This is a genomic window from Dyella humi (assembly GCF_044904605.1).
In the GTDB taxonomy this organism is placed as follows: domain Bacteria; phylum Pseudomonadota; class Gammaproteobacteria; order Xanthomonadales; family Rhodanobacteraceae; genus Dyella_B; species Dyella_B humi.
In genome coordinates this window covers 1-115,343 of record NZ_JADIKI010000020.1, presented here as the reverse complement: position 1 = coordinate 115,343, position 115,343 = coordinate 1, and the positions used below count along the sequence as shown (strand labels likewise).

The 115,343-nt window shown below is 57.2% G+C and carries 84 protein-coding genes and 2 pseudogenes (1 of these 86 running past the window's edge); 48 read left to right on the top strand and 38 right to left on the bottom strand.

Annotated features, from left to right (window positions below; genetic code table 11):
• Both ISP18_RS00870 and ISP18_RS00865 read left to right on the top strand, forming a co-directional pair.
• A protein-coding gene (locus ISP18_RS00870; RefSeq protein WP_380015930.1) for an aspartyl/asparaginyl beta-hydroxylase domain-containing protein crosses the window boundary here: on the top strand, window positions 1-816 show its 3' portion. Its footprint begins 48 nt before the window's first position; only the last 816 of its 864 coding nucleotides appear in the window; its start codon lies beyond the left edge, outside the window; it ends in the stop codon at window positions 814-816.
• A gap of 1,812 nt (window positions 817-2,628) precedes the next feature.
• Window positions 2,629-3,486, top strand: coding sequence for a CPBP family intramembrane glutamic endopeptidase (locus tag ISP18_RS00865; RefSeq protein ID WP_380015932.1), 858 nt, complete (start codon window positions 2,629-2,631; stop codon window positions 3,484-3,486).
• A 5-nt stretch (window positions 3,487-3,491) separates the two neighbouring features.
• Here the strand turns inward: ISP18_RS00865 and ISP18_RS00860 are convergent, their stop codons facing one another.
• The 3 genes from ISP18_RS00860 to ISP18_RS00850 form a co-directional block, all read right to left on the bottom strand.
• A complete protein-coding gene (locus tag ISP18_RS00860) occupies window positions 3,492-3,626 on the bottom strand; it encodes a hypothetical protein (protein ID WP_380015934.1) in 135 nt (44 codons plus the stop codon).
• 54 nt (window positions 3,627-3,680) lie between these two features.
• Window positions 3,681-9,734 (bottom strand): ESPR-type extended signal peptide-containing protein, encoded by a 6,054-nt coding sequence (locus ISP18_RS00855; protein ID WP_380015936.1) that lies wholly within the window; start codon window positions 9,732-9,734, stop codon window positions 3,681-3,683.
• 131 nt (window positions 9,735-9,865) lie between these two features.
• Window positions 9,866-10,678 carry a sulfotransferase family protein gene (locus ISP18_RS00850; RefSeq protein ID WP_404559229.1) on the bottom strand — a complete coding sequence of 271 codons (813 nt, stop codon included), beginning with the start codon at window positions 10,676-10,678 and terminating at the stop codon, window positions 9,866-9,868.
• A gap of 551 nt (window positions 10,679-11,229) precedes the next feature.
• Here ISP18_RS00850 and ISP18_RS00845 point away from each other — a divergent pair.
• Together ISP18_RS00845 and ISP18_RS00840 are read left to right on the top strand one after the other, a co-directional pair.
• Window positions 11,230-11,790, top strand: coding sequence for a TetR/AcrR family transcriptional regulator (locus ISP18_RS00845; protein WP_380015940.1), 561 nt, complete (start codon window positions 11,230-11,232; stop codon window positions 11,788-11,790).
• Window positions 11,791-12,008: 218 nt separating this feature from the next.
• Window positions 12,009-12,947, top strand: coding sequence for an alpha/beta fold hydrolase (locus ISP18_RS00840; protein ID WP_380015942.1), 939 nt, complete (start codon window positions 12,009-12,011; stop codon window positions 12,945-12,947).
• 360 nt (window positions 12,948-13,307) lie between these two features.
• On the opposite strand, the gene ISP18_RS00835 is transcribed toward ISP18_RS00840, so the two are convergent.
• Complete coding sequence (locus ISP18_RS00835) at window positions 13,308-14,207, bottom strand: AraC family transcriptional regulator (RefSeq protein WP_380015944.1); 900 nt, start codon at window positions 14,205-14,207, stop codon at window positions 13,308-13,310.
• On the opposite strand from ISP18_RS00835, the gene ISP18_RS00830 reads away from it, so the two are divergent.
• On the top strand, window positions 14,206-15,345 hold the full coding sequence (locus ISP18_RS00830) for an aldo/keto reductase (protein WP_380015946.1): 1,140 nt from the start codon (window positions 14,206-14,208) through the stop codon (window positions 15,343-15,345). The genes ISP18_RS00835 and ISP18_RS00830 overlap by 2 nt on opposite strands.
• A gap of 433 nt (window positions 15,346-15,778) precedes the next feature.
• On the opposite strand, the gene ISP18_RS00825 is transcribed toward ISP18_RS00830, so the two are convergent.
• A complete protein-coding gene (locus tag ISP18_RS00825) occupies window positions 15,779-16,669 on the bottom strand; it encodes a LysR family transcriptional regulator (protein WP_380015948.1) in 891 nt (296 codons plus the stop codon).
• A gap of 104 nt (window positions 16,670-16,773) precedes the next feature.
• Here ISP18_RS00825 and ISP18_RS00820 point away from each other — a divergent pair, with 104 nt between their 5' ends.
• The 3 genes from ISP18_RS00820 (at window position 16,774) to ISP18_RS00810 (ending at window position 19,079) form a co-directional block, all read left to right on the top strand.
• Window positions 16,774-17,568: an SDR family NAD(P)-dependent oxidoreductase gene (locus ISP18_RS00820; RefSeq protein WP_380015950.1), complete on the top strand. Its 795-nt coding sequence runs from the start codon at window positions 16,774-16,776 to the stop codon at window positions 17,566-17,568.
• A 377-nt stretch (window positions 17,569-17,945) separates the two neighbouring features.
• On the top strand, window positions 17,946-18,494 hold the full coding sequence (locus ISP18_RS00815; protein ID WP_380015952.1) for a hypothetical protein: 549 nt from the start codon (window positions 17,946-17,948) through the stop codon (window positions 18,492-18,494).
• Window positions 18,495-18,650: 156 nt separating this feature from the next.
• Window positions 18,651-19,079 (top strand): hypothetical protein, encoded by a 429-nt coding sequence (locus ISP18_RS00810; RefSeq protein WP_380015954.1) that lies wholly within the window; start codon window positions 18,651-18,653, stop codon window positions 19,077-19,079.
• A gap of 214 nt (window positions 19,080-19,293) precedes the next feature.
• Here the strand turns inward: ISP18_RS00810 and ISP18_RS00805 are convergent, their stop codons facing one another.
• On the bottom strand, window positions 19,294-19,866 hold the full coding sequence (locus ISP18_RS00805; RefSeq protein ID WP_380015956.1) for a hypothetical protein: 573 nt from the start codon (window positions 19,864-19,866) through the stop codon (window positions 19,294-19,296).
• A gap of 151 nt (window positions 19,867-20,017) precedes the next feature.
• Here ISP18_RS00805 and ISP18_RS00800 point away from each other — a divergent pair, with 151 nt between their 5' ends.
• On the top strand, window positions 20,018-20,911 hold the full coding sequence (locus ISP18_RS00800) for a LysR family transcriptional regulator (RefSeq protein WP_380015958.1): 894 nt from the start codon (window positions 20,018-20,020) through the stop codon (window positions 20,909-20,911).
• 285 nt (window positions 20,912-21,196) lie between these two features.
• Here the strand turns inward: ISP18_RS00800 and ISP18_RS00795 are convergent, their stop codons facing one another.
• The gene (locus ISP18_RS00795; protein WP_404559232.1) at window positions 21,197-21,841 is read right to left on the bottom strand and encodes a glutathione S-transferase; all 645 of its coding nucleotides are present in this window, start codon (window positions 21,839-21,841) and stop codon (window positions 21,197-21,199) included.
• Window positions 21,842-22,041: 200 nt separating this feature from the next.
• Here ISP18_RS00795 and ISP18_RS00790 point away from each other — a divergent pair, with 200 nt between their 5' ends.
• A complete protein-coding gene (locus tag ISP18_RS00790; protein WP_380015962.1) occupies window positions 22,042-22,602 on the top strand; it encodes a TetR/AcrR family transcriptional regulator in 561 nt (186 codons plus the stop codon).
• A gap of 372 nt (window positions 22,603-22,974) precedes the next feature.
• On the opposite strand, the gene ISP18_RS00785 is transcribed toward ISP18_RS00790, so the two are convergent.
• On the bottom strand, window positions 22,975-24,288 hold the full coding sequence (locus ISP18_RS00785) for a TolB-like translocation protein (RefSeq protein ID WP_380015964.1): 1,314 nt from the start codon (window positions 24,286-24,288) through the stop codon (window positions 22,975-22,977).
• Window positions 24,289-24,773: 485 nt separating this feature from the next.
• Here ISP18_RS00785 and ISP18_RS00780 point away from each other — a divergent pair, with 485 nt between their 5' ends.
• Both ISP18_RS00780 and ISP18_RS00775 read left to right on the top strand, forming a co-directional pair.
• Complete coding sequence (locus ISP18_RS00780; RefSeq protein WP_380015966.1) at window positions 24,774-25,358, top strand: TetR/AcrR family transcriptional regulator; 585 nt, start codon at window positions 24,774-24,776, stop codon at window positions 25,356-25,358.
• Between the two features lie 73 nt (window positions 25,359-25,431).
• Complete coding sequence (locus ISP18_RS00775) at window positions 25,432-27,366, top strand: M61 family metallopeptidase (RefSeq protein ID WP_380015971.1); 1,935 nt, start codon at window positions 25,432-25,434, stop codon at window positions 27,364-27,366.
• A gap of 281 nt (window positions 27,367-27,647) precedes the next feature.
• Here the strand turns inward: ISP18_RS00775 and ISP18_RS00770 are convergent, their stop codons facing one another.
• Window positions 27,648-30,629 carry an autotransporter family protein gene (locus tag ISP18_RS00770; protein ID WP_380015973.1) on the bottom strand — a complete coding sequence of 994 codons (2,982 nt, stop codon included), beginning with the start codon at window positions 30,627-30,629 and terminating at the stop codon, window positions 27,648-27,650.
• 557 nt (window positions 30,630-31,186) lie between these two features.
• Here ISP18_RS00770 and ISP18_RS00765 point away from each other — a divergent pair.
• On the top strand, window positions 31,187-33,520 hold the full coding sequence (locus tag ISP18_RS00765) for a sialidase family protein (protein WP_380015975.1): 2,334 nt from the start codon (window positions 31,187-31,189) through the stop codon (window positions 33,518-33,520).
• An 83-nt stretch (window positions 33,521-33,603) separates the two neighbouring features.
• Here the strand turns inward: ISP18_RS00765 and ISP18_RS00760 are convergent, their stop codons facing one another.
• Entirely contained in the window at window positions 33,604-34,542 is a 939-nt protein-coding gene (locus ISP18_RS00760; protein ID WP_380015977.1) for a LysR substrate-binding domain-containing protein, read from the bottom strand.
• A 116-nt stretch (window positions 34,543-34,658) separates the two neighbouring features.
• On the opposite strand from ISP18_RS00760, the gene ISP18_RS00755 reads away from it, so the two are divergent.
• The 11 genes from ISP18_RS00755 to ISP18_RS00705 all read left to right on the top strand — a co-directional run bounded on the left by ISP18_RS00755 (window position 34,659) and on the right by ISP18_RS00705 (window position 49,579).
• A complete protein-coding gene (locus ISP18_RS00755; RefSeq protein ID WP_380015979.1) occupies window positions 34,659-36,410 on the top strand; it encodes an IlvD/Edd family dehydratase in 1,752 nt (583 codons plus the stop codon).
• Window positions 36,411-36,420: 10 nt separating this feature from the next.
• The gene (locus ISP18_RS00750; RefSeq protein WP_380015981.1) at window positions 36,421-38,004 is read left to right on the top strand and encodes an aldehyde dehydrogenase (NADP(+)); all 1,584 of its coding nucleotides are present in this window, start codon (window positions 36,421-36,423) and stop codon (window positions 38,002-38,004) included.
• A gap of 9 nt (window positions 38,005-38,013) precedes the next feature.
• Window positions 38,014-38,955 (top strand): dihydrodipicolinate synthase family protein, encoded by a 942-nt coding sequence (locus ISP18_RS00745; protein WP_380015983.1) that lies wholly within the window; start codon window positions 38,014-38,016, stop codon window positions 38,953-38,955.
• A gap of 66 nt (window positions 38,956-39,021) precedes the next feature.
• Window positions 39,022-40,023: an arabinose ABC transporter substrate-binding protein gene (locus ISP18_RS00740; protein ID WP_380015984.1), complete on the top strand. Its 1,002-nt coding sequence runs from the start codon at window positions 39,022-39,024 to the stop codon at window positions 40,021-40,023.
• A 4-nt stretch (window positions 40,024-40,027) separates the two neighbouring features.
• Window positions 40,028-41,548 carry an L-arabinose ABC transporter ATP-binding protein AraG gene (gene araG, locus ISP18_RS00735; protein ID WP_380015986.1) on the top strand — a complete coding sequence of 507 codons (1,521 nt, stop codon included), beginning with the start codon at window positions 40,028-40,030 and terminating at the stop codon, window positions 41,546-41,548.
• Between the two features lie 21 nt (window positions 41,549-41,569).
• Window positions 41,570-42,580, top strand: coding sequence for an L-arabinose ABC transporter permease AraH (gene araH / locus ISP18_RS00730; RefSeq protein ID WP_380015988.1), 1,011 nt, complete (start codon window positions 41,570-41,572; stop codon window positions 42,578-42,580).
• Window positions 42,581-42,597: 17 nt separating this feature from the next.
• A complete protein-coding gene (locus ISP18_RS00725) occupies window positions 42,598-45,024 on the top strand; it encodes a glycoside hydrolase family 2 TIM barrel-domain containing protein (protein ID WP_380015990.1) in 2,427 nt (808 codons plus the stop codon).
• Between the two features lie 217 nt (window positions 45,025-45,241).
• Window positions 45,242-45,820 (top strand): DUF1349 domain-containing protein, encoded by a 579-nt coding sequence (locus ISP18_RS00720; protein ID WP_380015992.1) that lies wholly within the window; start codon window positions 45,242-45,244, stop codon window positions 45,818-45,820.
• A gap of 828 nt (window positions 45,821-46,648) precedes the next feature.
• The gene (locus ISP18_RS00715; protein ID WP_380015994.1) at window positions 46,649-47,620 is read left to right on the top strand and encodes a glycerophosphodiester phosphodiesterase family protein; all 972 of its coding nucleotides are present in this window, start codon (window positions 46,649-46,651) and stop codon (window positions 47,618-47,620) included.
• Window positions 47,621-47,698: 78 nt separating this feature from the next.
• The gene (locus tag ISP18_RS00710; RefSeq protein WP_380015996.1) at window positions 47,699-48,562 is read left to right on the top strand and encodes a peptidylprolyl isomerase; all 864 of its coding nucleotides are present in this window, start codon (window positions 47,699-47,701) and stop codon (window positions 48,560-48,562) included.
• A gap of 93 nt (window positions 48,563-48,655) precedes the next feature.
• Window positions 48,656-49,579, top strand: coding sequence for a hypothetical protein (locus tag ISP18_RS00705; protein ID WP_380015998.1), 924 nt, complete (start codon window positions 48,656-48,658; stop codon window positions 49,577-49,579).
• Between the two features lie 114 nt (window positions 49,580-49,693).
• Here ISP18_RS00705 and ISP18_RS00700 read toward each other — a convergent pair whose 3' ends face one another.
• Window positions 49,694-51,940, bottom strand: a complete 2,247-nt coding sequence (locus ISP18_RS00700) for a LamG-like jellyroll fold domain-containing protein (RefSeq protein ID WP_380016000.1) — start codon at window positions 51,938-51,940, stop codon at window positions 49,694-49,696.
• A gap of 867 nt (window positions 51,941-52,807) precedes the next feature.
• Between ISP18_RS00700 and ISP18_RS00695 the strand changes: the two genes are divergently transcribed.
• The 3 genes from ISP18_RS00695 (at window position 52,808) to ISP18_RS00685 (ending at window position 58,067) form a co-directional block, all read left to right on the top strand.
• Window positions 52,808-55,075 carry a WD40/YVTN/BNR-like repeat-containing protein gene (locus ISP18_RS00695; RefSeq protein ID WP_380016002.1) on the top strand — a complete coding sequence of 756 codons (2,268 nt, stop codon included), beginning with the start codon at window positions 52,808-52,810 and terminating at the stop codon, window positions 55,073-55,075.
• A 137-nt stretch (window positions 55,076-55,212) separates the two neighbouring features.
• Window positions 55,213-56,595 (top strand): glycoside hydrolase family 27 protein, encoded by a 1,383-nt coding sequence (locus tag ISP18_RS00690; protein WP_380016004.1) that lies wholly within the window; start codon window positions 55,213-55,215, stop codon window positions 56,593-56,595.
• Between the two features lie 38 nt (window positions 56,596-56,633).
• Window positions 56,634-58,067 (top strand): alpha-L-fucosidase, encoded by a 1,434-nt coding sequence (locus ISP18_RS00685; RefSeq protein WP_380016006.1) that lies wholly within the window; start codon window positions 56,634-56,636, stop codon window positions 58,065-58,067.
• Window positions 58,068-58,274: 207 nt separating this feature from the next.
• Here the strand turns inward: ISP18_RS00685 and ISP18_RS00680 are convergent, their stop codons facing one another.
• Entirely contained in the window at window positions 58,275-59,204 is a 930-nt protein-coding gene (locus ISP18_RS00680) for a hypothetical protein (protein WP_380016008.1), read from the bottom strand.
• A gap of 437 nt (window positions 59,205-59,641) precedes the next feature.
• Complete coding sequence (locus ISP18_RS00675) at window positions 59,642-61,072, bottom strand: aldehyde dehydrogenase family protein (RefSeq protein WP_380016009.1); 1,431 nt, start codon at window positions 61,070-61,072, stop codon at window positions 59,642-59,644.
• Window positions 61,073-61,217: 145 nt separating this feature from the next.
• Here ISP18_RS00675 and ISP18_RS00670 point away from each other — a divergent pair, with 145 nt between their 5' ends.
• Complete coding sequence (locus ISP18_RS00670; RefSeq protein ID WP_380016011.1) at window positions 61,218-62,120, top strand: LysR family transcriptional regulator; 903 nt, start codon at window positions 61,218-61,220, stop codon at window positions 62,118-62,120.
• A 23-nt stretch (window positions 62,121-62,143) separates the two neighbouring features.
• Here ISP18_RS00670 and ISP18_RS00665 read toward each other — a convergent pair whose 3' ends face one another.
• Together ISP18_RS00665 and ISP18_RS00660 are read right to left on the bottom strand one after the other, a co-directional pair.
• Window positions 62,144-63,295 carry a hypothetical protein gene (locus tag ISP18_RS00665; RefSeq protein ID WP_380016013.1) on the bottom strand — a complete coding sequence of 384 codons (1,152 nt, stop codon included), beginning with the start codon at window positions 63,293-63,295 and terminating at the stop codon, window positions 62,144-62,146.
• A 291-nt stretch (window positions 63,296-63,586) separates the two neighbouring features.
• Window positions 63,587-64,660, bottom strand: a complete 1,074-nt coding sequence (locus ISP18_RS00660; protein WP_380016015.1) for a family 16 glycoside hydrolase — start codon at window positions 64,658-64,660, stop codon at window positions 63,587-63,589.
• A gap of 804 nt (window positions 64,661-65,464) precedes the next feature.
• On the opposite strand from ISP18_RS00660, the gene ISP18_RS00655 reads away from it, so the two are divergent.
• Window positions 65,465-66,748, top strand: a complete 1,284-nt coding sequence (locus tag ISP18_RS00655; protein WP_380016017.1) for an SGNH/GDSL hydrolase family protein — start codon at window positions 65,465-65,467, stop codon at window positions 66,746-66,748.
• 87 nt (window positions 66,749-66,835) lie between these two features.
• Here the strand turns inward: ISP18_RS00655 and ISP18_RS00650 are convergent, their stop codons facing one another.
• Entirely contained in the window at window positions 66,836-67,747 is a 912-nt protein-coding gene (locus ISP18_RS00650; RefSeq protein WP_380016019.1) for an AraC family transcriptional regulator, read from the bottom strand.
• Between the two features lie 147 nt (window positions 67,748-67,894).
• On the opposite strand from ISP18_RS00650, the gene ISP18_RS00645 reads away from it, so the two are divergent.
• Window positions 67,895-68,728 (top strand): oxidoreductase, encoded by an 834-nt coding sequence (locus tag ISP18_RS00645; protein ID WP_380016021.1) that lies wholly within the window; start codon window positions 67,895-67,897, stop codon window positions 68,726-68,728.
• Window positions 68,729-68,763: 35 nt separating this feature from the next.
• On the opposite strand, the gene ISP18_RS00640 is transcribed toward ISP18_RS00645, so the two are convergent.
• Window positions 68,764-69,342 carry a TetR/AcrR family transcriptional regulator gene (locus ISP18_RS00640; protein WP_380016023.1) on the bottom strand — a complete coding sequence of 193 codons (579 nt, stop codon included), beginning with the start codon at window positions 69,340-69,342 and terminating at the stop codon, window positions 68,764-68,766.
• 116 nt (window positions 69,343-69,458) lie between these two features.
• On the opposite strand from ISP18_RS00640, the gene ISP18_RS00635 reads away from it, so the two are divergent.
• On the top strand, window positions 69,459-69,998 hold the full coding sequence (locus tag ISP18_RS00635) for a hypothetical protein (RefSeq protein WP_380016025.1): 540 nt from the start codon (window positions 69,459-69,461) through the stop codon (window positions 69,996-69,998).
• 156 nt (window positions 69,999-70,154) lie between these two features.
• On the opposite strand, the gene ISP18_RS00630 is transcribed toward ISP18_RS00635, so the two are convergent.
• The 6 genes and pseudogenes from ISP18_RS00630 to ISP18_RS00605 form a co-directional block, all read right to left on the bottom strand.
• Window positions 70,155-70,937: a helix-turn-helix domain-containing protein gene (locus ISP18_RS00630; RefSeq protein WP_380016027.1), complete on the bottom strand. Its 783-nt coding sequence runs from the start codon at window positions 70,935-70,937 to the stop codon at window positions 70,155-70,157.
• A 689-nt stretch (window positions 70,938-71,626) separates the two neighbouring features.
• A complete protein-coding gene (locus tag ISP18_RS00625) occupies window positions 71,627-72,160 on the bottom strand; it encodes a hypothetical protein (RefSeq protein WP_380016028.1) in 534 nt (177 codons plus the stop codon).
• A 1,092-nt stretch (window positions 72,161-73,252) separates the two neighbouring features.
• Window positions 73,253-74,239, bottom strand: a complete 987-nt coding sequence (locus tag ISP18_RS00620) for a phytanoyl-CoA dioxygenase family protein (RefSeq protein WP_380016030.1) — start codon at window positions 74,237-74,239, stop codon at window positions 73,253-73,255.
• 200 nt (window positions 74,240-74,439) lie between these two features.
• Complete coding sequence (locus ISP18_RS00615) at window positions 74,440-76,776, bottom strand: ATP-binding protein (RefSeq protein WP_380016096.1); 2,337 nt, start codon at window positions 76,774-76,776, stop codon at window positions 74,440-74,442.
• Between the two features lie 192 nt (window positions 76,777-76,968).
• Window positions 76,969-77,265: pseudogene (locus ISP18_RS00610) on the bottom strand (winged helix-turn-helix domain-containing protein); the annotation flags it as partial.
• Between the two features lie 72 nt (window positions 77,266-77,337).
• Window positions 77,338-80,289, bottom strand: coding sequence for an ATP-binding protein (locus ISP18_RS00605; RefSeq protein ID WP_380016032.1), 2,952 nt, complete (start codon window positions 80,287-80,289; stop codon window positions 77,338-77,340).
• Between the two features lie 425 nt (window positions 80,290-80,714).
• Here ISP18_RS00605 and ISP18_RS00600 point away from each other — a divergent pair, with 425 nt between their 5' ends.
• The 9 genes from ISP18_RS00600 (at window position 80,715) to ISP18_RS00560 (ending at window position 90,026) form a co-directional block, all read left to right on the top strand.
• A complete protein-coding gene (locus ISP18_RS00600) occupies window positions 80,715-81,566 on the top strand; it encodes a sensor histidine kinase (RefSeq protein WP_380016034.1) in 852 nt (283 codons plus the stop codon).
• Complete coding sequence (locus ISP18_RS00595; RefSeq protein ID WP_380016036.1) at window positions 81,551-82,435, top strand: hypothetical protein; 885 nt, start codon at window positions 81,551-81,553, stop codon at window positions 82,433-82,435. The genes ISP18_RS00600 and ISP18_RS00595 overlap by 16 nt, the downstream gene beginning before the upstream one ends.
• A 211-nt stretch (window positions 82,436-82,646) precedes the next feature.
• On the top strand, window positions 82,647-83,255 hold the full coding sequence (locus ISP18_RS00590; RefSeq protein ID WP_380016038.1) for a non-oxidative hydroxyarylic acid decarboxylases subunit B: 609 nt from the start codon (window positions 82,647-82,649) through the stop codon (window positions 83,253-83,255).
• Entirely contained in the window at window positions 83,255-84,721 is a 1,467-nt protein-coding gene (locus ISP18_RS00585) for a UbiD family decarboxylase (RefSeq protein WP_380016040.1), read from the top strand. The genes ISP18_RS00590 and ISP18_RS00585 overlap by 1 nt, the downstream gene beginning before the upstream one ends.
• A 134-nt stretch (window positions 84,722-84,855) precedes the next feature.
• Window positions 84,856-85,515 (top strand): OmpW/AlkL family protein, encoded by a 660-nt coding sequence (locus tag ISP18_RS00580; protein ID WP_380016042.1) that lies wholly within the window; start codon window positions 84,856-84,858, stop codon window positions 85,513-85,515.
• Window positions 85,516-85,656: 141 nt separating this feature from the next.
• On the top strand, window positions 85,657-86,793 hold the full coding sequence (locus ISP18_RS00575) for an L-lactate dehydrogenase (protein WP_380016044.1): 1,137 nt from the start codon (window positions 85,657-85,659) through the stop codon (window positions 86,791-86,793).
• Window positions 86,794-87,159: 366 nt separating this feature from the next.
• The gene (locus ISP18_RS00570) at window positions 87,160-89,070 is read left to right on the top strand and encodes a TonB-dependent receptor (protein ID WP_404559228.1); all 1,911 of its coding nucleotides are present in this window, start codon (window positions 87,160-87,162) and stop codon (window positions 89,068-89,070) included.
• Window positions 89,071-89,093: 23 nt separating this feature from the next.
• The gene (locus ISP18_RS00565) at window positions 89,094-89,576 is read left to right on the top strand and encodes a Rid family hydrolase (RefSeq protein ID WP_380016048.1); all 483 of its coding nucleotides are present in this window, start codon (window positions 89,094-89,096) and stop codon (window positions 89,574-89,576) included.
• A 153-nt stretch (window positions 89,577-89,729) separates the two neighbouring features.
• Complete coding sequence (locus tag ISP18_RS00560) at window positions 89,730-90,026, top strand: pentapeptide MXKDX repeat protein (RefSeq protein WP_380016050.1); 297 nt, start codon at window positions 89,730-89,732, stop codon at window positions 90,024-90,026.
• 100 nt (window positions 90,027-90,126) lie between these two features.
• Here ISP18_RS00560 and ISP18_RS00555 read toward each other — a convergent pair whose 3' ends face one another.
• Both ISP18_RS00555 and ISP18_RS00550 read right to left on the bottom strand, forming a co-directional pair.
• Window positions 90,127-90,882 carry a LytR/AlgR family response regulator transcription factor gene (locus ISP18_RS00555; RefSeq protein ID WP_380016052.1) on the bottom strand — a complete coding sequence of 252 codons (756 nt, stop codon included), beginning with the start codon at window positions 90,880-90,882 and terminating at the stop codon, window positions 90,127-90,129.
• Entirely contained in the window at window positions 90,883-91,980 is a 1,098-nt protein-coding gene (locus tag ISP18_RS00550; RefSeq protein WP_380016054.1) for a sensor histidine kinase, read from the bottom strand. It lies immediately after the preceding gene.
• 218 nt (window positions 91,981-92,198) lie between these two features.
• Between ISP18_RS00550 and ISP18_RS00545 the strand changes: the two genes are divergently transcribed.
• The 3 genes from ISP18_RS00545 to ISP18_RS00535 all read left to right on the top strand — a co-directional run bounded on the left by ISP18_RS00545 (window position 92,199) and on the right by ISP18_RS00535 (window position 97,439).
• The gene (locus ISP18_RS00545; RefSeq protein ID WP_380016056.1) at window positions 92,199-93,008 is read left to right on the top strand and encodes a class I SAM-dependent methyltransferase; all 810 of its coding nucleotides are present in this window, start codon (window positions 92,199-92,201) and stop codon (window positions 93,006-93,008) included.
• Between the two features lie 210 nt (window positions 93,009-93,218).
• Window positions 93,219-94,340 (top strand): efflux RND transporter periplasmic adaptor subunit, encoded by a 1,122-nt coding sequence (locus ISP18_RS00540; protein WP_380016058.1) that lies wholly within the window; start codon window positions 93,219-93,221, stop codon window positions 94,338-94,340.
• A 9-nt stretch (window positions 94,341-94,349) separates the two neighbouring features.
• Window positions 94,350-97,439: an efflux RND transporter permease subunit gene (locus tag ISP18_RS00535; protein WP_380016060.1), complete on the top strand. Its 3,090-nt coding sequence runs from the start codon at window positions 94,350-94,352 to the stop codon at window positions 97,437-97,439.
• 57 nt (window positions 97,440-97,496) lie between these two features.
• Here ISP18_RS00535 and ISP18_RS00530 read toward each other — a convergent pair whose 3' ends face one another.
• A complete protein-coding gene (locus ISP18_RS00530; protein WP_380016062.1) occupies window positions 97,497-98,891 on the bottom strand; it encodes an HD domain-containing phosphohydrolase in 1,395 nt (464 codons plus the stop codon).
• Between the two features lie 244 nt (window positions 98,892-99,135).
• Between ISP18_RS00530 and ISP18_RS00525 the strand changes: the two genes are divergently transcribed.
• The 5 genes from ISP18_RS00525 (at window position 99,136) to ISP18_RS00505 (ending at window position 105,833) form a co-directional block, all read left to right on the top strand.
• Window positions 99,136-99,831 carry an alpha/beta fold hydrolase gene (locus tag ISP18_RS00525; protein WP_380016064.1) on the top strand — a complete coding sequence of 232 codons (696 nt, stop codon included), beginning with the start codon at window positions 99,136-99,138 and terminating at the stop codon, window positions 99,829-99,831.
• A 509-nt stretch (window positions 99,832-100,340) separates the two neighbouring features.
• Window positions 100,341-102,347 (top strand): glycoside hydrolase, encoded by a 2,007-nt coding sequence (locus ISP18_RS00520; protein WP_380016066.1) that lies wholly within the window; start codon window positions 100,341-100,343, stop codon window positions 102,345-102,347.
• A 309-nt stretch (window positions 102,348-102,656) separates the two neighbouring features.
• Entirely contained in the window at window positions 102,657-103,433 is a 777-nt protein-coding gene (locus ISP18_RS00515; protein ID WP_380016068.1) for a DeoR/GlpR family DNA-binding transcription regulator, read from the top strand.
• 29 nt (window positions 103,434-103,462) lie between these two features.
• Window positions 103,463-104,599 (top strand): MFS transporter, encoded by a 1,137-nt coding sequence (locus tag ISP18_RS00510; RefSeq protein ID WP_380016094.1) that lies wholly within the window; start codon window positions 103,463-103,465, stop codon window positions 104,597-104,599.
• Between the two features lie 91 nt (window positions 104,600-104,690).
• Window positions 104,691-105,833 carry an acyltransferase family protein gene (locus tag ISP18_RS00505; protein ID WP_380016070.1) on the top strand — a complete coding sequence of 381 codons (1,143 nt, stop codon included), beginning with the start codon at window positions 104,691-104,693 and terminating at the stop codon, window positions 105,831-105,833.
• Between the two features lie 137 nt (window positions 105,834-105,970).
• Here ISP18_RS00505 and ISP18_RS00500 read toward each other — a convergent pair whose 3' ends face one another.
• From ISP18_RS00500 to ISP18_RS00445, 12 genes and pseudogenes are all read right to left on the bottom strand, one after another.
• Window positions 105,971-106,114, bottom strand: a complete 144-nt coding sequence (locus tag ISP18_RS00500) for a hypothetical protein (RefSeq protein ID WP_380016072.1) — start codon at window positions 106,112-106,114, stop codon at window positions 105,971-105,973.
• A gap of 111 nt (window positions 106,115-106,225) precedes the next feature.
• Window positions 106,226-107,434: an IS4 family transposase gene (locus ISP18_RS00495; RefSeq protein ID WP_380016074.1), complete on the bottom strand. Its 1,209-nt coding sequence runs from the start codon at window positions 107,432-107,434 to the stop codon at window positions 106,226-106,228.
• A gap of 207 nt (window positions 107,435-107,641) precedes the next feature.
• Window positions 107,642-108,196, bottom strand: a complete 555-nt coding sequence (locus ISP18_RS00490; protein WP_380016076.1) for a hypothetical protein — start codon at window positions 108,194-108,196, stop codon at window positions 107,642-107,644.
• Window positions 108,197-108,459: 263 nt separating this feature from the next.
• Window positions 108,460-109,023: a hypothetical protein gene (locus ISP18_RS00485; RefSeq protein ID WP_380016078.1), complete on the bottom strand. Its 564-nt coding sequence runs from the start codon at window positions 109,021-109,023 to the stop codon at window positions 108,460-108,462.
• Window positions 109,024-109,453: 430 nt separating this feature from the next.
• Entirely contained in the window at window positions 109,454-109,768 is a 315-nt protein-coding gene (locus ISP18_RS00480; protein ID WP_380016080.1) for a hypothetical protein, read from the bottom strand.
• Between the two features lie 172 nt (window positions 109,769-109,940).
• Complete coding sequence (locus ISP18_RS00475) at window positions 109,941-110,714, bottom strand: RHS repeat-associated core domain-containing protein (protein WP_380016082.1); 774 nt, start codon at window positions 110,712-110,714, stop codon at window positions 109,941-109,943.
• Window positions 110,715-110,825: 111 nt separating this feature from the next.
• Complete coding sequence (locus ISP18_RS00470; protein ID WP_380016084.1) at window positions 110,826-111,407, bottom strand: hypothetical protein; 582 nt, start codon at window positions 111,405-111,407, stop codon at window positions 110,826-110,828.
• A gap of 116 nt (window positions 111,408-111,523) precedes the next feature.
• Window positions 111,524-111,931 (bottom strand): hypothetical protein, encoded by a 408-nt coding sequence (locus ISP18_RS00465; protein ID WP_380016086.1) that lies wholly within the window; start codon window positions 111,929-111,931, stop codon window positions 111,524-111,526.
• A gap of 90 nt (window positions 111,932-112,021) precedes the next feature.
• A complete protein-coding gene (locus ISP18_RS00460) occupies window positions 112,022-112,453 on the bottom strand; it encodes a hypothetical protein (protein ID WP_380016088.1) in 432 nt (143 codons plus the stop codon).
• 4 nt (window positions 112,454-112,457) lie between these two features.
• Window positions 112,458-113,501 carry an RHS repeat-associated core domain-containing protein gene (locus tag ISP18_RS00455; protein ID WP_380016090.1) on the bottom strand — a complete coding sequence of 348 codons (1,044 nt, stop codon included), beginning with the start codon at window positions 113,499-113,501 and terminating at the stop codon, window positions 112,458-112,460.
• Between the two features lie 66 nt (window positions 113,502-113,567).
• A complete protein-coding gene (locus tag ISP18_RS00450; RefSeq protein ID WP_380016092.1) occupies window positions 113,568-114,677 on the bottom strand; it encodes an FG-GAP repeat domain-containing protein in 1,110 nt (369 codons plus the stop codon).
• A 205-nt stretch (window positions 114,678-114,882) separates the two neighbouring features.
• Window positions 114,883-115,343 (bottom strand): annotated as a pseudogene (locus ISP18_RS00445) (hypothetical protein); the annotation flags it as partial.

The window sequence follows — 115,343 nt, the reverse complement described above, 5'->3', positions numbered from 1 at the left end:
ATGGATGACTTAAATTACCTTAATTCAGTCGTCAAGGTGGCAGAAGAGTATGACGAGTTTTGCCAAGGGTATTGGCAAAATTTATCACTTATGAATGCTTCCGGAGAGGCTCATGATAGTCTGTATCGCAACAGCAAAATTATACTTCCAACTCATCACTTGAAAAAGTGCACAGAAATATCACGGATTATACAAGATAATTTTGAGTTGACTGGCCTAAAAATGGTCAGAACAAGAAATCTGATAGATGGAATGGTTATTCCGCATAAAGATTTCGTGGAATTAAATAAAGATTATAATTATCTCAGGCTGATGATTCCATTGCAGGAAAATTCTCAATGCTTCAACTCGGATGAATTCGGCGTTTTTCAAATGCGTCCCGGTGAAATATGGATTCTCGATGCCGCCATCAGTCATGCTGCAATTAATTTTTCGACCAATAGCCGTATATTTCTTTGCCTGGATTATGCCTTTTCAGTAGAAAATAAAAATTTAAACATATTCAATAAATCCGCGAAAATTTTGATGGAAAATCGTCATATATATATAAATAGAAAGCCAATGAATGAGAGCGATCAAGATCACATCATAGAAGGTCTCTCAAAAATTATATCATCATTTACTCTCAGAGATTTGCTATTCGCCGTATCAAAATATCACTTCGTTTACCACGTTCCAGTTACCGCTGGATTTGATTGGCTTAAAAAAGCAGCAATCATTGCTGGCGACGAGGAGTCGCATAATAAGATCAACAAGTTAAGTCGGTACCTGATTGAAGCTCGAGAACTAGGCGAGCGGTTTTCGCTAACTTCCTGAGGGAATATCTTGAAATTCCTTATTGTTGCTCACAAAAGCAAGATCAAACGTGCCAAACAGAATTCATGCCGTGATTATGATCATAAAATTCTATGAAATTTCTTTTTCGATCACGCCGGTCGTGCGGATCATTGTTACAGATTTCTGGTTGGTTGCTGGGGCGTGGTCTTCCTCTAATGCTGACTGATTGGGCAATCTGTCTGGCCGCTTCGGATTGGATGCCGTCCGCTTCTACCCTCGATAACGCGCCCTAATCGCGATAACGGCAGGTTTATCGCCAGACCTTGAGCAGCAAAACTGCTGAAGCGAACAAACCCAAAATCCGAGTCTTTATCTCGCCGTACCTTTGCCAAGTCCACGAAACAGGCGTCTGGCCGAGATCGCCAGTCCGAAACCGAAGATTACGATCGCACATATGACCAAGGGTGCCGCGAAGACAACGGGTGCCGTCCTCATCACGGCATCGTGGTTCGCGCCAGACAAGTAATTGATCGTTTTGATTACCTCTCCCATGCTGATAGCGAGCAAGAGCAACACCAGTAATTGCAGTAAGTAAGCACTAAGCTCGCCAAAAAAAACAACCAAAGCTGCAAGTGTTCCCCGGTTTGGTGTCTCATGTATGCCATCACCTCGTCGAAGCAAGAAAAATGGGCATTTCTAGAATCGTCAACGCTCTTCAATCGGGCGGCCGCATTATCGCCATAGAGTAATGCATCAAGTTCGCATTGACGGAATAAACAAAGCGCTCACCCCGTGCACATATTCCGGCCAATGCGTATTGAGCATCGCGCGGAGTGACTCAAGCGCGCTCAGGGGAATCTCAAAGGGTGGCCAATCGCGCGAAGTCCCCGAGGTGAGTGCGTCACAAATTGTGCGAACCATTAAGACCAACGTCAGTCGATCGGATTGTGACGCCATCTGCGTCATTTGAAATCTCGGCAACCCTTTGGTCGCCGGGGGGACTGGCCACCCTTCCAAATAAAGGCGCCATTGTGCGACGTTAAAGGCCTCGATGAGCGGTCCGCTGAAAGTACCATACCTTCGAAGCGAATAAGTATTCGGCTTGGCGACTCGATGGCCTTGACGCAGGCCGCGCGCCCCGCATGAACAACACGGGCACCTTCTCGTAGGTGCATGCGTGATGGAATGAAGGGATTACGTACCTTCTTCAAAAGCGTTCGCATAGCACGAAAGTCAAATTCGTTTAACTCTCGATTGTGCTTTTTTTTCGCGTTACACGGATGTCAATCCGTTGATAGAAATCAATATAAATGGCCAATTAATTGCCAGAAAATCATATCAATTAAACATGTCAAATGTATGCAAGTATTGCTATATCGTGTCCAACAACTGCCGATTTCAGCCAGAAAGGTCAGTCCTTTTCTAGGTGTTTTGTAGAGGTAATTGTTTTCGCACCGATCGGTTCTTCGGGCATCATTTAAAATCACTGACTCTAGCACGCGGCTTGTGTCGTCACCCAGTTAACCGTGTCACTTACCCACTTAACCATGTCACCTTTTGACTTCGACACTTAAGTTTGAGCACTAGCGGCACCTGGTCAGTGCCATGTCAACACCTAACTTTGAGCCATCGGCGCAATCGACCACTAAAGCTGAGCCACCAACCGACGTTGCATACGAACGGACGCCGACACCCGGCGGCTAATTCGGACAAACGGCAACAACGTCGATTTCTACAAGACTCGTCGGCAGCGAATATATGCAGCGAACCGACCGCCCGTTGCAATAAGCGGTCTGGACCTCCCCGGCATGCACCCCTACATTCGTCACGGGCGACGCCTTTGGACCCAAGATGAAAGCCATTGCGCTCTATGTCGTGCTCGTCTTTGCGTTTAGCTCCGTGTTCTACGCGCTGATCATCGCCAGCGGGCATGTCGACGGGGGACACGGCAAGTATGGTACTGGGCTGGATTGGTGCCCGGCCGCGGCAGCGTTGCTGACTTGCACTCTGCTGCGCATTGATCTCGGCACCATCGGCTGGCGATGGCGGCCTTGGCGCTGGCAGATCCTAGCGTATGCAACGCCTTTGCTGTTCTGCCTGATCGGGTATGTTGCTGTATGGGCGACTGGCTTGGGCGGGTTTCCGAATGGCGAGACCGTCGATTCGCTGAAGACCGCGATCGGGATTCCGTCGCTTTCGACGAGCCAGGTTATCGTGCTCTGGACCTTTCTCCTCCTCTTCACTGGTGCGAGCAGCATGGCGACCGCGCTTGGCGAGGAGATTGGCTGGAGGGGGTTCCTCTCACCTCGTCTCGCGGAACGCTACGGGTTTACGCGCGCGGCCTTCATCACCGGAGCCATTTGGGCAACCTGGCACTTTCCTTTATTTTTCTTCGCGGATTTCGGCTCATCCGCGTCGCCTATCTGGTTCTCGCTGCCGTGCTTTGTGATTGTGGTACTAGGGCTTAGCGTGATCACCCTATGGCTCAGATTGCGTTCCGGCAGCGTGTGGACGAGCGCGCTGGTGCATGCCAGCTACAATCTCTGGAATGGGCTTTTTTTTACATCGCTGACGGCGCCGCGCGGCGCCATCACGAACTACACTATCGATGATTCTGGCTTCATGCTGCCAATCGTTGTTTCAATTACCGCCTATCTTTTTTGGCGGCAGCGCGCTGCGGTCTTACCAGCAGGACACGTGAGCGCATAGAGCGCTTATGCATCACTTCGCTTTCTTTGCTCGATGTTTTGGAACACTGTGCGCGGGAAAATATCCACTCCAAGCTTTTCGGCTTCTTCCATGAGCGCGATTTCACCTTTTGGCGAGATGGTGATCGAGAGATCGCTCACCTTTTGTGCACCGAATACATCGACACATCCTTATGTCGATGTCCGGCGTATTGCTTAGAATTGCTTGATGAAGCCAACACTCAACGCGTTGTCGCTCAGGTGATTGGCGAACTGGCCCTGGTAATCCAGGTACGAGCTCCACGATGCGCCAGCCTTGGCGGTGATGCGCGCACCCACGGTGGCCATGCCGCGACCCAAGTTGTCGGCGGGCATTGCGAACACGGTGCCGTCTTGCGACACTTCCTGCACCACCGGTGTATTGCCGCTGCGCGTGTCGTAGCGATAACCGACGTCGAACTGCGGCACGTAGCTGACACCTTGTGCAACGAATGCATGTGTGAAGGAAACCTGCGCATACGGCTGCATGGTGTTGTACGTGGTGCGTGCGCCATTGACTGCGAACGCGGAAGCGAGCGGGTTGGTGCTCGGCACTGTTTCGCCGAACGCATCCAGCGTCTGGTGCTGATACAACGCACCCACGGCGGGTGTGACCTGCCACTGCGCCGCCGTCAACGGCCATGCCGCCTGCAACGCTGCCGACGTGATGTTGCCGTCGGGATCGGCGATGGCGTGACCGATGCCGGTCGCACGATAGACGCGATAGCTGCTGTGCGCTTCGTCGACCATGCCCGACAACACGACCGGGCCAGCGTCGCCGAACACATACAAACCGCCATGCACGTTATCGATGCTGCCGTTGCCGCCCTCGTGGTCGCTACCGTTGATGCGGTCGTAACCTGCTTCCACACCGACATGCGCGATATCGGCCACCGTGTGATCCCAACCGCCCTGCAGGCCGAACGTGGTGCTGTTCAGACCGTTGCTGCCCGAGAGCGAATCGGTGCCACCGCTGTATTGCATCCACAGGCCACTGTTGCACGAGGAGGTGACGGTGTTGGTGTGCGCCGCGTTTACCATGCCGCATGAGGTGTCGGCCGGACGCAACGTTGCACCCATCACGGTGACCAACGATTGCTGTCCGACCAGATCGACGCTACGCATCAGATTCGCGTAAACGTCGCCGTCGCGCGGTTGGACAACGGTCGGCGGCGCTATCAGTGTTCCCGGTGTCGCCAACGTCAACGCAACGGCTGTTGCGCCGTACGACACCTTCGAATCGATACCGGTTGGCACCGAGCCCGTCGAGTTCGTGGTTGCGAATGTTCCGCTCACCGCATTGGCCTGCAACAGCGTGTACGTCGTACTGGTGTACGTACCCGGCGCATAAACCAGATTCAGCGTGCCGGCGAGCATGGCGTTGCCGTTCACCACCAGCTCGGACGCTTGTGTGGGTGTCACATCGACTTGCAGCGTTGCATCCGCGTTCTGCGTGTAGTTGCCGTTGATGGTCAACACGCCGACCGAACCGCCCGGCCATACCGTGCCGTCGCTGGTGACATTGCCGTCAATCGTGCCGTGACCGCGCAGTGTGCCGCCAGCATCTACCGTCACGTTGCTGGCAATGGATGCGCCGGTGTGCGCGCTGTCACCCACTTCCAACGTACCTGCTTGTACGGTCGTGCCGCCGGTATACGTGTTTGCACCATCGAGTATCAGCGTGCCGCTACCGATCTGCGCGAGGCTACCGATGCCGCTGATCACGGCGTTGTAGGTGACGGTATCCGTGCGATCGAAGGCCATCGCACCGTTGTTCGTAGCGTTGCCGCTCAACATGCCGGAGGTGCCATCGTTGGCGATCTGCAGCATGCCGCCGAGGACGGTAGTGGTACCGGTGTAGGTATTGTCGCCCGTCAAGGTGACTGTCCCGCTGCCATCCTTGGTCAACGAACCACTACCGCTGATCACACCGTTGTAGATGCCGTTGGTCGACTGGTCGAGCGTGAGGTTGGCGCTACCGCCACTTACCGGCGAGAGTGTCACGTTGCCGACGATGCTAGTGGTGTTACCAACGAGCGTGCCGTTGATGATCGTCCACAACTGGTTCGCGTTGCCGGTGCCGCTCAACGTCCACGTGCTGGTGCCGCTCTTGCCCAGATTCGTGAAGCCCTGAATCGCTGCGCCGCTGCCTACCCCACCCATTGCACCCAGATTGAATGTTGCGTTGACGCTACCGCCGAGTACGACGACATCGCCGCCATTCGTGGTGCCACTCGTGCTCACCACATTGCCGGTGAACACATAGCCCGCTTCCACGATCAGCGTATTACCACCGCCGCTCAGATTCACCGCATCCGCTTGAGTGCCGTTTGCGCTCAACCCGCCGGCGATGGTTCCCGCGTTGGTGATGGTCGCTCCGCCGGTTGCGACCACGCCTGCACCGCCGATGCCATTGCTGCCCGCGGTGCTGCCGTAGTTGCTGATAATGCCTTTCGTGCCGCCGTTACCGCCGGTAATCGTCCCGGTGTTGACGAGCGTAAAGCCCGAGCCGCTAACGCCCACGCCGCCATTGCCACCATTTCCGCCGCCGCCGCCGTTGCCACCATGCCCACCCGCGCCGCCATTAATCCGATTCTGATTGTTCAGCGTAAAGCCCGCGCCGCTGACCGCGTCGCCACCAGCACTACCGGCACCACCGGACGTGCTTGAGGTGCCAGCGTACCCGGCGGCACCCGCAACACCGGTGACCTGAACGTTCGTTTGACTCGTGCCCACGCCCAGCGTCGTACCCGAAGACATGTCGAAACCGCCGACGAATGTCGTGCCGGTCACATCCAGTTCGCCTCCCTGAACTTGCCACACTTCGTTGAGGAAGGACGAACCGTTCAGCGTCCATGTGCTGCTGCCGGTCTTTTCGTAAATGGCGAAGCCCTCGAACTGCGCACCGCTGCCCAGCTCGCCAAAGCTCGCGTTGACTGTGCCGCTGGTGCTGCCGCCCAGTTCGAAAGTATCGCCGCCCGTGCCGGTCCCACTGGTGCTGATGACGTTGCCGACAATGCCTAAGCCGGTTCCCAGTACCAGCACGTTGTTGCCGCCAGAGAGATCGATCGCGTCGGCCTGCGCGCCGCTGGATCCAACTCCGCCTGCGATATGGCCGCTGTTGATGATGGTCGAGCCGCCGGTCGAGACGACGCCCACACCACCGTACGCACCTGCGCCTGGGCCATTGCCGCCTTGCACTGAACCGGCATTGGTCAACGTGAAGCCGGTTCCGGACACACCTGCACCACCGTTGCCGCCGTTGCCGCCGTTGCCGCCATTGCCGCCATTGCCGCCCATACCGCCCATGCCGCCATTGCCGCCAAGAATCGAGGCGTCGGTATGGTTGGTAATCGTACCGCCCGGTCCCACGCTAATGCCGGTGCCGCCTACTCCGCCCGTGCCGCCAACACCTTGCGTTCCGGCCAAGCCATTGGACGCGCTGAAAGAATAGCCACTGCTGCCGCCCACTCCGCCGTTGCCACCGGTCCCGCCGTTGCCACCTGTGACAGTAGTTCCGAGACCCGTGTTAGTAAACGAGCTTGTGCCGATGAGGACGACGCCCGCACCGCCAGCACCACCCGCGCCGCCAGCGCCTCCGGCGCCACCATTGCCGCCGGCCTGCTGATACGAATAACCGCCCGCGCCACCGGTACCGCCCGTGCCGCCTTGACCACCTAGACCACCCTGCAGCGCTCCGCTGTTGGTTACGGTCAATCCCCCGCCTACGACCGCCGCACCGCCGTTGCCACCCGAACCGCCCGCGCCGCCGGAGCCGCCAACTCCGGCGGCCGCCGCCCCCCTGTTGGTGGACTCAGACCCCATCCCGCCGCCGCCGCCGCTGCCGCCGTAACCACCCCAGCCACCGGTGACAGTGCCCTGATTGGTAAGCGCAATCGTGCTGCCGATGACGGCTGCGCCGCCATTACCGCCGCCGCCGCCTGCGCCGCCATAGCTGCCGCTGACACCCACGGCCCCGGTGCTCGCCGTGCCACCAAAATTCCCGGCGCCACCCATGCCACCTGAGCCGCCGCCGCCGCCCTGGAGTATTCCTCCAGCATTGTTGGTCAGCGTGGAGGCGTAGCCACTAACCGCCGAACCGCCGCCGCCGCCGGCACCGCCTGCGCCGCCGGGCCCGGTGGAACCCAGCATGGACGTGTCGCCGCTGGACGACGATCCGCCGAATCCACCGTTGCCGCCCATGCCACCATTACCGCCGACGCCCCCCTGGATGAACGCGGAGTTGATAACGGTGAAGTCACCACCCTGCACGCCCGAGACGCCATAGCCGCCCGCGCCACCCGTGCCGCCGGCACTGCCGGCGCCGCCGTGATTGCCGCCGTAGCCGCCATTGCCGCCCACACCGCCAGCGCCACCGAAGCCACCGTAGCCGCCGTAGATCCTCGCGTTGTTGGTGTTGGTCAACGTGAATTGGCTACCGGATACCGCGGCGCCACCGGCACCGCCCTGACCACCGAGCGCTCCGGCGTAGGTGTCGCCGCCATTTCCGATCAAGTCGATACCACCGTTGCCAGCACTCCCGCCGGCACCGCCCAGGCTGCCGGCACCGCCGGACAAACGGCCCCGATTGGTGAGCGTAAAGCCGGTGCCCGACACGGCATATCCACCCGCACCGCCGGCACCGCCCTCGCCGCCGGCGCCGCCGTGATAATTCGCATAGCCGCCGGAGCCGCCATTGGCACCATTGGCCCCACTGCCGCCAGAGCCGCCGATGCCACCCGCACCGCCGAGGATCGAGCTGCTGTTGTTGGTCAGCGTGAAGCTATAGCCGCTGACCGCCGCCGCACCGGACACACCAAACTGACCGGACGCGCCGCTGAAACCACTGTACATGCCATTGCTGCCGTGCGAGCCGTTGGCGCCCAAGGTACCGGCCACGGAAACGCCACCGTAGCCCGCGCCGACTGTCAAAACGGTACCGGAGGACATTTGGAAGCCACCCGTGAAGGCACTACTGAAGCCGTCCAGATCCAGTTCGCCGCCTTGAACCGACCACGCCCCGACGGTGGTGGCGTTCCCGACACTATCGAGCGTCCAGGTTCCCGAGCCGGTCTTTTCGTAATGGTTGAAACCCTGGTATTGCGCGCCGCTACCGTAATCGCCGATCGAACCAGAGAGCGTCGCGTTGGCGCTGCCGTCCAAATCGAGCGTGTCGCCACCGTTGGTGGTGCCGCTGCTGCTGACCACGTTGCCGGTAATGCTCGAACCCGATTCCAGCACCAGCGTGTTGCCGCCGCCGCTCAGATCGATCGCGTCGGCCCGTGCGCCGGAAAAACCAACGCCGCCGGCGATGCTGCCACGGTTGATGATGGTGGAACCGTTCGTCGCCACAACACCGACACCACCCGCGCCGCCCAGATAGTTGTTACCGGCTGCGCCACCATTGCCACCGACGATGCTGCCGCTATTGGTCAGTGTTGAACCGACGATCGCTACGCCACCACCACCCCCGCCCGCGATTCCGCCCGTGCTGCTGCCATTGACGCTGTTGCCGCCGGCGCCGCCGGTGATCGTTGTGCCGGCGCCATTGGTGACCGTACTGCCCGCGCTGGCATACACGCCCGCGCCACCGCCACCGCCGCCACCGCCATAGCCCGACGAGCCAGAGAAGCCGCCATTACCACCCCTACCGCCCGCAATGCTGCCCGGATTGGTGAAGGACGTACCGCTGACGGACTGGCCCGCGCCGCCGCCACCGCCACCACCACCGCCGCCGTAAGTTGGACCAGTAACGCCGCCACCACCGCCGCCGCCACCGCCACCGTTGCCGAGCGTGCCCCATCCGCCGCCAACACCTGCACCCCCGGGTCCTAAGCTACCGGCCCCGCCGGTGTTGTTGGCACCCTGGCCCGCTGAACCCCCGCTACCGCCCGAACCACCCGTGCCGCCGCTATTGGCGTAGGCGCCCGATGTGACAGCCCCGGTACCGCCTACACCTGGTTGACCGCTGGCAGTACCCGCACCACCGTCCCCGCCATTCACACCGCAAATCGCGGTCGCGCTGGGCACGCACGTCTGCGCCATCGCCGGCGTCATGATCGTCGCCAAGGCAACACTCACCGCGATCGCCAACAGGCGCGACTTCAGCCCCGGTTTCGAGGGCACGCTCGCACCGTTGACCACGCCGCCTTGCGGTGCGTTCGCCAACTCCGACGCAACTTGCATGACGCCGAGTGTGCGATTAAAAACGAGGCGATAAATGCGATTCACGATGTCTCCCGTTGATTTTTTATTCGTTTGATTTATGCATTTTGGTTAGCCGCTTGCCTTGTGCATCCCTGTGTAGCGGGCAAGCGGTCATCGATCTGAAAAAAGGCGTCAACGGCACGTATGTGCAGGACTCAAAGCACCCGCACCTGGCGCGGGTTCAGCGCGGGATCGAGCCAGAAGGCATCGCTTTCGAAACGACGGAACACATCCGGCGGCAACACGCTGGTGCGCTCGCGCACAGCGACTTTTTTGCGCACGGTATGCAATCCCGGCGTGCCGGCGCGCAGGTCGAATTCATCGGCGTGATAGCTGATGTTGTCGAAGTCGTGCTTGTAGGCGGGTTCGCCGATGAAGTCATAGACCGCGGCAATCGCGCGCGCCGGATCGCTCGTCAGCGTTTCGTAGCGCAGCAACATCAGGTTGGAGGTTTCATCGCCGTAGAATGCCTCTTTCAAACCGTTGTACGCGTAGCCAACCATGCCTTCGCCATTGGCCAACCCTTCGGCGCGCGAATACACGGTGCCGCCAGGCACATAGTTGAAGATGGACGAAGGCTGGAAGGCGTTCTTGCGGACCAGCTGTTCGATGCTGTCGATGATCCACGACACGTGCCGCACGCAGGCGATGACCTTGCCGTGCGGGAACAGCTCTTTCAGGTGGCGCATCTTGGTGCACCAGGCACGGTTGGTGTCGAACACTACCTCGGCGCCGTATTCGGGGCCGTAGTAGTTGTCGAACAGACCCTTGAGCATCCGACGGCGCTGCTCATCGGAGATGAAGACCGAATATTCGTTACCGCCGCTGAGCTCGCCCAGCATGGTGTTGAAGGCGCCCCCGATTGGGCCGCTCATCCCCGCATGGAACCGCGGGTTCTGGCTCAAGATCGCTGACAGCAGCGTAGACCCGGACCTGGGAAGGCCTGAGATAAAGTGAACAGATCGCACATGCACCCCAAAGACATGTAGTTGCGGAGTGCAGCAATGACCATGCCACCATCAATAAAAAATGAGAGCTACAGCACATATGGCGGCTCAGTGGGATCGCAAGTAATTAATCTCGACTGAGAGCACTCTTCGAGTCATCTTGTGACCCGGCGCGACATGTGACCAATCGCAACGCCTGCACCTCATGTCCTCAAGCAAAACCCTTTTGACACAGTTCCGTTCTTAAGTAACTGGTGTCCGCCATGGGTCGAAAGCGGCCCTGCTCTAGCCCCGATAACAGTCCCTAATCGCCCTGCCCTTGGTTGCCCTTCACAGCCTTAGTTTCAGGTCAGCGAATGGCTGACAACGATGCCATCGTTGCGGCAACGGGCCAGCTTTCCCAAAAAGAACTGGGCGTTCGGGCAGGCTTGGATCCATCTGTGGCCAGTACGCGCATCAATCGATTCCGAAAAAGACTTGATTTGGTAGTGATTACTTCCTAATCTGCAGATATGTCTAGATCACCTGCACGAGATTCAGTCGCCAGAGCGCCAGGGCGCCCTCGGGAATTTGTGCTCGAGGATGTTCTGGACAAGGCGATTGTTGTCTTTAGTGAATTCGGCTATCCGGCAACGTCGCTAGGCAAGTTGACGGCGGCCATCGGACTCACCGAGGGCAGCATCTATAAGGCATTCAAAGACAAGCGAGCACTTTTCCTCGCGGCGCTCGAGCGTTATGTCGATCTGCGCGCCTCTCGTCTGGAGCAGGCGCTGTCGGGGGCTCCGACGGGTTTCGAGCAAGTCCGAGCGGTACTGGAGCTCTATGTGGACTACAGCCACGGCGCCGCGGGTCGACGTGGTTGCTTGGTGGTTGGGAGTGCTGTGGATCTGGCGAGTTCCGATCCGGAGATAGCCAAGCGCGTGAATTTGATCTTCAAGATGCACGAAAAGCGCCTTGTCCATTGCGTCCGGCAGGGACAGGAAGATGGTTCCATCCGTGCCGACGTGGACGCTGAATCCGTCGCGCGCCTGCTCGTGTGTGTCTTACAAGGTATGCGTGTGCTGGGCAAGACCGGCCGCTCCCGCGAGGACATGACAGGCCCGATCAAGCAAGCACTGAAGCTACTCGAGTAATTTTTTTTGACCAATTTGGTAACGATTGCTATCTAATTATCAAGGAAAAATACGATGTCGCGACACGAAATCTTTGCCGCAGCCTCTGTCACCTCGCCTTGCCCCGATTATTGCGATCGCCGGCGCATTTCTGACGGCGAACATGTACTACGCCCAGCCTCCAGTCGGACTAATCGGTCAGCAAACAGCAATCAAACTTGAAGAGAAGAGGTTTTCTTATGGAACATGTGATTATTCAAACCCCGGAAAACGATGCAGTACCGTTTCTCGCGCCGGAGGCATTCTGGTCAATATTCCACCACGGTACGGCCCTGGTAAACGGCGTCCGCCTGCATTACGTCGAAGGTGGTCAAGGTTCGCCGATCCTGCTGCTGCCTGGCTGGCCACAGAGTTGGTACACATGGCGATATGTGATGCCGCAGCTTGTCCAGGCAGGGCGCCGTGTAATAGCGCTGGACCCACGTGGCATGGGTGATTCGGAGCGACCGACATCAGGGTATGACATGCAGACCGTGGCTTCGGAAGTTCATGGATTAGTCGATGCACTGGGCCTTCTGGCTGACGGTCCCATTGATGTCGTGGGGCACGATATCGGCGCGTGGATCGGTTATGCCTATGCGGCCGGATGGCCGGCGTACGTAAAGCGGCTGGCCGTTTTTGATTCCGCGCTACCCGGTGTCACGCCGTTACTGGCGAGCGGCATTCCTTCGGAAGAGGCAAACGTGAAGACCTGGCATTTTGCCTTCAATCGTTTGACCGATCTGCCGGAGATCCTGCTGAAAGGACGTGAGCGCGAGTTCTTGACCTGGCTGTTCCATGCCAAGTCGGTTCACAACTGGGCGATTGGTACCGCAGATCTGGACGAATACGTTCGCGTCAACTCTGCTCCGGGCGCGTTGCGTGCTGCGCTGTCCTACTATCGCCATCAATTCAGCCAACAGGGATTGGCCGAAAGCCGCCAACGCGCCGAGCGCAAGCTTGGAATCCCGGTACTGGCCTTTGGCGCACAGCAAGGTGTAGGCGCGATGCTGATCGAGACGATGAAGCTGGTCGCTGACGATGTGCGGGGCGGGGTATTGAACGCCTGCGGGCACTACATGCCGGAAGAAGCACCACGTACGGTTGCACGACTCATTATCGAATTCATGAATTCGTAACACTACAGATGCTGAGGCGCTTGCAGACGCTATATGGCGTGGCTGTAGTTTCCAACGCCACCTACTGCGAACTGACACCAAAGGGTCCAGGCTCGGCCTGCCCCCGCGTTTGACTTCTAGTTCGAATCCGGATTGCTTTGCTCCGAGCCAGAGAGCAGCACTGCGGATGCACACATGAGACGTGCATTTGCGACAAGCTCCTGCCCTCAATGATCGTTCTCATTCTGTTCCCCGAATTGCTACCCATGCTCGTGCTCGACGTTGAGTCGACGCCCTCCACTTTGAGTGGCGGCGCGATGAGGCGCCATACGCTGCCCACACAGAATGGATACAACGCGCCGACGTCGGAAGGTCTTGAACTCAAGCTACCGCCACCACGCCCGGCGAAGCGCGCAAGCGGGCTATGTCGCGCGCTGGCGGTTGTCCAAAGTGGCGGCGATATTCCCGACTGAACTGCGACGAGCTTTCGTAACCCACACGGAAGGCGGCGGTTGCGACGTCTAGGTTCTCGACCAGCATCAGGCTGCGTGCGTCTTGAAGCCTAAGCTGTTTCTGGAATTGCAGCGGCGTCATCGATGTCACGGCGCGAAAATGTTCGTGCAGGCTCGACTGGCTCATGCCTACTTCTGCAGCAAGCAGCTCGATGCTGATCCGTTTCCGAAAATTCTTCCCGATCCACGCGATGGCGCGGCCGACCTGGGCCACCCGGCCCTGGCTGGCGGTGACATGGCGCATCCGGGCGCCATCCGGGCCGGCAAGCAGGTGGTAGAGAATTTCCTGCTCGGCAAGCGGCCCGAGCACCGGCAGTGCTGCCGGATTGTCGAGCAGGCGCAGAAGGCGTAGCACCGCGTCGAGCAGGCCTGCGCTAGCGTCGGACACCGTCTTGCCAATGGTCGTGGATGACGCTTCCGGCGGTGGCGGCACGCGCAACGCCAAATCCCCCAGCATGACCGGATCGAAATCGAGATACACGCAGAGGTAGGGCTTGTCGGGCGTCGCATCGACCACATGGCCGATCGCCGGCAGGTCGTAAGTCACGACGCCATAGCGCCCCGGTGCGTATCTGAAGACGCGGTCGCCCAGCGTGACCTCTTTGCGTCCCTGCGCGACCAGGCACAGTTGCGGTCGGTAAACGTTCGGCAGTGGCATCGTCACCGTGGAGGAACGAACAAGCGTCAGGCGTTCGATGGGGGTAGCTTGGAAACCATCCATCGAGACGTTTCGGGCAATTATCGCTGCAATTTCAGCCAGTTTTTCCATGGCACAGATCATCGCACGAGAGCGGGAGAGCGAAAGCGCGGCAGTGGGAATGGCGGCCGCTGGAAGATCGGGCAGCAATCTCGGCACATCGGGCTTACGGTTCGGCGGCGCCGCGCATCAAAGTGCCAGCGAGGCTTGGGTCAAAGCAAACCTGGCCGCGAACAAGTATGGAGCAAACATGGCAACCGACAATCTTAAGATCCCCACTGTCGCATTGGGCACGTGGGCATGGGGCGACAACGGCGAGACTGGCAATGGCTACTTCGGCAGCAGACTCACTCAAGCTGACCTGGAAAATGTCGCCGACAAGGCGCATGCGACCGGGTTCAGCCTATGGGACACCGCCATGGTGTACGGCATGGGTCGTTCCGAGACCGTACTCGGGCAAGTACTGAAACGCTTCGCGCGTAGCGACTACCAACTATCCACCAAGTTCACCCCGCAGGCCGCGGGAACCGGCGACGATCCGGTGGCGAACATGCTGGAGCAAAGCCTGACTCGCATCGGCACCGACTACATCGACCTCTACTGGATTCACAATCCAGCGGATGTGGCGCGGTGGACTCCGCACCTGATCCGGTTGCTCAAGAGCGGGAAGGTCAAACATGTCGGCGTTTCGAATCACAACCTGAGCGAAATCCAGCTCGCCAACCAGATACTCGGAGAAGCCGGGTTTCGGGTCGAAGCCATCCAAAATCACTACAGCCTCCTCTACCGCAGCTCTGAGCACGCTGGCATCCTGGATTACTGCCGCAAGGAACGCATCCCATTCTTCGCTTACATGGTGCTTGAACAAGGTGCACTGAGCGGAAAGTACAGTCCGGAGAACCTGCTGCCGAGCGGCAGCAATCGGGCGGTGGCTTACAACGGCATGCTGCCTCAGCTGAAGACGCTGACGGACGAGCTAGCCTCAATCGGTCAGAAGTATGGTGCCGCAGCGCCCGATGTTGCGACGGCTTGGGCGATCGCCAAGGGAACGACACCGATCATCGGCGTTACCAAGCCCCATCATGTTGATGGTCTGGTGCGAGCCAGCAACATCACGCTTAGCAGCGACGACATCGCGGAGCTGGAAAGTCTTGCCAACGCCGCTGGCGTGAACACCCGCGGTTGGTGGGAACGAGAGATGTTGGTTTGAAGTCACGCTGCGCTAACGTTCGACCCGCCGTTCCGAATAGGTTGCGGGACGGTATGTAAATTCGGCCTAGCCGCTTTCCGTTGGCAGGAGGCAGCTAGGTCGTGTACACCGATGGTCTGTCGGCTGTACGCGATCGCCATCGCCAGCGGTGACGACCCTACCCGCGATAACTTGCCCGAATCGCCTTGCCCTCATAGTCTCACCCTCCATCCTATCCAGAACGAAGAACGTATGGCGTTTGGCTGTGCAACGAAACCTTCGGCAAGGATGGAATGTGAGGTGTTCGAGCGAGCAATACCCACTAGGTTTCGAGGGACGGGACCGTGTTCGTGCTCTGCTTCTTGAGCTTTCATGGCTCGCGTGATCACCAGGAAGTCCGCTTGGCTGATTCCGAAGTCACGCCATCGTTCAACATTTTTCCTAAGTTCGGAGGCTAAATGCGCTGCGGTATGGCCTCTGCGAAAAAATCGGTGACTCGTCGCACGCGCGCCGGTACAAACCGGCGTCTTGGCCAGATGAGGCTTATGTCTCTGGCGTCGCCTATAAATTCGTCGAGAACGGTGATGACGTCTGGATGCCGGAGATCATCGGCAAGAGAGACCTTGGCAAACCGGCCGATTCCCACGCCAGCTAGAACACCAGCCCGGATCGTTTCGACACTGTTGGATGTGAGATTTCCGCGAACGGACACGCTAAATTGACCTTCTGGTCCTACAAAAGACCAATGCGCTGACTCCGCCGAGCCGCGATATAGAAGGCAATTGTGATCGACGAGCTCGGCGGGGGTCTTTGGCATTCCGTGTTGCTCGAAGTAGCGACGGGATCCGACGCATACGAGGGGCGTACTGGCCACGCGCCTGGCGATCGCGTCAGGATCGTTGATGGCCCCCACCCGGATCGCCAGATCAATTCCATCTTCCACCATGTCTCGCACGAAGTCCGAGAGAATGAGATCGACCTGAAGGCCAGGGTTGAGCGATAACAGGTCGGGGATAAGCGGCAAAATATGAAGACGGCCGAAAGTACCTGATGCAGCGATCCTGATCAGACCCGAGACATTGTGCGTGCTGCTGGTCAGTTCGCTGTCGGCGTCATCCATCTCGTCAAGCAGCGGTTTTGCCCGGTCGTAGTATCTCTGCCCTTGATCCGTCAGGGTCACGCTGCGCGTACTTCGGTTAAATAACGCCACCCCGAGGCGTCTCTCAAGCGCGCCGATAGCCTTGCTTATGGCCGACTGTGAGTCGCCGGTTCGACGCGCGGCGGCAGTAAAACCGCCTGCTTCAACCACGGCTATGAAGGCGTTTAATTCGTGGAATCGATCCATATTAATTCCTCCTTGGAATTAATATTATGGCAATTCAAGCCATTATCAGTGGTTCCGACATCACCCACAATCCAGCTTTCTCCACATGTTGAAGGACTGGTGTCATGAATATCGATCTCACTGGCCGCAAGGCCGTCGTTACCGGGTCAACGGCGGGTATCGGCCGAGCCATTGCAGAAGGGTTGGGGCGCGCAGGCGCCGCGGTCGTGATCAACGGCCGCACAGAGAAGCGCGTCTCCATGGCGCTTCGGGAGCTTCGCGAACTCTTGCCAAAGACGGAGTTTACCGGCGTCATCGCCGATCTTGCGACCCCGGAAGGCGCGGCGGAGTTATTCGCTCAGGCGCCGGATGCGGACATTCTCGTCAACAATGTGGGTACTGGGCGTACGAAGTCCTTCTTCGAAATTGAGGACAGCGAGTGGATCGATCTCTTCGAACTTAACGTCATGAGTGGCATTCGCGCCTCCCGCCACTATGTGCCGAACATGACGAAGCGCGGCTGGGGGCGCGTCGTCTTCATCAGCAGCGAGTCCGCGCTTGCCATCCCCAAGGACATGATCGACTACGCCACGACCAAGACCGCTCAGCTCGCCATTGCGAGGGGCTTGGCCGAGGTGGTCGGCGGAACGGGCGTCACCGTTAATTCGGTTCTTCCTGGTCCGACGAATTCGGAGATCATGGGTGGTTGGGCGCAGGCGAACGCAGATGCGCAAGGCATTACACGTGAGGAAGCCGAGCAGCAGTTCCTGAAAACGCATCGCCCGACCACGCTCCTCAATCGCTTCGCGACAACCGAAGAAGTCGCCAATCTGGTCGTCTATGTCTGCTCGGAGCAGGCGTCGGCGACAACAGGTACTTCCTTGCGTGTCGACGGCGGCGTCGTTCGGACAATTGCATAGGGCGCATGCTTTTTCACGCGTTCAACGCGGCTTCGGGAAGGGCCAAACCATCGATTCCCTCTCTGGGTAGACAACAGCCCAAGTCGAATGCGCCTGCAAGCGAGCTCTTGACGGTGTGGATCTAAGCGATGTCGACCATCCGCTTGACATTGGGCACGCTGACCGCGAAGTCTCTGCGATGTCCCCCACCCTCGATAACACCTGCTAATCACCATTCAACAGCGAGCGCCTGCTCGACGCCGATATCGCTCAGCAGTTCTTCGAGCACACCCACAGCGGCAGCACTAAGCGTAAGATCGGAGCCCTCGCGCACTCACCACAGTCTTGAGGGAGGTCTTATGTCCCTTCTTCGTTACGCAGTTTCAGCAAGTTTGGTCGTGGTTGCTACCATCTCTACCGGCCTTCCCGCCCGTGCCTCGCAGGATGTGCCGAAACCGCAGCAGACACCTAACCTTTCTGGCGCACACGATTTCGACTTTTTCGTCGGCAGTTGGCGCACGCACAGTCGACGACTGAAATATCGTCTTGTCGGCAGTCACGACTGGGAGGAATTCAACGGCACGATTCGCTCGCTCAGTCTTATGGGTGGATTGGCGAATGTCGACGATACCGAGTTTGATACACCGGAAGGCATCTACCGCGGCGTAGCGCCGCGTGCTTACGATCCGAAGACTGGATTGTGGGCCATCTGGTGGATTGATGGTCGCAATCCCCATGGCGCACTCGACCCGCCGGTCAAGGGGCGTTTCGTGCACGGCATCGGTACCTTCTACGCCAGCGATACGCTGCGCGGCAAACCGATCAAGGTGCGCTTCATTTGGTCGCAGATCACCCCCAACACTGCGCATTGGGAGCAGGCCTACTCTGGTGATGGCGGCAGAACTTGGGAAACCAACTGGATACAGGATGTGCGCCGGGTCAAGTGAACCCGAGCCTCGAGACTATAAATGCGTAGCGGGCTGTTGAGAAACGCTCATTCATCCCTATCGCGATAACAGTCCCTAATTGCTTCGTACTCTTAAACGTCGCTTTGAATTAGGTGTTCGGATTCTACGGAAAGATGACCAGGCAGAGATTTTCATATGAGCGTACGCAACCAAATCAAGGACCATATCGCAGCTCAGCCAGAGCCAAAACGAAGTGACATGCAAGAGCTGCATGACATCATTCTTGGAATCATGCCTGACTGTAAATTGTGGTTTCTCGATGGCAAAGATGAAAATGGGCGGGTTGTTTCCAATCCGAATATAGGTTACGGGGTGCAGACTATAAAGTATGCCGATGCAAAAACCAGAGAGTTCTATCAGATCGGCATTAGTGCAAACACAACTGGCATCTCTGTTTACATTATGGGGATAAAAGACAAAAAGTACTTAGCCGAGAAATATGGGAAAAAGATCGGCCAGGCAAGCGTAACTGGGTATTGCATCAAGTTCCGGACACTAAGAAATATAGACATTGATATTCTCGCAGACGCAATGCGATATGGGATCGAACACACACGCGTCTAAATAGCTATTTTGATCGGGTTACATGCCAGCTGAAGCAAAAAACCACTCGTGGCCATACACAAAGCCGTGGAAAGCCAACTTCCCCAGCCAAAGCCTGCCCGCAGGAATTCCAGCCGTCGAGAAAGGTCGGGGATTGGTATAGATGCCGAGCATTCCACCGATCCGGTATTCATTGGCCCGGCTAGGAGTAGTGCAAGCGCTGTCACCGCTCCGATCATGATCGCGCCCGACGCGTGTAGTTATAGCGGTGAGCCAGCCATTTCCGGCCAGTTCCATCCGCCATGATGAAATGTTGGTCCTTACGGCTCCCGTCGGAGCCGATCGTCTCGATGATTTGGTCCATCCGCAGCAACTGACCACTGACGACGGTGCTATCGCCCGGAACGGCGAAGGGCATGAACACCACTTGGATACGGTCAGGCGGATCGCGCTCGAAACTGTTCGCGGTCATGATCCCAACGGGCGCGCGCGTGTCCATCGACACATAGTTCCATCGACCCTCCACGCGATTGAAGCTGAGGTAGTCGATTCGGCTGATCGTCTTGTCCGACTGGTCGCCCGCAGGGTACAGAATCTCCTGGAGCAGCGGACCGATCATTTGGCGAACGGCAACACCCGTCGTCACGATGGGTTTAGCCTCGGGCGTTGCCCACACTGTCTCGGTGACGTCCCAACTTCCAGTCTGGGTTGCGAGTGCCCTGCCCTCCGGGCCCAGTTTGTTCATCGTGACCGCAACCGGTTGCACGCTGGCAGTAACAGGCACGGGGAGACTTGTTGCGAGCAGCAAACCAGCTCCCTCAAGGAATTGCCGACGGTCAATCACAACTGCTCCAGATAGCTGATTCGCACGACATCCGATGCGGTGTGATCGTTATAATTCATCACCATTTAGCGATAAATGGCGAAACAATATCTTCACTCGCAATCTGGAGTGGTGAATGGACCAACTGAGAAGCATGGCGACATTCGTGAAGGCGGTCGATCTTGGCTCTTTTACGTCGGCAGCGGACGCCATGAACATATCGGCGCAAATGGTCTCAAAGCACATCCTCTTTCTTGAGTCTCGGCTGGGGACGCGATTGCTCCAGCGGACCACGCGCAAGCAAAGCCTGACCGATTTCGGGCGCATCTATTACGAGCGTTGCAAGCGAGTCTTGGCAGAGGTCCAAGCGGCCGATTCGCTAGCTGCACAAGCGCATGCGACACCGCACGGTCGCCTGAAGGTGACCGCGCCAGTGAGCTTTGGCGTGCAGACATTAACGCCGATGGTTAACGCGTATCTGCGCCAATATCCCGATGTTGAGATCGATCTGATCCTGAATGATTGGTTCGTGGATCTAGTTGAAGAGGGATATGACGTTGGCTTCCGTATCGGCCCGGCACCACGAGCCCACATAGTCGCCAGGCCGTTGCGGCCGTTCAAGCTCGTGGCGTGTGCGTCGCCCGCTTATCTCGAGGAGCGCGGCTATCCTGCTGAGCCAGGCGATCTCGCACGACACGAATGTCTGCGCTATGCATTCTGGTCGACGCCGGTGGAAGGCGAGTGGTGCTTCCAGCGCGATGGCCGCACGTACGAGGCGCCTGTAGGTGGGCGCTTTCGTACGAACGACGCCAACTCACTTCTTGCAGGCGCGCTGCAGGGATTTGGCATCGCGTTCATTGCCGAATATCTGGTTGCGAGCGCGCTTGCTGACGGCCACTTGATCCAAGTACTTCCGGACTATGTAACGCCGGCGCGATCAATGCATCTGCTTACGGTGGCCGAGAGTCACCCGACACCGAAATTACGCACGTTCGTCGACGCGGCGCTCCTTGCCTTCAGCGCACCCTGATCAAACAGCCAATTCGCCGCACTAGACGACAATGCCGCCGCTCTCCCCTACCCTCAAGCTTAAGGAGCCAATCGTAAATCTACCCGCAATAACACGGGCTAATCGCGTGAGTGCCGTCACTGGCGACGCCATCGCCATCAAAACTTCCATTCCTCGGTGCAGACAAAGCGAGTGGACCGCAGCGACATATATTGCACAACGCGTGGTCGCTGTGCACGGTTCGGACTGCTGCCATGCGGCAGCACGTGATGCCATACAATGATGGGAATCAGCGGTGGCATTTCGCTACGCAGTCCTGAAAAAAGGTTGCTCCTTTACACTCGGACGCTCCAGCACGTTTGCGTACCAGGCGAGAAGCGTCTCGCATGCCGCAGGCACAGGCAGTTTCACGATCGACGCAAAGATCAACCCGCCAATGACGGTAATGTCGGCCATCGAGAATGCCTCGCCAGCGACGAACTGCTGTGTTTTCAGAACGGCATCGAAGTAGTGCATGCCCCTCAGAGCCTTGTCGCGCTGCCGAAATCCCCATTCGGAATTCTGATAGATCTCAACATCCGGCCCCAGGCCCGGCGTGGCGTGGTGGAAATAGACACTGATGGCGTCAAGCAATTCCAGCTCAGCGCGCTTGCTCATCATATGGATCATGCCTTTTTCGCGTGGGGTTCTGCCGGTGAGGGTGGGAGCACCGTCGAGCGCATCGAGGTATTCGGTAATCGCCGTGCACTCGGCCATGCACGTTCCATCGCCGAGTTCGAGCACGGGCAGCGTGCCGGAGTAATTCTTGTTGGCAATGAACTCGGGCTTTTTGTGTTCTCCCTTATAGAGATCGACCATCACGAACTGCACGCGTGATTGCAGATTCTTTTCCGCTAGGGCGATACGAACGCGGGTTGGGTAAGGCCCGGTGGGAAAATCGTAAATCGTCATCATGGGCAGTTTGCTTACGTCGAAACGGGTGGCATCGGAACTCATTGCATGACCTCTCTACAGGTATGTCGTGCCGGAACGGCAGGTGTGAAGTGGTTTCCATGGAAACTACCTAACGTTTGTTAGGTAACAAGGTATGCAGTACACTGCCCTCTGTCAACCCATTACCTGACTGGAGGTCGGCAGCAGTGAGGAATGAAGTGAACTCCAAGGAACGCATCCTGGCGGCCGCGACAAAAATCGCACAGGCGCATGGTTACGGCGGATTGAATTTTCGTGACCTTGCTGAAGAGGTCGGTATTAAGGCGGCGAGCATTTATCACCACTTCGCTAGCAAGGCCGATCTCGGCGCGGCGGTAGCAAGGCGCTACTGGGAAGACTCGACAGCTGCTTTAGATGCACTGTCGGCGGAATCGTCGGATCCAGTCCACTGCTTGCGCCGGTACCCCGATACCTTTCGTCGGGCGCTTGAGAGTGGCAATCGTATTTGCCTTTGCAGCTTCATGGCGGCCGAAAGCGATGACCTGCCCGAAGTGGTCGTGAAAGAAGTCCAGACCTTTGCTGACGTAAATGTTGCCTGGTTGGGCAAGGTGCTGTCCGCTGCAGGTGCGGCAAGATCCGGGGAGAGCGAGCAGCGGGCCAGAGCCATCTTTGCGGCTGTCGCCGGCGCTCAGCTGATTGCCAGGAGTCGTTCGGACATCGCGCTATACGATGCTCTGATCGATAGTTACCGCGTGGCGGGGCTTATACCGGATCGGTGATTTTGCACGCGTACTGAATCAGCCACGGTTATGCACTGTCACCGATACTTATTAACCAGTTGTACCCGCACCGCAGAAACGTCCCCGAACGTGTCCGCCCTATCTGGTGACTTGCTTGTTGAGATCCTGAGCGCGTCAATGATTGTCTCAACGGATGCGTCAATTGATCGAACTCGTCAAAGCGGCATTACGACCTACCCTCGATAACCCCTTCTAATCGCCATCACCAGAAGAGAGGTTCATCGATAGTTCTCCCAAACTATGCAGTTTGGTGGTTGTCCAGACACCCTCTGGCGAACTTGCCAGGTAGTCGATGCGGTGGAAAAAATTGCGTTTGTGAGTAATTTTTATACGTATGTCGGCTGGACCCCATCACTGCGTGTGCCAGTCGTATGCCGTGCCGTTGGTCACGAAGCGGGCGCTGCCATCGGCAAGGTTGACGACGTTGACCTGATCCTTGAGAACCACGGTCGCGGGCTGGGTGGTGGTTTCGGTGTTGCAGTTGGCCAGGATCCGCGTGCCATCCGGCGACACGCGCACCGGTTGCCACCACAAAAATACGTTCGGGTACAGGAGAGCGCACGGCGAGGTTACTTTGTGCAGACCCGATCCGTCCGTCTTCACGGCGTAGATCTCTTCATCCTGAGGCGAGGATGAGATAGGAGATGAGACCACGAAAGCTTGGCTGCCGTCCGGCGAAATCAGCCCCTGGCCATTAGGCAAGAACGGAACCACGTTGCTGGGATCGACAAGCGCGACCGTCTGGCCCGTCAACATGTTCTTGGCACACCACAGGCCACTAAAATTCCCGTTGGCCCCCGCCGCATTGCAGGGGCCGGGCTCGTTCGTGTTCTTGAGCATGGCATAGATCACCTCATGGCCATCGTACGAGATATCACCGACGCCCCCACCCGTATAGGGCTCTTGCACGTTCGCCTGGACCAAGGTCGCGGCACCGGTGGCGGTATTGATCAGGTAGATATCGGCTTCCTGAGTGACCTTGTGATCGGCATGCACCGCATAGACCAGCAGGCGGCTTCCATCGCCCGACCAGCGGACCGCTTCGACTGCACAGTAATTCCAGCGGTCGGCGCACCAGAGCGTGTGGTTATTGCTGCCGTCCGCATTCATCAGGCGTACGCACGCGGGGTGTTTACCAAACTGGTCGTCCGGAACATTGGCGTAGGCAATCTGGTCGTTACCGGCTGGTCCCCAGCTGACGGAACCGTAACCTGGACCTATGTGCGGCGATTGCAGGTCATCGGCACCATAAAATATCGGCGCCGTGCGCTCACCGTAGGCATTTATGAGGACGTACTTGCCATAGAACTGCGTGCTATTGGAGTGAGGCAGCTCGGACCGCGCAGGAAGGAGCACGCTGTATGTCCCGCTCGGATTGAAGGCATTCGTCTCCCACAGACCCATGTAGTTCCCGATGCCGGGTATGTCGAACTCGCCCGTGGTGTACTGCGTGAGCTGTCGCTCATGCAGGCCATCGTCGCCGACGCTGAAGATCGCCGCACTGACAGGCGTACTGGATCCGCCGACCATGCCGTTCATGGTGCGCCAGAAAAGAACCGTACCGGGAGATGCTTGCGCGGAAGCGACCAACGGTTGGGCCGCGAACGCGGCAGCGAACAAGCAGACAAGCGCCAGTAGGGCGCGGCTACGCGAGAGAATTTGCATGACACTCTCCTTCGGCCGTGGCGGCCGCCATGTCACTGGGGCGGATTACCGGCGCACCGTCCCCCTCGACACCTGACGCTGCGTCGGACGAGGTACTCTAGGCTCGCAAGCGCATGTGATCTGTGAAGTGCGTGATCGCTTGCAGAAAACAACCCGTTGAAAATAGTCACCTACTTTTTAGGCTGGACGACACCAATTTCTGGCACCAAGGAACTTGGTCGTCGCTACAGATGGCAGACATCTGCCTAGCCGCGATAACCCCTTCTAATCGCCTCCGTCTAATATCCCCTCGGCAGATATGGTTCGCCTGTGCTGCAAACACACGAGCGAACGCGATATGCCACGAGGAGCGGATCGCGCGTATCTATGTTTTAGGCGGAAATCAACACGGGCGCGATCCCACGTGTCTCACAGATTGTCTGGCTGCAAATGACGGCATTTCGCCAAGTTGCGTATTGTACCTACTAGTATGTACAGTATGGCACATGGATACAAGAGAACGTCTGATTGAGAGCGCCCAGGAATTGTTATGGGAGCGGGGCTATGTGGGTATGAGTCCCAAAGCCATTCAGGACAGAGCTTCAGCTGGGCAAGGCAGCATGTACCATCACTTTGAAAACAAAGCAGCGCTCGCTTCAGCCGCCATCGTGCGAAGCGCCGAGCAACTGTACGAGTCGGCCCGGCAGGAATTCGCGCAGCCCTGCTCCGCTCTCGATCGCATCGTTTCGTACCTTCATCGCGAGCGGGATGCACTGCGAGGTTGTCGCGTTGGAAGGCTGACGCAAGATCCAGAGATCATTGCCGACCCGCAACTCAGGCAGCCCGTTCAAGAGATGTTCGCGAAGCTGACACAGGGACTGGCCTCTCTCATTGTGGAAGGCCAAAGGGCTGGAGAGTTTCGCTCGGAAATGAACCCGGAAGATACCGCCTCGACCATTCTCGCCGTTGTCCAAGGTGCTTATGTCCTGGCGCGTGCCGAGAATTCCGCTGAACCGTTCCATCGCGCGATCGCGGGAGCGATCTCCCTCTTGAAGCAGCAGAGTGGCGTCAAGCGCGCGCCGCGAAAGTGAGCCTTCATCACCACGTCCTATGTTTTTTGCAGGATTGAATGGACCGTGCCCTTGATGGCCCTCAGAGAATCTTTTGATCTTGACCTATATCGGGCTCTTACGCGTGCGCACCATTTCTTACTACCTCATCGCAATCCTGGCATTTGCCATGAGCACGACTTGCAGCGTTGCCTCAGGTGTGAAGCCTCCGATTCTTCTCAAGGTCGATCTGCGCGATGCGCCGCGTAAACTCCTCCATACGACGGAGGTCATTCCAGTTAAGCCTGGTCCAATGACCCTCGCCTATCCCCAATGGCTTCCGAGCGTTCACCTAGCCGGGCCTATCGATCAGCAGGCCGGCTTGTTTATTACCGCCCACCGGGTTGGTTTCGCAGCACCCACGCCGATTCGCTGGGAACGCGACCCTGTGGAGCTTTACCTCTTCCACATTGTGGTTCCGAAGGGCGTCAGTTCCATTGAGGTGAACTTCGACTTCATTACCGCGGCCGATGCAACAGCCGCGGGATCAACCGACGCAAACATCGCGGTGCTCAATTGGAATACTGTTCTCCTGTATCCGTACCACGGGCGATCCACGAAGGTAGCTTCGATTGAGGTCACTCCGACCATCGTCATGCCGGCGAATTGGCATTTCGCTTCGGCCCTCCAATCCAACGAAGGGCCGGCCTCCCCCGAACCTTCAAATTCCGTCACCTTCCACACCGTTTCGCTTGAGCAGCTAGTCGATTCGCCGGTACTTTCGGGACGTTACTTTCGAGAAATCCTCTTAGCTCCAGAGATCACTCCCAAGCACTATCTCGACTTGGTGGCCGACACGCCGGCATCACTCCAGATCAATCAATCACACATCGACAAGTTCAGCGAACTTGTTCGTCAGGCTGGGACTCTCTTTCACAGTCGACACTACGATTCGTTCCACATGCTGGTCACGCTGTCTGATCAGATCGCTGGAGACGCTTTCGATCATCATCAGTCCCTCGACAATCGCAGACCAGCAGATTTCCTGACGAGCGAAAAGTCTCTCACGCTGTATGGGGACTACATTGCGCATGACTTCGTGCATAGCTGGAATGGAAAATATCGGCGCTCCATGAGCCTGATGGCCGCAAATTATCAGATGCCCATCATCGGTACCGATCTCTGGATCTACGAGGGACTGACTGACTATCTTGCAGGAGTCCTCGCCGCTCGATCCGGAATCTGGACGCAGCAACAATTTCTCGATCAATGGAGTGAGAAAGCTGCCCGCTTCGAACACCGCCCTGGAAAAACCTGGCGCGACCTTCAAGACACGGCAACGATGGCGCCGATCCTCTGGGCGGCCGACAGCTCCGCCTACGAAAGCTGGCGACTTGGCGGCTACGATTTTTACGGCGAGGGCGCTCTGATTTGGCTGGAAGTCGACACCACGATTCGCAGCGGAACCGGAGGCAAGAAATCTCTCGATGACTTCTTGGCGGTTTTTTACGGTAAGGGCACCGGCACTGGGACCGATACGCTTCCTTTCACCTTCGAGGACCTCGTCAACGCACTGAACACGGTTTATCCCCACGACTGGGCGTCCTTTTTTAAGGAACGTCTCCACAAGCTCACCCCGGAGGCTCCCTTAGGAGGCTTTACGCACGGTGGATATCGTTTGGTCTATCGGGACACACCGAATGCGTGGACCGCGCTGGCGGGCAAAAAGGATTTCGAATATTCGATCGCTATGAAGGTGCGACCTGACGGCGTAGTCACCGATGTGCTCATTGGTGGCATCGCGGATAAGGCAGGCTTTGCGCCGGGTATGAAACTTCTTTCCGTCAACGGGAACCCCTTTTCGATCGATCAGTTGCAGCGAGCGATCCGCAATGCCAAAGGAGCTCCACTTCCCATTGAGTGCGCGGTTGAAAATAACGGTGTCGCCACGACGCTCACCCTTGCGTATCACAGTGGAGAGCAGTATCCGGCCTTGGAGCGGGATGTCGGAACAAAGGATCGTCTCCTCGAAATAGTCACGCCTCGCTAGCGGCTTCCCTATTCTCGCATCTCGAAGGAACCAATAAGGACCAGACTCGTTGAATTGTATCGACGAGTCTGTGCAACTGCCGTTCGACAAATGCGGCGATAGTGACGGCATCCATAACCGGTCCCCTCTCTTTAGTGGACATCGCCAGCTTGGCGACGAATCTACGTCACAAACACTGTTCGGCCAGATGTTTTACCTGACCTCGATCGAACGCGCTCAAACCCCTCCTTTTCGTCGCTCTTCTGATGTGCGGGAACAATGCTGTCATGGCGTAATGAAGGTCACCAATTGATACGAATGCCAACCTTGCCGCTATAGCCATTGCTGCGATTATTGACGCCGACGTCGTACCCGGCGCTGGCATATACGAATACGTTCCGCGCGAGTTGCGAGCTGATACCCGTGCGCAAACCCACCCACGAGCGTTTGAGGTCGGAGTGAAAGCTCACCGGTGTAGTGGGAGTTGAGAACGCCACGCTTGGGTTGGCCATGAACTCGCGCCACAGGTCGACGCGCAGCCAGGTACTCATCAACCTGGGCCGCGTGGGGTCGTTGCCGACTGCCCAGCTTTTCTTCGCCTCAGTACCGATGCGGCCGGCCAGCGCATTGGCATTGTCGAAATACACACTGGATGCTGCATCGGAAGCATCGTTGAAGGACACGGTTTGATAGACCAGCTGCGCCTGCGGCACGAAGACCCAGCCGTTGCTCAGCGGAATCGGATAACCGCCTTCGAGTGATGCAGCGACGCCGCGGCCCACGGTTTTCAGCGGCGCCATGCGCGTGGAACTGGCTTTGACACTATAGCCAGTGCCCTGCACCACCGCATCTGTGTACCAGCCGGTCGGACCAAAGTGCGTCCAGTAGCCGCCCAGAGTGTAATTCTGCAGCTGATCGCGGCCCGCAATGGTGCCGTCGAAGTGTTTCACGTTGCCGGCGATCTGGCCGAGTGCGATGTAGACGCCGGCGATGTCGCTGCCGATGTCATGCTGGCCGCGATATAGATCGACACCTGCCTGCAACGTGAACATGTCGTCGCTATAGCTCGGCCCCTTGTTGCCATAGATACCGAATGCCCCGCCGTCGCGCGCATCGTGTCGAGCGATGACGCGAGCCCAACTGCCGTTGCCATGGTCGTCGCCAGGCAGAACGTCCTGGTTGGTGCGCTCCTGCAAGTTGTCCATCAGGGTCTGCCCGTAAGACAACGCCATCGACGGTACGGCGGAGTAAAGCGATACCTCCTGGCGATAGAGCGGCACGGTTTTCTGACCGGATTGCGCGCTTGAGCCGGACGAAGGTGTTGGTGCAGGTGTTGGTGCAGGTGTCGGTGCAGGCGTTGGCGCAGGCGTTGGCGCAGGCGTTGGTGCCGGCGTCGGTGCCGGCGTTGGCGCGGGTGTTGGCGCAGGCGTCGGTGCAGGCGTTGGTGCAGGTGTCGGCGCAGGCGTTGGTGCAGGCGCAGGCGTCGGCGAAGCACACGCCGGCGCACTAGGCATCAGCGAGCAATCCAGCTGCGAGCGCAGATACCAGTTCTGCGCGCTGCTGCCATCGGTGCTGCCGCGATAAAGCGAATACTCGTAAGGACCCGCCGCTACCGCACTCGCCAAACTAAATGCGTTGGCGGATGTCGTCCCGCCATTAATGGCGTCCACCACCTCGATGCCATTGGCGGTGGTGAGCGCGCCCGGCCCACCTGCATTAGTGATGCGCAACGCGGTGCTACCGCTAGCCGTACCACCATTGACGACCAGCAGATCCGACGGCGAACCGTCACCGCCGAGATAAGTGTTGAGCGCAACCACACTGCCCGTGCCACCAACATAACTGTTGGCGATGAGCTTGTTGCCAGTACCGCTTCCACCCACTTGCACCAGGCCGTTGTTGTTCAACGTGCCGTTGATGGTGAAGCTGCCATTGCTGCTGCCCAGTGCCGACAGCGCATCGGCCACTGCAAGGCTGCCGTTGTTGGTGACCGTGCCGGTGACACTGCCATAGCCGCCCAGCGTCGCGCCCGACGCTACCGTGGTAGTGCCGCCACCGCTCAATGCCGCGCTTGCGTTGCTGCTATCGCCTACCGCCAGGGTGCCCGCGCTGACGCTGGTGTCACCGGTGTAGGTGTTATTGGCGTCAAGAATGATGGTGCCGCTGCCGAGCTGATTCACGCCGCCCGCACCGGAAATGACGTGGTTGAACGTATACGTGTCGGTACGATCGAAAGCCACCGTGCCATCGCTGGCGATATCGCTGTTGATGCCGCCCGCCGCGCCACCATTGCCCAACTGCAAGGTGGCGCCGCTGTATACCGACACCGAGCCGTTGAAGCTCGCATTGTTGGAAGCCAGCACCAGCGTGCCTCCCTGCACGGTGATGCCCAGCTGCGCGGTGGGATTGGCGCTGGTGTTCGCCATGTCGCTGCCGAGTGTCCAGGTACCGCTGTCCACCTTGATCAGCGAACTGAAGTTCAGCAGCGCGCCTTGCTGCGTGCCGGTATCCGTGCCTGCCAGCGTGATGCTGCTGTTGCCGCTGCCGCCATCGATGGTGCCGCTCACGCTGGAACCGGTGTAGAGCGTGATCTCATCATTGCCGCCGGTAAAAGTGATGTTGCCGGTCACCGTGGCACCGCTGCGGTTGAAGAACGCCACGTTGCCGTTGCCCGCGTTGCCGATGGCGTTGCCGTTGGTCACGCCGGTCTGGATCGTGCCGTAGTTGTCCACGGTGTTGGTCGTACTGGGGTCCGTCACCTGGTCCTGAAACCAGATCGCCGCCGCGCCTTTCGAGCTGATGGTGCCGTAGTTGGCGATGGTGTTGCTGTCGCCCACCACATTGACCGCTTCGGAGGTGGTCGACGTGCCCGTCTGCGTAACTTGCGCATTGGCGTTGACGGTAAGGGTGCCGATGTTGCGGAACTCGATGGTGCTGTAGCCCATGTTGTAGCCACCTACGTTACTGCTGTTGGTGGTGGGGCTATTGGTGACCGTCGCGCCACCCTGCAGCATGATCGTTGCGTTGTCGCCCAGGCTGATGGCGTTCTGCGTAGCACCCGCATCGAGGGTGGCACCACTCTGCACTTTGACGGCGGTAAGCGTGGTTTCGTTGCTGCCAGCGCCGATCTGTGTGGTGTACGGATTGGGCGCGGTGCTGTCGCAGGTCACCGTTGAGCTGGACAAGCCCAGGGCGACGCAGTTGGCAAGCGCCGTTTTCACGACGACGAACGGGCTGGCGATAAGGGCGGACGAGGCGATGATGCGCGTTGCTACAAGCTTCACGAGTATGTCCTGCGTTATATGAGTCCCCTTCCCCGCAGGCGCCGTGCAAACGCACAGCCGTACGCGTCGGCGCAGTGCGTCGACGGTGCAGACATCCATGGATCCCCTGCGAGAAATCAGTCGACCGCTTGCTGGCTACCTGTTAAAGGCATCGCAGCAAGGTCGCTGGTTCGTGCGCATGATAACTACGGACAAGCAGTAATTGATCCATTGACATGAAAAAAAATAATGAACCAATGACTGATTTTTGGCACCCTCAGGACAACTCCATAACTATTCGTAGGGGGTGAGATAACTCTTCGTGCTTGATGTGCGCATATGGTCAGCATGCCTTCAGCGAGATTTTTGCCGCACCTCACGAATGTCTGCACAGGCCAGTTATCGACCCTAAAAGACAAGGTGTCTCGAACCGGTTTCGAAGTAGATTGCCCCCGGCTTGAACGAGCCGGCATCGGAACACGATGCAATCGCAGACAGCGTAGGACGAGCCGCACCGATGGATGACCCTATGGGCGCCGTACCTTGCGTTTGATCTGACACATCAATTGGAGGGGGCAATGAAGAAACGTTTGTACCGGGCCATCACCCGTGGATTGGCCTGCGGCGCGCTCGCCGTGCTTTCGATATCACATGCCGGTGCGCTGTCGGCACAGACCGCGCAACTGCCTTACACCTGGAAGAACGTGCGCATCGTGGCCGGCGGCTATGTCGACGGCATCATCGCGCATCCCGCGCAACAGGGCTTGTTCTACGCACGTACCGACGTGGGTGGCGCGTATCGATACGACTCGAAGAACAGCAAGTGGATCGCGCTGAACGACTCGACGCCGCCGAACCAGTCGTGGTCGGGCATCGAAAGCTTCGCGATCGATCCCAATAACGCCAACATGCTTTACATGATCACGGGTTTGTATACCGCATCCTGGGCCGGCAACGGCGCAGCGCTGGTGTCCTCCGATCAGGGCAACAGCTTCACCGTCTATCCGCTGAGCTTCCGCGTGGGCGGCAACGAGGATGGACGCAACGCTGGCGAGCGTTTGCAGGTGGATCCCAACATGGGTTCCATCTTGTTTTACGGCACATCCAACAGCGCCACCCAAGTGGCCGGTCAAAATGGCTTGTGGACCAGCAAGGACAAGGGCGCGACATGGTCCCGCGTAAGTGGCTTCACGGCGCTGACCAGCGACGGCACCGGCGTCGGCGTGGCGTTCGTCGCGTTCGCGCCAGCAGGCGAAGCCAAGGGAACGCCAACCAAGACCATCTATGCAGGCGTTTCGACGCGTGCCGCAACAACGACCAACACGCTCTACGAAAGTGCCGATGCAGGCGTCACCTGGAACCCCGTACCGGGCGGTCCCAGCAACCAGCTCCCGCAGCGTGGTGAGATTGGACCAGATGGCAATCTCTACGTCACTTACGGCAACGGCACCGATAGCAACGGCAACTACACGTACGCCCCAGGCCCTAATGGTTTGACGTCAGGGGCAGTATGGAAGTACGACACCGTCCATCACGCCTGGACGAACATTACGCCGCACGACCCATTCAACTACCCTTCCGGCTTCAGCGGTTTGTCGGTCGACCCTGCGCATCCCGGCACGCTGGTCGTGATGACCATGGATCATTGGTGGCCGATGGACACCATGTATCGCAGCACGAATGGTGGTACGAGTTGGACTGATGTGGGTGGCGCCACCGTCTCCGGCAACTTCCCGACCTCCGGCACGTATGCCATACGCGATTCCAGCATGTCGCCGTGGATGGTTTCGCCTGGACAGACACAAGCAACCTTCGGCAATTGGGGCGAAGTGGTGATCGATCCGTTTAATGCCGCACATGCCATGTACGGGTTCGGCGGCGGCATCTGGAGCACGTCCGACCTGACCGACGCCGATGCCGGCAAACCGACGTACTGGTCGGTTGGCGCCAGCGGTATCGAAGAAACGGTAGTGCAGGCGCTGATCTCGCCCACGTCCGGTGCGCATTTGATCAGTGGCCTCGGGGATGTCTGCGGTTTCGTGCACGTCAGTCTCACCGCGGCGCCGCTAAAGCAGATCAACAACCCCATCTGCTCGAATGGCACCGGTCTGGATTTCGCCAAGAATTCACCATCGACGATCGTGCGCGTCGGCACCGGCGGCAACAACGTGTTTGGCACGGTCTCCCATGATGGCGGTTCCACCTGGACACCGTTTGCCAGCCAGGGCGGCTCCAGCCAGGGCGGCGGCAAAGTAGCCATTTCCGGCGACGGCAAAAACATCGTGTGGGCGCCCACGGACGTGGCACCGATGGTTTCCACCAATAATGGTGCGAGCTGGACGCCAGTCAGCGGGAGTGTTCCGATCGGCGTACAGCTGTTGTCGGATGGCTTCAGCAGCAACATGTTTTATGCCTGGAATCCGGCCACAGGCGAATTCTTCAGCAGCTCCGACAAGGGCGTGACCTGGCATGCATCCACCAACACCGGCTTGCCCAAGGTGCCTTCCTACTTGATTAGCTATGCCACGGCGGTGACTGGTATTCCAGGCGAAGCCAAAGGCGGCGACATCTGGATCGCCACGTCGTCCGGCTTGTATCGCAGCACCAATTACGGTGCAACCTGGGCGCAGGTCTCTGCCGCCAGCGTGACCTCGGCGACTTCGGTCGGCTTTGGCAAGGCGATTACCGGAACGCACTACCCCACCATCTACCTGTCCGGCACAGTGAACGGAGTCACTGGCGTGTTCCGCTCCACCAATGTCGGTGCAACGTGGGTGCAAATCAACGACACGCTGCATCAGTGGGATGGCGTCACACTCGTGGTCGGTGATCCTAGAACCTTCGGCACGGTGTACATCGGACCGAACGTAGACGAAGGGCGAGGCATTATCTACGGCACGTCGCAGAACTGATGGATGCACGGTTCCCTCTCTGCTTTAAGCAGAGAGGGAACCGTACGCACAGATTGCAACAACGGCGCGTGCGTGGCACGGCATCAATACGCTTCGCGACTCACTTCACGCAACGCGTTGATCATCAGTGCCACGGCGGGAGACGGTATTTTTTTCGCCGGGGTAATCAGCCCGAAGTCGTCCATCTCGCAGTCCATCGTCAGCGGCAAAATTTCCACCATGCCGTGTTCCGCGTAATAGCGCGCCACATCTTCGGCGAGCACGGCAATCATGTCGCTCTGCTCCAGCGCACGCGTAATGAAGAGCAGCGCTGACGTCTCTACGACGTTCGACGGCGGCGCCAGACTCGCACGCTGAAACATCATCCCGAAACGATGCCGCAGCACGCTTCCGGACGGCGGCACGATCCACGCGCCGTGTTGCACATCGGACAGGCCGAGCGCACCCGCCGTCAATAGCGGATGGCCGCGTCGAACGACGGCATGGACGGGCTCGCCGGCTAGCGGCTCGTAGTGCAATGGAAGCTTGTCGTGCTCGGGGAACAAACGGCCAATCACCACATCGAGCTTGTCCTGAGCCAACCGTTCCAGCAGCACATTGCTGGTGTCGATGTCGACCACAATGCGAATGTTCGCGTACATGCGTTTGACAGCGGCGACGGCAGTCGGGAGAACGCGCACGCCCGGCGAAGTGATGGCACCGACTGCTACCTGCCCCAAACGCCCTGCCTTCAGCGCGGCGAGTTCTTCCTGGGCCTGATCGAGACTGCCGAGCACCATGCGCGCATGACGGATCAAGGCATCGCCATAAAGCGTTGGCCGCATGCCGCGTGGCATGCGTTCGAACAAGGGGGCCGCAAGCGTTTCTTCCAGCTCACGCAACAGTTTGGAGGCAGCCGGCTGAGTGATGTTGAGTGCTGACGCAGCGCGATGGATGTTGCCTTCTTCGGCAAGCGCGACGACCAGCAACAACTGCCGTGTTTTCAAGCGCGTGCGGACATACCACGGGTTGGTGTCGAGCATGGGTTAGGCACCGTCATTGATATCGATATGGATATCGGAGGAGTCGAATTTCTCATTAGTAGGTTATCAGCCTTATTCCTAGACTGCAGCGACCCTGTCTACACAAACCACGGTCAATGTCTGCGAGCAAACCCAAGCTGCGGTCTCAACAATGGTTTGGCACCACGGACAAGAACGGCTTCATGTATCGAAGCTGGATGAAGAACCAGGGCATTCCCGATCATGAATTCGACGGCCGGCCCGTCATCGGCATCTGCAACACCTGGTCGGAACTGACGCCTTGCAACGCGCATTTCCGCAAGCTGGCCGAACACGTCAAACACGGCATCTATGAAGCGGGTGGTTTCCCGGTCGAGTTCCCGGTGTTCTCCAACGGCGAATCGAACCTGCGCCCCACAGCGATGCTGACGCGCAATCTCGCTTCGATGGACGTGGAAGAAGCGATCCGTGGCAATCCGATCGATGCCGTCGTGCTGATGTGCGGTTGCGATAAGACCACGCCTGCCTTGTTGATGGGCGCGGCGAGCGTCGACGTGCCGGCCATCGTCGTGACCGGCGGCCCCATGCTCAACGGCAAGCTCGAGGGCAAGAACATCGGTTCGGGCACGGCGGTGTGGCGCCTGCACGAAACACTCAAGGCGGGTGAGATCGATCTGCATCATTTCCTTTCTGCCGAAGCAGGCATGTCGCGTTCGGCAGGTACCTGCAACACCATGGGCACCGCGTCAACGATGGCATGCATGTCCGAGTCGCTCGGCGTCTCATTGCCGCATAACGCTGCGATTCCCGCCGTAGACGCACGTCGCTACGTGCTTGCGCACATGTCGGGCATCCGCATCGTGCAGATGGCGTTGGAAGACCTGACGTTGTCGAAGATCCTCACACGCGAAGCGTTCGAGAACGCGATCGCCACTAACGCCGCAATCGGTGGTTCGACCAACGCGGTGATCCACTTGAAGGCGATCGCGGGTCGCATTGGCGTGCCGCTCGAACTGGAAGATTGGACACGCGTCGGCCGCAACACCCCTACCCTCGTTGATCTCCAGCCATCAGGTCGCTTTCTGATGGAAGAGTTCTATTACGCAGGCGGCCTGCCGGCGGTATTGCGCCGGTTAGGCGAAGCGAATCGCCTGCCGCATCCGGGTGCACTGACGGTCAACGGCAAGTCAATCTGGGACAACGTGCGCGAAGCGCCGATCTATGACAACAATGTGATTCGCCCACTCGATCAGCCGCTGATTGCCGACGGCGGCATCTGCATCCTGCGCGGCAATCTCGCGCCGAACGGTGCAGTGCTCAAGCCATCGGCGGCGACGCCCGAACTGCTCAAGCACCGCGGCCGCGCCGTGGTGTTCGAAAACTTTGATCATTACAAGGCGACTATCGGCGACGAATCGCTCGACGTCGACAAAGACTCGATCCTGGTCATGAAAAACTGCGGCCCACGCGGTTATCCGGGCATGGCCGAGGTCGGCAACATGGGGTTGCCGCCCAAGCTACTGCGCCAAGGCGTCAAGGACATGGTGCGCATTTCCGATGCGCGCATGAGCGGCACCGCGTACGGGACGGTGGTGTTGCACGTTGCGCCGGAAGCGGCGGCGGGCGGTCCACTCGCGGCAGTGCGCAACGGCGACTGGATTGAACTCGATTGCGAAGCGGGACGGTTGCATCTGGACATCAGCGATGAAGAACTCGAGCTCCGTCTGCGCGAGATCGACCGGGCCACCGCGCCGGGCGTGGCGGAGCAGATGGGCAAAGGCGGTTACGCGCGGCTTTATGTCGATCACGTATTGCAAGCCGACGAAGGCTGCGACCTGGATTTCCTGGTAGGTAAGCGTGGCGCCGCCGTACCGCGCCACTCGCATTGAGAGGTGAAGCATGACAATGTCGCTCACCGGTGAATTACTGATCGCAGGCGGAACGCAACGCGGCACAGGTGCATCGTTCCAGGCGTTCGATGCAGCAGGCAACACGCCCATCGCACAACCTGTTTTTCATAGTGCATCGTCTGCCGATGTCGATCGGGCCTGCGAGCTTGCGGATGAAGCCTTCGATGTCTATCGCGCGTTGTCCTTGGAAAAACGCGCTCAGTTTCTCGATGAATGCGCAGCGCGCATCGAAGCGCTCGGCGATACCTTGATTGAACGCGCGATGGCCGAAAGCGGCCTGCCCCGCGCGCGTCTCGAAGGCGAACGCGCGCGCACGGCCAATCAGTTGCGCATGTTTGCGGCGCTCGTAAGAAGCGGCGACGCACTCGACGCACGTATCGAACCTGCGTTGCCCGAACGCCAACCACCGCGCACCCATCTATGCTTCTGGCGTATGGGTGTCGGACCGGTCGCAGTGTTCGGCGCAAGCAATTTTCCCCTGGCGTTTTCGGTAGCCGGCGGCGATACGGCATCAGCCCTCGCGGCAGGTTGCCCTGTCGTGGTGAAGGCTCACCCTGCGCATCCGGGCACCTCCGAACTGGTGGGCCGTGCCATTCAACAAGCCGTTGCCGCGGCAGGCCTGCCTGCAGGCGTGTTCGCGCTGCTGTTCGACGCCGGCTATGACGTGGGCAGTGCTCTGGTCCAGCATCCGGTCATTCGCGCAGTCGGCTTCACCGGTTCGCGCGCGGGTGGCTTGGCACTGGTGAAGCTGGCAGCGGCGCGGGCCGAACCCATTCCCGTCTACGCCGAAATGAGCAGCGTGAATCCAAACGTGCTGCTGCCCGGTGCGCTGGCCGCGCGCGGTGAAATGCTGGCACGCGAGTTCGCGGCATCGGCCACGCTCGGCTGCGGCCAGTTCTGCACCAATCCCGGTTTGATGCTCAGCCTGGAAGGCACTGCGTTCGATGCATTTGCTGCGCATGCCGCGCATGAATTCAGCGCAGCGCCGGCTGGCGTAATGCTTACGGCTGGCATCCTGCGCGCGTACGAGCGCGGCATCGAACGACTCACGCAGCATCCGCAGGTGACGACGCTCGCACGCGGTAGCGCTGCATCAGACCGTGCACAGCCGGCATTGCTGCGCGTGCGCGCGTGCGATCTTCTTAATGACCCCTCACTCGGCGAAGAAGTGTTCGGCCCAAGCAGCATGCTGGTCGACTGCGCCGATGTGGCGGAACTGCGCACGGTGCTGCGCAAGCTTGAAGGCCAGCTCACCATCACGCTGCACATGGAGCCCGCTGACGCCGAACTCGCTCGCACGCTGCTGCCGCAGATCGAGCGCAAGGCGGGCCGCGTGCTGGCGAACGGTTTTCCGACCGGCGTCGAAGTTTGCGATGCGATCGTGCATGGCGGTCCGTTTCCGGCGACGTCGGATGGCCGCAGTACATCGGTGGGCACGGCGGCGATCGAGCGTTTTCTGCGCCCGGTTTGCTATCAGAACCTTGCGGATGAGCTGCTGCCCGATGCGTTGCGCGATGCCAATCCGCTCGGCCTGCAACGCCGCTTTGCGCGCAAACTGGAACCGGCAAAATAAGGTGGCGGGATGACTGAAGCAACGAATACGCACCGCACACCGCGCTACCGCGGTATTTTCCCGGTCGTGCCGACGACCTTCACCGAAACCGGTGAACTGGATCTGGCCAGCCAGAAGCGCGCCGTCGATTTCATGATCGACGCGGGTTCGGACGGCCTGTGCATCCTGGCCAACTTCTCCGAGCAATTCGCGCTTTCCGACGATGAACGCGAGATCATCACGCGGACCGTGCTCGAGCATGTGGCGGGCCGCGTGCCGGTGATCGTCACCACTACCCACTACGGTACCCGCATCAGTGCTGAGCGCAGCAGACGCGCACAGGAACAGGGCGCGGCGATGATCATGCTGATGCCGCCCTATCACGGCGCCACCTTCCGTGTGCCCGAGACGCAGATCTACGAGTTTTACGCGCGCGTGTCCGATGCGATCGGCATTCCGATCATGATTCAGGATGCACCCGCGAGCGGCACAGTGCTCTCGGCCGCGTTCCTTGCACGCATGGCTCGCGAGATCGAACATGTCGCTTACTTCAAGATCGAAACACCCGGCGCGGCGACCAAGCTGCGCGAGCTTATCCAGCTGGCCGGCGACGCAGCGGAAGGCCCGTGGGATGGTGAAGAAGCGATCACACTGTTCGCAGACCTCAATGCTGGCGCTACCGGTTCGATGACAGGCGGAGGCTATCCGGACGGCATCCGCCCGATCATCGAGGCCCATCGCGAAGGTCGTATGGATGACGCGTTCGCACGCTATCAGCACTGGCTGCCGCTCATCAATCACGAAAACCGCCAGGCCGGCCTGCTCGCCTGCAAGGCGCTGATGAAAGAAGGTGGTGTGATCGCCTGCGAACTGCCACGCCATCCCCTGCCCGCCATGCATCCGCATGCGCGCGCTGAACTTGTCGATATCGCGCGCCGTCTCGATCCGCTCGTGCTGCATTGGGGAAAATGATTTCATGACGGAAAATAACGACACCGAAATCAATGCACTCTCCATCGTGTGTGAGGAGACTGGAACATGACTGGTAAGATCCACCGACGCACCTTTTGCACCGTGTTAGCGGTCATGGCTGTCGCTCTCAGCATGAGCGGATGCAACCGCAGCGAGGCCCCTCTCAAAATTGGCTTCCTAGTGAAGATGCCGGAGCAAGCGTGGTTCATCAACGAACAGAAAGCTGCTACGGAGCTCGGCAAGAAGAATGGCTTTTCGGTGGTGAGCATTGGTACGCCGGACGGCGAGAAAGTGCTTGCCGCCATCGACAACCTCGGCGCACAAGGTGCGCAAGGTTTCGTGATCTGCCCACCCGACGTGCGGCTTGGGCCAGCGATCCGGGCCCGCGCGAAGCAATACAACATGAAGTTCGTGACCGTGGACGATCGGCTGGTGGACGGGTCTGGCACGCCACTCGAAGGTGTGCCGCATCTGGGCATGTCCGCGTCCAAGATCGGCAACCAGGTCGGCCAGGCCATCGCCGATGAAATGAAACGACGCGGCTGGACGCCGGAAGAAGTCGGCGCACTGCGCATCACCGATGACCAACTACCCACAGCAAAACAGCGTACCGACGGCGCGACGGAGACCCTGCTCGCCAATGGCTTCAAGCAAGGCGAAATCTTCGACGCGCCACAGCGCACCACCGATGACGAAGGCGGGTTCAATGCGGCCTCGCCCGTGCTCGTACAGCACCCGGATATCAAGAAGTGGGTAATCTACGCACTCAACGAAGAAACCGTGCTAGGTGGTGTACGCGCGACCGAGCAATTGCATATCCCAGCCGAAGATGTGATCGGTGTGGGCATCAACGGCGCCGGTGAAGCGTTCGCGGAGTTCCAGAAGAAGCAAGCCACCGGCTTCTACGGCACGATCGCGGTTAGTTCAACGAATCATGGCAGGCAAAGTGCGCAAAACCTTGTGGACTGGATTCGCGTCGGGAAAGAGCCTCCCGCCGATACACCCACCGTCGGCAAGTTGATGACGCGCGACAATTGGCAAGCGGTGCGCACTGAATTGGGTATTTGAACCCATGACGCGTGCTGGCGCGGTGGCGCAAACGGGCAAACACTCCTACCTGGAGCTCGACGACATCACCGTCAGCTTCCCCGGCGTGCGCGCGCTCGACCACGTATCATTGAACGTACGCGCTGGCGAAGTGCACGGCCTGATGGGCGAGAACGGCGCAGGCAAATCCACGCTGCTAAAAGTGCTCTCCGGCGTAAACCATCCGCAGGAAGGTACGTTGCGCCTGAACGGCGTGGAGAACCACTTCACCAACACACGCGCGGCCATCGACGCAGGCGTCGCGATCATCTATCAGGAACTACATCTGGTACCTGAGCTGACGGTGGCCGAAAACCTGATGCTAGGGCAGTTACCCAACCGGTTCGGTGTGCTCGACGAGCGTGCACTCGTCAAACGTGCGGTGGATGAACTCAAGCGCCTCGGTGAACACATCGACCCGCGCACGCCGGTAAAGCATCTCTCCATCGGCCAGCGCCAGATGATAGAGATCGGCAAGGCGCTGATGCGCGATGCGCGCGTGATCGCTTTCGACGAGCCCACCAGTTCGCTTTCGGCGCGCGAGATCGAGAATCTCTTTCGCATCATCGACACTCTGCGCACAGACGGGCGCGCAATCATCTACGTCACGCATCGCATGGACGAAGTGGATGCGCTGTGCGACCGCGTCACGGTGTTCCGCGACGGCAAGCGTATAGAGACATTCGAATCCGTGACCAGCCTCGACCGCCATCGGCTGATTACCGCGATGGTGGGTCGCCCGATCGCGGACGTCTACGGCTACCGCCCGCGCGTTGCAGGCGAGGTGCTACTCGAAGCGAAGGAGCTGATGGGCCCAGGTCTCGCAGAACCTGCATCGTTTACTGCGAGGCGCGGCGAGATCGTGGGCTTCTTTGGGCTAGTTGGCGCCGGGCGTTCCGAACTGATGAAGCTGATCTACGGCGCAACGCGCGCAAGCGCGGGCCACGTCGAACTCGGCGGCAAGCGCGTGAATTTCACCAGCCCACGCGACGCTGTACGCGCCGGCATCGCACTATGCCCGGAGGATCGCAAGCAGGAAGGCATCATCGCGATTGCTTCGGTGGCCGACAACCTCAACCTCAGCGCGCGCCGCCACTCCTGCCGCGCAGGTTTTCTGCTCGATGCCAAACGCGAGCATGCGCTGACGCAGGACTACATTCAAAAGCTCGCGATCAAGACACGTAGTGGGGACACCACGATCGGCACGCTCTCCGGCGGTAACCAGCAGAAGGTCATCCTGTCGCGCTGGTTGGCCGAACGCATCGAAGTGTTTCTGATGGACGAGCCGACGCGTGGCATTGATGTGGGCGCCCGCGCCGAGATCTACCACCTGCTTTACGAGCTGGCGGAAGCGGGACGCGCCGTGTTGATGGTGTCCAGCGATCTGGCCGAGGTGGTTGGCGTCGCCGATCGCATCATCGTGATGCGTGAAGGACGCATCGTTGGCAACGTACCGAAGACTGAAGCCACACCCGGCGATCTGATCAAGATGGCGCTACCGCGCTGAAGCACTTAAGACGAAGAGTAAATGAATCGAGCCATGCAACCAGACGAAACCCCGTCCACTCAAGCACCCAGGTCGCTCGTCACGGCTTCGCGTGCACGTGCGTGGGACTTGATCAACAAGTCGGGGATCGTAGTGATATTCATAGTGCTGTTCGCGGTGCTGTCCGCGACGGTGCCTGATTTCCTCACCACACGAAACATCCTGGGCTTGCTGCTTTCCGTCACGCTGATCGGCTCGATTGCCGTCACCATGATGTTTGTGCTTGCGCTCGGCGAAGTCGATCTTTCAGTCGCCTCCATCGTGGCCTTCGCGGGCGTGGCGGCCGCCACCACCATCACCCACTCGCATAGCGTGCTGCTGGGCATTGTCGCTGGCATTTTGTCCGGCGGCGCAGTTGGCCTGGTGAACGGCGTGCTGGTCGCACGCTTCAAGATCAACTCGTTGATTGCCACGCTTGCCATGATGGAAGCCGTGCGCGGCCTCGCCTATCTCACCTCGAACGGCGACGCCGTGATGATTTCCGAGGAAAGCTTCTTCGATCTTGGCAGCGGCTCGTTTCTCGGCATCTCGTATCCGATCTGGAGCAATATCGTCGGGTTCGTGCTGTTCGGCTTTCTGCTGAATAAGACCGTGTTCGGCAAGCAAGTGCTTGCCGTGGGCGGTAACAGTGAAGCCGCCTTGCTGGCGGGCCTGCCGGTCGTGCGCATCAAAATCATGGTGTTCGTGCTGCAGGGACTGGTGACTGGCTTCGCCGGCGTGATGCTTGCGTCGCGCATGAGCCTGGGCGACCCGAAGACTTCGGTAGGCCTCGAACTCGGTGTCATCTCCGCCTGCGTGCTAGGGGGTGTATCGCTCACCGGTGGTGTGGCAACGATTTCGGGCGTACTGGTAGGTGTGCTGATCATGGGGGCCGTGCAGAACGCAATGAGCCTGATGAATGTCCCGACGTTTTATCAATACCTGATCCGCGGCGGCATCCTGCTGCTGGCGGTGCTATTCGACCAGCTCCGGCGTAGCAAGCGCGGCGTGTGATGAAGGAAGAAACAGGCATGATCAAATGGGTTCGGCACATGCCCTTTGCCGCCGTTCTTCTGGGCATCGCCATGCCCCTCTGTGCTGAGGAGCGCAACCTGTCACGCGATTGGTTGTTTCAAAAAAGCGACATAACCAGCGCCTCGTCGCCCATCTACGATGATCATGCGTGGCTCAAGGTTGAGGTGCCGCACGATGGGTCGATTGAGGACAAACCCGATGGCAGCGCACCGTACGATCCGAATACACCAGGAGGGCAGAACTCCGGTTACTTGCCCGGCGGCATCGGCTGGTATCGGCGGCACATCATGCTCAGCGCCGACGATGCTGCACGCGTCGTCCATCTGAATTTCGAAGCGATCTACATGGATGCGGACATCTGGCTCAACGGCCAGCATCTCGCGCAACATCATTATGGCTATACAGCCTTCAGTGTGGATTTGACGGGCAAGGTCCATGCGGGTGACAACGTCGTTGCCATCCGCGTCAATCATGCCGATCCGTCTTCTCGCTGGTACGCAGGCTCGGGGTTGATTCGTCCGGTCAGCCTGGACATTCTGGATCGCGTACATCTTGATCCGGACAGCATCTTTGTAAAAACGCCCGAGGCAACGTCGGCGCTTGCGAAAGTGGTCACGCACGCCGTGATGGCCAATGATTCGTCGCAAACGCGCAAAGTCGACGTGGTTTCGAAGATACTGTCGGCCAATGGCCAAGTTGTTGCGCAGTCGCATCAGGACAAGTCGCTCACCGCAGGCGCCAAAGCGCAGTTGGACGAAACGCTTGCGATAACGAATCCGGCGCTGTGGTCTCCCGACTCGCCCAATCTGTATACGCTCGTCCAGGACGTCTACGTAAATGGCGCGATCACCGATGAACGGCGGACGCGTTTTGGCGCTCGCACCATCACCGTCGATGCCGTGCACGGCCTGCTTATCAACGGCAACAAGGTGCTGCTGCGCGGTGGCAACATCCATCACGACAACTACATGCTTGGCGGAGCGGGCTGGCCGGATGCCGATGCACGCAAAGTGGCCCTGATGAAGGCCGCCGGCTACAACGCCATCCGCAGTGCGCATAACCCAGCCAGCCAGGCCACGCTCGACGCCGCGGATGAGCTGGGCATGCTCGTCATCGACGAAGCGTTTGACATGTGGAACATCAGCAAGACGCCCATGGACTACGCGCGTTTCTTCAAACAGGACTGGTCGCAGGATATCGATAGCCTGGTCATCAGCGGACGCAATCACCCGAGCGTGCTGTTCTGGAGCATCGGCAACGAGATTCCCGAACAAGGAACGCCATCGGGCGTGGAAACGGGTCGCAAACTGGCGGAGCGTGTGCGCGGACTTGATCCGACCCGGCCGGTCACCGAAGCGATCAACGTCGACACGCCGCACATCGCCGACCAATTCGCCAACCTCGACGTTGCGGGATACAACTACAACGAACCGCTTTTCGCACGGGACCATCAAACGTATTCGCAGCGTGTCATGTTCACCACGGAATCGACGTCCAAGAACGCGTTCACCTATTGGCGTGCGGCGGAAACGATGCCTTGGGTGATTGGCGACTTCGTCTGGACGTCGGTGGATTACATCGGCGAGACCGGCATTGGCTGGATGGGTTATAGCCAGGATTGGCAAAAACTCGGCCCCTACCCTTGGCATCTCGCCTATTGCGGCGAGATCGACGCGACGGGACGCAAGCGGCCTGCGGCATACTATCGCGAGGTGGTCTGGAAGACGGGCATTGACCCTATTTCGGCATTTGTGCAGCAGCCCGCAGGCACCGAAGATCTGCCCAACCGGCATATGTTCACGCTGACCCAGCCTCACACGGATTGGTCATTGGATGATGTCCATCCAAGCTGGACCTGGCCTGGTCAGGAAGGCAAGCCGCTAAATGTTGTCGTGTATTCCGAATATCCGGAAGTGGAGTTGTTGCTCAATGGCAAAAGCCTGGGGCGAAAGTCCACCAACGTAGACACGCAATACAAAGCAACGTACTCGGTGCCGTATCACCCTGGACGTCTTGTGGCAATCGGTTATCAGGACGGCCATGCCGCGAGGCAATGGGAATTGCGCACGGCGAGTAAGCCGGCAGGCGTCGATGTATCAGTCGATCGAACGCAACTGCGCGCCAACGGCGAAGATTTGGCATACGTCACGATCGCGCTCGTCGACGACAACGGCACGCCTGTGTACAACCAAAGCGATGACCGGCGTGTGAGCGTTCGCGTCGTTGGTGCAGGAAAGCTTGCCGGCATGGGCAACGGAAAGCCCGATGACATTTCCAGCTTCCAGTCGGGGCAATGGAAGACGTTTCATGGACGAGTGGTCGCCGTGGTTCGCTCTGTCCTGCAAGCGGGGCCGATTGAGGTGCACGTCGATGTGGATGGTTTGACGACGCGGCGGATTTATCTCCATGCCGTGTCTCCTTAACCTCGGATTCTCTCAAATGCTTCCCACTTAATACCCGCGACAATACTCGCCGGAATGACATGCGAGGCTTCACGGCTCACTGAAATATTGGCCACCCTTACGCTAGACAGCGGAGTGATGAATGCGAATGATGAGTTGCCTCTGCAGCGCAATAGCCATCGCTGCGATATCCATCGGCGCAGACGCTGCAAACACCCAAGCCTCCTCACCAACGCTTGTGGGGCTCCCCTCCCCTTATACCTGGCAAAACAAAGCCGCCGAGTGGAACGCCAACGCCAACTCCCTCACGCTGACAGCAGGAAAGAAAACCGACTGGTTCGTCTATCCCGGCGGCGGATATACCGCGAATAGTTCGCCGCGATTGCTATTCAAAGCAGCTGACGATTTCATGCTCAGTACCAAGGTCGAGGTCAAGGCACACGCAACCTACGACGCTGGCTGCCTTGCCCTGTACGCATCAACGTCTACCTGGGCCAAGCTTTGCGTGGAAGCGCAAGCCGACCATCGCCTTGACGTGATCTCGGTGGTAACGCGTGGGTCCTCCGACGACGCAACGTCATTCCCTGTAAGTGGCACGTCGATTTATCTGAAGATCGCCAAGGCCGATGGAACCATCTTCTTCTACGCGTCCGAAGACGGCAAAGCCTGGACGATCATTCGCAAACTCACTCTGCCACCGGGCGATGGGTTGCTGGCGGGCTTTTCCGCGCAGTCGCCGGATGGGAATGGAGCAAGCGCCTTGTTCACGGATTTCCATTACCTGCCGCAGAAAATCAATCTCTGGAATTTGCGGTAGTAGAAACCTATCTGACTCCTTCGGAGTTGCCAGGGAAAGGATTCAACGCTGTTAAAGACAGGCAAAGTGATTGCCATCACTTTGTCACAGCCCAAATTGGGCCGATTAATTGCCTTGCCAGCCCGAATAAAATCGCAATTTTCCTCAGAAAATATTGGCCTAATGGCACTGAAAACCCGCCCTTTCGAGCCATGGTCTTCGCTGGCTGGAACAGTAGAATTGCGCATGCGTACCAATATTCTTCGACCTTGGTCGAGCTGAACGCAGCGACTGGCATAGCTTGCACATTCAGTGTGTGGGGACACGGAAGGCGATACGCATGACGCACCGAACCTTTCCGCGGGGCAGTCATTTAAGTAGCCCGTTAGCGCCCGCAATGTGCCCGCATCGCGGGCGCTTTTTTGTGATGTTCGCTCGACAAACAAGGCGAATGCCCCGTAGCGCATCCACTCACAACCATCGACAGATGGGATGTCGCTGTAGTCAATTTATTCTTGCAGTTTCAACAGGACATATTGCTGTCGAAACGGGACGATATCTCTCATTCTTCGCGTTTTGGACGTCCATTTAATATTTCAGTCATAGTGAATAAATAGCATGCGAACCCGGCGAAGCTCCTGCAGCGGGTCGAAGGAGGGCTTCCGATGCAGGTGTTCGTCTGCGACGGACAAGGTCGTCGCGCTCCCTTACTCAATCAAGAGGCAAGTTATGAACCACTTCTCCAAAAGTGGAGCGAAAGGCAAGCTGCTGTGCCTGACGCTCCTGCTGTCTGCTAGTCTCGTTCCTCAGCTTTCCCACGCGGGATGTTGGTTGCCCGTCGGTAACAGGATGGCCACGCTGTTGAAGACTATACCTACCAGGCAGGTGTCGGTGCTGGCGCATCGTGGCCTGTGGGGCGGCTACTCGGGTGATGCAACCTTGCCAGAAAACTCGCGTGGCTCGCTGCAGAAAGCGGACGACGAGTGCATGGATGCCGTCGAGTTGGACGTGAAGATGACGCGGGAAGGCGTTCCGGTGCTAATGCACGATTACAACCTCGGGCGCACCACCGACGTCTATAACGCGTTCCGCGGCGGCCATAAATACAACCCGATGAACAACCGAGGCACCAATCCGAGTGTGGCTTCCCTCAGTTGGGAGACCATCCAGTTCCTGCATCTGCTGACGCCGGATCGCAACCGGGTAACCGGCTACTACGTACCAGATATCTCCGGTGTGTTTAGCTACTGGAATCAACACGGTATGCGTACGCCGATGATCTTCGACACGAAGACGCAGGATGCCGTGCGTGCTATCGATCGATTGGCCCAGGAAAACTTCTCCCGCCCAAGCGACGTCGTAGGTGTGAAAGTCAACGCGACGCTGTACCCCTCCTACAACTCGTTCCGGGCTGATGCACCGACGATTCGCGTCATTCCTGTATTCACCACCAATATGCTCACCAAGATCAATGTGAGTGCAGTGGAAAGCGGTTGGCAGGCAAGGTCGCCGGCCGTTGAGATCAACGTGAAGCAACGGAATGGCCTGCTGCAAGGGCAACTGAATAACGCCAAGCGCGCGCGCTTGGCCGTCGGCGCCTTCAATGCGCTTCCGGATGCCCCGGGTCAGAATGAGTTCTACAAGAACACCGGACAGTGCTGCTACAGGCTGTCTGACCTGTACTTCTCGTATTGGGGTGGCCGAGACACCGCCGATAATCGCGGCGACTGGAACTTCCTGGTTTCGGAAGGCTTCACCTTCATCACCACCGACAACCCGCAGGGCTTGATCGGCTTCCTCAGGTCCAAGGGACTTCATTGATCTGAGCTCCAAGCGAGGGGGTGGCCAACCGCCCCCTCTCTCATATCGCGCAGTACGCCCCTTGAAGGCATCCCACTTATGACACCCCATCGTCGATTTTTCTACGCTGTCGCGCTTATCGGCATCACCGCCATGCCCGTTGCTTCATCACTGGCGGGCGACCCATCGCCAACGACCCTGCGCGTAGGCGATACGGCGCTATCCCCGCAACAATATCGCGACGTCGCCGTTGCGTTGCAGGAGACATCCGGTCTCCCGTCGTTCGCCGAGGACGCCGACCAGCTCAAACAGTTTGCGCAAATGGAAGTTCTCGCTGTCCGCGCACGCAAGGACAGGCTTGATCAGGACCATGCCATCGCCGCAAAGATTCGCATTGCGATCGACAACGTTCTTGCGCGCGCCGAGCGGGATCATCTGTACGCCTCCGCACCGATCACGAACGATGATGTGAAACAACGAATGGATTCGCATCCCAACGCGTACGACGAATACCAGCTCAGCCATATCTTCATCGCGATTGGACCAACCAAAAATGGTGGCCAACGTTCCGAACATGACGCCTTGCTCAAGGCCCAGCAGATCAAAAAGAAGCTTGATGCCGGCGCTGACTTCGCAAGCCTGGCGCAAACCGAATCGGATGACCCGCAAACGGCCAAGGACGGAGGCGAACTACCACCCATGCTTGGCATGTTCGTTGCGACCGAATTTCTGCCGGCAATCAGTCAACTTCATGATGGGGACGTAACCGCTCCTGTCAGGGGCGCGAAGGGTTATCACGTGATCCTGGTGCAACAGAAAGTCGCAGCCACCTTCGAAAACCGGCATAAGATGATCGAGTCGCTTATGCGCGATGAGGCAGTGGATTCGACCATTGCCCAGTGGATGCAGAGCACGCCGGTTGAGTTCAACAAAGCAACGCTTGACGGCCGCACAGCCAAATAACGCATGGCTTTACCTGCGCGCCAGCCAAGCCGGATGGGCAAGGATGCCCCCACCCATCGCTCTCCTTGGGTAAGGGCAGCGCATGGGGCGCGCATGCCCGTGTTTACTCGTCACCGTCTGTGGTGGGTGGCCGCGACGTTAAGCACGGCCGTCGCTTTGAGCGGCGTGATGCATGTAACCCGGGATGTCCCTGCACCGACAGCAACAACGAGCACACCACGATTCACTCCTGGCAATCAAACTTCTCTTCATCAAAGCATCGCTCCCACCATCCATAGCGATCCGGCGAGCCACCTGTTTGATAGTGCCAGCATGGACGAGCTGTGCAGTCGCATTTCCGCGCAAGCCGTGTCTGAATCGCAGCCCGAAGCGGCGCCGATAACCGCATCGGAGCCGGCGAACGCTGAGCAGGAACGACTGACCGCGGCGTGTGCGAAGAAGTTGGCTTCATCCGACGATGAAATTCTTTCGCGCATGCGCGACGCTGCAAATGCGGGGAACGCCGAGGCAAAGCGCCGTGTGCTGGAGCAAAAGCTCCAACAAGACGCCGAGGATGTTGATGCGATGGGCGATGACGTGTCGCCTGACGACATGCCAGCGGTCTACGCCTACTATGCGGATGATGTGGCCGCACTCCACGACATGGCTTTGCAACCGGATGCGGAAGCAGCCGGGTTGATGGCTCAGCTGATAGAGGACGGCAAACTCGTCGCGCGAGATCCGATAGCCACCGCTTCCTGGCAAATATATGCGCGGATTTCAGCGCAAGGCACGTTGCCTGCCGATGAGGATCTACTCAGAGACCCGGCGCTGGAGGACTTTGGCGAGGAAGATAGCGCTGCCGCCATTGCGTTGGCCAAAATACTCTATTCGAGCATGTCGTCCGCGAACACAGGACATCATGAGGTAACCGGGCGAATTGCTGCCGCTCTGTTCCTGGATGAGATCGAGCGGAATGTCGGTGGCCGACGCGCGACCATGCCCCAGCAAGCACACCAAAGCGCACCAGAGCGATGAGTAATTCAACTTTTTCATGCGTTCCCCTGGTAACGCAATAGGAAACCGCCTCCCTGCCCAGCAAATCGCTAAGCAGGGAAACGATATCCAGAGCCGCTGCGAGCTTTGCGTGCCTTACTTTGCCAACGCCGCGATCTCTGCGTCACTCAATGCCATGGAATAAAGACAGAAGTCCTGGATGCGTCCATTGAACGCCGGATGATTCGTGTCGCGACCAAGCATCCTTATTTGATCGCCAAGCTGATGCGGAGACAACAAAATGGAATCGGTGACGCCTGCAAGCTTCCCGTCGAGGTAAATCTTGCCGGTATTGCCGCTCAAGGTAACGGCGATGTGTGTCCACCGACCGACGGCCAACGGCACACTGGCCTCGACCGCCTGCTCGTCGTGATAGCTCGCGGCGCAGATCGCAAACCGAACGTGGCCGCTCCCTGACTGCGGCGCAAGGCGCATGTACGCGCCACCATCCTGCCCGATGAACAACAGACAGCTGTCCCAATGCAGCGAGTTGGCGTACGCCCACATCGCGACCGTGAAATCGCCGAGATCCGTAAGCAAGGAGGCAGGGAGCTCGACATAGGATTCCTTTCCGTCGAACGCAACGGCACTGCCCGACGTGCGGCCTGTACCCCAACTTGCGCCGCTCATCAGCGTTCCATTGCTGGGAATCCATTCACCATTGCTCGGAGTGACCCAGCCCACGGCGGAGTTTCCGCCGCCATCGGCAAGATTGATCGAACACCGCAGCTCGCCGGGAAACGCGACGCGTATCGGGTGCGATGCGGCGCTTGCACTGTTGCTGGCCTGAATTTGATAGAACCACACACCGTGCGAAGGCGTGTCGCTGAACGTCCGCACCTCGCCCGACGCGACGGAACCGATGACAGCAAAGGGACCGTTCGCACTGTTGCTACGCTTGACGAGGTACGACGCTGTGCCTTTGCCGCCCCACCATGAAAGCACTACTTTGCCCCCGGTGCATACCGCCGACACGCCGAAAGGTGCGCGCAACTGTCCGACGTAATTGTCGAGCCGATTCGTGAGCGTCGGGAATACCATGTCGTCGCCATTGCCCGACCAGTAATTGGGCTCGGACTTGAGCACCATCTTCGACACGTTGGGCGCGTCCAGACCCATGCGATTCACGTAATGGTTGTAGATGGTTTCCCAACAGGCGCGCATGTTCTGGTAGGACTGGTTGTTATCGGCGGTGAAGGTACCCTGAGAACTCCATTGGGGCGCGAACGGCAGCACATAAGGCTTGCCATGCTGATCCAGCAAATTCGATTTTGCGACGTACTCCGCGCCCGCAAGGAACCGGTTGTTGAACAACGAATAGAGATCGTCGCCTTGTTTCCAGGCCATTTCGCACAACACACCACACATCGACATGCCCAAGGTGGCATGCCCTTGGTCGCGCCCGCTCTCCTGCCACTGCCCCATAAAACCAGGATGCATGAAGTAAACGGTGTGGATGGATGCGCCGTTGCCGAACACCTTGCCGATGTCGCCCCGGTTATTGGAGGTGTAGTAGTCGATCGCCTGCTTGTACAGGTCGAGATCGTCGCAGAACACGCCGATGGCAAGCGTGCCGGCCAGTGCGGCAAGATCCCAGTTGGCAAAGGCAGCCCAAGGCTCTCCGTTGTTTCGGGTGGCCACGCCTTGCAGCCATCCGCTTGCCATCGACGCAAACACAGTGCGAAGCATGCTCTGGAAGCGGGCCACTCCCTGCCGCGTCCAGCCCGGGTAAGTGCGCATGATTTCGGCGGCGTTGGCCCATTGATGGCCCTGGATGCCGGCGAGCAGAAACCCTGTCCAATCCTCGTGCATGGTGGAGCCTGGCGGAATGGTCCCGATAGCTTTCAAGGCCGCGGACCAGGCATCGAGTGTGTCGACAGCCAACTTCGCGTAAGCCTCGTCGCCTGAAATCTTCCAACGCAAGGCGCAGCAGTACGCCCTCTGAATGTCCCAGTGCATGGCTCCCGCATTCGTATAGCGGTAGACGGCAACCTGGGGATTGGGTTTGCCATGCAAATCGGTGGCGCTCGCCGAACACAACGTCTTCCACCAGTTTGTCCAGGGCTGTTCGCCACTCCTGATCTTGTTGCGGATGCGCGTGAAATCGTCCTCGTTAACGAGCAGACCCGGATGTGTGAAGCGATTTGTGCTCAAGGGACTGCCCGCCGGACCGGAACTGAATGCTGGCAGGCTTCCGGCTTTGCTTTCGCCGATGCCGAGTCCGAGCAGCAACGCACCAGCACCGAGGCCCGTGATGAAGCGTCGCCGAGAGCCGTCCTCAATGTTGCTGCGCGCTTCGGCATCGGCTTGCAGATCGAGCATGGGGTCGTTTATTTGCTTCATAAATTTGCACCTAGGTAGCCATCGGGATCGTTGCCCATGGCTCGATGGAAGAAATGCAACGGAGAACGAATGGAGGCTGGATACAAGAAAATTTATTCCGAAACCTCTCACATCATTCGATGAGAGCCATTGCTCATAAACCAACATGACACTTTTGTATCGCGCTTATTTCGTACCGAAGACGATCAGATAAAAGCGATTAATAGCCCCTCATTTTTGAGGCGCATCATGCAGAAACCGACGATCCATGAGCATGTTCCCCAAGGACAACTCAATGTCAGTTGGGGTCACGCGATCATTTTTGAGAAACAGAAGGCATTTTCTTCACACATAATCTGAAGGAACAAAATGAGATCCATGAAAATTTGGGCTCCTCAGATATCCATATCGATATCAGTGGCAATGCAAATCATCGCCAGGACTGCGATGTGCATCGCAAAATATATCCTTCTTGCATCACCGGATCGCATGGCAAAGAAAAAGACTCACATTTTGCCGTGAAATTGCTGCTGCGCAGCTTCAATTTTCATAAGTGTCTCTTGTGTTCTTCGCAATGCCTCGCCTGACAGCGAACGATAGAGTGCAGCGCCATGAACGACGCATTGCACGCGTTGCATCCCACGTCAGCATGAAGCAAGCCATGCGACGTGCGTCATGAACGCTTGCACTGTCGTGTGACCGACACACCATCAATAGGGGAATGAAAAACAGCGCGGCATAAAGTGCCGTCGGCTTTCGCCAAGTAAGCAACTAAATATCTGTTTAGTTACACAACAACGGCGTAGTGCTTCGTTCGCACGCAGAATTAGCTGATGGATCAGCGTAGCGCCACACCGCAACGATCCAACATACAAACTGGAGGGGACTATGAAGACACTCTTGCACCGGGCTGTTGCCAGGGGATTGGTTTACGGCGTGCTCGCCGCGCTTTCGGTATCGCCTGCCGCAACGCTTGCGCAAACCACGCCGTCCTACACCTGGAACAACGTTAGAATCGTCGCTGGCGGCTATGTCGACGGCATCATCGCGCACCCGAAACAGCAAGGATTGTTCTACGCGCGCACCGACGTGGGCGGTGCTTATCGTTACAACTCGCAGACAGCGAAATGGGTGGCGTTGAACGATTGGACGCCACCGCAAGATTCTGGATGGATGGGCATTGAAAGCATTGCCGTCGACCCGAACAACCCGAACATGCTTTACCTAGTGGCGGGCCTATACACGCAATCGTGGGCACCCAATGGCGCGGTTCTGGTGTCATCCGACCAGGGCGCACATTTTACTTCGCATCCGCTCAGCTTCCGCGTTGGCGGCAATGTGGACGGACGCAATGTGGGCGAACGTTTGCAAGTGGATCCGAACAAGGGTTCGGTCCTGTTCTACGGTACGTTCAACGCTGCGAATCAAGCCAGCACTAACGGTTTGTGGACCAGCACCGACAGCGGGAGCACCTGGAGCCACGTGAGCGGTTTCAATGCACTGTCCAGCGACGGCACCGGGGCGGGTGTGGCTTTCGTTGCTTTCTATAAACCTTCGAGTGGTGCGGGCTCACCGACCAAGACCATCTTTGCCGGCGTATCCACCAGCACCGCAGCATCGTCGCTGTACAAGAGCACGGACGGCGGCACGACGTGGGCGCCGGTTGCAGGCGGTCCTGCCGCAGGCATGCTGCCGCAACGCGGCATGATTGGTCCGGATGGCAATCTGTACATCACCTACGGCAATGCCATCGGCCCCAACGGCATGACGGCCGGCCAGGTGTGGAAATACAGCATCGGTTTGAATACCTGGCAGAACATCACGCCGACCGATCCGTACAACTACCCTTCCGGTTTCAGTGGTTTGTCGGTGGATCCGGAAAAGCCCGGCACGGTCATCGTGATGACGATGGATCACTGGTGGCCTACCGACACTATGTATCGCACCACCAATGGTGGTTCGACCTGGACCGACGTGGGAGCGAAGGCCGTGCGCGATTCAAGTTTGTCGCCATGGATCGTGCCGCAAGGCCAGACGCAGGCACCGTTCGGTAACTGGGGCGAGGCGGTGATCGATCCCTTCAATTCCGCGCACGCCATGTACGGATTCGGCGGCGGCATCTGGAGTACATCCGATCTGACCTCTGCCGATGCTGACCAGACGACGCACTGGAGCGTGGGCGCCGACGGCATCGAGGAAATCGTGGTGCAAACACTGATCTCTCCCACCACCGGTGCGCCGCTGATCAGCGCGCTTGATGACGTTTGCGGCTTCGTGCATACCAACCTCACCATCGCTCCCAGCACGCAGGTCACCCATCCTGTCTGCGGTAGCGGCACCGGACTCGACTTTGCGAAGAACGCACCATCGACCATCGTGCGCGTCGGTAGTGGCGGCAACAGCAGCAACAACGCGTTCGGTTCTGTTTCGAGCGATGGCGGCACTACCTGGACGGCGTTTGCCAATCAGGCGGGTTCCAGCAACGGTGGCGGCACGGTGGCAGTTTCCGCGGACGGCAGCACCATCGTATGGGCACCGTCGGATGTTGCACCGGTGGCATCCAACGATCACGGTACTACGTGGAAGACGTTGACCTACTCATCAAGCAGCGGTACCACCAACCTGCCAACCGGTTCGCAAGTGCTGTCCGATGGCCTCAACGCGAATCTGTTTTATGCATGGAATCAAGCTACGAGCACGTTCTTCAGCAGCGGCGACAAAGGCGTGACCTGGTATGCGTCGGCCACATCCGGCCTGCCTGCAGTACCGTCGTATGAAACAAGCCAGGCGGTGACGGTTACTGGCGTGCAGGGTGATATTTGGCTCGTTACGCCATCTGGCCTGTATCGCAGCCAGAGTTCCGGGTGGAGCTGGAATCAAGTCGACGCCTCCACTGTCACTGCCGCGGCATCGATCGGTTTCGGCAAGGCCGCACCCGGCAAGTACTATCCGACCATCTACCTTGCCGGCACGGTGAACGGCGTGGCCGGCCTATTCCGCTCCACTGACACCGGTGCAACCTGGGTGCAGATCAACGATGCGCAGCATCAATGGGGTGGCGTATGGCGCGTGATTGGCGACCCGCGGACGTTTGGCACCGTGTATCTCGGAACGACTGGCGGGCGCGGGATCATTTACGGCATGTCGTCGAACTGATGTGTGCATCGCTCCCTCCCCTGCTTTTCGGGGGAGGGATTCGAGCTTTGTAGGCTGGGATCGAATCCGGCATCGCCATCTGCATGAAAGCTGGTATTTCATCCCAGCCTACGTGAGATACCACCTTGAAGAAGGGAATGAACCTCGTGACACACTGGCTAAGAAGCGCACTGTTGCTGCCTATCCTGCTTGCTGCTGCAACAACATCCGGTGCACAGGAAGTCGCCCCAACTCCACCCATGGGCTGGAACAGCTGGGACTCCTACGGCCTCACCATCGACGAAGCCGACTTCAAAGCCAACACCACGGAACTCGCCAAACTGCACGCTTACGGTTGGACGTATGCCGTGATCGATGAAGGCTGGTACATGGGCAATCCGTTCGGTGACAAGTTACAACATCGCGACTATGCCGTGGATGCGCATGGACTGCTGATTCCCTCATCGAAACGCTTCCCCTCTTCTGTCGATGGACAAGGCTTCAAACCCATCGCCGACTGGGTGCACCTGCAGGGGTTGAAGTTCGGCATCCATATCGTGCGCGGGATTCCCAAACAGGCCGTGGAGGCAAATCTGTCGATTGCTGGCTCTCCGTTTCACGCACAAGATGCTGCCGATACCGCCGATACCTGTCCCTGGGACGATGGCGACTATGGCATCCGTGACAACGCAGCAGGGCAGGCTTATTACGATGCGATGATGGCGTTGTACGCGCGTTGGGGTGTCGACTTTCTCAAGGTCGATTGCATTGCCAATAATCCTTATCGCATCAGCGAGATTCGCCAGATCGCCGCGGCGATCAAAAAGACCGGACGCCCGATCGTGCTGAGCTTGTCGCCCGGACCGACGCAGCCTTCGCACGCCTCAGAGATTCGTAAATACGGCCAGATGTGGCGCATTTCCAATGACATATGGGACGGCTGGACATTCGCACACGACCATCCCAGCGATGATTTTCCGTCGGGTGTGGGCAATATCTTCGATCGCTTGCTGCCGTGGACAGGACAAGCCCACGACGGTCGCTGGCCCGATGCCGACATGCTGCCGTTCGGCATGCTCGCGCCGCACCCAGGCTTGGGCGAGCCACGTCATTCTCGCCTGACACTGGATGAAGAACGGACACAGCTGACTCTCCTCACCATTGCGCGTTCCCCGCTCATCCTCGGCGCCAATCTGACGAAGCTGGATGACGCCACGCGTGCGTTGATAATCAACAAAGACGTCATCGCGATCGATCAGCACAGTCACGATAACCATCCGATAGAACACCTACCTTCAGGCTTCGAACACGTGCGCGTGTGGGTAGCATCCGGAAAAGCCGGCGAACGTTACCTGGCCGTGTTCAACTTGGATGATAAGCCAGCATCATCGAACGCGAGTTGGGAGCAGCTCGGCCTGGCTTCCGGCAAGCATGCGGCGCGCGAGCTGTGGAGCGGCCATCGCTTGGAGGCATCCGATCGTTTGGCGATCGGTTTGCCGGCACATGGGTGTGCGTTGTATGCAGTAAGCCCAGTGCGGTAACGGATGATGCCCCAATAATCTTGATGCAGGAGAAAGGAATGAAATCGTTGATCCGCTCTATCTCTCTGTCTTTGACGTTGGCAGTCCCGTGCGCGCTTGCGAACGCCGGGCAGATACAGCAGCACACCTCATCTCACCCGGTTCCTGCCGTTCAGGACACGGAAACGCCAGCGCAGCGCGATGCGCGCATGGCCTGGTGGCGACAGGCGCGTTTTGGCATGTTCATCCATTGGGGGCTCTACGCCGTGCCGGCCGGCAACTGGCAAGGCAAGCCGGTTGACGGCATCGGCGAATGGATTATGTACAACGCGAAGATTCCCGTCGCCGACTACAAAAAGCTCGCGTCGCAGTTCGACCCCACAAAATTCGATGCGCATGCCTGGGTCGCTCTCGCCAAGGCTGCCGGCATGAAATACATCATCATTACCGCCAAGCATCACGACGGCTTCGCGATGTTCGATTCGAAGGCGAACCCGTTCAATATTGTCGATGCAACGCCATTCAAACGTGATCCGTTGCAGGAGCTCGCCGTAGAAGCGCACAAACAAGGAATCAAATTCGGCTTCTACTATTCGCAAGATCAGGATTGGTCGGCAGCTGGCGGCGCCGCACTTAACATGGATGCTTTCCATACCGGCCATTGGGACAAAGCTCAGCAAGGTAACTTTGCCGACTACTTGCACACCAAGGCCATTCCGCAGCTGAAGGAACTGTTGGCCAACTATCAGCCAGCGGCGCCGTCGGTGATCTGGTTCGATACCCCCACCTCGGACATGACGCCTCAGCTCGCATCGGAAATCGTCACCCTGCTCAATCAGCATCCGAACTTGATCTGGAACAATCGTCTTGGCGGAGGCTATCAAGGTGATACCGAGACGCCCGAACAGCACGTTCCCGCGCAGGGCTACCCGGGTCGCGACTGGGAAACCTGCATGACGATCAACGACACCTGGGGCTACAAATCAGCCGACACTAATTTCAAATCAACCCAGGAACTCATACGGACCCTCGCCGATGTTGCAAGCAAGGGCGGTAATTTGCTGCTCAACGTCGGCCCCGACGCGGAAGGCGTTATTCCTGCAGGAGAAGCCGAACGCCTGCAGGCCATTGGCACATGGCTCGACGTCAACGGCGAATCAATCTACGGTACCGGGCCAACGCCGTTTCCGGGTGATCATGGAAAGTTCTCTACCACTGAAAAAACCGTTGGCGAGAAGCAGCCGAAATGGGTGCCTGCCTGGGATTGGCGCGCTACCGCCAGGCCAGGAAAAATCTACATCCATTTGCTGACTTGGCCTGGCGAGGCATTCCACTTGTCGGGTCCCCGAGTCCAGATCAAGAAAGCTTACTTGCTCGCGGATCCACAGCACGCACCACTTAAATACACCCAAAAAGGACAGGTGCTCGATCTGCAATTGCCAGGCAAGCCGCTCGACCCCAACGATACCGTTGTTGTGCTTGAGACCACTTGACGCTTCTAGTCGTAAATTTGCGTGTGCACGACGATGGTCGGTTGGTTACAGGGCGCCCACGGGATCGGCAAAGCAAGTCGCAGTGCTGCTTCGTCCCGTGCCTCGCCAAAAAGTTGGCATCTGTGAGAAGACCTCAACCGCCCTGCCCCTAATCGCCATAAGGTTGAGGGTGTTCGAAACCGAGGCCCAAGAAGTCAAATACAGGGCTCATTGCGAACCCACGTTAGAGGAAGCCGCTGGTGTGAACGATTCGGCGGCTGCGCGCTTGGGCGTGTCGGCTGGGCACCAGGTCTTGAGGCGCTTGCCCGCACGGAACAGATCGATGCATACACGCATTTCGGCTTGAAAGGCCAAGTCAGGCGTGTTTATCGGGCAGCCATACGACAGTGGCTTGCCGTCGTTGTACTCAGCGATGCAGGTCGACAGTGGCAATGGCTTGATCGGATGCGGATCGCCAACCAGCGACGACGGCGGCAGGTTGAGGCGCTCATCGCGATCCATGGGCGAGGGTGGCGTGGGAGGCGCGCCGCACAGTAAGTTGGAAGCCGTACTGCGCTTGGTGGGATCACACATGCTTTTGGTGATCGCCTGGATTGCATCGCCTATATGGCGACCCACAGCACCACCAGCTGTCTCGTTCGGAGGCGGAAAATATTTATCGAAACGCGTGGGCTTGAAGTGCATGGGATTGATGTCGTGCTGCATGATCTGACGATCGTCCGCAGGCTTGGCCGGTTTGGCCCCGACACTTGATGTGTCCGTCAGCGCGGGTGGTAGCCGTAAATTGATGGCGGCCGGTGTGGCCACGGAAGCCGCCGGCACAGGTGCTGCCGCATCATCTTGCAGGACCATCGCATCATGACGTGGCCTCTCGTGCGACACGGGGCGAACGCGTGGCGCCGCCGCCTGCTGCGGCGACACCAACTTAGGCAGCATGGGTGGCGCAGGCGGCGGAGTGGCACGCCGCATACGGGTGCCATCCAGCAGACGCACTATCAGCACCTGATCGCCATCGACAGGTGCTATCGGCCGCATCGCAGACCACAGCATCAGCGCGAACAGCGCGTGTAGTGCTAATACCAAAGCCAGCACGAATACCCGCGCTCGACGCGTCAGCGCCGGCTGTCGCCAGCGCATGTGGTCCAAGGTCTGATGTTGGCCGTGCTCGGAACGTTCGATGACACAGCCTCATTCAAGCCAATTACCCGCGTAAAACTTACGCATACCGTCAGCGCGTGTTGCGGCTAACGTCGGTAGACACGTTCTTTCATCAAGGGTTCCCTTGATAGAGAGCTCAACGAGGAAACCGGGGCCGAGGAGACTAAATGCCCTCTGGCTTGGTGTTCGGGAGATTCACGGGGAAACTTCAGCATTCAATGCTATACGCATGTCGGTGCGGATCACGCTATGAATCCGTGCGCGCGATTCATCGAAAGGATATCTCGCCCGGCCCGTCAGCTACGCGTTCATCGCGCAACTGCGGCGGCAAGGTTGTTATGTGCAGTTACCAAACAAAAGATGCCCGTAATAAAACGTGGCAGGGACAATGTGAGCGCCGCGACGGAGCAGAGGGATTATCCCGCCGCCATCAGCAAGGTCTTGGGTTCAAGATACGCGCTCATGCCCCATCGACCCATCTCGCGGCCGAGCCCGGAGTGCTTGAAGCCACCGAACGGTGCGCGTGGTTCGTGGGCGAGCGTGTTGACGAGTACGCGGCCGGAGTCGATCTGGCGCGCCACGCGCTCGCACCGTTCGAGGTTTTTGCCTAGTACGATGGCGCTGAGGCCGTAGCGCGTGTCATTGGCAATGGCGATGGCGTCGGCCTCGTCGTCGTCGTCGTAGGGAATAATCGTGAGCACGGGGCCGAAGATTTCCTCGCGCGCAATGCGCATGCGGTTGTTCGCGCCGGTGAAGATCGTCGGCTTTACGAACCAGCCGACGCGCAGGCCGTCGGGCCGGCCCTCGCCGCCAGCGAGCACTTGTGCGCCCTCCTCGATGCCGAGGCGGATGTAGCTCTGTACGCGTTCCCACTGTTTCGCGCTGACCATCGGGCCGATGTCGGTCGTAGCATCGCGCGGATCGCCGGACTTGACCTGTGCGACGGCTGCCTTCGCGACCTGCTCGAATTCCGCTAGCCGCTGCCGTGGCACCAGGATGCGCGTGCCTGCGATGCAGGCTTGACCACTGTTCATGAACCCAGCCTGCAGCACCAGCGGCATGATGGCGGCGAAGTCCGCGTCGTCAAGCACCACGGTCGGCGACTTGCCGCCTAGCTCCAGCGTTACGCGCTTCATCGTCTCGGCACCGGCGCCGACCAGATGCTGACCAACCGCGGACGAACCGGTGAACGAGATCTTGGCGATGTCGGGATGGCGCGCGATGGTTTCGCCGACCACGTCGCCGCGGCCATTGACGATGTTGAACACGCCTTTGGGGAGACCCGCTTCGTGCAGCGCCTCGACGACGACCTGCGTCTGCATCGCACTCATTTCGCTGGGTTTGATAACAGCGGTGCAACCGGCCGCCAGCGCCGTCGCCAGCTTGTTGCAAATGAAGCCGGCATCGCTGTTCCACGGTGTGATCAGGCCAGCCACGCCGACCGGTGTCAGGATCACGCGCGCGCTGCCAGCTTGCTCCTCGAACTGGAAGGATCGCAGCGCGTCGATGGCCTGCATGATGACGTCGGCCGGATAGGTTGCCATCCAGCGACCACGCGTGTGCGGCGCGCCGTATTCGGTGACGACGGCTTCCATCAGCGCATCCTCGCGCGCCGCGATGGCTTTATGCATGCGCTGAAGCGCATCGATGCGCTCCTCGCGCGTGGTGCGCGACCATGCTGGAAACGCCGCCTTGGCCGCAGCGATCGCGCGCTGCGCGTCCTGCTCGTCACCCAGCCGAACCTGGCCGATGACTTCCTCGGTGCTGGGGTTGTGCAGGTCGAACCATTCCTGGCCGTGTGGCACGACGAATTCGCCGTTGATGTAGATGTGTTCGATACGCTGCATGTCGACTTCCTCTGGAAAGGTGAAGGTGCCCCGCCAAGCTGGGAGAGCCGGCACTGGGGCGTTGCACAACGCAGTCTAGGGATGGATCATTGTTCTGATAATCCGATTTATAGTGAATGGCATATTCCGAATATCAGGATAATCCATGCATCGCACGGGAATGACCGAACTCGAAGTGATCCTTGCCGTCGCGCGTCGCCACAGCTTTCGCGGCGCGGCGCAGGAGCTGGGCATGTCGACCACGGCGGTGAGCGGTGCCGTGGCCGGGCTTGAGGCGCGCCTCAAGGTGCGCCTGTTCAACCGCTCGACGCGCAGCGTGGCACTCACCGACGCGGGGCAGCGTTATGTAGAGCGTATCGCCCCGGCACTCGCCGAAATCCACAGCGCCGGCGAAGAAGCCGGCAGCGGACCCGACACGCCCAGCGGCACGCTGCGGATCAATGCGCCGCAGGGAGCGGCATCGCTGCTGCTGGAACCTCTGTTCGGCCCTTACGCGCAACGCTACCCCGAGGTGCGCATCGACCTGGTGAGTGAGTCGCGCATGATCGACATCGTGGCCGAAGGCTTCGACGCCGGCACCCGCCTCGCCGAATCAGTGCCGCAGGACATGATCGCCGTGCCGCTCTCCCGCGACCTACGCATGTTGGTGGTGGCGACGCCCGAATATCTGGAACGCCACGGCACGCCCAAACATCCGCGCGACCTGCTCAAACACCAGAGCATCGGCATGAACATGTCGCACGGTGGCATCTACCGCTGGGAACTGGAGAAGAACGGCCGCAAGCTGCAGATGGACCTGCCAGTGCGCATGGCACTCAACGAGCTTGCCGCCATCAAGCAGGCGGTGCTGCTTGGACTGGGCATTGGCTTCATTTCCGAATGGCTCATTGCGGAGGAACTACAAGCCGGCGTTCTGGTGCCCGTGTTGGTTCCGTGGTGCCTACCCTTCGGCGGCCTGAGACTTTACTACCCAGGTCGCCGTTTCGTGCCCGCGCGGCTGCGCGCGCTGATCGAACTGGTGAAGGAGTTGCAGCTGACCTCGGGCTGAAACAGGTTCCCCAATTTGTTGACCTATCTTTGTTCAGCAAGCACGCGTTTGATCGTTGGGATGTCCCCACATGCCACCGCGTCGTATTCCGTCTTTCCGTCGGCCCGTATTTCACATTTGTCTCCCACCGCCGCTGCAGGAATGCAATCGACGCAATGAAGCATAGGAGGAATGAAATAGGCGCCGTTTTGATGCGCGGTTTGCGCGCTGGTGATCAACAGATAGCGACGGTTGTCACTGTCTAGCTCCATGAAGCGACGGAGATCGTCCTGCTTTGCGTCCCAGTTATCGACGTAGAAAAACACGCGAGCATGTTTGGGAGCAGTGGCCAGCACATCGCGCACGCGTGCCGGACTCAAACTATAGGAGTAACCCACGCCCACACCTGGACGTAAAACTTTGTTTTGATATTTTTGCGCGAATGTCAGGTGGTAGAAGCGCGCAGGAACGTAGTAAAAATCGATCTGCTTCACCGTGGCATCCGTCGCGGGATCACCGGAAAAGTAGATGACTCTGCCCTTTTCCGCCCCATACTTGCGCAACACCTGCAACAACGACACGAAGTTTTCAATCGCCTCGGTTTTCGACGAGGCATGGGCAATCAGGTTTTCGTGCTCGGGAAAGCCGATCAGCGTGTAGCCCCGGTCAATCAATTCGGTTCCGACACAGAGGTAGTAATCCCGTGCTGTTGGATTTGCCAGATCAAGCCATGCCGTATCGCCAAGCGCACGCTGACGGGGATCGATCATGGCCGTTGGGCTGAACGTCTTCGTGCCAAGCTGCCCTCCACAATTGAGCCTCTGTGGAGGAATGGAAAGCGAGACGGACTCATTGACGCCTCCACCCAGAATGGTGTGCGGCACGAGCTGCTGGAGTTTGTCGGCAATCCGACCGGCCGAATTGAGATCCTGTTGGCGAATGGTGCCCCACACGCCGACATAGGTCACATAAATCATGCCCGGATCGAGACCGGCAATCGTGTCAAAAACGTGCTTCTGGTCAGTGACGCTAAATAAGCTCATCCGCGCGTTGACCACGCCTTTGGCGATGGCAGCGTCCAGCGAATGGGGTCTCATCTGCGCTGGAGCAGGCATCGTGTCCTGGGCCATAGCCAACACATTCACACCGCCCAACAAAAGAAAGAGGGCTAAGGCTCTCGTCGATTTCATTTGCATGACCGTAACCGTCGTTGGGTAAGCGTTATCCGTAACAGCTACCATAATTGATTTCGGGGTCTCTTGGTTATACGGACTGAGGTACTTCTTGATTCGATAAATCGCTTTTTATAGTTGATCCCGAAAGTCGGACAACCCATGAGCGAACAGGCATCCAAACAATTAGCGTCACCCAATACAGAAATTGACTCTGCCATCGACGGCAAAAACACCGCATGGTTTCGATTGATCGGACCGCATACCCGCGATAACACGGGCTAATCACCCTGGGCAGTCCACTGAGGAGCTACCCTAATGGGTAGACAATTGAATGCCGTTGAGGTTAGGAAACCGCATCATTAAACCCCAGCCGAAGTGCTGTACACCGCCGCCAAAGTTATCATCCAGCAGCACATCAACCTCATTCTTGCCTTTTTTTAGAGGCAAATTAAACGCTCCGTTGTCAAGCGACAGTCGTCCATCTGGTGGCTTGCTCGCGTCCGGAACACCATAGAGATTCTTATCGGCGTAGACCAGCTCGCCGTTTACGAAGACCCATGCTTCGCGCGTCCATCCGATAGAAACGTGTTTGACTTGTGCTTGCTCGGACGTTACCTCTGTCTTGAGCCAAGTCGCAATGATCGCGTTCCCTTTTTGCGAGTCGCCCAGGGCTGCTGTTACGTTGACAAGGCCGGTAGGATCCGCACGCAGCACGTGCTTGAACGCATTCGTAGCGGGGAGAGATTTGATAGGTGGGGTGACGCCCGTGTTCTGACCTAACTTCGCATCGAAGGTGGATGGCATGATGAATGCGTTCGACGCCAGCCAACGTGTGACGAAATGGGCGTCGCCTACGGCAACACTCGGTGATCGTTTTGGAGTCTCTGTAGAGGCGGCCGGGGCAATCGTCAGATGCGCGTAGGACGCAGGTCCGTGAAGTTTGATGGTTCCGCTGTCGAATGCACCAACTAGAAGATTGTCTCGCGGCGCAGAGACCAGTGTGCCGTTAACCCAAACATGCATGAGTCGACCATTCACGGATAGCTTTACGTGATTCCAGACATTAGCTCCAAAAGGTGCTCGTGCTTGGTTGTCGCCAAACAAATCCCATTCAAAGATTCCATGGTCGATCCGCATGTACTGGACACAGTCATCCGAGGTCGCACAGTCGGCGGACGGTCTGAAATAGAGCGCGTCGCCCGTATTATCTTGCATATGAAAAGTCAGACCTACGTTGCCGCCCGGCGACTTCATATCGAATTCGATCGTCCCACTGGAAAAATTCATTGTATTGAGCTCGGCACTACCTCCTTGGGCGATAACGATGGCGCTTTTATCGACCAGGAATGTAACGTTTCCTTTTGTCGTCCAGGCAGTCGCGATCATTGGCGCTGTGCTGGGAGCCTGGTCGGTAGCTTTTAGTGGCGCGATTGAAGCAAGCGCAAGTACAGCCGAAATACTCAGTCTTAGGTGCGTTGCTTGGAGGGAAATGCGCGGCGTGAATGAGGCACGATCCATGATGATTTATGTAGCTAGCGGCGTATGCCGGGACAGCCAACATAGGCACTGACGAGCCGAATGAACAACACAAATGTTGTCAACCGGACAAGCAGCGTTGCGAAACGGGCAAGACCTGCAGCCAAGTGGATGAGCATCGCGTGATCGGGTCTATATGCGCCATTGGTTGGAAGCCACCCTTCCCTACCCTCGATAACCCCATCTAATTGCCCTGCTCCTCAGATGGGATGGCTTTTTCATGAGTGATCAATCTGTTTTACGCGCAGGCACTCAGCACGTTCGATTGGCTTTGCGATGTTTTGGTCAATTGGACCTTTCTAGTCGAAGCTGATGTCATGACGATGCGGCGTACCGACTGGTTATGAAGCAATGATTTGCGATTTCAATGCGAGGGTTACCGCGGCGTCGCTGCACGTGCCCTTCACCTCTGCTCTGCGTGGCAAAAGTTGATCGCTATTGCAAGATTGAAATCCGGGCGCCCGGCTAACGCCTTGACACCACCTTTCATAACGAATTCACCACACGACTGGCGATGGAACGCCCGCTCCCCACAAGTACTCAAGAACGTTTTCGCGTGTCCGCCCGCACGGGCGGCTTGACACCTTTTGCCTGCCCCTAAGTCGAAACGCCCTCAGTAACACACGTGCAAACCACCACTAAGGAGACATGGTTATGAGTAAGCGTGTATCCCAGAGAGGCACTCGCACCATTTATTTACTCGGAAGTGTCATCGCCGTCATGGCGTTGGTTGTGCTTTTGTCGGCAGCCTGTGTTCAACCACCGTGGTTCGCAACCTGGTATGCGGCACCTCAGAACTACAACATCCTTTACCCTGGCGTCACCGTTCCACCTCTCGCCATCTCGAATCAGTCAGTCCGCCAGATTGTCCACACATCGCATGGTGGCAGCCTGATCCGCGTCAAGCTGTCCAATTTCTTCGGAACCACACCTGTCACGTTCGCCGAAGCCCATATTGCACGCAGCACGGGCAACGGCGGCATCGACCCTGTCACTGATCGCACGCTCCGATTCGGCGGCAAGGGCACCGTAACGCTCGCACCCGGCGAAGAACGATGGAGCGACCCAGTCTACCTTCAGGTACCGACGCAATCGGATCTGGCGATCAGCCTGTACGTGCCGCTGAACACGCCCGTCGTCACCACCCACACGATAGGTATGCAAACCAATTACCTATCACCGGGCAACCAGGCGGGTGCCGCGATGATGGGCAATGCCACGACAACTACCATGTACTTCTGGCTCAGTGAGATTGACGCATCGACAGCTGATGCATCTGGCAGCGGCACCGACCTGGCGACGCATCCGTACAAGGTGGTTGTGACGTTCGGCGACTCGATCACCGACGGATACGGTTCGACCGTCGATGCCAACCGCCGCTGGCCCAACGACCTCGACAATCGCGTGCAGTCCGCCACTGAAGACCTGGGCCGCGTGAGCGTGGTCAATGCTGCCATCGCCGGCAACCGCTGGATCTACGACGGCGTCGGCCCTGCCGGGGTGACACGATTCGCCCACGATGTTGCCGGTGTTTCGGGCGCGACCCACGTCATGATCCTGCTGGGCATCAACGACATCGGCATCGGCGAGCTGATTCCGCAGCAAAACGTTTCCGCCGATCAGATCATCGCGGCCATGCAGGCCACCATCGCTCAGGCGAAAGCCAGCGGGATCAAAATTTACCTGGGGACAATAACCCCTTACAACGGCGCCTCGTATTACGACGCCGCAGGGGAAATGAAGCGCGAGGCCGTGAACGCCTTCGTGCGCTCGGCGAACGGCGCCGACGGCGTACTCGATTTCGACCAGATCGTACGAGATCCGTCCAATCCCACCGCCCTATTGCCCGCTTACGACAGTGGCGATCATTTGCATCCCAATGACGTTGGATACCAGGCGATGGCGAACTCCATCGATCTTGGCGTGCTCGAAAACTGATACTCGACCGCAACTAGCGATCGATGATGGAGGGCGGCGCCTGTTTCGGCGGCGACCGCCCTGCTCCTTTGACTGTGTCATATCGATTCAGTGTGAGGAGACGTAGTCCGATGCCGCTTGCGCGGGAGGTATTGCAAAGTTTTCCCTCATGCGTCGCACTTCCGCGAGTGGCGGTAGACCGAAAAGTCGCTTGAACTCTCGGTTGAACTGCGAGGCGCTTGCATACCCCACCGTGTATGCGGCCGCCTCGGCTGTCATGCCTTCGCGCACCATCAACAGACGGGCCTGGTGCAAACGCGTGGATTTCACGTACTGCATGGGCGACGTCTGCGTTATCGCCCTGAAATGGCTATGGAACGTGGGTATGCTCATGTTCGCGTCTTTAGCCAATTGCGCCAGATTGATCGGTTGCGCATATGAAGCATGAATTCGGCGAAGTGCTTTCCCTATCTTGCCGAATTGCCCCTGCATTCCGAGGGCTGAGCGCATGGCCATACCCTGCGGCCCAGTGAGTACGCGGAAATAAAGTTCACGCACCAGGCCTGGTCCCAGAATCGCTGCTTCCAGTGGTTGGCTCATGGCCTCCAGGAAACGAAGCACAGACGTTCGCAGTGCGGAGTCCATGGGAGTGGACATCATGCCAAGCGGCACATCTTGGTCAACTGGCGAGTGATGGCGATTGATCTGGATCATTAGCTCAGCGGCCATCTGAAAATCGAGATGCATATAGATGGCCAGCAGTGGGTGCTCAGGCGTGCCATCGGATTCCATCGTGAACGGAACAGGCACGGCAACGGCCAAGTAATGCTGCTCGTCGTAAAGATAAGTTTGGTTACCAAAATAACCACGCTTGCGTCCTTGACAGACGATCACGATGCCGGGGTCATACAAAACCGGCGTTCGGGACAGCATTCGATCCGAACGCAGGATGCGCACGCCGGGCAATGCCGTGAGGTTGTATCCCTCCTCAGGCGCCAACGCTCGAACGAGCGCAACCATGCGCTGCTGTTCGTCTGTCGAGGACTTCTTGGTTTTTCCGAAAGAGTGTCGACTCATAAGAATAGGCAAGAAAGACACAAAATAAGGCGTCAAAAATAGGGCTTTAGAATCGTATTGTGCACTATCTGTTCTTCAGGAGTAGTCGCCATGGCAGCAACCAAAACTTTGCTTATTACCGGCGTTAGCAGTGGTTTCGGCAGAGCCCTCGCTCAGGAGGCACTTGCTGCTGGTCATCGCGTGGTTGGAACCGTGCGAAGTGAGCAGGCTCGTCGCGACTTCGAAACGCTTGCCACCAGCAACGTCATAGGCCGCATCCTCGATGTCACTGACTTTGATGCCATCGACGGCGTCGTGGGCAACATCGAAGCGACCGTCGGCCCGGTAGACGTGCTGGTCAACAACGCCGGATATGGCCACGAGGGTGTTCTGGAAGAGTCTCCTTTGGAGGAAATGCGACGACAGTTCGACGTGAACGTGTTTGGCGCTGTGGCCATGATGAAGGCCGTGCTGCCCTACATGCGAGGGCGACGCAGGGGGCACATCCTCAACATCACTTCGATGGGCGGCCATATCACGCTACCTGGCATTTCCTACTACTGCGGCAGCAAGTTCGCTCTGGAAGGCATTTCCGAAACAGTCGGCAAGGAAGTGAAGCCTTTCGGTATTGCCGTCACGGCGGTAGCTCCCGGCTCGTTCCGCACGGACTGGGCAGGACGTTCGATGGTCCGAACGCCCCGCTCCATTCCTGATTACGACGGGCTGTTCGACCCTATCCGGGAGGCCCGTCGGCAAAAGAGCGGAAGGCAGCTTGGGGATCCCGCAAAAGCGGCGCGGGCAATGCTCGATGTGATCGATAGTGACTCACCACCAGCGCATCTGTTGCTCGGAAGCGATGCGATCGACTTGGTGCGTCAGAAGTTGTCTTTGCTGGCGGAGGAGATCGACGAGTGGGAGACAATCACGCGCTCGACGGATGGTTGAGAGGCAAGTCGAATCGCCATCGCATTTCGCGCAGACTAGCGCGCGCCGGTAGGCGTAAGCCTTTTCAACCCACTCGCCACGATGTCGCCGAAGACCGTTGGATCGCCATAGGCTCGCGCCGCCAACATGGCGCCATACACCATGGCCATGAACACCTCCGCCTCCTGGCGGGCTGATCCCTGCAATTCAAAGCGCCCCAGCTGCGCGCCTCTGGTCAGCACGATTTCCAGCCAATTCGACAAGTCGCGAAAGTGGGCGCGCACGTCCTGGGCCAAGTCCGTCGGCAGTGTTGGCAATTCGCTGGCAAGCATACCGGCCACGCAAAATGGCGCGGAGGCATCGGCGATGCACTTTTCCCAGTAGCCGGTGTACATGCGGAGCTGCTCCTCAGGATCGAAGGCACCGCCGCCGAGCGTACGCGTCTGCTCCACGATGATCGCACGGGACTGTTCGAGCACCGCCCTTGCCAAGTCCGACTTGGCCGGAAAGTGATGGTGGATGCTTGCCTTGCGCACCTGAACTTCTTCGGCGACATCGGCGTAGCTAAAGCCGTTGTATCCGCGGGTCTGGATGAGGTAGCGGGCCGAATCAATGAGTTTCTGTTGCGTCGTCATGAGTGCCATTCTACCACTAGGTAGATCGCCGGATAGTCTTGCCCGCTTATACGGCCTTCTTGACAGATTAATCTACCTACTAGTAGGTTATTGTCACTTATCCACGGACACTCTCCATGAACTCGCTTCGGAACTTCTATTTCCTCCGCGCCGGCGCCGCCTTCATTTGGGTTGCACTTGCTTTCCTTTCAGCGTCAGCACCGGCGCTCGTGGTGGGCGCACTGCTCGTGCTCTATCCCGCCTGGGATGCGCTCGCCAATGTGATCGACGCGCAGCGAAGCGGAGGGCTCCTGGTCAACCCCGGGCAGAAGTTCAATGCGCTCACCAGCATCGTCACTGCGTTGTGCATGGCCGTTGCCTTTGCTCTGCGCGGCAACGCAGGCGGTGTGCTGGTGTTCGGCGTCTGGGCACTCCTTGCAGGCCTATTCCAACTGGCAGTGGGTATTCGGCGCCGCAAGCTTGGCGGCCAGGCTTTCATGATGATCAGCGGTGCGCAGTCGGCCCTGGCGGGCGTCCACTTCGCTGTAAAGTCTTTCGGGGCGGCGCCCACGATTGCCCAGCTCGCGCCCTACGCTGCGTTCGGCGGCCTGTATTTCCTGTTGTCCGCGCTTTGGCTGACTTTCAAGCGGAACCGCACGGATGTAGCTGCCGAGTGACTGGGGCAATCCTGCCACCAGATCCGTTTTTCGCTTGGCCGGCATTGGACGGGCCTGCCCGCGATAACCCGATCCAATCGCCGGGTTCTGATATCACCAGCTAGCCTGAGGTTTTCGGTAGTTAGATAGGGCACTTGAACCCGTGCAGGCCAATGCTTATATAGGCATGCGGACCAGTTCCGCAGGTGACACGCCCACGATTGCCGTGAAGTCGTTGATCATGTGCGCCTGATCGGTGAATCCGTTCGCATACGCGATGTCCGCCCAGGTTGCTCCTTGAGCCCATGCCGAAAGCACTCTTTCGATGCGGGCAATGCGCGCGAATTGCTTCGGCCCCATTCCAAACATCGCGCCGAAGTTGCGACACAAATGCCGCTCACTCACGTCAAGTCGAGTGGCGAGTTGCCGCACGCGCAAACAAGGATCTCGCCGCAACAAGGCTGCAGCGCGGGACACAATCGACTCGGCTCGGTTTGGGCGCAGACTTGACAGCAAAAATGCACGCATATGGGAAAATCGCTCAGCGCTGGTCGCCGCCTCCGAAAGCTTCTCTGTCAGCAGGGCTACTCGACGGGCACCGAAGATGTCGTCAAGCCCGATCCCGGCGCCGAGGAAATAACGAGGGCGCTCGCCCATAAGGCGCATGGCTGCCTCGGGCTTGAGGCGAACCCAAATCATGCCGAGTGGCCCGCACGGTAGCGAAGTGGCGATGCCTGCCTCCAATATGGTTGCAAAGTGGCGGCGTTGGCACTGGTGATGAAGGGAAAGCGGGGATCCGAATTGCTTTGTCGAGCACATGGGTGTGCGGTAGTGCACTACAAGGTGCAGACCGTAGCTCGGGGTGAACTTGAAACTGAGTGCCCTCGCTTGATGTGGAGCGGCGACATCCCAATCCGCCATGGTGTCCACGACATCGCGCAACGCGGATGATGTGTCCAACACTGGCCCCGCATATTTGCTCGGACACAACACGCTTGGCATGCCGAACCGACGCAGATGGACGTGGTGCTTGTTATCGGATTGATCGTACGAAGGCCGCATTTAGGGAACCCTTCTCTTTCAAGCACTCGCTAACGTGGCAAAGATCGGAGGTCGATCACGTCTCACTTTGCGAGTATCAGCTTTTTCGTTCGAATATCAGCAGCTTTGAGGTCGCCGATGGATAGAGCTTGCGGTCCCACATTGATGACCTGCGCTTCGGCAAAGGCCATTCGCTTTCCGAGCGAGCGCAGTTCTCACCGAACTCGACCCTGTCGTGTTGTTTATCGTGACATCCAAAGGGTGAAGGCAATGGCATTGCCGGCGACCAACGGCGCGAACAAGCGTGAATCTCCGCTACAAGTCCGCTATTCATTGCGGACGCCAGCTTCCCGGAAGATGTCCATCGACTTGGGCTCTGCGAGGGGATGTCGTCGCCACTGCCAGCGACTATACGGAGCCAAAAGTACACTGCATTGTAAAAATCGGACGCTCGAGGCCGCGAGGACGCGTTCGCGCGCCTCAGACAGCCCCGATCAATTCCTTTTCCGATGTCTGTCTTGGCTATCTGCTGAGCTTCATTGATCGCGCTGAGATGTTGACCTCATCCGAATGAACTCGCCTTGCCACTTCACGAAGCAAGCCTCACGTCAGGCGAGTTGTTTCGGCGGTACCTTTAAATGGCTTGCCCGCAACAATCGGGTAGATTCGGGATCGGATACTGCCGCGTCCTGGGATTGCTTCAGAAAGTCGAGGTATTCCTGAGTCATTGCTGGTGTTGCAACTTCGAGCATCAGCCGGTTTTCCAGCCAGAACTCGATCACGTGAAAGAATGGCTTTTGCCCCGGTACGCCGCGGCCGAAGGTCCTGACGCGCCAGCCCTCCCGGACGCCGATCGCCTCGACGTCTTCCACCTCGTGCGGTACTGACAGAAAAACATGGAATGGCCAGGTTTGCGGCGGCGACGGATTTTTAGCAGCGATCACCTGGTCGTCATAGTCCGGTATGTTGAGCGTCGTGTGCTCTGGGTAGACCTCGAACGATGTGCCGTTCGCGTCGTTGCTGGCCGCCATGAAGGCGCCTTCGAGCGGGTGGAACGGAATGCACGTCCCGTTCATCAGTTCGGCCAGAACTTCGGCAACCTTCCGCGGTTCACGCGCCGGAATCGATACGTGATGAATCATGTGTATGTCCTCTTTGGCAGGATATTTCGATAGGCGTCACGTGCTTCGGACGGCTATTGGCCCACTGATCGAACATGCTGAGGCGTGTTCCTACGTGAGACGTCGTCGCCAGCGTTAGCGACTATACGGAGTCGAAAGCATACTGCATTGCAAAAATCGGACGCTCGTGACTGCGAGCGTGCATATGCGCGCCCCAGCACCGGTAAGGTCAGCTATGGGTCGGAAGTGGATACTTTCTTGTTAGACGCCAAGTCACGGCCTATTCGCCGCACTAGGGCAGCAATGCAGCCGCTCTCCCCTACCCCTAAACCTTGAGGAGGCAAGCGCAAACCTACCCGCGATGCGGATGACGGTATTGGCAACAGTACATTGCAAACGGTCAGTTGGCTGGGTGACGTGATGACCTATCAGCATAAGACCGAGACCAGTGAGTGCAACGCATCGGCAGGATCAACGGCAATACTAGTCAATTGTACGGACACGACAACGATCAGCAATTTATATTTTTCTGGTAACCACATCACGGGGATATATACCTCACATACCACATTTAACGCGATAGACGCGAATGTACAACTTGCTGGCTATTGCACGGGAGCCGCACTATTCACTGGAACGCTTACCATTAGCTATTCATCGGTACAGACGCAGTCAGGTCCAAACGGAGATACGGGGACTGTGGTGATGGCCCCTGTTGCGTTAGACGGCACACTGACCTGTTTGGGACTGCCGCTCACCTCGGTGAAGGTGAAGATGTACGATCAGAGTGTAGCTATTGGTACACCTCCGCCCCGGGGCGCAGATTAAACCAGGCTATCCGGTTAATGTGAATGTTGTCTCCCCAACCTCTTTGTATTAAATCTTGGCATGAATCCGGTATTCGCAAAGGGCTTAAGTTGAATGCCCATCAAGTGTGGCCGTCTATTCGTTGGACGGCCACACAGAGCGTTCTATGCGTGTCACTGGAATGCGTCTGTGGACTTGAGAAGTGTTTCTAGCCGACTTCATACACACCTTGGGCTCCCCGTCCAATGAGCGACAGCAATGTCCCCTTTAACTACCTGAGTGCCTTCACTAGCGAAGCCATCGCAATCAAGACTTCCATTCCTCGGTGTAAGCAAAGCGCGTGGGCTGCAGCGACATATATTGCACGACGCGTGGTCGCTGTGCGCGGTTCGGACTGCTGCCATGCGGCAGCAGGTGATGCCAGATGATCATGTCGCCGCGCTTTGCAGCAACCTGCTTCATCGTCAAGGTGCGCCTCGCATGATCATGCGCACTCACGCCCTCGGGAACGCTTTTCAGCCACTGCTTCAGCGTGCGATGAAAGCCCGGTACGCAGCTAAATGCCCCTTGGTTCTCATCAACGTCGGCGAGATACAGGATGCCCTGCAAGTCAAAGCAGTGCGGTTCGGCGAGCGTGGCGTCCCAGTGCAAATGCGGTCCGGGAAACGGCCAGTTTTCGCGCTCCGGCGGATTAAATCCGCCTTGGTCGATAGTTACCCAAAGATCCTCGCGCCCCCACAGTTGTGCATGGGCCTTATGAATACGTAGTGCGCGACGATTGGCTACCAGCGCCGGATGCCGCAGTAGCGGCACCCAGATGGAATGGCCCAGCGATTCGCGATACCAGGACTCTGGGTCGTCCTGGTCCATCCCTAAAGAATCGTAGATGGCCATCTCTGCGATTTCCGCCGCTTCCGGGCTGATTGCGTTGCGCAGGATGACGTAGCCATGCTCGTGCCAATGTGCAAGGTCGTCCGCGGTCAGACCCTCGACACGCTCGAGACTGCCGACTTCGGCACCTACGATCTCGCCTGCTAATGCACGCCGCAAGCGATTCAACGAGACTTCGTTCAGTTCGCCGCCATTGCGCTCCCATATCCAGGCTTCGAATTGCGCATAACTCGGCTGCTCCTGATGCAAATAGCGCAGGGTTTCCAGCACGTTAAGACGCAAGCCAGCCAGCAACGTCTTCACGACATCCCGCGGTAGCGGCGCAGCAAATCCTGGCGCGCACTCGCAAGCCCAGTAAGTATGCAACTCATCGATACCAAGACTTGCCGCCGTTTCGACCATCGTGCCTCTCAGTAGAGTCGCCTGGATTTCCTTAATTTACCTTCCGGGTCCGAAGTCATAGTAAGCGTCAACGCTTCTCCGCCGAAAGCTGCCCCAGTTGCATCAATCAGCGTCACGAGCGCTCTGCCCTACCAAAGCTTTTACCGTATTTCCGCTACATACATCATGTCACCCGAGGTAGGCATCCTAGGAAGGTAGGGTCATAAGCTGCGGAGAAGACACTTTGCGCGTATCAGATCCTTTGTGGGCATGTCACTCGAGAATTTTGAACAAATATCCTCAAGTAGAACACGGCCGCCATGTATTCTTTTATCGTAAGACCATAGCTGCACAAGGTCATTTGCCGCTCGCAATTCCCAAAATGGCGATGACTGCGAACGAGCAACTTCTAGGGCAGCAAGAAACAGTCTTTCGGCCTCCAATGTATCGCCACTGATCTGAGCAAGCCGGCCGTTTAAGCGAATAGCTTCTGCTAAGTACCAACCCCATAAGTTCGGTTCAGATGTGCTTAGCGCTGTCGTACCAACGCCAATCGTTCTAACAAGATCCCCCTCGATCAGGACGTGTAGGCGCTCGGCTGTGAATGCGCGTACCCAAGCTGGATATCCCAGGTTCGTCATATGAACCAGGCTATCGTCCACCTGCTTGAGCCCTCCACCATCACCCTTCCATAGCTTGAGTAGGCCAGTATAGGCGTGAGCAAGACTGTAGAAATTGCCAAGCGCGCGCTCCTCGGCTTGTTTAAGAAACTCCCGAGCTAAGGATTCCGCCTCTTCGATGCTGCCTATCAAAATAAGATTGTGTGTTGCCACCGAAAGAGCACTACATACCGAAACATCATCCGCTTCGGATAAACCCAGCTCGACGGCCTGCTTAGCAACTTCTGTGGCACGCCCGACATCTCCTAGCAAGAGGATCGTGTTAGATAAATGCGACATGGCACTTACTCGACAATCGTAACCATAGACCTTCCGCTGGATATCTATCGAAGATTGCCTACTTTCGCTCGCAGCTCGTTCAAGAAAGGTTCGCGCGCCGAGGAAGTCGCCAGCCTGATACCTCAGATAACCACGATACCAGTCAGCAATTCCGGTCCACAATGCCCCTTCACTCGTTTGCGCAAGACGTTGGAACTTATTCGAGAAATCATCAGCCTTATGTGCATCTGACAGTAGTACTTGTTGCGACCAGAGACGCAACAGAGCAACCATTTGCATATCCACTCGCTGTGCGGCTTCAGCGACATCATAGACTCGCCACCACGCGACGGTGAATTCCTCTGTGAAGCCCGATATCAGCATAATCGTGAATGCGAGACTGCATCGAAGAGTAAGCTCAACATCCACACTTACGTTAACTTGATCGAGATGGAGAAGCGCCTTTTCAATGTAGACCTTTCTGTCCTGAAGAAGGTGGAGAGATTGCCAAACCGGAAGGCTGCCAACAACCAGATCCACAGCGAGTGAGATATCGCCATCCGACTGGAATCCCCACGAAATTGCGGCCGTAATATCTTCAATCTGTCCTGCGAAGGCTTTCTGTAGTAGCCGATCCGAATTGGGATCTTGAAAGCGGGCTAAGGCAGACGCGTATAGACGAGCGTGTTTGCGACATGCATCAGCATAATCACCCGATTCCATCAACTTGAAGCGCGCATAGGCCTTCGTGGTATCAAGAAGTCGATACCGCACAACAACGTCAGTTCGATCAACGTGCAACAGTGATTTGGCGGCTAGCTGGGAGAGTACAATCGCCGCTTCGGAGCCGTCCATTGTCCCTTGCATCATCACTATTGCAGCTTCAAATTCGAAAGATCCCCTAAATAACGATAGATGCCGCAACATGCAGTGTTCCAGCTCGCTCAGCCGCTGACAGCTCCAATCAAGCATTGCGCTGAGGGTCTGATGCCCTGGCGGAACGATCTCCTTTCTTGCCCATTCCAAAACAGCGGGCTCCCCAAGCGCGTCAACTAGTTTTTCTAGCCCTATTGCTGAAACTTGGGAGGCTGCAAGCTCTATCGCAAGAGGCAATCCATCCAGTTTGTTAGAAATCGGGACCAGCAACTTAATGTCCCGATCCGACAGTGTGACATTCGTCGCCATCTCGGCTCGTTCGATAAAGAGCTGAATTGCGGGATAGCTGGCTATGGCTGACGCAGATAATTCTTTACCTATCGGAGCAGAGGTAAGTGGGGGCAACTGGAACACCCATTCACCTTCTATTCTCAATGCCTCTCTGCTAGTTGACAGAATGCGAACGCCTACGCTGCTGGATACAATCGCTTGAATAAGCGCTGCGCTTTCGTCGATCACATGCTCGCATCCGTCTACGAGTATCAACATTTCCTTCAATTGGACGAACTGCAGGATATCGCCCAACGGCTGCGCTTTCTTGACTGGTAGACCCAGAGCAATAGCAAAAGCCTCTGCCACACGAGATGGATCTTCAACGGGCCCAAGCTCTACAAAACAAGCACCATCGCGGAATTTCGACTCAAGTTGCTGGGAAACCGTGATTGCGACGGATGTCTTTCCCATCCCACCGGGTCCAGTCACACTCACGACACGGTGAGAAGAAAGCAGTACAACTATCTCTTCGATCGATAGTGCACGACCAATTAACGGAAGAGATCGAGGTATCGCACGTGGTGGTCCGATTGGAAAGATTGTAAGTCGTGAATTCGACTGACTATCGTCGTGCCTTGTGATAGGCCCTACGAAACAGTAACCCTTTCGAGGCACGCTTAAAATGTATCGATCCCCGTCGTCTCCTAGAGCCTTCCTAAGTATGTGGATATGAAAGAACAAATTTCTTTCATCTACGGAAAGATTGGGCCATGCGACATCCATGAGAGCCTGCTTGCTGACGACTTCCCCGGAATGCTCTACAAGATGTGTCAGAATTTGGAATGCCAGCGCCCCAATGTGGACCGGATTGCCATTGCACTCCAAGCGCTCTTCAAGTTTCGACAAGCGAAATGGGCCGAAAGAAATGTCTCCGTTTACCCACTGCGTCTCGCTTGCCATATTTTAGATATCCGCCAATCGCCACCGGCACTGTGCCCAAGATCCAGCTCTACTAAAGACTGTCAAAATATCTTAGTTCTCACCTAGACCGTTGGTGTTTGGACTATCTGCCAGCGAGCTGTTTGAGGCTAGGGTCAATGATTTGAGCAACGCTCTTGCCCTTTGTAAATCACGGCTCACGATGCCCTTTTTGAACAAGGCCACCAACGGACCCAGGAGGTCGTAGACTAAGTCCTGTCGCCCCTCGTTGATCCACAGGGCAGCAAGACTATTAGCCGAGCGCAACTGCCAAGCCAAGGATCCGTGCCGGACTGCCGAGTCGATAGACATCTTGAAGCAGTTTTCGGCCTCTTTGTTATTGCCTCGGCTCAGTGCCAATTGCCCCTTGATGCGAACGATCTCTGGAATGCACCAGTGATCCGGGTTGCGATCTTCCTTGAGCATTGTGGCAAACAAGGTTTCAGCATGAATCCGCAATCCCGCTTCCGCCAGCGCCAGTGCTGCGTCTGCCTGAAAGATTGGATTAAATGCAGTGTATTGCCCGCGGACCAACATTTTAATCCCACTGGCAACGATCGATGCAGTCTCTTCAGCATCGACCTCCGACTTGCCTGACAACGCCTGCAAACAGATGCCAAATCCCTGGTAAGCCTCTATTCCGTGATGTCGGGAATGCTCAATTAAGGTAACAGCGTGGCGCTCCACCTCAGACCATTCAGCCCCAATCACGTAGAGATTAAAACAGTGCCAGGAAAGTGCGATGCAAAGTGGAATCGGATAATCGAGTTGGCGTGCCTCGGCAACTGCCATGGCACTCGTTTCCAGTGCATCAGCCGTGCGTCCAAGCATCCAGAAAGTGTTCGACAATACGCCAAGCGCATCCACTCGACGATCATGGCCAAAGTGACGCAACTGCAACATCCGGTCCGCGTCGTCTTCTGACAAAAGAGCGTCTTCAAGATGGCGTTTGGCACTTTCGTAACGGCCAGTGTGATGTTCGCATAAGCCCAGCATCCAAAGAGCCATTGCTTTCGGTCCCGCTTTTCCAAATTTTCGCGCCACTGCATCGCACCGTCGCGCAAGCATCAATGCCTCACCTGCATTCAGAGCGCGAATCTGTTGCGCCCACAACGCCAAGTAAGCATTCAACTGATGCTGTTTATCGTCAATTTCTTCAGCTAGGGAAAGAACGCTGGTCCAAGATGTTCGAAATGCTTCACCCAGTCCGACAGTGAACATGACGGTTGAGCCAAGCGCCATTTGAATCAGCATTTTCTCCTCGATCGTCGCTTCACTATGATCTGCAACCGACACGGCTTGTTTCATTCTGTCTCTGCATTCCGGCAACAGTCCTAGTCCTAACCATAGCGACGTCGAATATGCGGCAAGACGGACACCAAGAGAAACATCGCCGTCTTTGGACAAAGCCCAACTCATTGCCGCACGAATGTCATTGAGATTCGATGCCAAGGCACGAGGCCACTCGCCAGTACCTTGTTCGATCTGTGCATGACGAATCAGCACCCGTTCGTAGTATCTGGCGTGCTGCCGGTTTGCTTCCTCCATTTCGCCCGACTCTGCTAGTTTTCCAAGACCGTAGTTGCGCGTGGTGTCGAGAAGGCGGTAACACGTCCGCTCGCCAGATGATTCAGCAACTACAAGAGACTTCGCCACGAGGCTGGATAGGTCAGCGTTGCCCTCCAGCTCGAGAAAGTTAGCGGGAGCTTGGGTTACAACCATGACTCCTTCGAGATCGAATGCTCCGATGAACACCGAAAGTCGGTAAAGGAGCCGGCGCTCCGCCGGCGAAAGCAAGTTGTAGCTCCAGTCCAAGGTAGCCATTAACGTCTGATGGCGAGGAAGAGCGGTTCGTCGCCCCGGCCAGAGGAGTGAGAACTGGTGGCCCAGAAGGTCGGCCGTCTTACGAAGGCCATACGCCTGCACCCTGCTTGCAGCAAGTTCGATCGCCAGGGCCATGCCATCTAGCCTGCGGCAAATAGCAATCACCGTTTCCACATTCGCATCATTCAACTCGATACGAGAGCCTCCGGCTTGCACACGCTCCAGAAATAGCTCTATCGCCGAATATTCAATGAGTTCACTGGCGGTGATAATTGCGCCTTCTAGAGGTATCCGCAGTGGTTGCAGTCTGAAAACATGCTCACCCTCCGCCCCAAGAGGCTCGCGAGATGTTGCCAAAATGAAAACCTCTGAAGCGCATGCAAAGATTTGTTCGACAAGCGGAGCAACTTGATCCAAGACATGCTCGCAGCTATCAAAGATCAGCAGCATTTGGCATGTCCGTAGAGCTGCCAGAATGCTTGGAACTGGGTCCTCAGTCCGAATTTGCAGACCGATGGCGATTGCGACGGCTGCTGCAACTTGGCTGGACTCCCGTACGCTGCCCAGATCCACGAACTGTACCGGGCCGGGAAACTGCGCAAAAAATGAATGCCCGACCCCTACCGCAACTGTTGTCTTGCCGATACCACCGGGCCCGACAATGGTTACGAACCGCTCGGCAAGCAACTCACTGCTAATATCGTGAATGGCTTTCTGCCGCCCGACCATACGCTCTAATACTGGCGGCAAGCCATGCGCGGCCGCTCTTGGAGAAGTGTCGGGATTTCTTTTTGCCGCTGGACTGGCTGCGGGCAGACTGGTGACCGGCGCTACGAAGCAATATCCGCGTCCGGGTATATTGACGACGTATTCACAGCTCAGCTGGGTGCCTCCAAGCACCTTGCGCAAAGCTGACATATGAAAACGAATGCTCCCCCCGTCTACGATCAGCCCAGCCCAAACGGTGGTATGGATTTGACGGTGTGTTACAACCTCGCCGGCATGCCTAACCAGCAGCATCAAGATGTCGAATGCACGACCACCCAGCTTGACGGGGTGTCCTGACCGCTCCAGTAAACGTTGAGCCGAGAAGAGCTTGTAGGGCCCAAACGAGAAAACCTCATATTCCGTGCTGGGCAGATCGCCTTGAGTCTCCGAATGAACCAACACGTTCGTGCTCATTTGTTGCTTATCTCATTGGCTTTGCGAGCTCCCTCTCGCGGCGAGGGTCTTGAACACCAAACTCGATCTAAATCAGTGGCATACCTAACATCGCCATCGGCACCAGAGGGTCAAAATTGACCTGATCCAGGCACCGGCTGGCCTCGGACTGGCACATGCAGTCGCGTCAGCGACGGCAGCATGGATTTTACCGGTGAGACGAAATTCAGCCCCTTCGTCTGCGCGCGCTGGATGTTATTGAAAGTGATAACCCAAGTGACGCACGCCTTCAAGTACAAGTGTTAGAGCCTGGTCGCTTCGGACGCGCCTTTCACATGCGGCGCCTTATCTGGCAATGACCTAATGATTTCTAACGACATCTAACGCGCGCGTTTGGCAGCTCGCTCCTAAGATCGATTGGGCTAGAAACCTGATAGGAGCACAGCATGCAGATCCAGAGCTTTGCAATGGTTTCAATAGTTACTGTGATGTTGTGCCTCATCGCTATTGCCACTTTTCAGTACAGGAAAATGGTGAATACGCTTCGTGACAGGCTCGAGGTTCGACATGCGGAGCGTGAGCGTATCGCAAGGGAGCTACACGACACGTTTCTACAGGGTATTCAAGGTTTGATCCTGTTTTTCGAAACTGTCCCCGATCGCATTCCAAATGAAGACCCTTATCGCGAGAAAGTCGTGCAGGCATTGGATCGGGCACGCAACGTCATTGTGGATGGGCGTGACCGCCTGCAAGATCTGCACACTCGCGATTACGCTGCCAGTGATCTCACCATTTTCTTCGACACGTTTGGTAAAGAGCTGACGGAACAATGGCCCGCTCGATTTCGGGTCATGCGTGACGGCGTTCAACGGAACGTAGATCCGTATATTTGCGAAGAAATCTATTTCATTGGTCGCGAAGCGCTTCTTAATGCATTTCAGCATGCGAAGGCGGCCAATATCGAATTGGAGATTGCTTACGGAGCCAAGCAACTCAGTTTGTGTATACGCGATGATGGTTTAGGCATTGATCCGAAAATAGCGCGAATGGGGCACAGGCCCGGACATTGGGGGCTTGTTGGCATGAGAGAACGCGCAGTCGGTATACACAGTCGATTGATGATTAGGATGCGGCCAGGACCTGGCACAGAGATCGAGCTCGTCGTCCCATCAGGCGTCGCCTACGCGCACCCACATCGTGTTCGCCGTTCTCCTCCTCGCGGGAGGTCTGTTGGCTTCCTGCATCCGGTGCTACGCGGATCACCGCATGGAGGGAAAGACTCATGCATGACGTGGTGATCGAAAACGAATGGAACGGCGACATCGTGAACGTTACGACACGCTGCCCAACGGGTCGCACAAAGAGTTGGCGCAGAGTTTTCGTTGGTATCTCCGGAATTATCGCAACAATGCTCGCGGCTTCGAATGATTACGCGCAAGAAACCCCTGAGCTCTCGCAGCTTGCCCAGAACCCAATCGCGAAGGCTATATCGCTGCCGTTTCAGAACAATCTGAATTTCGGGGTCGGTCCGCATAACGATGAGCAGGATACGCTCAACATCCAACCCGTCTTGCCATTCAACGTTGGCAACGATTGGAATGTCATTGCGCGTGCGATCATTCCTTTGGAATACGAGCCGCCGCTCGGTCAAGCGACGAATAGTCTGGTTGGTCTGGGAGATACATCGCTGGCTCTGTATCTCTCGCCTTCGCACCCGGGTGACATCATCTGGGGCGTCGGTCCGGCGTTCGCCTTTGCGACGGCCTCGCATGAGGAGTTGGGCCAGGGCAAGTTCGACGCTGGACTATCTGCGGTAGTACTGACGATTCAGGGTCACTGGCTTATCGGTGCACTCCTCACCGATGTCGCTTCCGTGGCCGGTCCCTCAGACCGAAACACCGTGCATCAGATGACTTTGCAGCCTTTCATCAACTACAACTTTCCGCGCGGTTGGTATCTCGCAAGTTCACCGATCATCACCGCGAACTGGAGAGGGCCGGACAACCAACGGTGGATTGTGCCGCTGGGCGGCGGCGGAGGGCGTGCGTTTCGCTTTGGCAAGCAGGCCATGAACTTCCAATTGCAGGTGTTCAAGAATGTCGTAAGCCCGCACGATGCCGCCGATTGGACTCTTCGAGCACAGTTTCAGTTGCTATTTCCAAAGTGACCGAGCCCTTCGAGGCCACGCTCGCTTCGCGAGTCGGCTTCATCACTTAGCAATAAGCGGATTCGGTATGACGCTAATGTCGTCTCATATAGACGATGCAGCGATAAATACATTTGCATACAAGAGATGTTTCTAATATCCAATCAATAGATTCATCCTGGCAATAAACTTTTTCCAAGACGCTACATATCCATTTCTGAGATCACCTTAGATGAAGCGGATCGTTGTAGGAATGACTGGCGCTACCGGTGCTGCGATCGGCGTTGAAATTCTTCGTCAGTTGCGAGATGTCCCGGACGTGGAGACGCACTTGGTGTTGTCTCGATGGGCGCGTGTGACGATTAACTTGGAGACCGATATTTCGGTAGATGACGTCTGTCGGTTAGCCGATGTCGTCTATGGGTGGAATGACCAAGCGGCGGCGATTTCGTCGGGTTCGTTCCTGACTGATGGGATGATTGTTGCCCCATGCAGCATGAAAACTCTTGCTGGCATCCGTACAGGTTATGCCGATGGCTTGATTGCTCGTGCTGCGGACGTCATGTTGAAGGAACGTCGACGCCTTGTTTTAGTGCCGCGCGAGACTCCGCTAAGTGAAGTCCATTTGGAGAACATGCTAGCGCTTGCGCGCATGGGAGTAAGACTCGTTCCCCCTATGCCGGCCTTTTACAACAAACCATCATCCGTTGACGACATTGTTTCTCACATTACTACTCGAATCTTGGATCAATTTGAGATCGAGTCTCCTGTAGAAGCCAAGAGGTGGAACGGCATGCCCGCGCAGGAATCGCCGAACCTCAAAAGAGTGGAGAGCATCTGATGAACAGGATTAAGGATCTTCGCGAATTTCTTAAGGTACTGAAATCGTTAAACGACGTGGATTACATAGACCGCGAAGTTAGTGCGATTCTTGAGGCGTCTGCGATCACGCGTCTATCGACTGAGCAGCTTCGGCCCGCCCCGTTTTTTAGAAACATCGAGGGGTACAAGAAAGGATTCCAAATGGTTGGCGCGCTCGGTGCACTTTCTAGTGATCGCCGCCATCCCCTTGGGCGTATTGCCCTCTCTCTTGGCCTTCCCTATCAAACACTAGCAAAAGAATTAATTGATTGCTTGGTAGAGGCCAGTCAGAAGCCCCCCATCCCACCGAAACTCGTCCCTTCAAAGACTGCTCCTTGCAAGCAGAACATTCTATTGGGAAGTGAGGCGACGCTCGATCACTTCCCTATTCCGTTCGTCCACCCTGACGACGGTGGTCGCTATGTCAATACATGGGGCTTCATCGTCGCGAAAACCCCCGATGGCCGATGGACAAACTGGTCCATCTCCCGGATTCAGATGCTCGACGGGCGTCATATGACCGGCCTAGTCCTCCCGCAGCAGCACATTGGCATGGTATGGCAAGAGTGGGAGAAGATCGGCAAGCCAATGCCATTCGCTGTTGTGCAAGGTGGCGATCCCGGGGCGGCGGTTGTGGGTGGCATGCCGATTCCCGCCGACGTAGATGAAGTCGGCGTTCTCGGCGCCATCTATGGCGAAGCCGTCGAGGTTGTGAAGTGCGAGACAAACGACCTTGAAGTTCCCGCGACCGCTGAGGTCGTTATCGAAGGACATCTTTCGATTAAGCGCGATGCTACGGAAGGACCCTTCGCTGAATTTCACGGATGGGCGTTGACCGAGACATCGCCAGAGCCCATTTATACGATCGAGGCAATCACCTATCGGAATGACCCAATTTGGCCGATATGCACGACCGGTCGGCCCGCTGATGACTCGCAAGTCGCGCCAGCGCTTGGCGTTTCCGCTGAAATTGTTGCGCTCCTTCGCAAGGCTGGCTTACCCATTTCTATGGGATGGCTGCTCGTCGAGACGTCTTGCCATTGGATGATTGTCACGGTCCCACGGAATTGGCGAGAAGCTCTGCCGGGATTGACGACGGGTGAATTTGTGCACCGAATCGGCGAGGTAATGAGCGCGGACCGTGTTGGCCGGATGTGTCCGATAACGTATGTGCTCGATGACGATATCGATCCTTCCAATATTTCAGATGTGCTGTGGGCACTTGGTACCCGCATACACCCCAACCTTCGTCACGAAGAGTGGCCGGTAACCATCTTGCCTTGGTATCTCTGTTACACCGAAGAGGAACGCCACCATGCGAAAGGATCGATCGTAATCCATGACGGTCTTCTCCCACCCGTAGAAGACGAACGCGTTCGTCCGGCCACATTTGACAATCTTTATTCTTCCGAACTTCGCGCCAAGGTAGTGGCAGCCGGAAGCTGATCAGTGCGGCTGGAATTTAGTTCATAACACATCCGTGTGGAGCGGCGATCAGATCAGACGGTGTGATCACGCGTTGGCGTTGGGTGAAGTTCGACCACCTTGTAGAGCAAACACGAAGGTTTTGCTTTCTTGCCATGACCAATTTGAAACGACTGATTTGGGCGTTGTGTTTTATCTGCGTGATACTGCCAAGCATTTGCTTCGCAGATACCGATGAGGCGAATGCGTGGTTTGTCAGGATGGGGGCGCTCGGCGCCCTCTACCACTCAAACGCGAGAATCGCGACCCCTGCCGGAGTAATTCCCGGAGCATCGGCGGACGTAAGCAACAACCTCACGGCCATCTTCGAAGTCGGCTACAACTTCACACCAAACACATTCGTCATGTTTATGGCCGGGTTTCCGCCTAGGCCAGAAATAAGTGGGAGAGGAAGCATTAAATCCATAGGCGACCTCGGAGCAGTGACCTACGGGCCAGCCATCCTAACCCTCGGGTACCGATTTCCTTTCTCCACGAAGTTCCATCCTTACGTGGGCACCGGCCCCGTGTACGCGATCATTCTTCACAATCACGACGGAGCAGTATCCAATCTCGATGTGCACAGTAGCTTGGGGTATGCGATGCAGGCGGGCGTTGAGTACGCCATTTCTGATAAGTGGCAGATGTTTGCGGATGTGAAACAGTTGTGGCTATCCGTTAACGCTAGAGGCATGTTGGACGATGCGATTCCCGTAAATGCTCGAATTCAACTTAACCCGACACTTGTTTCTGTAGGTATAAAATTCAAACTATGAAGGATCATTAACCCTTAGCTTGCCTTAGTCTCTTTTAACTAACGTAGCTTTTATGCATATCCAGTCAATCGCGTACAAGCCAGAAATGCTTCGCTACGTTAGCTTTGCCTAAATGATCGCTTCACTACGTGGGGGAGCAGCGTGATCATCGCGAACGTTGAAGACTATCGCAAACAATGCGAAGCAAAACTTCCCCCATTCCTGTACGACTACATCAGTGGTGGTTCTTACCAAGAGAACACGCTGCGCGCGAATATCGCGGAACTACAGGCCACGCTGTTGCGCCAACGTGTGATGGTGGACGAATCGCATCTCAACTTGTCGATCGACTTGTGGGACCAGGCAATGTCACTGCCGGTCGTCCTCGGACCCGTCGGCATGGCCGGAATGTACTCGAGCCGCGGCGAAGTCAAAGCAGCCAATGCGGCGAAGTCGGCTGGGGTTCCGTTTACGCTGTCGACCATGGGCGTGTGCGATGTGCACGAGGTCGCGCAAAAGACCGGCATTCCTCCGTGGTTTCAACTTTATATGCTCAAAGACCGCGGTTTCGTGAAGAGCGTGATCGAGCGATCCGTTTCCGCAGGCTCGAAGGTATTGGTATTCACCGTCGATCTTGCAACCCCCGGGCGGCGTTACAGCGCGGTGCACGACGGAATGGAGAAAGACCCGACGCTTCTGGGGATGCTGGGATTCGTAGCTCAAGGCGCGACGCACCCTCGCTGGGCCCTCGATATCATCGCTAAAGGTCGGCCACTGAAGTTCGGTACTGTGGCAGGAGCGATGCCAAAAGGCGTTCCGTATGGAAAATTTGTTCACGACAATTTTGATGCATCGACTACCTGGAAAGACATCGAGTGGATACGGTCGATCTTTCCTGGAAAGATTATTTTGAAAGGTATTCTCGATCCCGAGGATGCTAAGCGCGCGGTACAGACAAATATCGACGGGATTGTGGTGTCAAACCACGGTGGCAGGCAGCTCGATAGCGTGACATCAACGATTCGAGCCTTGCCGAAGGTTGTCGATGCCGTTCAAGGTAAAGTGCCGGTGTTTATGGACGGTGGTATTCGCTCGGGCCTGGATGTGTTGAAAGCGCTGGCGCTTGGTGCCAAGGCGTGCTTTGTAGGGCGGGCGTGGGCATATGCATTGGGGGCGGCAGGTGAATCAGGGGTGCGAGATATGTTGGACATCCTCCGAGAGGAACTCAGGGTCGGCATGATTCTGACCGGGTGTAGTGATGTCAACCGAGCCACCCCAGACTTGTTGCTCAAGGATTGACACACGCCGCAGCGTAGGTCGCGTCATGTTTATCCGGTAGCACCGCATCAATAGCGGGCATCGTTGCTATATAGAACAGCACTGTCCAAATGCCGCGCCCGTCCGTTCAAGGCGTGAAGCACTCATGAGTTGCCCGTAAACCATCTGTCGTAAGAAGCGTCGAACCGTTTCCAAAGACGGGCTTGCCTGCACGTTCTTGCAGCGGGTGGTCGTTTTGCTGCAGCAAGCGGTGTGTGCCGGCCTGGCCCGCACCCATACACTCGTGTTCGCGACATCACGCAAGTTCGATGCCTGAATCGGAAGCGGGACATTATGCGCGTCACATATACGAAGCGTCGGAAGTTCTCTGTCGTAATCGCCGCTGCCGTGACGTTCCAGGCGACCGCAGTCAGCGCTCAACACGCGGCTGATAATCCCATCTCCGCCGCCGATGACGCCTATGGATTGACGCTCGGATTGGAGTCAGTGGGCCTATACAGCCCGGGCCTGGTGCGTGGATTCAATCCGCAAGCCGCCGGCAATGTGCGGATCGACGGCCTCTACTTCGATCAACAAGGTGCGTTGTCCAATCGTGTCATCGAGGATTCGACCATCAAGGTAGGCGTGAGCGAAATCGGTTATGCCTTTCCCGCGCCTACCGGTATCGTGGATTACGACCTCCGCCATGCCGGAGGCGACGTGCCCAGTGCAACGATCATTGCAAATGTCGGCCCCTATGAGGCACGCGGCGTGAGTATCGACGGCAGTTTACCCTTGATCGGCAGCGAGCTCGTTCTGCCGATGGGAGTGAGCACGCAAGTCAGCACACAGACGCCGTCTTACGGTCCCTATCCCGGATACACGTCGAATGTAACGAGCATAGGCGCAACGCCTGTGTGGTCGCCGAACGACAAAATCACTGTGCGCGCGATTGTTGACTGGCAGAAAACCAGTAACGCAAAGACATTTCCGCTGTACTTCACGGCGGGTGACTTCCTACCACCTGCTATTTCCAAAAACTACCTTGGCCAAAACTGGGCGGAAGGCCGCAACGTGACGATGAATCTGGGAGGCATCGTGTCTGCGCAGTTGACCCAGGTGTGGCGGCTAAAGGTAGGTGTATTTCGCTCGACTAACGACTATCCCGTCAGCTTTGCGGATCAGTACACCGAGGTCCAACCGAATGGCCAGTCCGAGCATCTGGTCGTGGGATATCCAGATCAGAACACATCTTCCAACTCCGGTGAGGTGCGCCTGACGGGCGCCTTCACAGGAGGTGATTGGCGTCAGCAACTCATCTTCATGGCTCGCGGCCGGGACACCAAGGCACGCTACGGCGGCGAGGATGCTGTCGACGAGGGGCCGGCCGTCATCGGTGTGCTGGCTGAGCTGCCGAAACCGGACTTCGTGTATTCGGCGCTAACGAATGATCACACCGAGCTGTGGAGTGTGGGCTCGGCCTATCACGTTGGTTGGCACCAACGCGCCGAATTCGAAGTAGGTATTCAGGACGAAAACTATCGCGAGACCGTCGTCGCCCCGGGGACACCCGACTCCGGCATGTCGGCGCATCTTCCTCGCGCTTACAGCAACGCAGCCTTTGCGCTCGCTCCGCAATGGACGCTCTATGCCGGATACACCCAGGGGCTCGAGAATTCCGGTGCCGCGCCCAATTCCGCCAAGAACAGCGGAGCTGTTCTTCCGGCATCCAAGACTTGGCAAATCGATTCGGGCATACGTTATGTCGTGACACCCAAGTTCAAGATCATCGCGGGCGTTTTCGAACTGCAGAAGCCTTACTTCAATCTGGATACGAACAACGTCGACCGGGAGCTCGGCGTCCAACGAGCCAAGGGTGTCGAGCTCTCTATCGCAGGTGAGCTGTTCAAGTACCTGCACGTCAATATCGGCATTCTCGATGGCAAGGTCAGCATCGTGGGGCCGAACCTGGCCGCCGAGAAGGTCGGTTTTGTCGCCGTCGGCCAGCCGCTTCTGACGTATGTGGCCAACGTCAACTATGTCCTTCCATGGTTACCGGCCGCGTCGCTAGATGCGTCGGCCACACATTTTGGCACTGCGCCAGCAACCATCGATAACGGCGTTTATTCACCCGAGGTCACGCAGGTGAATCTCGGTGGGCGGTATCAGTTCACTGCCTTCGGCAAGAAAAGCAGCCTTCGTCTGCAGATCCAAAACATTTTGGCGACGAAAAAATGGACGACTCAATACACGCCCGGCTTTTTCCAATGGCCGCCACCGCGGACTGTCTTTGCTTACATCACGACAGACCTTAGATAACGTGCAAAGGATGGATTAAACGCATGAAGATCAAGCTTATCCTTCTTTTGATCGTTGCGCTGATGGCTCCTCTGGCAGCTTCAGCGCAAACGATAAAACGGATTCCTCTGACGCACAGTCAAAACCCGACGAATGCCAATCTTCCATTTTCGCAGGCGGTATGGGCCGGAGACGCGCTGTATGTGAGCGGATGGCTCGACCCGGACATAAATATGCATACCGATACGAAGTCACAATACGTAGGCATTCTCGAGGACATACAGAAGTTCCTCAAATCGCAGAATCTGACGCTGGGCGACGTGGTGATGATGCGTGTGTACCTCGGAGGCGATCCAGCGAAAGGCGGCAAGATGGATATCCTCGGCGCGCGGGCCGGATATTCCCAGTTCTTCGGCACCAAGGAGCAACCGAACGAGCCCGCAATCACCACGGTGCAGGTGGTCTTGCCGGCCGGCGCCCGCGGCGCTCTGGTGGAAATCGACGTGATCGCAGTGCGTCCAAAGTAGCGGTCAATCACTCATGCATTCGCATTTCCTGGAGTCACACTGTATGAAAAAAATTCAGCAAATGCTTTCGACGTCGATCTACCTGTTTAGTGCTCACCCCGCACAGTAGCAGCTCTGTGCATTTTCTCACCCAAGCATAGCTAGGAGTTACCCATGAAAAACGTAAATTCCGCAGTGTTTGCCATGTGCCTGGCTCTCGGTGCCGGCAGCGTCTTTGCCCAAGACATGGGGATGCCGAAAGACACAACGAGCCATGACGCAATGCCCCAAACCGGCAACGCTCACGATGGCATGAAGAAGGACGCTATGGGCCACGGCGCGATGAAGAAAGACGCGATGTCCAAGGGACATATGGCGAAAGATGGCATGTCCAAGGACCCCAAGAGCAGCGATGCGATGAAGGACAACATGAGCCACGGCACGATGGGAAATGGCGACTCGCAGCATTAAAAGCCCCTACTGTCCCCTGCCCATGTCATCCCAGTTGGCATGGGCAGTCTTTCGCTTTCACCTAAAGTTCAAGTCGCTTGGCGACGGCACAGCGACGGAATCAACGACTGCTTGACAGCTCTTCCAGGCGGTCCTGAATGCGCTTGCGATAGCGGCGGCTCAAACGGAGGCGAGCCGTGGAATCCAGCACGACCTCGTATTCGCCACTGTCCTGCAGCTCCAGCCCCCGAACCCGTTTGAGGTTGACGATGATCGAGCGATGGATGCGCGCAAATGTTCGTGCATCCAGATCCTGCTCGAGCTCCTGCAGCGTGCGGCGCAGGATGTGTGTGGCCACGCCCACATGGATGCAGGCGTAGTAGCTTGCCGCTTCGATCCAGTCGATGTCCGACACGTTAATGAACAAGGTCTGGCTTCGGCTCTTGACCACGATCTTGCTGATCGAGCGGCGTTGTGTTGGCGCATAACGCGCAAGCTTTTCCTTCGCGCGAGAAAGGGCGCGATGGAAGCGAGCATCGTCGAACGGCTTCAAGAGGTAATCCAGCGCGCCCGCCTCGAAGGCGCGCAGTGCATACGCATCGTAAGCCGTCACGAAGATAACGGTCTCGGGCATATCCGCACCAAGGAGCTCGAGCACATCGAAGCCATCACATTCGGGCATTTGTACGTCCAGGAACACGAGATCGGGCCTGGACCGTCTGATCTCCTTGATCGCCTCCAGCCCTGATCCGCATTCGATCACCGATGCGATATCGGGATCGTTGCGCAACAGGAGTGTGAGATTGCGACGCGCCAAGGCCTCGTCGTCGACGACCAGAACGTGGATCGATTGGGAATTGTCCTCAGACATTGCCATTCACGTCTCCACGAACGGCAGTGTCACGACAACCTCCACACCGCCTCTATCGACCGGCCTCAACTGCAACTCGGATCCATCGCCGTGCAGGATCTGCAATCGGGTGCGCAGATTGCTCAGGCCGACGCCGCCGGACGCCGCCTCCAGATCTTCTTGGACCCATGGGCCGTCGTTGTAGACCGTGAGACGAAGGGTGTCATCACAGCGCGCACCTGCGACACGGATCTCACCGCCGGCGATGCGCTTGGAAACGCCGTGTTTGATGGCGTTCTCCACGAGTGGCTGCAGCAGGAGATTCGGGACCTGTGCATCCCCGAGCTCGACGGGGATATCTAAACTCACTCGAAGGCGGTTCCCGAACCGGACCTTCTGGATATCGATATAGCGCTGCAGGTACTCAACTTCCTCCGTCAGGGTCACCTGCGCCCGGTGAGAGTCTTCCGACGCACGACGCAGAAACTCGCTCAAGCCCACGATCATCCCGACCGCTTCATCGTTGCGTTGGTCTCGCACAAGGCCAACGATCGAATTGAGCGTGTTGAACATGAAATGCGGATCCATCTGACTTTGTAGTGCAGCGAGCTGAGCGCGAGACAGCTCCTCATTGAGCCGCGCGGTCTCGGTCATCTGCCGGGCCATCTTTTTACGCGAGTCGACAACGTAGGTGACTGTCAGAATCAGGACGTAGACGATCACAAACGTCAGGATCTGGTTGGTGAACAAGGACCTCCACGTGTGCGCGAAAGTGGGCGGCTGCTCACGGTGCCATGGGTTGAAGATGACTCGAAGCCACGCCGACCATGTTTCAGCGACCGTGCTGATGATGGCGAAAGCCACCAGATGTGCGATCGCCGTCTTCAGAACCGCACCGTGAACGAACGGCCATCGTCGCGCCAGTTCGATAACAAGCGGCGTCGCCAACACCCAGGGTAGCCAGGACACGAACGCGATCACGAACGGTAAAAGCCACGAGCTGCCCTCTCCCATGGCGCGCATGATGAAGATGGTCTGACTCGCATCGAACAGCGCGCCCGCACACCAGACGGCCGCGATCCAAGTCCAGCGGGTTGAGCGCGTGTGCGGCGGAACGTCAGTCATGACCATAACGTTACACCAAAGTCATCGCGAAAATCAGGCGCTGCAGTGAGTGGCCGGTCCGGTGCAGCGAGTGGTCTGGGCAGATGCATGGCGCCTTCGCCAGACTAGGCGACGAACGTAGCCAAGGCGGAAAGCGCAGCGACATTCATCATAGCCATATCTGTAAATAGCGTGGTTGACACGGACACTCATGCATTCGCATTTCCAGGAGTCATCGTATGAAAAAGAATTCAGCGTTCGCCCTCCTCTTCCTCGGCACTGCAACGCTGTTGCATGCCCAAACGTTGTCCACCCCGGCTTATGTGACCGATGCAGTCGCCGATGCCGCGCGTCCGGCTGCCGATAAGCAAGTCGACAACGATCGCAAGCCGGCTGCGCTAGTCACGTTCGCCGGCATCAAACCGGGCGACAACGTCGCTGACGTGATGCCGGGTCACGGCTACTTCACTCGCATCTTCAGCAAGGTGGTTGGTGCAAAAGGTCACGTGTACGCCGTCATCCCGCAGAGCCTGGCTACCAAAGTGCCCCCGGAAAAGCTCAAGCCCATCCATGAGCTGGTTGCCGATCCCGCTTACAGCGGCAACACCAGTCTCGCGATTCGGCCCTATGACCGACTCGATGTCGGCGCGCCGTTGGATGTCGTTTGGACATCCCAGAATTACCACGACGTCTATGGCGCAGTGCCCGTTTTCAGCGTTAGCGGAAGCACTGGCCCCGAGCAGGCAGCCAAACTCGATGCCGCCGCATTTAAAGCGCTAAAGCCAGGTGGTGTTTTTATCGTCGTCGATCATGCAGCTGCACCCGGCTCCGGCGGTAGGGATGCCTCCACGCTGCATCGCATCGATCCGGCAACGGTCATCGCTCAAGCGAAGGCAGCAGGTTTCGAGCTGGACGGAACCAGTGACGTGCTCAGCAATCCGCAGGATGGGCACGACAAATCGGTGTTCGCTCCGGAAATAAAAGGTCAAACTGACAAGTTCGTGTTGAAGTTCCGCAAGCCCACAGCGGGATCGAAGACCGAGCCGTGATTGAGCCAGAGTGTGTGCCGCGTCGACTGATAACTTGGCTAGCCCGTAATCAGTCGGGCTTGCCACTTATCCGATTGGCGTGGTGCTGCAATCCGGTCGGTGTAACGCCACAAGACAACGAGCCATTCGACATACCGCTTCTTCTGAAACCGTCCATGGCGACGCTGACTCGACCATCCAGGATTCGCCCCTCCAGAAGCAGACATCTTCATGAAGCGGAAGAAACTCATTCTGATCATCATCACGGTGACGGTGCTCATTGGCACCGCCCATTACTTTCGTGACGATGCGTCTGGAGCGAGCCATGTCGCGTTCGCGCCACGCGCTGCGGTACCGGTAAAAAGCGCTGTGGCCACGCGAGGGAATCTCGATCTATCGTTGAACGTTGTGGCGCGCACCGAAGCGTGGTCCACCGTCACGGTACGTGCGCGCAACTCGGGTCAGCTCAAGTCGCTGGGCTTTGCACCCGGCGCGATGGTAAAGAAAGGCGATCTTCTGGCGCTGCTCGATCCCTTGCCGTTCCAAGCTCAGCTCGACCAAGCGATCGGCAATGTCGCCAAAGACAGGGCACAATTCGACAAAGCGCAGGCGGACCTGCAGCGCTATAGCCAAGTCGTCGCCAAGGGTTACATCTCGCGCGCCGATTTCGACGCGTATCAAGCGAACGTCGGTGTCACGCGCGCCACGCTGCAAACCGACCGTGCCGCACAGGAATGGGCTCAACTTCAGCTCAGTTATACACGCATTACCGCACCATTCGACGGTGTCGTTGGGCTGCCGCAGGTCTGGCCCGGTGCAGAGGTCACAGCCGATAGTACAGACATTGTGGTGATCAATCAGATCGAACCACTACGGATCAGCTTTAGCGTTCCGGAAGCCAACTTGAGTGCCATTCGCACCGAACTGATGCACGGCCCCGTAACGGTGCAGGCACGGCTGCCGGGCGATAGCAGCGCGTCCTTGCAGGCTCGGCTGGAATTCATCGACAACACGGTGGACGTCAACACCAGCACCATCGTGCTCAAGGGTCGCCTTGAAAACGTTGACGGCCGACTTACGCCGGGCCAGTTCATGCAAGTAAGCATTCCCACCGAACACCTGATCAACGCGGTGAGTATGCCGGCGCAAGCACTGCAAAGCTCGGACAAGGGTGACTTCGTATTTGTGATCGGCGCGGACGGCAAAGCTCATCAGCGTTTTGTCGACACCGGACCGACCGCAGAAGGTCGCATGGTGATCACGCAAGGCCTTCAAGCTGGCGAGCGCGTCGTCATTGATGGCCAGCTATCGTTGAGCGACGGCAGCCTCGTGCGCATCGCTGACGGCACATAGGTCGCAACGATGAACCTACCCGAGCTGTGCATCCGACGCCCGGTGATGACGACGCTGTTGATGCTGGCACTGCTGGTGTTCGGCATCGCCGCGTATCCGAAGCTGGCGGTGAACGAACTACCCAACGTCGACTATCCCACCATTCGCGTCACCGCCAGCTTGCCGGGTGCCTCGCCGGAAGTCATGGCGTCGGCCGTCGCCACACCACTTGAAGAGCAGCTATCCACGATTCCCGGTGTCGACGCGATGAATTCATCCAGTTCATCGGACGTTACGAGCATCACCTTGAGTTTCGAGTTGAGTCGAAACATAGACGCTGCAGCGCAGGACGTGCAATCGGCCATCTCTGCCGCGCAACACCAGTTGCCGCCCGGCATGCCCACGCCACCGATACTGCGCAAGGTAAACCCCGCCGACGCACCGGTGCTGTTGTTGGCCATGACATCGCACACGTTGCCGTCGTCGCAATTGGACGAATACGCGCAGACGCAGCTGGCGCAACGACTATCCATGATCGACGGCGTGGCGGACGTCCACGTTTACGGCGCCACCAAATACGCGGTGCGCATCAGCATCGATCCAGATCGATTGGCCGCTGCCCGCATTGGCATCGATCAAGTGCAACAAGCGGTCGCCGACGCCAACGTCAATCAGGCCACCGGCACGCTGTACGGACCCAGCCAGCAGTTCCAAGTCCGCACGCAAGGCCAACTGCTGCGCGCCGCACCCTATAACGACATTGCCCTGGCCTGGCGCAACGGTGCACCGGTGCGATTGGGCGATGTCGGGCAAGCTTACGACGGTGTGCAGAACGATCAGGTCGCCAGTTGGTACAAGCACGATCGTTCAGTCCTTTTGGCGATTAAACGCCAACCCGGCACCAACACGGTAGAGATGATCGATCGCATCAAAGCGGTCCTGCCGAGTTTTATTGCAGGCTTGCCGCCATCCGTAAAACTCGACGTGCTGTATGACCGTTCGCAATCGATCCGATCCTCGGTGAACGACGTGCAGTTCACGCTACTACTGGCAGGCGTGCTGGTCGTGCTGGTGATCTATCTCTTTCTCGGCAATCTATCCGCCACGTTAATCCCCGCCGTCACATTGCCGCTCGCCGTGGCCGGCACGTTCGGCGTGATGTATCTGCTGAACTACAGTCTGGACAATCTTTCGCTGTTGGCGCTGACCTTGGCAGTGGGCTTTGTCGTAGACGATGCGATCGTGATGCTGGAAAACATCGTGCGTCACGTCGAAGCCGGTCTCGATCCCCACACGGCGGCTCTGAAGGGTGCGGGTGAAATCGGCTTCACCATCCTTTCGATGACGTTATCACTGATAGCGGTGTTCATTCCGGTGATGTTTATGGGTGGCATCGTCGGGCGTCTGTTCCACGAATTCGCCGTAACGCTAAGCGTGGCGATTCTTATCTCCGGGGTTATCTCTGTCACGCTTACGCCGATGCTGTGTAGCCGCTTCATCAAGGCGAGCCATCGCGAGAAGAAGAATGGGCTCATCGCCGCATTCAATCGCTATTTCCAAATGACGCAACGCGGCTATGTGCGTAGTTTGCGTTGGTGTATGGATCGTCCCCGACTAGTGCTTGGCGTATTCGCGCTTAGTCTGCTGGCGACCGTGTCGCTGTTCGAATCCGTACCCAAAGATTTCATCCCCGCAGGCGACAGTGGTCAATTGCAAGTCAACACGGAAGGGCCGCAGGACGTTTCGTTCGGCGGCATGGTGGCACGTCAACAGCAATTGGCACAGATCGTCGCGCAAGATCCAAATATCGATGCGTGGATGTCCTCGGTCGAGGCAGGTGGCACGACGATCAACGACGGCGAAATGTTGTTGAAGCTGAAGCCGGCGAATCAGCGAAGCTTGCGTGTGGATGAGGTCGTGCAAGAGCTGCGACAAAAGTTCGCCATGGTCATCGGCATGCGTGCCTACGTGCAGAACCCGCCAATGATCCAGATAGGCGGCCTGCGCTCCAAAGCGCAGTATCAGTTCACTTTACAGTCCATCGATCTGAACGCTCTGTACGATTGGTCCGGTAAGGTCACGCAGGCGTTCTCGGCGCTGCCCGGTTTTCAGGATGTCACCAACGATCTCAATCTAAGCAGCCCTTCCATTGAGGTCGAAGTAGACCGTAGCAAATTGGCGCCGCTGGGGCTGACCATGGCGCAAGTCCAGACGGCGCTCGGCGCGTCATTTAGCCAAAATCAGCTTTCCACCATCTATGGCGCCGCGACGCAATACTGGGTGGTGATGGAGGTTCAACGCGCGCTGCAGAACGATCCCGCCGTGCTCTCGAAGCTCTATGTGACCTCCAACTCCGGCAAGTTGATTCCGCTGGATACCGTAGCGAGGTTCGTACGCAAGCCACAGGTGATGACGGTGAATCATCAAGGTGAGTTACCCTCGGTAACCGTCTCCTTTGGACTCGCTCCTGGCGTGAGCCTTGGCACCGCTTTGACCGAGATTCACAGCGCATTGAAGCAGATCGACTTACCGGCAACCATCAGCGGCAACCTGCAAGGTAATGCTCAGGCGTTTCAGCAGTCATTGAAGGGAACTGGCATCTTGCTATTACTAGCCGTGTTTGTGATCTATCTCGTGTTGGGCATTTTGTATGAGAGCTTCATCCATCCATTGACCATTCTGTCTGGTCTGCCCGCCGCAGCGGTGGGAGCGCTGCTTACGTTACAGATGGCTCATTTCGCCCTGGATTTATTTGGATTCGTCGGCATCGTGCTGTTGATCGGCATCGTCAAGAAGAATGCGATCATGGTGATCGACTTCGCGCTGACACGCCAGCGTGAATCGGGGGCATCGCCGAGCGATGCAATCTTCGAAGCCTGCCAAGTGCGCTTCAGGCCGATCATGATGACCACCATGGCGGCGCTCACCGGCGCATTGCCCATCGCCTTTGGCCTAGGCGCCGGTTCGGAGGTGCGGCGACCACTCGGCGTGGCCGTTGTGGGCGGTCTACTGCTCTCTCAGTTACTCACGCTGTATCTCACGCCGGTGATCTATCTGCAGCTGACGCGCTTGCAACGGCGATTTGCGTTGGGGTATGTCGAAATAAAATCGGCTGCATGAATCGACATGAGTGTGTAAGGAAGATTTATCGCCCGCGCGAGCACTCCTTACTCATCATCACAGCAAGCCAAGCTGGGTCGCCTTTAACGTAGCTGCTGCACGCGTCGAGCACTCCAATTTGCGGAACACACTTTCCACATGTGTGCGTACGGTACTCGGGCTAATGGCGAGCTTTTGCGCCACTACTTTGTTGCTCGCACCAAGACTGATCCAGCGAAGGATCTCTCGTTCGCGCTGGCTTAGAAGCCCGGTCGACGATGCAGCAGGCAACGCGGTAGCGGCTGGCGCTCTATCGAGAAGTGCGTGGACAACGTTCACGTCGTGACGCCCTGCCCTGGCTTCGGTCATCAACAATTCCGCCGCTATGTCTTCGGAGTAGGCTTCACGCCATGGACGTGGCGCCTGCAACGCAGCGAGTGCAACGGAGGCAGCGAGAATACGCCCCTCGAGCGATATGCCTGCTTCTTTGGCCTCACGAAAGTAGCCGGATCCATCCGACCGTTGATATGCATAAGAGGCCACTTCCGCCTCGCTGGCCAGCGAACCTATTTGTCGCGCAGCGCGGCCGGTCCAGTACGGCACAAGGCGAACGCGTTCCCACGCTGACTGCGGCAGTTTGCCTGGGGTATCCCAGATCATGTTGGGGACGGAAGCTCTTCCCATGCCATGGATGAGTGCAGCGCGATAAATCCTCCGTTGTCCACTTTCATCCAGGCCGAGTTGCTGTGCCGTGTTGCGCGCCAACTGGGCCACGAGTCGCGAATGTCCTGTCATCCAGGGCAGTTTGAGGTCGATAACGTGCGCCAAGATCTCTAGCGACGTCGCATGGCCAGCGAAACCTTCATCGAGCGAGCACGGACCGGATAGGGTCGGATCCTCCTCCAGCGCAGCCAGCCATGGCCGGGCATTTGCAACGATTACGCGCGCCAGTTCTCGCGGATACAGTGCACCAGCACGTGCATTGATCAACGTGTACGCCTGCTCAAGGCCATACAACCGATGAAAGATGTCGAGGTCGCCAGCCAGCGATGCCATGTAGACGGCCATCGGCACTTCCTCGGCGCGCAGGCCGCCTGGTGCACCGGTGCCGTCATAGCTTTCGAATAGATGGCGCAATGCGAACTGCGTTGTGTCGTCCAATCCCAGCTGTACGGCAATGTCACCTGATACCTCGCAATGGATGCGTGACAAAGCGAGGAACGCCGATCCCTTTTTGCGAGTGGCAGCTCGAAAGCCGCTCGTTGAAGACTGGGCCGCCAGAAGTGCTTTCCGTCCGCTTACGTCGTCACCAAATAGCTCTGCGAACTCGGGCGCATTGGCTGTGCATCCGGACCAGCGCAACAGTGCAACCGCCATGGCACGGGTGCATGCCACCTCATCGGCGCCGGCTTCCTTGGCCAATTGCCCGGCTATCCAGGCGACACGCGGCGAATGGTCCGTGGGTTGCCCCATGGAAAGATCTCCCACGAAGGACAGGGAGCGCACGACATCCAGTAGCGGAACGGTCGAGTCATCCATAGCAATGTCATTGGCTATCAACAGGAAGGAGAAAGTCTAGCTGTGTCCGTCTCGCGTCGGCCTCGGTCATTCAACCGATGGTGCGCGTGGCAGCCGCAGCGCAAGCTGTGCACCAAGGTTGGTTACCCAACCTCTCACCGACAAATGTCCGAACTGCTTACTACTTCTGGAGATTCCCATGAAAGCTAATAGCGTCAAGAACGTTGTGCTGGTCCACGGTGGTTTTGTGGATGGTTCCGGCTGGCAGAAGGTTTATAACTTGCTGAAGAAAGATGGCTTCAACGTTGCCATCGTGCAGAACCCAACCACCTCGCTGGCTGATGACGTGGCAGCCACCAAGCAGGTCCTTTCACAGCAGAATGGGCCCGCCATTCTGGTGGGTCACTCTTACGGTGGCGCAGTGATCTCCGAAGCGGGCAACGACCCCAAAGTGGAGCGCCTGGTCTACATCACTGCCTTCGCGCCCGACGCTGGGGAATCGGTACAGTCGCTGATTGCCAACCCGCCTCCGGGTGCACCGGTGCCGCCGATTCTGCCGCCACAGAACGGCTTCCTGTTCCTGGATCGCGCCAAGTTCGCTGAGTCGTTCGCGGCTGACGTTTCTCCTGAAGACGCATCCTTCATGGCCGATTCCCAAGTGCCTTGGAGCGTAGATGCCTTAGCTGGCGCGGTGACCGTGCCAGCCTGGAAGACTAAGCCGAGCTGGTACCTGATCGCCACGGACGACAAGATGATTCCGCCGCCTGCCCAGCGCCAGATGGCCCAACGTGCCGGCGCCACCGTGGCCGACGTGGCAGGCAGTCACGCAGTGTATGTTTCCCAGCCTCAGGCTGTAGTTGATCTAATCAAGCGAGCCGCCGAGGGTGGCGAATAAAGAATTCCGCACCGCTAGAGGGCGCTCAACGCGCCCTCTTCTTTTCCGGACGCCTGCTTCCGGCCGACAGCATAGGTAGAGATCTGATATTGAGACATTTTCGTCTCCTGATAGGTCATGAGCCGGGCTAGTTGCTCGATCTTTGCTATAGCGACGAGCAGCAAGATCGGAATTCGATACGATGTCCGGAAAAATTTTGGCTCTTATCGCATGGAGTGTGAATTGGCCGCTTAGCAAGCTCTCCGGTGCCGGCTTGTTCCATGAATGGCTTCCCGATCCCGGAAGTCCCCATATAGCACCCAAGAAAGGCGTGCGTCCCCTTCCCCACTTCACAACCGAAAGTCTGTCCAGATTCTGAGTTTGCTTTCCCGACACGTAGGGTCTAGAACCTTCGGCTTGGAATTTTGACGCAACTCGACAACTCGTTACGTTGACGCGTCATGCTCTCGCCGCCGTAGCGACATTCCCATCAGCAAAAATCCGTACCGTTCCGCGAGCTCGAGGACTCTATGCGTCGACTATGGAAAGCTCTGATCGTCGTTGGTTTCCTGTTCGCTGGTCTGTCATGGCATGCCCACGCCTGCGCCGATTCCGAATCGCCGGAGGCCCCGGTGGCTGGCAACGACCAGCATTCCTTGGCGCCATCGACAAGCCATGTCTCGGCCGCGTCGATCAACACGGGACGAATTCAACCGCGACCCGCTCAGATAGTGCGAGGCTGGGGCATGTCGCTGGCTTGGGAGGCGAACGATCTGTATGGCGGCGATCGTCAGCCGGCGAAGATCAACGACCCGGCAACGCAAAGTGCATACATGGACCTGCTTTATGGAAACCCTGACACCGGCCTTACGCTTGGCTTAAACATCGCGCGATACAACATCGGCGGTGGCGACGATCCGACTCACACGCACATGCGCCCGGACGCGCAAATGGAAGGCTATCAATCCGGCCCGGATGCGCTCTTCGACTGGAACCGCGACGCGCCGCAACGAAAAATGCTACAGGAAGCAAAAAAGCGCGGCGCCGATATCTTCGAAGCCGCGGCGTATTCGCCGCCATACTGGATGACCGTGAGCGGCTGCGCGTCCGGCAGCAAGCAAGCGCATCAGGACAACCTGCGACTCGAGATGCGGCAGCGTTTCGTCGATTACCTGGCGACGGTCGTCAAGCACTTCCGTGACGCAGAAGGTGTCGCGTTCGAAAGCATCGAGCCGTTCAACGAGCCGGATCTAAACGCTTGGACGGCCGGCGGCGCTCAGGAAGGATATTCCGCGCCCATCGCAACGCAGGACGCGGTGATACCGATGCTGGCGATCCGCTTAAAGCAACTCGGTTCGCCCACGTTCGTCGCTGGTGTGGACACAAATAATGTGACGGCGGCGTTGACCACCGCGGACCAACATACTCTGGAAGCCCGTGCTTCGCTCGGACGACTCAACACGCACGACTATCATCATGACGTGTCCGATCTGGCGACATTGAAGGCATACAAGGCGCTGAGCGAGAAACTCCACAAGCCGATCTGGATGAGCGAACTCGGCTGCTGCTTCCGCGATCAGAAAGAACCCGACGAGATGTGGGGCGCACTTTTCATGAGCGACTCGATCCGCACGGATCTGCGCGATCTCGGAGCTGAAGCATGGATACTCTGGCAACCGGATTGGGAAATCATCGCCTTCGATCCGCATGGCGGCAAACCCAAGCCGAAAAAGCAGTACTACGCCATCGCGCAATACACACGCTTCATTCGCCCGGGCTTCCGGATCATTTCCGCGGGCGGCGCCTTCCACACGCTCGCCGCATACTCATCCACATCCAGACGTCTCGTATTGGTGACGACCAACGGAGACAACCCGGGCAGGAACGAGCTCGACCTCAGCGCCTTCGCAGGATTGCCGCATACCGTGCAGGTTTATCGCACGACGGAAGATGTGGGCGCCGATTTGCGCGCGGAAACGATCGCGATCGCGCCGGACCATCGCATCATCGATCCACTGCCGCCACGCTCCATCAGTACGTACGTTATCGACGGCGCAACGCCGTTGCCCGGCGCGCCGACCAACACTCTCGAAGGGATGCACCAACTCGCAACGCAATCCACCGGGCGTTGCATCAATATCGTCACCAACTCCACGCAGAGCGGTGCCGCGATCATTCCTTATGCATGCGGTGCGTACATCAACGAACTATTCAACTTCGTCGATCGCGGCAACGGTTTCTATTCGATTCAAACGGTGAACGCTCACGACAGCCTATGCTTGAACATCGCGAACGACGCCTCTTCTCCGGGTGACGGCAAAACGCGCGGTGGCCCTGGCAACCTCATTCAATGGCCTTGCGGCGAAACGTCCGTGACCGATAACGCGTTGTTCTATCTGGAAGCTGCGGGTGCGGATAGCTATCGGATTCACGTGAAAGGTTCCGGCTTGTGCCTAGAAGAGCCGAGTGGCGCCAGCACCTTGCGACAGAACCGCTGCGATTCCGCATCGTCGAAGCAACTATTCACGCTTCGATGAATACCGCTTTCAGCGAGAACGCAACTGTTGGGATAAAGCGCGTTCAACGCTGAGCGAAAAGGGCTGGCTCAAACGGTCTAGGGCGCGTCTACCGATTACATGTTTGTACACGTTTACATTCTTGTTTATACACATTATGCTATTTCCATGAAACGCGGCGGTGCCTGACATGAGCGTGCACCGGCACATCGAACACCCCTCTTCCAGGGGAAACAAGAGATCGTGCCCGACACCCATGCGCACCAAACCCGCCGCGCATAACTCCGAAGTCCGTGCACGTTTACATTTGATCCCAATAAAAACACCTGCATGAAACCAGATATCCCTCTCGCCCGGCGCGACCTGATTGCCGACCGTCTATCCAGCGGGCAGGCGGTGGTCTCCGCCGCGTTGGCTGTCGAATTTGATGTCTCCGAAGACGCGATTCGGCGTGACTTGCGCGCCCTTGCAGCTGAGGGACGGTGTCGCCGCGTCTATGGGGGCGCCCTCCCCATCTCACCCGACTCCCGTCCGATGGCTGCGCGAATGGATGAAGCGTGGGAGCAGAAAACAGCATTGGGCCGCGTGGCAGCGACCACCATTGCGCCTGGTGAATTGGTTTTTCTGGATAGCGGCAGCACTAACCTCGCGGTAGTCGACTTTCTGCCGGAAGACTATGAGTTGACGATTGTCACCAACTCCATCGACATCGCCGCAGCTGTTCTGCGTCGCCCCGATTTGAAGTTGATCATCGTAGGCGGCACTGTCGATCCGGTCGTGGGCGGTTCTATCGACGCCACGGCAGTATCTGGCATTTCCCAGATGAACATCGACCGGTGTTTCCTGGGGGCGTGCTCGGTATCGAGCAGCAGCGGGGCCTATGCCTTGAACGCGGCGGATGCAGCGTTCAAGCGAGTGCTGGTCGCAGCTAGCCGGCACACGATGGTCTTGGCGACGAACGGCAAATTCGGGACGAGCGCGCCTTATCGGGTGGCCTCCATCGAGGCAATCGAGTGTTTTGTTGTCGACCATGACATACCGAATGCGGACTACGAAGCGCTGACGAATGCGGGTGCCAAGGTGCTCAGAGCTGAACGTTCTTCCTGATTGACTTTTCAACGGAGCAACTCATCGTGATGTCTGCCGATCGGCCGGAGACACGGCTAGCTACGCGCCTTGCTTTTCTCGCGGCTGGCTTTGGCATTGCCTGCTGGGCTCCGCTGGTGCCGTTCACCAAACGGCGGTTGGCCTTGAATGATGGTGAACTCGGCCTACTTCTCCTGTGCATGGGCATGGGCTCGGTGGTGTCCATGCCCGTCACGGGGATGTTGATCGCACGCTTTGGAAGCAAGCCCGTCATTATTGCGGGCGGCTTAGGTCTGGCTTTTCTCCTCCCGCTGCTTTCGCTCGCAAACTCGCACTGGATGTTGGGTCTCACGCTTTTCGCCTTTGGTGCCTCGCTGGGCTCGCTCGACGTGGCGATGAACGTCCATGCAGTCGATGTCGAACGTGCCTCAGGCCGACCGATGATGTCTGGCTTCCACGCGCTCTACAGTGTGGGTGGATTCGCGGGTGCAACCTTGATGACCTTCTTGCTCTCGTTCCACCTAGGCGCCCTCAGTGGCAGTCTTCTGTGCTCAGCGCTGTCGGGTCTTGCCATTGTTGCGGCGTGGCCTCGATTGCTTCGAGCCACGCACGCGAAAGAAGAGCCCCTGTTTGTCATGCCCCATGGCGTCGTTCTGGTGCTCGCCGGCCTGGCAGCCATCATGTTTCTCGCAGAGGGCGCGATTCTCGACTGGAGCGCGCTGCTCATCACGGACAAGGCGTTGGTCGCCGAAGCGCATGGTGGACTTGGCTACACGTTGTTTGCCGCGGCAATGACCATCGGTCGCCTATGCGGAGACGCCGTAACGGCACGAATCGGCGACCGGACCATGTTGATCGGAGGTAGCCTCATCGCCATAGGGGGATTTATAGTTCTCCTTGTATCCCCCGTCCCCATCGTGGCGTTGGCAGGATTTCCACTGATTGGCCTGGGTGCGTCGAACGTGGTCCCCGTTCTGTTTCGGCAAGCCGGTTCCCAGCGCGCCATGCCGATCTCTCTTGCCGTGGCCGCCATGACGACAACCGGTTACGCCGGCATACTCTTGGGACCTGCAGCAGTGGGGTTCGTGGCTAAGAGCATGAGCTTGCCGATCGCCTTCGGCATGCTTGCCGTGTTGCTCTGCGCCGTGCCCGCGTGCGCACGCTTTGTCACCGCGCGCGCCACCTGAGATGAATGACCGATGCGCATTGCACACACTGCGTTAAACATCGGCTTGCATGAGAGGAAACCATGATCAAGAAGAAAATGGGGCACAAGAAATGAAGAATCCTTCATCTGGCATTGTGAAGAGCAAGAGCCACTATCTTATTCTCGATGGGTTGCGAGGCGTCGCGTCGCTGATCGTCGTCTTGTTTCATATTTGCGAGGCGTACTCGCCAGACCATCCACTTACGCAACCCATCAATCACGGCTACCTTGCGGTCGACTTCTTCTTTTTGCTCTCAGGTTTCGTCATCGCCTATGCGTACGACGATCGATGGGAAAAGCTATCCACGTGGGATTTCTTCAAACGTCGCCTGATCCGTTTGCAGCCCATGGTCGTCATGGGCATGACCATAGGTGCCCTGCTCTACTATCTTCAGGCGGGCGCTGCCTTTCCACTGATAGGCAACACACCGGTCTGGAAAGTGCTCATCGTGATGTTGGTGGGATACACGCTACTTCCGCTTCCCATGTCCATGGACATCCGCGGCTGGGGCGAAATGCATCCCCTTGATGGCCCTGCATGGTCGCTTTTCTTCGAGTACATCGCGAACATTCTTTACGCACTCGGTTTTCGGAAACTTTCAAATCGAACGCTGGGGATCTTGCTTCTGCTCGCCGCAGCACTCCTTGTACATCTTGCCGTATTCGGCAAACAGGGCGACCTGATCGGCGGCTGGTCGCTCGATGCAGAGCAACTTCATATTGGTTTCGCCCGTTTGCTCTTTCCGTTTATCGCAGGCCTTCTTCTGATGCGCCTCGGCAAGCGCATTCACATCAAGGGAGCATTCGCGATATGCAGCTTATTGCTCATCGTTGCTCTTTCATTGCCGCGTTTCGGTGGTGCGGAACATCTTTGGATGAACGGGCTCTATGAATCCATCTGTCTGATCATCATCTTTCCGATCATCGTCGCCGTGGGTGCGGGGGCAACGTTGACCGAGGGGTTATCCACGCGCATAGCCAAGTTTTTCGGGGGCATCTCCTACCCGCTCTACATCACGCACTATCCACTCATTTATATCTACACAGAATGGGCGGCGAGCAACAAACCGTCCGCTACTCGGGGGGCTGAAGTCGGGGCTCTGGTTTTTATAGGAAGCATCGCCATTGCCTATAGTTGCTTGAAGTTTTATGACGAACCGATTCGTAACTGGCTCAGTCGTCGATGGCTCACATGGCCGCATGGAAAGACATGAGGTCTGAGCGCTAGGAATGTGAAATGAGACTGCTGATCAGCGTCACAAACGCGGTCAGAATCTAAGATATCCCCACGTTTTTAGCTTGTCATGCCGGAGCAGCCCGAAGCCGCCCTATAACAGCGAAGCGGGTCCAATTAGCCCTGAAATTCAGCCGTGCCTCTTGTCATTCCGGCGAAGGCCGGAATCCACGCTGCGCACTGGCGATGGATTCCGGCCTTCGCCGGAATGACGAGCAAAAAAGCATGCGGCACGTTTATCGCTTCCCGTTCGATTTTCATACCGCTCTATCAGAGCGGCCGTCTCCCTGTGACCTTCTCGTGCAGTGATGTGTGCTGGCTTTGCGCCAGCTCGGGGTCCAAGGGGTCAGAGTCTGAGGTTTCCCCACGTTTTCATGCCGTCACAGTCATCTGATCGAACACATATAGTGGCAAAAAACGTAGTCGTTGAAGCGATTGCGGTAGCGGCTCATAAGGCCAGTCCCTGACGAGTGCTTCACGGCCTAAGCGCAGGATCGAGTAGAGCCTGCGCCGAGTCGATATCGGCGACAACCAGTGCGCCATGCCCTTCGCTTCGCAACTCATGCCGGCTATCCAGCACGAGAAGGCTGCCAGCGCGTTGACCAACAGCAGGATTTCCAGTCGCGATCCTACGCGCGTAAGACTGTCTTCGAAACCTTGTCCATAGCGGTGCGATTTCAGATCACGAAAGGAAGCTTCGATTTGCATCCGACGTGCGTAGAGCATGACCAGTTGTCGTGCACTCAACGTATTGAGGGATGGTGAGGCGACCAGCAACCACGGCTCTTTCTCGCGCCTAGCGCATTGTCGACTGATCTTGCTCTGCGCCACCTTGCCATGCTGAGTCCGGTGTTTACGCCCTTTCGGTCTCTTACCATAGATCACGCAGCGACAGTTAAGTGGGCGGCTGCGATTGGTTGTCATCATCGGTAATTCGCGTGGTGTTCGATCTGCAAACCGGTAAAGCGCACGGCATGGCACCCATTCGTCCGATCGATCTGCAACGTCGATCGGCTTGACGAGTGTGCGACCGCGCAGGCGCCCCACCCAATCCCAGCCCATCGCCGACACCGCTTCGAACCAAGGCGTTCGATAGCCTGCATCGGTCACCAGAACGGGGCGTACGCCGTCGGGCATCAGCGATTTTAGGAGCTGAAGAAAGCGTCTTTCTGCCTGAGGCGAGCCTTGCTGCTTACCGGGAAATACCATGTCCAGCACAGGTAGCGTGCGACCTCCAATCGGTACCGCTGCACGCAGCAGACACCACGACTTATCCGGTTTCAAATCCGTCCAATCGATCACGATCACAGGGTGTTCGCCACGCAAAAGCCAGCGGCTCATATCGGCGTAGATCACTTCTCGATAGTCTTGGAGACGCCGATTGCTGAGTAATCGATCAACGGCTTTAAGCGGGGCTCGCACACGCTGTGCCCCAGGCCAAGCACGCGCGATGTCCATCAGCGTAAGGCGCCTTCCCGACACCAACGCTTCCACAGATCTAAGTAATGCTTGCTTGCGAAGCGCATGCATCACACCCAATGAATTAGCTAAACACTTCTGTAATACTCGGCTCGCGCGCATGGGTCGGCACTCTTCTTTTGGCTTGGTCGCCTTGAAGAATGCGCCATGCGCGCACTGTCATGCCAATCAGGATCGTTGCAAATCGTTGATTACACGAAGGGAAACGTGGGGAAACCTCAGACTTTGACCCCATTATTTTTTGATTCCAGCTGCGATGCGCGTGACGTGAACCGGGCTCGGAACCCGACGTGGCCGGCTTTTGTCGCTTCAGGTGTAGTTCCTCATCAACTCCTCGAGAAATTCACGCCCTGACGCATGGGCCATCGACAAGCCACGCTCGCTCTTGTCCGCCAATAAAAGCTCAAGAGCCGCCGCACCAAAGAAATGATCTGTAGCGAAGTACGGGTCGCCGCTTTCGTTGAGTTTCACGTGCCAATCAACACGGGCATCCAAGGCCACGACTCCAAGGTCAACCGGCCGCCACTGGTAGACAGCCACGCGACCAGCAGCGTCCACCCATAACATGCCCCCATGATCACCTTCGTCCCACATGCGTTGAATCATTCCTTCGACTAGCGACGGCCAATCATCAGCCACCTCAAGCCAGCCCAGGAACGCGCGCGTATGGGTTGAAAACACCGCAATCTTTGTGTCTGGACCGAGGCATGGTGCCACCAATTCACGAATGGCTTGCGTCAGTTCGGGATAGCCTAGTCCAGAGTCAAAGAAGAGGTGCGATCGAAACCGCTTCGCAAAGACATAGCTGGGTAGGCCAAGGCCCTCCACGATCATCTCGGAGCATTCTTTGACGTTGCGTTGCATGCGTATGGCCTTTCGGGTGTCCCTATTTGTGCCTGCTCTGGATTGCGGAAGCGGGCGTCCAGCTAAGCGTCATTTAGCTCGTCGCTTGAATCTTCGGCGTCCCTGCCGAAGATCTGCTGAGGGAATTGTTTCAGACCGTTAGTTCGCTTGCACGCCAGGCCCGATGTTTTTTTCGAGAAAGCCCTGCACGTGGTTGTACATGTCCACGAGATTCTCTTCCTTGTAAAAGCCGTGCCCTTCGGGGGTAGCCCACGTAGACCCATTTATTTGTACGCGGGACCTTGCTCGGACTGCTTGGCCTGAAGAATTACTTCGTAAATCGCACGCACATTATCGACAGGTTCGAACTCAGTCGACGAATAGGCGGCCGTCATGAACCAACGTGGCATCGCCGCCAGACCCGGCTCTTTCACGGTTCTTTCGAAGTAAATCGAGCCACTCAGATCAGCTCTCTCGATAACATCAACTTTACGTAGTTCGGCGAATGGAATACTTGTAATCTTACGATCCCCAGCCGCTGTAAGGGCGATAATCGCACGCTTATTTGTTACCCAATACGTGGTTTTTCTGCGCTCTAGAGCATCACGAATGAAACGCCCAACCAGTATCTCAAGGCCGACAATCACAACTGGAAGGCCAAACAGTATTGAAAAGATTGGAGCCCCCGATTTGATCGCTGAATATTCCCCAAAAAACGCGCAAACGCACCACACCAAACCAAAAGGAATGGCCAACCAATCAGTTCGTCGGAAGTGGATGCCCCCTCGTGGCGCACCGTGCCAAAGCAACACTTCACCGCTCCTAAGCTCCGGTTGCAAGGCAGACATGATCAGGCACCTTCGTTATGAATGATCACTGTGTTTGATCGAACAATTCGAAACGACATCACGTTTTTTATCGGTCATTTTTTAGATGGAATCTCGCCAATCTAAATTGGATTGCACCTCCAACGAAGGCCATGCATCCAAGTCCAAGACCCAACCAGATGTACCTAACCTGACCTACAACATGACTTCCGTGATCATAGACGTTTCCATATGAGAACCCATATTGTTTGTAGATATAGATCGGGAATGCCATGCCAATGAACATGAAGAGCAATCCCGACGCAACCTGGAACAGTAGGTACGCACGGTTCGATTTCACTTTCATAAACTGCCTGTGAGATCGGAAAAGGGGTAAAAGTACTTTTTTTGTTAACCTGACGAGAGCAATCAAAAAAAGCACTCCGCCCCTTTATTGTTGTCTCAATTAACCTTAATCATATACGCAAATAGTAATCATCAAGCACATCGACGCAAATCCAAGCAAGGCGAGTGCTGCAAACAATCGAATCAGCACAATTTTCTTTTTATAATTACCAATTATATTCGCAGGAAATACACCGGGATAAAAAATCAATCTCAATATCTTGACCTGTCCAACCAAATCCGTATTACTTGGATCACCAATCTCTTTCCAGTAATTTTGCTGATTTTTCTTTAAATCACGGACGAAATTAATCAAAAACACAAAATACAATACAGACGTTATTAAAAAAAACCAACCAACTCCTATTTTTAAAATAGACATTGCTATATCCTCTATTTGTTAGGCTGCCAATCTACAGAATATAGATGGAATCCAGCGCCCGCGCCAACACCACCATCCAAAGTTAATTGAAACGTTGATGGCAGCGAGTATCCAAAGGAAAGGCGTCCACCCAATACCTCGTGGTATTCAACCTCCCCACCTGCGGTAAAGCTCAAAGGCCCTTCTTGAGCGTTCGCCCCCTATAGGTAATTTCCAATAATTTGGCGTCTACGGATGCATTTGCGCCGAGTGCAGGTGTAACAATACTGACTTTGTCATCGTCGTGATAGAGAGATTTTTGAACTTGTATGCCGCCACCATATGCGTACATGGCGGAAGCATTTATCGTTGGCGATCCAACAAGAGCCCCACTAAATGAAAAACCACCACTTTCTGAGTTGCTAGATGAAGAAGCAACCTGATGAATGGACGTTCCACCTCGCTTATCCGATGCATCCCTCATTCTCTGTACCTCTGGGCTTACTGCAGGGGGCGGAGGAGTCGGCCGCTGCATCGTTGGAGTTGGATCACAAGGCTCATCTTGGCCAGCATGGCCTCCAATGCATCGCCCCGTAGGGTCCGTGTAGCGCTCAGGATTATCGTTGGCATATGCAAACCTGTTGAAGTTGAACTTATCTGCCGCAACTGGTTTGACAGAATCTACACTTAGAAAACGTCCTGTTGCTGGATCGTAATACCGCGCTTGCATGTAGACGAGATTCGTCTCTGGATCATTCACATGGCCGGTGTATCCAGGACCTTTGGGGGCAGCACCAGGCGTCGACGTACCTTGCGGCGCATAGGTTCCATAAGGCGTGTACTCGAATGTCGCGGTGATATTGCCGCTCGCATCCGTCTCTGCGAGAGGTGTTCCCTGCGGGTCGGTATAGACGTAAGTCACCGTACCGCCCGTCTGCGCAAACGCATGCGTGCCGGCAAACAGCAAACTCAGCGCCAACCAGCGCAGCAAAGTCCCTATGGACTTTCATACCTAGCGAACGGATAAATGCAGAATCCGTGCCGGCTGCTTTCCATCCTTAATGGATAAGACCGATCATCAGCTACGCGGTTTGCGAGCTTTCTTGACGGGAGGAGGGACAAACAAACCCGACTCGGGACCTGACCAGATGTCATACATGGCGCGAAGGTCTCTCTTTCCTGTCTTCCGCACGAAATTTTGAGCAATGCCCACAAGAAACCCAACAGTGTTCATTGGGACCACACCTGTACCAACAATCACCACCTGACCATAGTCCACATTTCGACGATCTCGCAGATCCTGGCCCCATTGCAGGCGTTCCGGGTGCGTCCGGAGCATCACCTGTCCAAGATACATACCACCGTCCATCGCCAGCGAATAAGTACGATTGGTTAGCTCCCAAGCCTGGACGGGGAGTATGTCTCTAAATTGGGGTTGCATTTGCTCTCGCACCTGCGCCAACTCTTCGGATGTACGGGCGCGTGTTTCAACTTGAGTGGGAAGCCATTCACCCAAAGTATCAAGGGAATCGGGAGTTTCGTCCGCACGCCAGCGCTCAAACCCGGGCGTGGTCCGTACGGTATCTTCAAGGATACGAATGCGTTCCGGCAAAATATCAAGAAACCACTCTTGGTAATCGGCCAATTCGCGTTTGGACATTCGGGGAAAGTCCAACGTAAAAGGAGGCTGTATGGTCGGGTAAGTCATGCGTTTTTCAATTTGATTAGCTCCGCCCGGCTTTCTCTGTCCCGCCTCCCCTCTTTTCTTATTCTTGATTACGCTCGATCAAGTATGTAAAGCAGCTTGGAAACATCGATCGGCTTTTTGCGTTTCACTGCCCATCGAGCCGCTTCATCAATGGCAGCATGAATTGTACTTTTAAGGTAGATCGTCGGGTTTGATGATACTTCTTCGGGCACCGCGACCTGGACCATTAGCAAAGCTCTCGCCTTGGAAAAGCTACCCGTGCGGACTCCAACAAACTCCGGCTTCAACATGTTCCCAGGAACCTGAAACACGACATTTAGATTCAAAGGTGCTTCAACACCCTGACTTGCCTCATCGATACGAATAGCTAAATCTCTAATCGCATCATCCCATGGCTTGTTAGCCAAGGTTGAGCCACCAACGATCCAACCAAGGGAAAGAGCTGGTGTCTCTTCCGTCGTATCCGTAGCTTTCATGGAACTTTCCCCACTAGGGGTGTCGTCATTGTCGTCAATCGATACAAATAAACAGAGCGAGTACTTAGCACAGAATTACCATGCAGTGTGTCAGCAATGAGATGACGTCCCTTTGCCGCCAGTATTTTGCGCTTTTTCATAAAGGCGAGCACGCTCGTCAGGAACGTCCAGGCGATCAAAGTCCCTCACGAATTCTTCAATCACTGTTCCCACACTTTGGTGGTATTTCCATAGCGCAGTAGCCGAAATTTCTTGTATAAATGTCAGGGCTTCCAACACATCCCCGCACTGCGGGTAAGGGACTCCGTCCATTTCGTTTAGCAAGTCCAGATAAAGCCGCTCTAACTTTGGTCGATGCTCTTCCGAAAAAATGGTCTCGTACGCACTCGACTCATTCTCAATGTCGTCAGAAGAAAGTGCAGCCCTACCGTCGTAACCGAGATATTGCTCCATCCAATTGATCTTTCGCCCCCCTCTGTGAAGGAAAAGACGATAAATAAGCAGCAGGATTTGATTGAACATGGGATCACTTTCCGGTTGGTTGCAGGTGCCACACTTCTTTGGTGGTCGGGTTATAGATCATCTCAAACGCATCATTGACGTAGCGATTGAAGCCTGCTTTGCGATCAGGGGCAATCGTTTTGGCGGTATTGAGGACCTCTTCCGCTTGCAAGAAGGGAGCACCACGACCGGTAGACCATAGCTTGTTGTAGTAATACTTTGAGAACTTGAAGGCCGACCCTTCGGCCTGATAAAAGCCGTCTACCAGCTTGATTTCGCGACCAATGGTAGTCGCTGCCTCTGCCTCGATGCCTTCGCCAGGCAAAATTGACAGGCCACCCATGATCAAATCGCCGCCACCGCAATGCTCACCGTCAGCACAGCCGACAAGCGTCATCCCTGGCACAGCATCAGCCACTGGCGCGACTGCCGCAGATGCAGAGGCTAAATCCTCATTGACAGCGCCGTTCATGTAGGTAATGGCTGTCTGTGCCTGACCTAACGGCCCATGCTGGCTCGTTGGCATCCCGCTTGAACCGCCTAAGATGGCTCTGCCAACACCGGAAAAATAATCGGATAGTCGGCGCATCATCATGCACCCTGAGCCACACTCGGTGTCCATACCCGTGGGATCCAACCCCATAATGGGGTTGTTATTGACGTACGCGTATCGATTGAAGTTGAACGCATCGCCTGCCGCTGGCTTGGCAGGATCCGTGCTCAAGAAATGCCCCGTCACCGGATCGTAATACCTCGCTTGCATGTAAACGAGGTTGGTTTCCGGATCATTCACATGGCCGGTGTATCCAGGACCTTTGGGGGCAGCACCAGGCGTCGATGTACCTTGCGGCGCATAGGTTCCATAAGGCGTGTACTCGAATGTCGCGGTGATATTGCCGCTCGCATCCGTCTCTGCGAGAGGCGTGCCCTGCGGATCCGTGTAGACATACGTGACCGTTCCGCCCGTCTGCGCAAGTGCATGCGTGCCAACAAACAGCAAACTCAGCGCCAACCAGTGCAGCAAAGTCCCTATGGACTTTCGTATTTGCCGCTTCTTATGGGTAACCATGTGTAACGTCCTTATTTGCCAATTTCGCAACGAATGATCGATGAGCGCTGACAACACTTATGGAAACTAGCCGCCCGGAACGATGCCATTCGCCATGGCTCCAATGACCTTCCAGCCCGAAGGAATCGAAAAGCTCGGACACGTGTAAGGCATCGGTGCAGGCGTGCTTTCATAGCCGCTGCCACCCAATGGCGGACACACCTCAAGCTGCGCCGATCCATGCTGGTAGATCACGCCGGTCATGTTGGTGCCTCGCCCCTCGATGAGGAAACCGGCCGAACTCCAGGGAAGCTGATAGCTGCTATCGAGCCACCATTCGGTGGTTTGCCACAGCGTTTGCTGACCGATCTCGTTGAAGGTGCGATCCAGTTCGAGACCAAAGGCCGTCTGGTTGGATGCGATATAGATCAGGCTCATCAGGGAGCCTTCGTAGCCGCCACCCAATGCAACCATGGTGCTGCCCGGACCGTACTTGCCGAACGAGTACGGTGTGAATTGGTTGCCTGCGCTATCCCAGATATACAGATCCTGCGCGGCACTCGTCCAAATGATCGACACGCGATTCGATGGGGTGTAATACCCGATCGAAATCGGATAGTAACCGCAGGTGATGTTGATGGTGTTCGATTCGACGTGAACGCCATTCTTCATCAACCAGTAGCTGAACTGGCATGTCGAGGTGTTCAACCAGAGCAGATCGTCTTGGCCATCACCGTCTACATCACCCGCACCCATCAGCGTCCATCCCGACGGATAGGAGTCGATCTGCGTGGAGGTGAAGCCACCCTGTCCATTGTTGGTCCACAGATAGAGATCATGATTGCTGCTGGTGAAGACCAGGTCCGCCAGGCCGTCCCCATTGAAATCGCCAACAGCGCCCACGAAATAACCCTGCGTCACGTTGTATGTGTGCGCGCTGAGCTTGGTGACGGCGCCATTGGCATCGTTGGTGTTCATCAGCCAAGATTGGAGTTGACTGGTTGTCGGATTGAACAACAGCACATCGGATACGCCATTGCCATCCATGTCGCCGGGCACGTGTAGACCGGAGGGAACGGGTGTTGTGACGCGCAATGCAGGCAAGGTGTCGAAGCTGACAGTCTGCGCAGAGACCGAAACTGGCCCAAATAGAACGACCAAAACACCCACCACCTTCAACCACCGTTGTTTACGCATACTCCCCCCGAAATGATGAGCACCCTTGACACGGATGTACGAACTTTTCTCTACGTAGCGAACCTGAAGAGTTGTGACCTTGATGCGTTACCCGACACCCTTGGATATGCCTGCGTGATCGCGTGTATGGCTTGGACCTCATGCATGAGCGTGACAGCAATGCGCCATCGGCGATGACATCTTCATCGCCGAAGCTACAGTGGCATCAAAACTGCACCCAACCGCCCCAAGGCGAACACCCGGAGCTATTGCATGCTTCCACCCGTGCGGAGCGCGTCCCGATTTGGCTGGGGGGAAAGCCTGTTGAGTAAGAAGTATTGGGTCCCGAATACATGGTCGAAACCGTGGTCCCAACCAGTTCTTGAAATGTGTAAGACGTTGCATTGGACTCTGCGGTCCAAGTGAACGATGCAACAACATTGGTGCCTGGGCGGCTTTCTTTCACTGTGATGGCTGGCGTTGCGGGAATCAGCGCAACCGTCTCGGTAACCTGGTTGCTCCAACCGCTGCATCCCCCACCGTTGCATGCCTGGACTTGGTATTGATACGTCCCGTTGCCGCGACCACTGGTGTTCCAACTCGTTGCACCACTCGACTGCACCGTGGTCCACCCCGCACCGTTGACGTTCTCCTGCAGGATGTAACTGGTCGCCGTGGCCACCCCAC

What these genes read in the sequence shown, in the direction of transcription:
- ISP18_RS00865 (WP_380015932.1), top strand. Translation starts at nt 2,629, where the DNA reads ATGAAAGCCATTGCGCTCTATGTCGTGCTCGTCTTTGCGTTTAGCTCC.
- ISP18_RS00840 (WP_380015942.1), top strand. Translation starts at nt 12,009, where the DNA reads ATGGAACATGTGATTATTCAAACCCCGGAAAACGATGCAGTACCGTTT.
- ISP18_RS00830 (WP_380015946.1), top strand. Translation starts at nt 14,206, where the DNA reads ATGGCACAGATCATCGCACGAGAGCGGGAGAGCGAAAGCGCGGCAGTG.
- ISP18_RS00835 (WP_380015944.1), bottom strand. Translation starts at nt 14,207, where the DNA reads ATGGAAAAACTGGCTGAAATTGCAGCGATAATTGCCCGAAACGTCTCG.
- ISP18_RS00825 (WP_380015948.1), bottom strand. Translation starts at nt 16,669, where the DNA reads ATGGATCGATTCCACGAATTAAACGCCTTCATAGCCGTGGTTGAAGCA.
- ISP18_RS00820 (WP_380015950.1), top strand. Translation starts at nt 16,774, where the DNA reads ATGAATATCGATCTCACTGGCCGCAAGGCCGTCGTTACCGGGTCAACG.
- ISP18_RS00810 (WP_380015954.1), top strand. Translation starts at nt 18,651, where the DNA reads ATGAGCGTACGCAACCAAATCAAGGACCATATCGCAGCTCAGCCAGAG.
- ISP18_RS00800 (WP_380015958.1), top strand. Translation starts at nt 20,018, where the DNA reads ATGGACCAACTGAGAAGCATGGCGACATTCGTGAAGGCGGTCGATCTT.
- ISP18_RS00795 (WP_404559232.1), bottom strand. Translation starts at nt 21,841, where the DNA reads ATGACGATTTACGATTTTCCCACCGGGCCTTACCCAACCCGCGTTCGT.
- ISP18_RS00785 (WP_380015964.1), bottom strand. Translation starts at nt 24,288, where the DNA reads ATGCAAATTCTCTCGCGTAGCCGCGCCCTACTGGCGCTTGTCTGCTTG.
- ISP18_RS00780 (WP_380015966.1), top strand. Translation starts at nt 24,774, where the DNA reads ATGGATACAAGAGAACGTCTGATTGAGAGCGCCCAGGAATTGTTATGG.
- ISP18_RS00765 (WP_380015975.1), top strand. Translation starts at nt 31,187, where the DNA reads ATGAAGAAACGTTTGTACCGGGCCATCACCCGTGGATTGGCCTGCGGC.
- ISP18_RS00760 (WP_380015977.1), bottom strand. Translation starts at nt 34,542, where the DNA reads ATGCTCGACACCAACCCGTGGTATGTCCGCACGCGCTTGAAAACACGG.
- ISP18_RS00755 (WP_380015979.1), top strand. Translation starts at nt 34,659, where the DNA reads ATGTCTGCGAGCAAACCCAAGCTGCGGTCTCAACAATGGTTTGGCACC.
- ISP18_RS00750 (WP_380015981.1), top strand. Translation starts at nt 36,421, where the DNA reads ATGACAATGTCGCTCACCGGTGAATTACTGATCGCAGGCGGAACGCAA.
- ISP18_RS00745 (WP_380015983.1), top strand. Translation starts at nt 38,014, where the DNA reads ATGACTGAAGCAACGAATACGCACCGCACACCGCGCTACCGCGGTATT.
- ISP18_RS00740 (WP_380015984.1), top strand. Translation starts at nt 39,022, where the DNA reads ATGACTGGTAAGATCCACCGACGCACCTTTTGCACCGTGTTAGCGGTC.
- araG (WP_380015986.1), top strand. Translation starts at nt 40,028, where the DNA reads ATGACGCGTGCTGGCGCGGTGGCGCAAACGGGCAAACACTCCTACCTG.
- araH (WP_380015988.1), top strand. Translation starts at nt 41,570, where the DNA reads ATGAATCGAGCCATGCAACCAGACGAAACCCCGTCCACTCAAGCACCC.
- ISP18_RS00725 (WP_380015990.1), top strand. Translation starts at nt 42,598, where the DNA reads ATGATCAAATGGGTTCGGCACATGCCCTTTGCCGCCGTTCTTCTGGGC.
- ISP18_RS00715 (WP_380015994.1), top strand. Translation starts at nt 46,649, where the DNA reads ATGGCCACGCTGTTGAAGACTATACCTACCAGGCAGGTGTCGGTGCTG.
- ISP18_RS00710 (WP_380015996.1), top strand. Translation starts at nt 47,699, where the DNA reads ATGACACCCCATCGTCGATTTTTCTACGCTGTCGCGCTTATCGGCATC.
- ISP18_RS00705 (WP_380015998.1), top strand. Translation starts at nt 48,656, where the DNA reads ATGCCCGTGTTTACTCGTCACCGTCTGTGGTGGGTGGCCGCGACGTTA.
- ISP18_RS00700 (WP_380016000.1), bottom strand. Translation starts at nt 51,940, where the DNA reads ATGAAGCAAATAAACGACCCCATGCTCGATCTGCAAGCCGATGCCGAA.
- ISP18_RS00695 (WP_380016002.1), top strand. Translation starts at nt 52,808, where the DNA reads ATGAAGACACTCTTGCACCGGGCTGTTGCCAGGGGATTGGTTTACGGC.
- ISP18_RS00690 (WP_380016004.1), top strand. Translation starts at nt 55,213, where the DNA reads ATGAACCTCGTGACACACTGGCTAAGAAGCGCACTGTTGCTGCCTATC.
- ISP18_RS00685 (WP_380016006.1), top strand. Translation starts at nt 56,634, where the DNA reads ATGAAATCGTTGATCCGCTCTATCTCTCTGTCTTTGACGTTGGCAGTC.
- ISP18_RS00680 (WP_380016008.1), bottom strand. Translation starts at nt 59,204, where the DNA reads ATGCGCTGGCGACAGCCGGCGCTGACGCGTCGAGCGCGGGTATTCGTG.
- ISP18_RS00675 (WP_380016009.1), bottom strand. Translation starts at nt 61,072, where the DNA reads ATGCAGCGTATCGAACACATCTACATCAACGGCGAATTCGTCGTGCCA.
- ISP18_RS00670 (WP_380016011.1), top strand. Translation starts at nt 61,218, where the DNA reads ATGCATCGCACGGGAATGACCGAACTCGAAGTGATCCTTGCCGTCGCG.
- ISP18_RS00665 (WP_380016013.1), bottom strand. Translation starts at nt 63,295, where the DNA reads ATGCAAATGAAATCGACGAGAGCCTTAGCCCTCTTTCTTTTGTTGGGC.
- ISP18_RS00660 (WP_380016015.1), bottom strand. Translation starts at nt 64,660, where the DNA reads ATGATCGCGACTGCCTGGACGACAAAAGGAAACGTTACATTCCTGGTC.
- ISP18_RS00655 (WP_380016017.1), top strand. Translation starts at nt 65,465, where the DNA reads ATGAGTAAGCGTGTATCCCAGAGAGGCACTCGCACCATTTATTTACTC.
- ISP18_RS00650 (WP_380016019.1), bottom strand. Translation starts at nt 67,747, where the DNA reads ATGGTTGCGCTCGTTCGAGCGTTGGCGCCTGAGGAGGGATACAACCTC.
- ISP18_RS00645 (WP_380016021.1), top strand. Translation starts at nt 67,895, where the DNA reads ATGGCAGCAACCAAAACTTTGCTTATTACCGGCGTTAGCAGTGGTTTC.
- ISP18_RS00640 (WP_380016023.1), bottom strand. Translation starts at nt 69,342, where the DNA reads ATGACGACGCAACAGAAACTCATTGATTCGGCCCGCTACCTCATCCAG.
- ISP18_RS00635 (WP_380016025.1), top strand. Translation starts at nt 69,459, where the DNA reads ATGAACTCGCTTCGGAACTTCTATTTCCTCCGCGCCGGCGCCGCCTTC.
- ISP18_RS00625 (WP_380016028.1), bottom strand. Translation starts at nt 72,160, where the DNA reads ATGATTCATCACGTATCGATTCCGGCGCGTGAACCGCGGAAGGTTGCC.
- ISP18_RS00620 (WP_380016030.1), bottom strand. Translation starts at nt 74,239, where the DNA reads ATGGTCGAAACGGCGGCAAGTCTTGGTATCGATGAGTTGCATACTTAC.
- ISP18_RS00615 (WP_380016096.1), bottom strand. Translation starts at nt 76,776, where the DNA reads ATGGGAAAGACATCCGTCGCAATCACGGTTTCCCAGCAACTTGAGTCG.
- ISP18_RS00605 (WP_380016032.1), bottom strand. Translation starts at nt 80,289, where the DNA reads ATGAGCACGAACGTGTTGGTTCATTCGGAGACTCAAGGCGATCTGCCC.
- ISP18_RS00600 (WP_380016034.1), top strand. Translation starts at nt 80,715, where the DNA reads ATGCAGATCCAGAGCTTTGCAATGGTTTCAATAGTTACTGTGATGTTG.
- ISP18_RS00595 (WP_380016036.1), top strand. Translation starts at nt 81,551, where the DNA reads ATGCATGACGTGGTGATCGAAAACGAATGGAACGGCGACATCGTGAAC.
- ISP18_RS00590 (WP_380016038.1), top strand. Translation starts at nt 82,647, where the DNA reads ATGAAGCGGATCGTTGTAGGAATGACTGGCGCTACCGGTGCTGCGATC.
- ISP18_RS00585 (WP_380016040.1), top strand. Translation starts at nt 83,255, where the DNA reads ATGAACAGGATTAAGGATCTTCGCGAATTTCTTAAGGTACTGAAATCG.
- ISP18_RS00580 (WP_380016042.1), top strand. Translation starts at nt 84,856, where the DNA reads ATGACCAATTTGAAACGACTGATTTGGGCGTTGTGTTTTATCTGCGTG.
- ISP18_RS00565 (WP_380016048.1), top strand. Translation starts at nt 89,094, where the DNA reads ATGAAGATCAAGCTTATCCTTCTTTTGATCGTTGCGCTGATGGCTCCT.
- ISP18_RS00560 (WP_380016050.1), top strand. Translation starts at nt 89,730, where the DNA reads ATGAAAAACGTAAATTCCGCAGTGTTTGCCATGTGCCTGGCTCTCGGT.
- ISP18_RS00555 (WP_380016052.1), bottom strand. Translation starts at nt 90,882, where the DNA reads ATGGCAATGTCTGAGGACAATTCCCAATCGATCCACGTTCTGGTCGTC.
- ISP18_RS00550 (WP_380016054.1), bottom strand. Translation starts at nt 91,980, where the DNA reads ATGACTGACGTTCCGCCGCACACGCGCTCAACCCGCTGGACTTGGATC.
- ISP18_RS00545 (WP_380016056.1), top strand. Translation starts at nt 92,199, where the DNA reads ATGAAAAAGAATTCAGCGTTCGCCCTCCTCTTCCTCGGCACTGCAACG.
- ISP18_RS00540 (WP_380016058.1), top strand. Translation starts at nt 93,219, where the DNA reads ATGAAGCGGAAGAAACTCATTCTGATCATCATCACGGTGACGGTGCTC.
- ISP18_RS00535 (WP_380016060.1), top strand. Translation starts at nt 94,350, where the DNA reads ATGAACCTACCCGAGCTGTGCATCCGACGCCCGGTGATGACGACGCTG.
- ISP18_RS00530 (WP_380016062.1), bottom strand. Translation starts at nt 98,891, where the DNA reads ATGGGGCAACCCACGGACCATTCGCCGCGTGTCGCCTGGATAGCCGGG.
- ISP18_RS00525 (WP_380016064.1), top strand. Translation starts at nt 99,136, where the DNA reads ATGAAAGCTAATAGCGTCAAGAACGTTGTGCTGGTCCACGGTGGTTTT.
- ISP18_RS00520 (WP_380016066.1), top strand. Translation starts at nt 100,341, where the DNA reads ATGCGTCGACTATGGAAAGCTCTGATCGTCGTTGGTTTCCTGTTCGCT.
- ISP18_RS00515 (WP_380016068.1), top strand. Translation starts at nt 102,657, where the DNA reads ATGAAACCAGATATCCCTCTCGCCCGGCGCGACCTGATTGCCGACCGT.
- ISP18_RS00510 (WP_380016094.1), top strand. Translation starts at nt 103,463, where the DNA reads ATGTCTGCCGATCGGCCGGAGACACGGCTAGCTACGCGCCTTGCTTTT.
- ISP18_RS00505 (WP_380016070.1), top strand. Translation starts at nt 104,691, where the DNA reads ATGAAGAATCCTTCATCTGGCATTGTGAAGAGCAAGAGCCACTATCTT.
- ISP18_RS00500 (WP_380016072.1), bottom strand. Translation starts at nt 106,114, where the DNA reads ATGAAAATCGAACGGGAAGCGATAAACGTGCCGCATGCTTTTTTGCTC.
- ISP18_RS00495 (WP_380016074.1), bottom strand. Translation starts at nt 107,434, where the DNA reads ATGCGCGCGAGCCGAGTATTACAGAAGTGTTTAGCTAATTCATTGGGT.
- ISP18_RS00490 (WP_380016076.1), bottom strand. Translation starts at nt 108,196, where the DNA reads ATGCAACGCAACGTCAAAGAATGCTCCGAGATGATCGTGGAGGGCCTT.
- ISP18_RS00485 (WP_380016078.1), bottom strand. Translation starts at nt 109,023, where the DNA reads ATGTCTGCCTTGCAACCGGAGCTTAGGAGCGGTGAAGTGTTGCTTTGG.
- ISP18_RS00480 (WP_380016080.1), bottom strand. Translation starts at nt 109,768, where the DNA reads ATGTCTATTTTAAAAATAGGAGTTGGTTGGTTTTTTTTAATAACGTCT.
- ISP18_RS00470 (WP_380016084.1), bottom strand. Translation starts at nt 111,407, where the DNA reads ATGTCCAAACGCGAATTGGCCGATTACCAAGAGTGGTTTCTTGATATT.
- ISP18_RS00465 (WP_380016086.1), bottom strand. Translation starts at nt 111,931, where the DNA reads ATGAAAGCTACGGATACGACGGAAGAGACACCAGCTCTTTCCCTTGGT.
- ISP18_RS00460 (WP_380016088.1), bottom strand. Translation starts at nt 112,453, where the DNA reads ATGTTCAATCAAATCCTGCTGCTTATTTATCGTCTTTTCCTTCACAGA.
- ISP18_RS00455 (WP_380016090.1), bottom strand. Translation starts at nt 113,501, where the DNA reads ATGGTTACCCATAAGAAGCGGCAAATACGAAAGTCCATAGGGACTTTG.
- ISP18_RS00450 (WP_380016092.1), bottom strand. Translation starts at nt 114,677, where the DNA reads ATGCGTAAACAACGGTGGTTGAAGGTGGTGGGTGTTTTGGTCGTTCTA.